Source organism: Nocardia terrae (assembly GCF_009760405.1).
Taxonomy (GTDB): domain Bacteria; phylum Actinomycetota; class Actinomycetes; order Mycobacteriales; family Mycobacteriaceae; genus Nocardia; species Nocardia terrae.
In genome coordinates this window covers 1-115,343 of record NZ_WRPP01000009.1, presented here as the reverse complement: position 1 = coordinate 115,343, position 115,343 = coordinate 1, and the positions used below count along the sequence as shown (strand labels likewise).

Below are 115,343 nucleotides of genomic sequence, written 5' to 3'. Positions count from 1 at the left end.
TCCTCACCGGCATGCGGGTGCTGCCGTGGAGCGTCAGATTCGGGTGGCTGTGACCGAGCATGTCGATGTCGCCATTATCGGGGCGGGCATCATGGGCGCGACCTTCGGCGCGATCGTCCGAATGGTGCAGCCCGACTGGTCGATCGCGGTATACGAGCGATTGAACGATGTCGCACAGGAGAGCAGCGGGTCCTGGAACAATGCCGGGACCGGGCACGCGGGCCTGTGCGAGCTGAACTATTCGCCGCAGCGAGCCGACGGATCCATTGACATCGCCAAAGCCATCGAGGTCAATGAGAAATTTCAGGTCTCGCGGCAATTCTGGGCCTACGCGGTCGAGCATTCGATGCTGCGCGAGCCCGGCCGGTTCATCAATGCCGTCGATCATTTCAGCTTTGTTGAGGGGGCTGAAAATGTGAAGTACCTACGGCGGCGATACGACACGCTGGCACCCAATCCCCTGTTCGCCGATCTGCGCTACAGCGCCGATCCGGACGTGCTCGCGGACCGGCTGCCGCTGATGGCCGCCGATCGCGGCGCGGCGGCGGAAACGGCCGTCAGTTGGAGCGGCGCCGGCACGGATGTCGATTTCGGGGAACTGACGCGGCAACTGCTCGAATTCCTCGGGCGCACAGCGCCGATCCATCTCGGCTGCGAGGTCACCTCGCTGGCCCGAGCCGATCCCGGGTGGCGACTGAGCCTCCGGGATCGACGATCGGGGAGACGATCCACGGTCCAGGCGCGGTTCGTGTTCGTCGGCGCAGGCGGGCGAACACTGTCGCTGCTGCGGAACGCCCGGGTACGGGCGGTGCGGCACGTGGGCGGCTTTCCGGTCTCCGCGCAGTTCTTGCGGTGCACCGATCCGGACGTGGTGCGTGCCCATGACGCCAAGGTGTTCGGGCTGCCCGCGCCGGGCGCGCCGCCCATGGCCGCGCGGCATCTCGACACCCGAATCGTCAACGGCAAGCGGGAGTTGCAGTTCGGGGCCTACAGCGGATGGTCTCCGCGATTCCTCCAACACGGTTCAGCCCTGGACTTTCCGCGATCGGTGGGCCCGGGGAACGCGATACCGCTGCTCCGGGTGGCGATCGAGAACCGGCCGCTGCTGCGGTTCCTGATCGAGGACGTCACCCAGTCGATGCGGGGCAGGCTCCGAGCGCTCCGTGCGTTCGCTCCCGGAACCGAGGCGGACGACTGGGAATCGATCACCGCCGGTCAACGCGTCCAATCCGTGTTGTCGGACGGCGGGCTGCGTTCCGGCGCACTCGAATTCGGCACCTCCGTCGCGACGGCCGACGACGGTTCGCTCGCCGGGTTCCTGGGCACGCTTCCGGGTGCGTCGGGCGCGGTGTCGGCCGTGCTGGATCTGCTCGGGCGCTGTTTTCCCGACAAGCAGGCGCAGTGGGAGCCGGTGATCCGCCGGATGATCCCGTCCCATGGTCGCGCGCTGAACTCCGATCCCGTTCTGTGCGGGGAGGTTTCGGCGTGGACCGGTTCGGCGCTCGGGCTCCGCCCGCCTGCCTGACCTGGTATCGGCAATCTCTTGCGTGACGCAGACCACTTGGCTACAGTCAGTGCAATGTCACACTTCACATAACACTTGAGGTCTCGGTGGGGAGTCCCGCACCGGGCCACAGAAGGAGACGGATATGTCCGAGACGATCGCGACGCGTGCGAGCCGGCCCTGGCACGGGGTTCTGGTCGCCACCACGCTGCCCTTCGCCGAGGACTACTCCGTGGATCACGACGCCTTCGGTGAGCAGGTCGCGTGGCTGGCCGCGAACGGCTGCCACGGTGTGAGCCCGAACGGTTCGCTGGGCGAGTACCAGACCCTGACCGACGACGAGCGGGGCGAGATCATCGCCACCGCGATCGCCGCCGCGCCCGCGGGATTCACCGTGATGCCCGGTGTCGCCGCCTACGGGGCGCTGCAGGCGCGCCGGCTCGCCGAACGAGCCGCGCTCGCCGGTGCGCAGGCGGTGATGCTGTTGCCGCCCAACACCTATCGCGGCGGACGCGACTCGATCCTCGACCACTACCGCACGGTGGCCCAGGTCGGGCTGCCGATCCTGGCCTACAACAACCCCGTCGACACCCGCATCGACCTCACCCCCGCGGTGCTCGCCGAACTGCACGCCGAAGGGTTGATCGTCGGCGTCAAGGAGTTCAGCGGCGACGTGCGGCGCTACTACGAGATCAAGGAGCTCGCACCGGATCTCGATGTGCTGGTCGGCTCCGACGATCTCGTGCTCGAGCTCGCCATCGCCGGAGCCGTCGGCTGGATCGCCGGATACGCCAACGTGATTCCGCGCTCGGCCGTCGAGCTCTACCACGCCGCGGTCAACCGGGACCTGGACAAGGCGCTGCCGATGTACCGCGAGCTGCACCGGCTGCTGCGCTGGGACTCCAAGACCGAATTCGTCCAGGCCGTCAAACGCTCGATGGATCTGGCCGGGCGCCGCGGCGGCATCGCCCGCCCGCCGCGCCTGCCGCCCGGTCCGGACCTGCGGGCCCGCATCGACGCCGACACCCGCGCGGTCCTCGCCCTGGGCCACCGCTAGGCCCTCGCACCCGCCCACGCATCCCGCCCCACCCGAGAGAGATATTTCGTTGAGCCCCAGCATTATTCCCCCGGCCACCGATCCGGTCGGCCGCGACGACCGGCCGCTGTCGATCACCGTGGACGGCGCCGTCGTCGCGGGGGTGCACGGACAGACCCTGGCCTCGGTACTCCTGGCGGGCGGGCGCCCGCAGTGGCGCACCGCGCCCACCGGCGGCGCGCGCGGCGTCTTCTGCGGCATCGGTGTGTGTTTCGACTGTGTGGCGACCGTGAACGGCGTGCCGGACGTGCGATTGTGCCGGCGTCCGGCCCGCGACGGCGACGCCGTCACCACACAGTCGCGCTGGCCCGGAGACGTGCGATGACCCGGCATGTGGTGGTGATCGGCGGCGGCCCCGCCGGTGCCGCGGCGGCCGAATCCGCACTGCGGCACGGGGCGCGGGTGACGCTGATCGACTCCAATGAACAACTCGGCGGCCAATACAACCGCAGAATTCCCGCCGACTACCGAGTGCGGCGACCGCTGAGCATCGGGCACGGATACGCCGACGCCGACTACCGGGCGCGGTTTCTGGCCGGTCATCCCCGGTGTGAATGGCTGGCATGGGCCTCGGTCTATCAGATCGAACAGCACGCGGACGGCAGCTGCCCCGCGGTGCGGGTGCTGCAGGGCCCGGAAGGTGAACAGCGCACCCTGCGTGTGGTCCAGGGCGACGCGCTGGTGATCGCGACCGGCGCCTACGACCGGGTGTGCCCTTTCCCCGGCTGGGACCTGCCCGGCGTCTATACCGCCGGTGCCGCACAGACTTTGGCGAAGACCCAGCGCGTTCTCGTCGGCCGGTCGGTGCTGCTGTCGGGCACCGGTCCGTTCCTGCTGCCGGTCGCGCAGTCGCTGGCCGTGGGTGGTGCGACGGTGACCGCGGTACTGGAAGCGAATCCGGGTCGGCACATCCTGCGTCATTGGGGCGCGCGACCCTGGGAGCTGCGGCACAGCCTCGGCAAGGCCGGTGAGCTGATCGAATACGCGGTGTGCGGTGTGCGGCACAGGATTCCGCTGCGCACCTCGTCGGCGGTGATCGCGGTGGCCGGTGACGGGCGGGCGGAGGAGGCCACGATCGCCCGACTGGACGAGAACTGGACACCGATTCCGGGCAGCCGGACCACGGTCGCGGTGGACGCGGTCGCGGTCTCGCACGGGTTCACCCCGCAGCACGAACTCGCCCTCGCCGCCGGTGCTCGACTCGATCCCGGCGGGTTCGTACGCGTCGACCACACCCAGCGCACGACCGCCGAGAATGTCTGGGCGGCAGGGGAAATCACTGGAATCGGAGGCGCTCAGGTCTCCGGTGTCGAGGGTGCGGTGGCCGGAATCGCCGCCGCCGGTGGCGACCCCACCGCGGATCGGGCGCTGACCGCCCGCCATCGCACCGCCCAACAGTTCGTGGCCAGACTCGCAGCGGCGCACCCCCCTCCGGCCCGGCGTGCTGGGCTGGTCGCAACCCGCGACCGTGATCTGCCGCTGCGAGGGCACCACCCGCGCCGAGCTGGCCGCCGCCTGGACCCGCACCGGCGGCGACGGCTACCGGCCCGCCAAGCTCGCCACCCGCGCCGGGCTGGGTCCCTGCCAGGGCCGCATGTGCGCGGCCAATATCGATGCGCTGCGCGGACATTCCTATCCCGACGGGACGGCCGCCGACGGCCTGGCCGCCGCCACACCCGCCTGGCGTCCGCTCGCCGCGCCGGTACGGCTGCGCGAACTCGCGGAACTCGACAGTGAAGGACAGCCCTGATGCGCAGTACCCACCTGATCTCCGCCGTCGACACCCACACCGAGGGCATGCCCACCCGCGTGGTCACCGGCGGCGTCGGCACGATTCCCGGGGCCGACATGGCCGAGCGGCAGGCGTACTTCGCCGAAAACCGTGACGGATTGCGCGGAATGCTGGTCAACGAACCACGCGGGCACTCCTCGATGGTCGCCGCGATCCTGCAGCCCGCCACCACCGCCGACGGCCACTTCGGTGTCCTGTTCATCGACACCAGCGGCATGCTGCCGATGTGCGGGCACGGCAGCATCGGCGTCGCCACCACGCTGGTCGAGACCGGCATGGTGCCGGTCACCGAGCCGGTCACCGAGATTCGGCTCGACATGCCGATCGGCCGCATCGTGGCCGAGGTCGCGGTGCGCGCCGGGCACGCCGACTCGGTCACCCTGCGCAATGTGCCCGCCTTCTGCGACAGCCTCGACAACGACATCGAGGTGCCGGGGCTGGGGACCGTCCGCTACGACATGGCCTACGGCGGCAACTTCCATCCGATCATCGATCTGGGCAAGCTCGGACTGCCCTACGACCGGGCGCACAAGGACCGGATCCTCGCCGCCGGACTGCGAATCCTGGACGCCATCAACGCATCCCGGCGGCCCGTGCATCCGGAGGACGAGCGGATCTCCGGATGCAAGCACGCCATGTTCCTCGCGCCCGACTCCGAGCCCGCGCACGTCCGCAATGTCATGGCCAACTATCCCGGGTGGTCGGACCGCTCCCCCTGCGGCACCGGCACCTCGGCCCTGCTGGCCCGCCAGCACGCCCGCGGATATCTCGCCGATGACGAAGTGCTGCGCAGTGATTCGCTCATCGGCACCACCTTCCGCGCCCGTTCGGTCGCGGCCACCACCGTCGGGGACCGGCCCGCGATCGTGCCCGCGATCACCGGGCGCGCCTGGGTCACCGGCACCGCCAACTACCTGTTGGACCCCACCGATCCCTTCCCCGAGGGCTTCGTCTTCTAGCGGTCGCGCTCGCGTCCCGCTCCGTCACAACGCACGTCAGAAATACAACGCAACACCCCCTGAGAGGCCCGTCATGAGTTCCGTCGTCACCAAACCCGCGCGACCCAGATTGTCCCCCCGCGCGATGATGCGGCGAATGCCCGTAACCGTCGGCGACACCGGTGATTTCACCAAGAGCATGGGACTGTGGCAATTAGTGGCCCTCAGCCTCGGCGGGCTGGTCGGGGCGGGCGTCTTCTCGCTGGCCGGCGTGGTCGCCCACGATGTGGCGGGCCCGGCGGTCCTCGTCTCGTTCCTCATCGCCGTGGTCGGCTCCGGCGCGGCCGCGCTCTGCTACGCCGAGTTCGCGGGCATGGTGCCGCGGGCCGGGTCGGCCTACACGTATTCCTATGTGGCGCTGGGCGAGATCATCGGCTTCATGATCGGGTGGGATCTGCTGCTCGAATACACGGCCATCGTGTCGGTCGTCGCGATCGCGGTGTCGGGGTATCTGAACTACATCACCCACTACATCGGATTCGACCTGCCCACCTGGGCGCTCGGGGCCCCGGGGTCGGGGCATGGTCACAAGGTCGACGTGTTCGCGCTGCTGCTGTGCCTGCTGCTGGCCTTCCTGCTCTCGCGGGGCACCCGCGAATCCGCCCGGGTGCAAACGGGTCTCGTCGCGTTGAAGCTGCTCATCGTCGCCATCGTGGTCGTCGCGGGCGCTCTGCACATCAAGACCGGCAACTACAGCCCGTATTTCCCGTTCGGCATCGGCAGCGCGGTCTCGGGCGCGGCACTCGCGTTCTTCGCCGTCTACGGTTACGACGCCATGAGCGCCGCGGCCGAGGAATCGAGCGAGGGCAAGAAGCTCATCCCCAAGGCCATCATGATCAGCCTCGGCATCGCGGCGGTGGTCTACCTGCTGGTGTGCCTGGTCATCGTCGGCATGGTCAATTACACCGACATCAACGTGTCCTCGCCGTTCTCGAGCGCCTTCGACTCCATCGGCATGGGAATCCTGGGCCTGATCATCGCGGTCGGCGCGGTCGTGGGCGTCACCACCTCGGCGTTCGCCAATATGCTGGCCGTCACCCGCGTCGGCTTCGCCATGAGCCGCGACGGGCTGCTGCCGTCCTACTTCAGCGAATCCCGTTCCGCCCGCAAGGTTCCCACCCGGGTCATCTGGCCCGTCGGTATCGTCTCCGCGCTGATCGCCGGCTTCCTACCCATCCGCCAGGCCGCCGAACTCACCAATGTCGGCATCCTCATGGCCTTCATCGTGGTGGCCCTCGGCGTCATGCGGCTGCGCCGCACCCGCCCCGATGCCGAACGCGCCTTCCGCACCCCGTGGGTCCCCGTCGTCCCCCTCGTCGGCGTCGGCTTCTCCATCTGGCTGATCAGCCACCTCGCCTGGGTCACCTGGCTGCGCTTCGTCGTCTGGCTCGTCCTCGGCCTGGCCCTCTACCTCACCTTCGGCTACCGCAACTCCACCCTGAACAAGTCCGAAGCCTGACCCACCCTCCGAAACGCCCACAGGCCGTTGCCTCCCCGCAACGGCCTGTGGGCTGTGATCGTTCCGTCGCACCCCGGTCAACTCGCGCCGACGGCGGCCTCGTCGACCGGGATCAGTTCGAAGACCGGGTGGCGGTCGGCCTCGGCGACGAAATCGGCTGCGGCGGAGGTGACATCGGCGCTGAAGTACGGGCGGGTGGTCCGGGCCAGCGCGACATAGCGCTGCAATACCGGCCCCGCCTCCTCCGATGCCGCTTCCCTCAGACCGAAGTCGTGCACATCGGTCCTGCGGCGCAACCGAACTCGGCCCGCGGCTCGGGCATTGCGAACCCATTGCACCGGGCCGTACGGAGCCACCAGCCATCGCTTGCCGCCGTCGGTGACGACCAGAACCGGATTGGTTCGGCGTCTTCCGCTGTTGCGGCCCACCGTGGTGAGCAGATAGCAGCGCGGAAGCAACCCCATTCCGACCAGAGCATTCATCATCACGTTCTCGACGTGCCTGCCGCGTCCGGGATGGTAGACGCGCGCGGGTCGGTCCAGCGGTCCGCTCACGTCCACCTCCGAACCAGACGCACGTCTATCTTTCTCATCGGGTTTCCTGCGCGGCTCCGGCGACGGCGGTGCGCCGGTCGCCATTGGCGGATTGCCCGGGCGCAGGGGTGGTCTCGACGCGTCCGCGGAGGTTGGTGAACTGGCGGCGCTGCATGATGAAGTGCGCGGGCTCGCCGAGCAGACGGTCGAACAAGGCCATGGGAAGGCGGGGTCCGCTGCGGCCGACCGTGCGGACCACCAGGCGAGTGCGGCCGCCCGGCAGCTCGGTCAGGTGGAATGCCCAGATGCCGTCGGCGAACCTCTGCGGCAGCGGGCCGCGCGGGTCGAACGATCGCCGATTCGAGACATCGATGTCGCTGCGCAACACCAAGGTTGCGGGCCGGTCGATGGCTGCGACGGTGAAGAACAGGCCGCCGTCGGGGCTGGCGTCGATCCGGTCGCCCTCGCGCAACAGCTGCCATTGCGGCAGGATCTGCGTTGCGCTGGGGCGACCGCGATTGTCGAAAAGATCCCAGCTGTACCACCCCGCACGCTCGCTGCCCATCTGCACCAGCCAGGGCCACACCGCTTCCGGCGGTGCGGGCAGCGTGGTCGCCATGGTGGACCGCCCCGTCGGGTCGGTGATCAATTCATCCCCCGGGTAATCCGCCGCGGCTTCCTCCGCGGTCGCGCCCCAGGTCAGCATCCGATGCCGGAACGCCAGCGCCGCCGCTGCCGCCAAGGCCGGGAAGAGAATCCGTCGCATGACACCCTCCATCGAGATCCCTTCAAGCTCAGCGCGATCCGAGACCGAACTCCAGGGCCGATGGTCCCGACCGCACACACCCACCGCACCCGCGGGGAGTGACCGTGTGCCCGGACGCGAAGGTCCAAGGGACGTAGCCTGCGCCGACCCGACGGAGTTCAACCGCGGGCGCGGCCGCTGAGGCTGCGCTGGAGCAGGATGAAGATCAGCAGGAGGGCGCCGATGACGATCTTGGTCCACCAGGAGCTCAGGGTGCCCTGGAAGCTGATGATGGTTTGGATGATGCCCAGGGTGAGGACGCCGAGCACGGTGCCCAGGATGAATCCGGTGCCGCCGGAGAGCAGGGTGCCGCCGATCACCACCGCGGCGATGGCGTCGAGTTCCATGCCGACGGCGTGCAGGCTCCAGCCGGAGAGGGTGTAGAAGGTGAACAGAATGCCGCCCAGGGCCGAGCAGGCGCCGCTGATGGCGTAGGCGGCGATCTTGGTGCGCGCCACGGGAAGTCCCATCATCAGCGCGGACTGCTCGTTGCCGCCGAGAGCGTAGACGGTGCGGCCCAGGCGGGTGTAATGCAGCACCACGAAGGCGGCGGCCACCACGGCAAGCGCCACCAGCATGCTCACCGAGACGAACACGCTCGAGCCCAGATGAATGCGCTGCTGGGCCAGGCGGGTGTAGGTGGGGTCGGTGATGGTGATGGAATCGGTGCTGATCACATAGGACAGGCCGCGGGCGAGGAACATGCCCGCCAGGGTGACGATGAACGGCTGGATCTCGAAGTAGTGGATCACCGCGCCCATCCCCGCGCCGAACACGGTGCCGCCCACCAGGATCAGGATCATCACCGCCGGGGCGGGCCAGTGGTGCACGGTGACCAACCAGGCCGAGATCACCGTGCTGACCGCAAGCACCGCGCCGACGGACAGATCGATGCCGCCGGTGAGGATCACGAAGGTCATGCCGACGGCCAGCACCAGCAGAAAGGCGTTGTCGATGAACAGGTTCACGAACACCTGGGGGTAGCCGAATGCCGGGTAGCGGGCCACGCCGATGCCGTACATGATCACGAACAGCGCCGCGGTGACCAGCACCGGCGTATAGCGCTCGCCCCGCGACACCAGGTTTTTCAGCGCCGGCAGCGGCCGGGTGGGGAGGGAGACGGCGGGTGCGTTCATCGGCGGAGGGCCTCCTGTTCACTGGGTGCGCCGGTGGCCGCACCGTCCTCGGACTCATGCTCGGCCGCCGGGGGCGGCAGGTTCGGGCGGGCGCGGAACACCTTGGCCCGGAAGACCGGTGACTGGACCAGGCACACGGCGATCACGACCAGCGCCTTGAACAGCAGCGTGGTCTCCGGTGGCACGCCGATGGTGTAGATGGTGGTGGTCAGTGTTTGAATAACCAACGCGCCCAGCACTGTTCCGCCGAGATGGAACCTCCCGCCGGTTAGGGCCGTGCCACCGAGGACGACGGCGAGGATCGCGTCGAGCTCGATCCACAGACCGGCATTGTTGCTGTCGGCCGCGGACACATTGGAGCTGATCATGAGCCCGGCCACCGCGGCGCAGCAGGCGCACACCACGTACACACCGGCGATCAGCCCGCCCGCCCGGATGCCCACCAGCCGCGACGCCTCGGCATTGCCGCCGACCGATTCCAGCAGCAGGCCCAGTGCGGTGCGACGCAACAGCAGCGCCACCAGCACCGTCACCGCCGCCGCGATGAGCACCGGCACCGGCAGGGTGAGCAGGAAGCCGCCGCCGATCACGTGGTAGGGCCCGCTGTTGACGGTGATGATCTGCCCCTGGGTGATCAGCTGAGCCAGGCCACGCCCGGCCACCATGAGAATCAGTGTCGCGACGATCGGTTGTATATGGAAGCGCGCCACCAGGATTCCGTTCCACAGCCCCAGCCCGGCCGCCACCGCGAGGGCCAGGGCGACGGCCGCGAGCACACCCCCGATCGCGCCGGGATCGGTCAGTTTCTGGATGCGCAGGCACGCCAGCGCCCCGGCGATGGCCACCACCGCACCCACCGACAGATCGATGCCCCGCGTCGCGATGACCAGGGTCATGCCCACCGAGATCAGGACGAGTGGCGCGCCGTAGCGCAGGATGTCGATCGGGCCGCCGTAGAGGTGACCGTCCTGCATGCGCACGGCCAGGAATCCCGGTGTGTGCACGACGTCGACGGCCAGCAACGCGACCAGCGCGACCACCGGCCATACCAGTCGATGGCGGATCATCGCCGAAGCCCGGGCCCTCATGAGACCGCCCCGCTGGCAATGGTTTCCATGAGCCGGTCCATGGTCAACGCCGCGTCATTGGTCAGTTCGGCGACGAGCCGGCGATCGCGCAGCACCTCGACCTTGTGTGACAGGCGCAGCACCTCCTCGAGCTCGGCGGAGATGAACACCACGGCCATTCCTTCCTCGGACAGCGACAGCACCAGGCGCTGGATCTCGGTTTTCGCGCCGATATCGATGCCGCGGGTGGGCTCGTCGAGGATCAGCAGCCGCGGCTGGGTCACCAGCCAGCGCGCCAGCAGCACCTTCTGCTGATTCCCGCCCGAGAGCGACTTGACCGGCAGGGTCGGGTCATCGGGGGTGATACGCAGGGCGGCAATGTATTTCGACACCCATTCGTCCCGCTTGCGCGCCGGTATCGGCCGGGCCCAGCCGCGGGCGGCCTGCGCGGCGAGCAGGATGTTCTCCGCCACCGACAGTTCGAGTATCAACCCCTGCGTCTTGCGATCCTCCGGGCAGAAGGCCAGGCCGTGCGCGACCGCGGCACGCGGTGACCGCAGCGGCCCGCCCGCTCCGGCCATCGTGACCTCGCCGGTGACCGCGCGATCGGCTCCGAACAGCAGCCGCACCGCCTCGGTGCGCCCGGACCCGAGCAGTCCGGCCAGCCCGACCACCTCACCGGCGTGCACCGTCAGATCGAAGGGCGCGACCGAGTTTCGCCGCCCGCTCACCCCGGTGGCGGTAAGCAGCGGCACCGGGTCGGCGGTGCGGGCTCGGGGCCCGTCGTGCTGGGTGCTCTCCTGCTCGATCTCGTCGAGCGTGCCGGCCGCGCTGCCGAGCATGCGGGCGACCAGACTCTTGTGGGTCAGCTCGGCCACCGCGTACTCCCCCACCAGGGTTCCGTTGCGCAGCACCGTCGCCCGGTCGCACAGGGCGAAGATCTGGTCCAGGAAATGGGTGACGAACAGGATCGCGACGCCGTCGCCGGCCAGGCGGCGCATGAGCGCGAACAGCTGCGCGGCCTCACCGGCGTCCAGCGACGAGGTGGGCTCGTCGAGCACCAGCACCCGCGCGTCCAGGTCCACGGCCCGCACGATGGCGATGAGTTGCTGCACCGCAAGTGAATACGAGCCGAGCGGCGCGGTCACGTCCACGTCCAGCCCCATGCGGGCCACCAGCTCGGTGGCCGCCCGGCGCATGGTGCGGAACCGCACCAGTCCCGCCCGGCGAGGTTCCCGGCCGATGTAGATGTTCTCCGCGACCGAGAGGTTCGGGCACAGGTTCACTTCCTGGTACACGGTGCTCACCCCGGCGCGCTGGGCCTGCTGCGGCCCGGTGAAGCGCACCGGTTGCCCGTCGAACCGGATGGTCCCGGTGTCGGCGGGGTGGATTCCGGTGAGCACCTTGATGAGGGTGGATTTGCCCGCGCCGTTCTCCCCGACCAGGGCGTGGATCTCCCCGGGGAACAGTCGCAGGTTCACCGCCGCCAGCGCGGTCACCGCGCCGAATTGCTTGCCGATGCCGGTCATCGACAGCAGCGGCGCGGTGGTCGGTTCCGACATCGATTGCGCCTCAATATCTTCGGGAACTGGAGGATTCGGGAAGCGGATCAGTACTTGCGGCTGGGCAATGCCGCCGCGGCCTGCTCCGGGGTGAAGGTGGTCTCGGTGGTGACGATGCGGTGATCCACCGGCTGTCCCGCCTTGATCTTCTTCACGAGGTCCATCAGTTGGGGTCCGAGCAGCGGATTGCATTCGACGACATAGTTTTCCTTGCCGTCGACCAGGGCCTGCAGCGCGTCGTGCACGCCGTCGATGGACACGATCTTGATGTCCTTGCCGGGCTTGAGACCGGCCTCCTCGATGGCCTGGATCGCACCCAGGGCCATGTCGTCATTGTGGGCGAAGAGCAGGTCGATCTTCTGATGCGAGGCCAGGAACGCCTGCATGACCTCCTTGCCCTTGGCGCGGGTGAAATCGCCGGTCTGCGAGGCGACGATCTTGAACTTGGGATCGGCCGAGATCAGGTCGGAGAAGCCCTTCTTGCGGTCGATGGCCGGGGCCGAACCCGTGGTGCCCTGCAACTCGGCGATGTTAACGGTCTCATTGGAGTTCTTGTAGGTGTCGATCACCCACTGGGCCGCCTTCTTCCCCTCCTCGACGAAGTCCGAGCCGAGGAAGGTGGCGTAGTAGGACGGATCCTTCGAGTCCACCGCACGGTCGGTGAGGATCACCGGGATCTTGGCGTCCTTGGCCTCCTTCAGCACGGTGTCCCACCCGGATTCGACCACCGGCGAGAACGCGATGACATCCACGTGCTGCTGGATGTAGGACCGGATCGCCTTGATCTGGTTCTCTTGCTTCTGTTGTGCGTCAGCGAATTTCAGGTTGATCCCGGCATCCTTGGCGGAGTCCTGGATGGATTGGGTATTGGCGGTGCGCCAGCCGCTCTCGGCACCGACCTGAGAGAAGCCGAGAGTGGTTCCACCACTTCCGGAACCGCTTCCGCAGCCGGCCGCGACGGCGGCGAGAGTGAGGGTACTGGCGACGATGACAAGCCTCTTAAACACGGGCTCTCCCTTGGAGCGAGCAGTAGAAGTGGGGGGAGGTCCTGATAGTGTTAACGCTCACATTGATGTCGTCAAGGGCCGAATCGAAGTCCGCACCTGAATCCGAACCCACACCGGGGCAAGTAGTCCACCAGTCCGCAACGCCATAGGCCGCACTCTGGCTGACCTACTCGAAGGCCAACCGCCCACCTGGATGACAAGCCTCGTCAGCTGCCTGGCCAAATGCCAGGCTTGCAACTCCGCTACCGGGCTGGCTGCACGCTAGTGGGCTACGTCCAACGCTCACTCGAGCGTAGGGGCCATTGACTGGGCCCCGCGTCCCCACGCCACAGCCGCTTTCGCAGCGATGTTGTGAGAAGCGTTCACGTCCGCATGTTCGACAAAACAACACGAACGGCAACGAAACTCGGCTTGAGTTACCCGGTTGTTTCGGTCAACGTACCCACATCTGCGGCAGGTGCGGGACGTATCGTGGGCGTTGACAAAGGCCACCGGTACCCCTGCGCGGCGGGCCTTGTAGTCGATGAACAACCCGAGCTGGGCAAATCCCCAGCTATGCAGTGTGGCACGTTGGGGCTTACGAAGCCGTACCCGTTCACGGATACCGGTCAGGGTTTCCAGACCAATCCCGCGCCCGGTGCGTTGCGCCTCGGCCACAATGCGTTTCGAAATGACATGATTCACCTGGGCGGCGTGGCGTGTCTCGCGGCGGCGCTGCCGTTTCAATACCCGCTTGGTCGCCTTCGTGCTTTTGGCCTGCAACTTGCGACGCAGCTGCCGTTTCCGTTCCCGGTAGCGGCGCAACCCACGCCCGGCCGCCCGATATCCGGTGCTGGTGGTGGCGATGTTGGCCAGTCCGAGGTCTACTCCGATCCATCCGATGGGTTGAGCAGCCTGGGGTTCGGGGACCTCGCAGGTCGCGTACAGAAACCACATCCCGTCGCGGTGGACCAAGTCGGTTTCGCTTTGCGATACAGCTGTAGAGCTTTCAGCTGATCCGCAGATCCGGTGTAGCGCAGGTTCTTCATCCGGCCCTCGACGGTCCAGATGGAGACCGATTGCATGTCGTGCCGCCAGGAGAGGCAGCGGTCGTCGAAGGGTTGGGCGGCATCACGCCGGAACCGGATCGGCGAGTTCTCGACTCGCTCGCGGCGACGGCTACCCTTCGGCCCGTAGTTCCCCGCGGCGAGATTCGCCGCCCGAGTTGTGTAGGCATCAGCGACTTTCCGAAGCACATGCAGCGCGGGCTGCGCCGACAAGCCCATCTCCTTGATGTGCGCATAGTGCTCGCGCTGCAGGTCAGCTCGGCCTCGCCTGGCGGTTGTCTGAGCTTGACCGGCAAGCCATGTCGCGGCGGTGTTCGCGGTATCCAGAGTGCCAGCCAGGGCAGCCGCTTGCTCCGGCGTAGGGAGCAACTTCACCGCCACAACCAGCTTCACCCCGCGACGATAGCATGTGTCTATGTCACCTCGATGGGTTCCAGATCCCAATGTACGCAAGGGAAGAAGCGTGATCCATGATCTCCACGCGCATTTGGTCTTTGTCACAAGGGACCGGCGGGGACCATTCACCGATGAGATCCTTACCCGTTGCGAAGAGGTGATGCGCAACGTATGTGCCGACTTCGGCGCGCAGCTGCGCGAGTTCAACGGCGGGACCGACCACGTGCATTTGCTCCTGCATTACGCGCCTCAGGTCAGGTTATCGACCCTTGCGGGGAGCCTGAAGGGGGTATCCGTCCGTCGGCTCCGGCAGGAGTACCCCGAGCACATCCGAAAGTACCTGCAAGGGGATCATTTCTGGTCACCGTCATACTTCGCCGGATCATGCGGCGGAGCACCGTTGACTGTGATCGAAGAGTACATCGAGAACCAGAAGCGATCGGTGTAGCGTTCGGTCACGCAATTCCACCCAAGCCATGAACACTGGATTCATCGCGAAGTCGCTGAACATCGAACCCTTGCCAGAAATGAGATCGAGTGGAAATTCCTGGTAATGTTAGCGATCACATCGGCCCTGTTCCGAGCTGGCCCGAACGCCGCACCTTGGTTCAGGCGGGCCGAAGCAACCGCAGAGAGGTGGACGTGAGGGACAGGGACGAAGCTGCCGACGGCGTGGCTGCGCAGCCCGCGCGGCCCGCGGTCATGATCGACGTGGCCAAGCGGGCCGGGGTCTCTCACCAGACCGTGTCCCGGGTGCTGAACGACAGCCCGCGGGTGCGGCCGGAGACCCGTGATCGGGTGTTGCGTGCGGTCGAGGAGTTGGGTTACCGGCCCAATGCCATGGCACGGGGTCTGGTGAGCCGTCGTTCGAAAGTGTTGGGAGTGGTCACCTTCGACACGGTCCTCTACGGCCCGGCGTCGATGTTGCTGGGCATCGAGCGGGCGGCGCGCGCGGCCCGTTACGGGGTCAGCATCGTCACCTTGCAGCGGGCCGACCGCGCCGAGGTGCTCGATGCCGTGGGGACGCTGGCCGATCAGGGGGTCGACGGCGTGATCATCATCGCGCCGCTGATGGTCGCGGCGGCGGCGCTGCACAGCCTGCCCGCCACGCTGCCCGCCGTGGCGGTCGAGGCCGGTCCGGATGCCGGGCTGCCCTCGGCGTCGGTGGATCAGATCGAGGGCGCGCGGCTGGCCGTACGGCACCTGCTGGAGCTGGGCCACGAAACCGTCTGGCACATCTCGGGTCCCAACGGGTGGCTCGAGTCACGCGATCGCGTGGACGGCTGGCGGCAGACCCTGCAGGCCGCGGGCGCGCTGGTGCCGCCGATCATCGCCGGGGACTGGAGCGCGCGCTCCGGGTACGCGGCCGGGCCGCTGCTGGCCGCGCAACCCGAGGTGACCGCGGTCTTCGCCGCCAATGACCAGATGGCGCTGGGGCTGCTGCGCGCCTTCGCCGAACGCGGACTGCGCGTGCCCGAGGACATCTCGGTGGTCGGCTTCGACGACATCCCCGAGGCAGCCTACCTGTCTCCCCCGTTGACCACGGTGCGCCAGGACTTCGACGAGGTCGGCCGCCAGAGTATGCGACTGCTGCTGGAGCTCATCGAATCCGATGCCCCGCCGGTCGAATCCCCGCAGGTGCTGCCCACTCTCGTGGTCCGCGACAGCACCGCGGCTCCCCGCGCCCGCTGATACCGATCACGGTGCGCCGCAGGTGTTCTCGACAACCTGCGGCGCACCGGGCGGGGTGCCGGAACCTCGGGGGCACCCGGGGACTGTTCGGACCGAGGTCCCGGCGTGCCGGAATGCGCCGATGAATTCCGGCGGACTCAGACAGCCGCGCGCTTCTTGTTGTAGACGTCGAAGGCCACCGCGGCCAGCAGCACCAGCCCCTTGATCACCAGCTGCCAGTCGCTGCCCACGCCGAGCATGGACATGCCGTTGTTCATCACGCCCATGACCAGTGCGCCGACAATGGCCCCGACCACGGTGCCGATGCCGCCGCTGGCCGACGCGCCACCGACGAAAGCAGCGGCGATGGCGTCCAATTCGAAGTTCTGCCCGGCCTTGGGGGTGGCCGCGCCGAGGCGGGCGGCGAAGATGATGCCCGCCAGGGCCGCGAGCACGCCCATGTTCACGAACACCCAGAAGGTGTTGCGCCGGGTGTCGACGCCCGACAGCGCCGCGGCCTTCTCGTTGCCGCCGACGGCGTAGATGCGGCGGCCGATGACGGTGCGGTTCATGACGAACGAGTAGACGACGATGAGCACCACCAGGATCAGCCCGATGACCGGCAGGCCGTTGTAGGAGGCCAGCACGAACCCGGACGCCCCGATGACCACGCCCAGCGCCGCCATCTTGGCCACGAACAGCGAGCGCGGGCCGGCGGGCATCCCGTAGGACCGGCGTCGCCGCCGCACCCGCAGCTGTGTCCACACCAGCGCCGTGATGGCCGCGACCGCCAGCAGCAGCGTGAGCCCGTGCAGCTCACCGGTTTTCAGCCGGACTACGACGCCATCCCGGAAGCCGTCGAACACCAGCGCGTGGATGGGCAGCCAGTTGGGCAGGTAGCCCGCCGCGATGTTCACGAACCCCTGTGGGAAGGGCCCGATCGACTGTCCCTGCAGCACCAGCTGGGCCAGGCCGCGGAACAGCAACATGCCGCCGAGGGTGACGATGAAGGCGGGGATCTTGACGTAGGCGATCCAATACCCTTGCCACACACCGATGACCGCGCCCAGCCCCAGCCCCGCCACCACCACGACCGGCCACGGCCAGTGCCAGTGCGCGATGGCGATGCCGGTGAGGGCTCCGACCAGCGCGCACACCGATCCGACGGACAGGTCGATGTGCCCGTTGATGATCACCAGCATCATGCCGACGGCCAGCACCAGGATGTAACCGTTCTGCAGGATCACATTGGTGACGTTGAGCGGCGTCAGCAGGCTCACCCCGTCGCTGAGCCGCAGCGTGGTGAGGACCTGGAACAGCAGGGTGATCGCCACCAGGGCGACGATCATGCCGTACTGGCGGACATTGCCGCGCAGGGCGTTTCGCACGATCGCCAGCACGCCGCCGCGATCCCCGCTCGCCGCCTTGGCGACGATGGCCTCGGACTTCCCGCCGTCCTTCAGTTTGTCGAGCAGGGTCATTCTCCGGTCACCTCCGCCGGGTTCGCGCCGCGGGTCATCAATCGCATGAGTGCCTCCTGGGTGGCGTCGGCGGCGGCCAGTTCACCGGTGATGCGGCCCTGGCTCATGGCGTAGATCCGGTCGCACAGGCCGAGCAGTTCCGGCAGTTCCGACGAGATCACCAGCACGCCTTTGCCTTCCGCCGCGAGTTCTTGAATGATCAGGTAGATCTCGTACTTCGCGCCCACGTCGATACCGCGCGTGGGTTCGTCGAGAATGAGCAGGTCGGGCGCGGTGAAGATCCATTTGCCGAGCACCACCTTCTGCTGGTTGCCGCCCGAGAGGTTGCCCACCTTCTGGAACACCGTGGGCGCCTTGACCGTCAGCCGAGTACGCAGCTCCTCGGCGGCGACCACCTCGGCGTGGGTGTCGATCACCGCGTGCCGCGAGACCGCCGACAGATTGGCGAGGGTGAGGTTGCGGCGGATGTCCTCGTCGAGAATGAGCCCGAGTTGTTTGCGGTCCTCGGAGACATAGGCGATCCCGGCGTCGATGGCCTGCGGCACCGTCGAAACCGGCACCGGCGCACCGTCCTTGCGAATGGTGCCGCGGATATTGCGGCCGTAGGAGTGGCCGAACACGCTCATGGCCAGCTCGGTGCGGCCCGCGCCCATGAGCCCGGCCAGCCCGACGATCTCACCGCGCCGCACCCGCAGCGACGCGCCCCGCACCACCTGCCGTCCGGAGATGGTGGGGTGGTCGACGCTCCAGTCCTCGATATCGAAGAACACCTCCCCGATGGCCGGTTCGAGCCGGGGCGGGAAGCGGTGGTCCAGGTCGCGGCCCACCATGCCCTTGATGATCCGGTCCTCGGTGACGGTGCCGTCCACCTCGAGGGTCTCGATGGTGTGCCCGTCACGCAGCACGGTGATGGTGTCGGCGACCGCCAGCACCTCGTTGAGCTTGTGCGAGATGAGGATCGAGGTGATTCCCTGCCCGCGCAGCTCCCGCAGCAGGGCCATCAGGCTGTCGCTGTCGTCCTGGTTGAGCGCGGCGGTGGGCTCGTCGAGAATCAGCAGCCGCACCTGTTTGGCCAGCGCCTTGGCGATCTCCACCAGCTGCTGTTTGCCGACACCCAGAGCCGCGACCGGGGTTTCGGGGTCCTCGATGAGCCCGACGCGTTCCATCAGCGCCATGGCCTGCTGGTTGGTCTCCTGCCAGTCGACCAGGCGGGCCCGCGTGCGCTCGTTGCCGAGGAAGATGTTCTCGGCGATGGACAGCTGCGACACCAGCGCGAGCTCCTGGTGGATGATGGCGACGCCCGCGGCCTCGCTGTGCCGGATGTCCTTGAAGGCCATCTCGGTGCCGTCCACCAGGATTCGGCCGCTGTAGGACCCGTGCGGATAGACCCCCGACAGCACCTTCATCAGGGTGGATTTACCCGCGCCGTTCTCACCGACCAGGGCGTGGATCTCGCCGCGGGCGACCGCGAAGTCGACCGCGTCGAGGGCCTTCACACCCGGGAATTCCATGGTGATCGAGCGCATTTCGAGAATGTTGGCCGTCATCGGCCGCACCTGCCTTCCGCGCTGCTACTGCAGGTCCTTGTCGGTGTAGTAGCCGGTGTCGATGAGAGCGGCCCGGTAGTTGGACTTGTCCACCGAAACCGGTTGCAGCAGATACGCGGGCACCTTCTTGGCGCCGTTGTCGTAGGAGGTGGTGTCGTTGGTCTCCGGGGTGCCGCCGGTGAGAATGGCGTGGGTCATCTGCACCGCGCGCTTGGCCAGCTCCCGGGTGTCCTTGAAGACGGTCTGGGTCTGTTCGCCCGCGATGATCGATTTGACCGACGCCTTCTCCGCGTCCTGTCCGGTGACGATGGGCATCTTCTTGGCGCCCCCGTAGCCGACGGCCTTGAGCGCGGACAGGATTCCGATGGACAGGCCGTCGTAGGGCGAGAGCACCGCGTCCACGTTCGCTCCGGCGTAGTGCGCCGAGAGCAGGTTCTCCATGCGGGACTGTGCCGTCGCGCCGTCCCAGCGCAGGGTGGTCACCTGGTCGACATTGGTCTGGTTCGACCGCACCACCAGCTTGCCCGCGTCGATGTGGGGCTTCAGCACCGACATCGCGCCGTTGAAGAAGAAGTAGGTGTTGTTGTCGTCGGGGGATCCGGCGAACAGCTCGATGTTGAACGGGCCCTTGCCGTCCTTCAGACCGAGGTGGTCGGTGATGTAACTCGCCTGCAGCACACCGACTTTGAAGTTGTCGAAGGTGGCGTAGTAGTCGACGTTGGCGGTGTCGCGGATGAGCCGGTCGTAGGCGATGACCGCGACCTTGTTCTGCTTGGCCTGCGCCAGCACCCCGGTCAGCGACTTGTTGTCGATGGCCGCGATCACGAGCGCTTTGGCGCCCTGGGTGAGCATGTTCTCGAGCTGGGAGACCTGGGTCTCGATGACATCCTCGGCGTACTGCAGGTCGGTGGTGTAGCCGAGATCCTTGAACTGGTTGACGATATTGTTGCCGTCGGCCACCCAGCGCTCGGAGGACTTGGTGGGCATGGCGATTCCGATGCGCCCGCCCGCGCCCTTGCCGCCGCCCGAACTCGAACTTCCGCTGTCCACCGAGCAGGCCGCCGCCGCCAACAGGGCGAGCGATCCGCCCGCGACGGTGAAGAAGTCGCGGCGATTGATACCGGTCATGTGCTGGCTCCTTTGTCAGACCTGGACGAATTCGATGCCGGACATGCGGCAGAACACGCGCCAATCGGCGGCGTGCCGGCCGAGATTGAGCACCTGGTGGTGCGGGCCGCCCGCGGCCAGCCAGCCGTCCATGCAGGCGCGCACCCCGGAGTCGGGACGGAACTGGCCGTAGGGCATCTCCAATTGCGGCAGCGGCGGCGCGTCGAGAACCTCGCCCTCGGCGACCACCAGGCGGAACCGCTCGTCACCGAGGGAGACCAGGCAGGCCAGGGTGGCCGGTCCGGGCCGGTAGCGGAACAGGAAGGTCGGCGGGGCGTCGAGTTTGCCGATGCCGAGTTCGCGGTGGATCAGCCGCACCGGTTCGTCCTCGCGGGCCACCCGCCAATTGCCTTCGCCCATATGGCTCATCAGGATCGAGTCGGAGGGGAAGTCCATGGCGTACATCTCGGTGAAGTGGCCGTCGCCGATGAGCTGGTGTCCCGCGTACACCATGGACGCCGCCAGCGCGTCGCCCTCCGCGCCGTAGCCGTAGCCCTTGGCCATCAGGCTCGAGGCGGCAGCCAGCGGCAGCCGCCGGAAGCGGCCGTCCTCGCCGATGGCGTCGAAATGGGTCGAGTACGCGCCATAGCCGCGGTCGGTGAGGATGCGCTCGATGGCGATCTGCATCCGGGCGTGGTCCTCGCGTTCGAGCTCGGTCAGCGCCGGGTCGACGGTGAAATGCGTGTTCTCCCAGTCGATCAGCTCCTTGACGTCGTCGTCGGGGACGTCGCGGGTGCCGCGATACAGATCGCCCGGGGCGAGGTAGCTGATCTCGGGGCCGAGCGAGCGCAGCAGCGCGTTCTCGTCGACGCGGATGTCGCCCATATCGTTCATGGCGTAGCCGAAGACGCCGACCTTCAACGACTTCCACGCCGTGACCGCGCGGGCGGCGCGGGCCCAGCGGTCCACGTGCTCACGGAACCGCTCGGAGCGCCAGTCGTCGGTGAGGACCTCGAAGGGCCGGTCGGCGCGCACCATGGCGTTGGCGGTGTCCTGTGCGCCGTGGATGCCCTGGTTGTAGGTCATGTCGGCCATGTCCCACTCGGCGGTGACGGCGGGCTCGGGCTGGATGTTGGCCAGCAGCACCGGCATTCGGTTCTCGTTGAACAGCCGCGCCACCCGCATGGCCGGGCCGTAGGTCAGCAGGACGACCATGACGCCGTCCAGATCGGCATTGGCGAATTCGCGCATCACCGATTCGGCGTCGGCGCGGTCCTTCACCGGGCGGCCGACCCGCCAGTCGGCGACATCGGCGAGCTGGTCGGCGATCGCCTCGGCGTATCCGGCCTGGCGTTCGGTGATGCCCGGGATCATCTCGTCGTAGAGCGCCTGCATGATGCCGAGCAGGCCGATGCGGGGCTTGCGGGTGGCCTGGGTGGCCGGGGCTGCGGTCACTGGGGTAACTCCTTCATCAGAACCGGTGCTGGACCGGCGAAATCAGTGCTGGCCGTATACGTTGCGATAGCGGTGGTGCAGGCTGTCGACGGCGTTCTGGGGAATCGGGATCGGCTGGCCGATCTCGCAGGCCAGATGCGCGGTACGCGCCACGTCCTCACACATGACGGCCGCCTTCACCGCCGCGCGGGCATCGGAGCCGATGGTGAACACACCGTGGTTGCGCATCAGCACGGCCGGCGAGCGTTGCCCGTTCAGGGTGTCGACCACACCGCGGCCGATCTCGTCACCACCGATGAGGGCGAACGGGCCGACCGGGATCTCCCCGCCGAACTCGTCGGCCATGGCGGTCAGCACGCACGGGATCGGCTCGCCCCGCGCGGCCCAGGCGCTGGCGTAGGTCGAATGCGTATGCGCCACACCGCCGACGTGCGGCATGTGCCGGTACACGTAGGCGTGCGCGGCAGTGTCGCTGGACGGGGACAGCTCGCCGTCGACGAGATTGCCGTCCAGGTCGCACACCACCATGGACTCGGGGGTCAGGTCGTCGTAGGAGACGCCGCTGGGCTTGATGACCAGCAGGTCCGCGCCGGGCACCCGGGCCGACACATTGCCCGCGGTCCACACCACCAGGTTCCAGCGCGTCAGCTCGCGATGCAGGTCGACCAGCTGCGTGCGCAGACCGGCCACGGCGAGATCGAGTGTCGTCATCTGGTGGCTACCTCCTTGCGTGCGGTATTGCGAATGCGCCGCAGCCGGTGCAGCACCTCGGTGCCGCCGCGGCCGAAATGGTCATGGAGCGCGCGATATTCGGCGTACAGGGCGTCGTAGGCCGCCGCGCGCTCCGGGTCCGGCGAATAGGCGGCCCGATCGACCCGGCCCATGGCCGCCGAGGCGGCCCGCACGTCCGGGTACGCGCCCGCGGCGACGGCGGCGTGGATGGCCGAGCCGAGCGCGCAGCCCTGTTCGGAGGCGAGCACCGACAGCGGCAGCCCGGTGACATCGGCGTAGATCTGCATGAGCACCGGGTTCTTCACCAGTCCCCCGGCCACGGTCAGCTCACGCACGGGAACACCGGAGGCATCGAAGGATTCGATGATGGTGCGGGTGCCGAACGCGGTCGACTCGAGCAGCGCGCGGTAGATGTCCTCCGGCCGGGTGGCCAGCGTCAGGCCGACCAGCACGCCCGACAGGTCGTGGTCCACCAGCACGGATCGGTTGCCGCCCAGCCAGTCCAGAGCGATCAGCCCGTGCTCGCCGACGCGCTGCTGTTCGGCCAGCTCGCCGAGGTAGGTGTGCACGTCGATGCCGCGGGCCGCGGCCCGGTCCCGGTAGTCGGTGGGCACCGCCGATTCCACGAACCAGGCGAAGATGTCACCGACCGCGCTCTGTCCCGCCTCGTAACCCCAACTGCCGGAGACGATTCCGCCGTCCACCACGCCACACATGCCGGGCACCTCGGCCAGTCGCCCGGCGTTCATCACATGGCAGGTGGAGGTGCCCATGACCGCGAGCATCTGGCCTTCCCCGACGGCCTGCGCCGCGGGCGCGGTCACGTGCGCGTCGACATTGCCGACGGCGACCGCGATCCCGGGGCGCAGGCCGGTCCATCGCGCGGCCTGCTCGGTCAAGCCTCCGGCACGACCACCGAGCGGCGACAGCGGATGGGAGAGCTTGCCGACGAAGTCGGCGAAGCCCGGATTCAAGTCGGTCAGATAGGCGGGTGTGGGCCAGGCGCCGTCCTGGTGCAGGCCCTTGTATCCCGCAGTGCAGACATTGCGCGTCTCGTGGCCGCACAGCTGCCACACGATCCAGTCGGCCGCTTCGATGAAACGTGCAGCGGCGGCGTAGATCTCGGGGTCCTCCTCGAGGATCTGCAGGCCCTTGGCGAATTCCCACTCGCTCGAGATCCGGCCCCCGTAGCGGCCGATCCACGTTTCGCCGCGCTCATGGGCGACCGCGGTGACGCGGTCGGCCTGCGCCTGCGCGGCGTGATGCTTCCACAGTTTCGGATAGGCGTGCGGGCGGTCCGCGAACTGCGCCAATTCGCAGAGCGGGGTACCGTCCACGGTGGTCGGCAGCACCGTGCACGCGGTGAAATCCGTTGCTATTCCGATGATCTCATCGGGGTCGATCCCCGCCGCCCGGACTGCCGCGGGTACCGCGACACGCAGCACCCCGAGATAGTCCCCGGGATCTTGCAGCGCCCAGTCCGGCGGCAAAAGCGCACCGGTGACGGGCAGCTCGCGTTCGATCACGCCGTGCCGATATTCACAGACCGCTGTTCCAAGTTCCGCACCGTCGCGCACCCGCACGACGAGGGCTCGACCGGACAGCGTGCCGAAGTCGACACCGACGACGTAGTTGTCGGCCATGTATTGCTCCCAGCTATGTTAACGCGCACATTGTTACCTACAACACCGGACCGATGTCAAGGGTTCAGGCGAGGGGCATGTACGGACTGCATGTCCAAAGATGCTGTCTGCCAGCAGAAATAGATCGAACTCTGTCCAGTCCGATAGTCAGCAAAGAGTTTGAGAGGTATGGACCGGGCCGAACACGGCATGTTAGCGTTAACCACACCCTGCCGTCAGGGCTCGGACCCGTACCCGTCCCTCCGGATCACCCTGCCGTAGTACGTTCGTCGTCGCCCGCGCTCAGCTCGGGAGCCAGCAGCAGTTCCGGTGCGAGGCAGTGGCGTCGGGTGATGAGCGCGGCGGCACCGCGCGCGACGGCGTCACGCCCGAGCGACGAGACGGCGAGGGTGACCGGACGGCGGGCGGCCGCGAGCACGCCGGTGCCGAGTTCGGCGCGCACACCCGGGGCGAGTTCGTCGAAGAAGGTCGCGTAGCTGCCACCGAGCACGACCGTCGCGACATCACAGATATTGATCAGCGAGGCGAGCGCGGTCCCCAGCGCCGAACCGGCGCAGTTGACCGCCGAGCGGCCGCGGGTGTCGCCCTCGCGCAGGGCGTCGCGTAACGCCTCGAGATGCGGCTGGCCGGCGGCGGCCAGAATCGCCTGCAAACCCGCGTATTGCTCGACACAGCCCTGGCTGCCGCAGGTGCAGGGGCGGCCCGCGCGTTCGATGATGACGTGGCCGAGTTCGCCCGCGAAGCCGCTGCCGCCGCGAAACAGCGAACCGCCCAGGACGATTCCCGCGCCGATACCGACATCGCCGGAGACGTAGATGAAGTCGTCACCGGCGAGCCGCTGCGGCCACACGTGCGCGAGGGCGGCGAGGTTGGCTTCGTTGTCCACGGCCACCTCCGATGTTCCGAGCGCGGCGGCCAAGCGGTCACCGATGCGGATATCGGTCAGGCCGGGCACATTCGGCGCGTGCACGACCATGCCGTCGTGCACGATGCCGGGTACGGCGAGCCCGAATCCGAGAGCCTCGCGGCCGGATTCGTCCAGAGTGGCACGGACGAGCCGGGTGAGCCGGTCGATCAGCTCGTCGGCATCGAGTCGGCGGTTGTCGATCTCGACGCGTCGTTCGGCCGCGGTGGACCCGTCCAGTCGCTGCACGCTGACGGCGAGATGCCGCACGTTGATCTCCGCGCCGACCGCCACCGGCGCCGCCTCCGAGAACCGCAGCGGCCGCGAGGGCCGCCCGCGCCCGGTGTTCACCTCGGGATCCTCCGCCAGAATCCGTTGCCGCAGCAGCGATTCCGCGAGGCTGGACACCGTGGCCTTGGTCAGGCCGGTGCGCTGGGCGAGCTCGGCCCGCGACGCCGGGCCGTCGAGCATGGCCAGCAGCAGCGCCTGCAGATTTCCGGTGCGCACCCGGCGCAGGTGGACCGGTCCCGGCAGTCCGGTCATCGCTCGAGGTACTTCGACTGGGCGGCCTGGTAGCGCTCCCTGACCGCGACCACGGTCTCGGCCTCGTAGCGCCGAGCCGGGGCCGATTCGGGCCACGGCGGCGGCTCGTCACCGCCGTGCAGCGCCCACGCGGCCTGCCGGGCCGCGCCGTCGGCCACATACTCGCCCGGCTCGGGGGCCAGTACCGGCACACCGAACACCGTGGGCGCGATCTCGCGCACCGCCGGAAGGGCAGCCGCGCCACCGATCAGGCGCACGGCGGTGATCGGAACGTCGTGGGCGCGCAGGGCTTCCAACCCGGCGCCGACCCCGCACAGCATGCCTTCCACGGCGGCCCGGGCGACGGTGGCCGGTGTCGCCGCGGCGGTGGTCAGACCGTGGAGCGCTCCGGTCGCGGTGGGCAGGTTGGGAGTTCGTTCGCCGTCGAAATACGGGACCAGCACGAGCCCGTCCGAGCCGGGCGCGGCCGACAGCGCGAGCTCGCTCAACCTCTGAAGTCCGATACCCAGCACAGCGGCGATGGTATCCAGTACACGCGCGGCGTTGAGGGTGCAGACCAGCGGTAGGTGACGATCCGTGGCGTCGGCGAAACCGGCGACGATTCCGGTCGGGTCGGCCGGACGTTCGACCGAGCTGGCGGACACCACGCCCGAGGTGCCCAGGGACACCACCACATCCGTGCCCGCCGCCAGTCCCAGCCGGGCGGCGGCATTGTCCCCTGCCCCGGCGGCCAGTCGCGGCCCGAACGACGAGGCCGTCGACTCGCTCGGGCCCAGCAACCGGGGCAGGAGCAGATCGCCACGGCCGCAGGCCAATTCGAGTAGGTCACGGCAGTACTCGCCGGTGCGGGAGTCGAAATAGCCGGTGCCCGAAGCATCGGAGCGGTCGGTGGTCAGCTCCTCGAGGCCCCCGCCGCGCAATCGCCAGGTGAGCCAGTCGTGGGGCAGGCAGACCGCGGCGGTGCGGGCGAGGCTGTCGGGCTCGCGCTCGGCGAGCCAGCGCAGTTTGGTGACGGTGAACGAGGCCACCGGGACCGATCCGGTGCGCTGCGCCCAGACCGGTGCGCCGAGTTCGTCGACCAGGTCCCGCGCGGCGTCGGCCGAGCGGGTGTCGTTCCACAGCAGCGCGTCTCGCACCACCCGCCCCGACTCGTCCAGGCACACCAACCCGTGCTGCTGCCCGGCGACCGCGATCACGGCGACGTCGTCGATTCCGCCCGCGGTCGTGATCGCCTCGAGCAGCGCCGACCACCAGCACTCCGGGTGCACCTCGGTACCGGAGGGATGGGCCGCCCGCCCGGACCGCACCAGGCGCCCGGTCTCGGCCTCCCGGATGACGACCTTGCACGACTGGGTGGAGGAATCGACCCCGGCTACCAACGTCATCCGATCACCGCGCACCCAGGAGGTGTTCCAGCGCCAGCTGGTTCAGCCGGACGAACCCGTACCCGCGTTCGCCGGCCCGGTCCGGATCGAAACCGTCCGCGTCGGCCAGCAAATCCGCGTATCCCTCCCCCGCGGCCAGCGTCGGGGTGCGCAGGTCGCCGACCCCGGCGGCCGACAGCGCCTGCTGCACTTCGGGATCCGCGCGGAAGGCACGGGCCCGTTCCTTCAGCAGGAGATAGGTGCGCATGTTCGCGGCGGCCGAATCCCACACGCCCGACATGTCCTCGGTGCGCGAGGGCTTGTAGTCGAAGTGGCGCGGGCCGTCGTAGGCGGGCTCCCCGTTCGGGCCGCCGTTCTCCAGCAGGTCGACCAGGCTGAAGGCGTTCATCAGGTCGCCGTGGCCGAAGACCAGATCCTGGTCGTATTTGATGCCGCGCTGGCCGTTCAGGTCGATATGGAACAGTTTGCCCTGCCACAGCGCCTGCGCGATGCCGTGCGCGAAGTTCAATCCCGCCATCTGCTCGTGTCCCACTTCGGGATTGACCCCGACCAGCTCGGGATGCTCGAGGGTGGTGATGAACGCGAGCGCGTGCCCGAGGGTCGGCAGCAGGATGTCGCCGCGCGGCTCGTTGGGTTTGGGTTCGATCGCGAAACGCAGGTCGTAGCCGCGGTCACGGACGAAATCGGTGAGCATGTTCAGGCTTTCGCGATAGCGGTCCAGGGCCGCGCGCACATCCTTGGCGCTGTCGTATTCCGCGCCCTCGCGTCCACCCCACAGCACGTAGGTCCGCGCCCCCAGCTCGGCCGCCAGTTCGACATTGCGCAGCACCTTGCGCAACGCGAAGCGCCGTACCGCCCGGTCGTTGCTGGTGAAGCCACCGTCCTTGAACACCGGATGGGTGAACAGGTTCGTGGTGACCATCGGCACCACCATCCCGGTCTCGGCCAGGGCCTTGCGCAACAACTCGATCCGTCTCCCCCGCTCGGCGGCCGGGGCGCCGAACGGAAACAGGTCGTCGTCGTGGAAGCTGAGCCCGTAGGCCCCCAGCTCGGCGAGCCGGTGGACGGCCTCCACCGCGTCCAACTCCGCCCGGGTGGCGTCCCCGAACGGATCTCTGCCCTGCCATCCCACCGTCCACAATCCGAACGAGAACTTGTCCGCGGGCGTTGGCGTCACCATCATCATCCTCCACTTTGTTCAGACATTGAACTAAGTGGCCGAAAGCCTACCCACCAATCGGAAGGAAATTCACACGATGCGCGGAATACGTTGTCCGGCAGGATGATCCACACCGAACCGCCGGTGGATCAGCTGTCGTTCGGGTGCAGCGGATTTGGTTTCCGGACGCGATCTTCGACAATGGCGGCGCGGGCCTGCTCTCCTCGCTCGAGGTCGTCGAAACCGTGGAGATCAGCCGGCGTCGGAACCCCGGTCAGCCACACCATCCCGCTCTGACCCGCGATTTCTAGAGATTCGTCCAACCGCTGCCATCGGGCCGACCGACGGTCTTGGAGATTATGCGTCTTCGAATGACATGTGATGGTGATTACATTCAGCCCGTCCATCGCATCATTCGTCATCCGAGGGGGCGTCCATGTTCGAACCCGACCTCACGCGTAAGCCCATCGCGCGGGCCGGAACATGGCTGTCTCTCGCGGTGACTCTCGCCGCTCCGCTGACCGCCCTGTTGATCCTCGTCTGCCACGCTCTGTGAGCCACCGCGACCGGCCTCGGTGCGGTTGCCTTCTCGTCAACGGCGGACCGGGCGTCGGTGGACGCGTTCCCAGGCATCGATAGCGGCGGTCCACTGCTCACCGGACAGAGTCGTCAGCGACATGGGGAATAGGCCGTCCTCTTCCTTTTCTATATGCGGCCACAGAGTGGCCAAGGACGCCAGAACCTGTTGTCGCCCTTCGGGAGTGGTCAGGTCCGCGGTGGAAAGGTCGGTGGTCATCTCGCGATGCTCGGCCTCCAGGGCATCGATGTAGTCCGTGCAGTCCGGGTCGTCGCGCATGACCGCGAACAGCCCCTGTTCCTCCCCGGCCCAGTGCTCGGTCAGCTGCCGCTGGATCTCCACCAGATCCCGTCGGGCGGTGTCGATATCACCGCTTTCGAGGGCGCGGCGGATATCGCCGGAGAGGTTGTACACCGCCTCGTGCTCGGCGATGAATTCCTTGATCAGTGGCATGTCCCGGCAACCGCAGTAATGACACATGGGTTCAGTGTCGGCCACAGGGCGGTCGACCTCGGCCACCGCCGCGCGGATTCGGTCGCCGTCAGATAACAAGATCGGCGTGCCAGCACATAGCCAGCTACCGATCGTGTTGTACTCGGCTGGCGAGTCGCCACACCCGGCGAACACCGACACCTGTGCTCATCCAGCTGCATTGCTGGCGAAAGGGGCTGCGCACAATGGGTGCGAACAACGGGGCCGCGAGCGGGCCCGGAGAAACCGGAGCCCTACTGCTCCGTTCGGCGCGCTACTTCCGTCCCGGAAAACCCTCGGCTGACCTGCACCGTGAGGAGATCGTGGGTGGCCGCTCGGGCGATGTCTTCTACCGCGACCGCTGGAGCCACGACAAGATCGTCTACTCCACCCACGGGGTGAACTGCACCGGATCGTGCCGGTGGAAGGTGTACGTCAAGGACGGGATCATCACCTGGGAAACCCAGGCCACCGACTATCCGTCGGTCGGACCCGATCGCCCCGAATACGAGCCGCGCGGATGTCCGCGCGGCGCTTCTTTCTCCTGGTACACCTACTCCCCGACCCGGGTCCGCTACCCGTACGTGCGCGGCGTGCTGCTGGAGATGTACCGCGAGGCCCGCAATCGGCTCGGCGACCCGGTGGCGGCATGGGCCGACATCCAGGCCGACCCCGAGCGGCGGAAGCGCTATCAGCGGGCGCGCGGCAAGGGCGGACTGGTGCGGTCGACGTGGGACGAGGCGATCGAGATCGCCGCCGCCGCACACGTACACGCCATCAAGAACTATGGGCCCGACCGGGTTGCGGGCTTCTCCCCCATTCCGGCCATGTCGATGGTGTCGCACGCCGCGGGCGCCCGCTTCATGGGATTGATCGGCGCGCCGATGCTGTCGTTCTACGACTGGTACGCCGACCTGCCCGTCGCCTCGCCCCAGGTGTTCGGCGACCAGACCGATGTCCCGGAGTCCGGAGACTGGTGGGACGCGGCCTATCTCATCATGTGGGGTTCGAACGTCCCGGTGACCCGCACCCCCGACGCGCACTGGATGACCGAATCGCGCTATCGCGGGCAGAAGGTCGTGGTCGTCGCCCCCGACTACGCCGACAACGCCAAGTTCGCCGACGAATGGCTGCACCCGCACCCGGGCACCGATGCCGCCCTGGCCATGGCCATGGGCCATGTGGTGCTCAAGGAATGCTTCGTGGACCGGCAGGTGCCGTTCTTCACCGACTACATCAAGAAATTCACCGACCTGCCGTTCCTGGTGACGCTGGTGGAACGCGACGGCGCATACGTGCCGGACAAGTTCGTGCGCTCGGCCGACATCGGCGATACCGGTGAAGGCGCGGCCTGGAAGACCGTACTTCTGGACGAGAAGACCGGTGCGGCCGTGGTCCCCAATGGCTCGATGGGGTTCCGGTGGACCGAATCCGGTGCGGGCCGTTGGAATCTGGATCTGGGCGAGATCTCCCCCGCGCTGTCCCTGCACGGGCAGGGCGCCGGCGTCGAGGTGGAGTTGCCGCGCTTCGACACCGAGGGCGGCGAGCACGGCCAGGGCCGCGGCGCGACGCTGCGGCGCGGTGTCCCCGCGCGGCGGTTGGGCGAGACCGGTCCGCTGGTCACCACCGTCTTCGATCTGCTGCTGGCCCAATACGGTGTCGCCCGAGAGGGTTTGCCCGGCGAGTGGCCGGATTCCTACGAGGACGCCGACGCTCCCGGCACCCCGGCGTGGTCGGAGCGGATCACCTCGGTGCCCGCCGCGCGGACGGTGAAGATCGCCCGCGAATTCGCTTCCGTCGCAGAGGAATCCCGCGGCCGCTGCATGATCCTGATGGGTGCGGGCACCAACCACTGGTTCCACTCCGAGACGATCTACCGTGCTTTCCTGTCGCTGCTGCTGCTCACCGGCTGCCAGGGCCGCAATGGCGGTGGCTGGGCGCATTACGTCGGGCAGGAGAAGTGCCGTCCGGTCACCGGCTGGGCGACGCTGGCCTCGGCCAACGACTGGTCGCGGCCGCCGCGTCAGATGATCGGCACCGCATGGTTCTTCCTCAATACCGACCAGTGGCGCTACGACCAGTTCTCGGCCGATGTCCTGGCCTCGCCGCTGGGCACGGGCCGCTTCGACGGCATGACCGGGGTCGACGTGCTCGCCCAGTCCGCGCGGTTGGGGTGGATGCCCTCCTATCCGACCTTCGATCGCAATCCCCTGGACCTGGTGGACGAGGCGAAGGCCGCGGGCAAGGAACCCGCCGCGTACGTGGTGGACGAATTGCGTAGTGGGCGATTGCGTTTCGCCAACGAGGATCCCGATGCCCCGCAGAACTGGCCGCGGGTGCTCACGCTGTGGCGGTCGAATCTGTTCGGTTCCTCGGCGAAGGGCGCGGAGTACTTCAGCAGGCATCTGCTGGGCACCCATTCCTCGCTGCGCGCCGAAGAAGCAGCGCCGCAGGTGCGTCCGCGTGACGTGGTGTGGCACGACGAGGCTCCCGAGGGCAAGCTCGATCTGCTGCTGACCCTGGATTTCCGCATGACCTCCTCCACGATGCTCTCGGATGTGGTTCTGCCCGCGGCGACCTGGTATGAGAAGCACGATCTGTCCTCCACGGATATGCACCCCTACGTGCACTCCTTCGCCCCCGCGGTGAACCCGCCCTGGCAGGCGCGCACCGACCACGAGGCCTTCTACGATCTGGCCTCGCGGTTCAGCCAGCTGGCGGCCGGGCATCTCGACACCCGCCACGATCTGGTGGCGACCGCGCTGCAGCACGACACCGCGGCCGAGACGGCGCAACCCGGCGGGATCGTGCTGGATTGGCGTGCGGGCGAATGCGAACCGATCCCGGGCGTGACCATGCCGGGGCTGGCGGTGGTGGAACGCGACTACACCGCCGTCGCCACGAAGTTCGCCTCCCTGGGCCCGCTGGTCGACAAGCTCGGGTTGCCCTGCAAGGGCATCATGCTGCGCCCCGACGAGGAGATCGACTATCTGCGCGGCATCAACGGCGTGGTGGCCGAGGGCGTCGCGGCGGGTCGTCCGGCGCTGGACACCGCCGTCAAGGCCGCCAACACCATCCTGGCGCTGTCGGGAACGACCAACGGCCGCTTGGCGGTTCAGGGTTTCGAGACCCTGACCCAGCGCACCGGGCAGCACATGGCGCATCTGGCCCTCGAGAAGGAGGGCGTGAAGATCACCTACGCCGACACCCAGTCCGCGCCGCAGCCGGTCATCACTTCCCCGGAGTGGTCGGGCAGTGAATCCGGCGGGCGACGGTACGCGCCGTTCACCCTCAATACCGAGCACCTCAAGCCCTGGCACACCCTCACCGGACGGCAGCACTTCTTCGTCGACCACGACTGGATGCACGAGCTGGGTGAGGCGCTGCCGGTGTATCGCCCGCCGCTGGATATGAAGCGGCTCTTCGGCGAACCGGCGCTCGGGCCCGACGGGCAGAAGGAGGTGACGGTCCGCTACCTGACCCCGCACAACAAGTGGTCGATCCACTCCGAGTACCAGGACAACCTGTTCATGCTCTCGCTTTCCCGTGGCGGACAGGCGATCTGGATGTCGGTGGAGGACGCCGAGGCCATCGGGGTCGCCGACAACGACTGGATCGAGGCGGTCAACCGCAACGGTGTCGTGGTGGCGCGGGCGATCGTCTCGCCGCGCATGCCGCGCGGGACGGTGTACATGAACCACGCGCAGGAGCGCACCGTCAACGTCCCGAAATCCGAGACCGACGGCCGCCGCGGCGGTATCCACAACTCGCTGACCCGGGTCCTGCTCAAGCCCACGCACCTGATCGGCGGGTATGCCCAATTGTCGTGGGCGTTCAACTATTTCGGTCCGACCGGCAACCAGCGCGACGAGGTCACCGTGATCCGCCGCCGTGCTCAGGAGGTGAAGTACTGATGCGCGTCATGGCACAGATCGCGATGGTCATGAATCTCGACAAATGCATTGGCTGCCATACGTGTTCGGTCACCTGCAAGCAGACCTGGACCAACCGGCAGGGCATGGAATACGTGTGGTTCAACAATGTCGAGACCCGGCCCGGGCTGGGCTACCCCCGCCAGTACGAGGACCAGGACAAGTGGAAGGGCGGCTGGAAGCTCACCAAGCGCGGCAAGCTGCGGCTCAACCAGGGATCGCGGATGTTCAAGCTGGCCAGCATATTCTCCAACCCGGTGCTGCCCACGTTGCGCGACTACTACGAGCCGTGGACCTACGACTACCGCAACCTCACCGACGCGCCGCTGGGTGACGACTACCCGGTCGCGCCGCCGCGCTCGCTGATCACCGACAAGCCGATGTCGGTGGAATGGTCGTCGAACTGGGACGACAACCTCGGTGGCGCGGCCGAATTCGGGCCCGACGACCCGAACGTGGTCAAGATGCGCGAGCAGGTGGGCGAGCAGATCCGCTTCAGCTACGAACAGAGCTTCATGTTCTATCTGCCGCGCATCTGCGAGCACTGCCTCAACCCGGCGTGCGTGGCCGCCTGCCCGTCCGGCGCGATCTACAAGCGCGCCGAGGACGGCATCGTGCTGGTGGACCAGGACGGGTGCCGCGGCTGGCGGCAGTGCGTGACCGGCTGCCCGTACAAGAAGATCTATTTCAACCACCAGACCGGCAAGGCCGAGAAGTGCACATTCTGCTATCCGCGCGTGGAGGTCGGGCTGCCGACCGTGTGCTCGGAGACCTGCGTCGGCCGCCTGCGCTACCTGGGCGTCATGCTCTACGACGCCGACAAGGTCACCGCGGCCGCGCAGACCAAGGACGAAAAGCGGCTCTACCAAGCGCAATTGGAGGTCTTCCTGGATCCGGAGGATCCGGAGGTGGTCCGCGCGGCCGAGCTCGCGGGCATTCCGCACGACTGGATCGAGGCCGCCAAGCGTTCACCGGTGCACGCGCTGATCAGCAAGTACCAGGTGGCGTTGCCGCTGCATCCGGAATACCGCACCATGCCGATGGTCTGGTACATCCCGCCGCTGTCCCCGGTGGTGGAGGCGGTGGCCGACAGCGGCCACGACGGCGAGAACGCGGGCAATCTCTTCGGAGCCATCGACGCCCTGCGGATTCCGGTCGAGTACCTGGCCGAACTGTTCACCGCCGGTGATCCCGAACCGGTGCGCGCGAGCCTGGAGAAACTGGCGGCCATGCGCTCCCACATGGCCGACATCAACCTCGAGCGGGTGATCGGCGAGGAGACCGCACAGGCGGTGGGCATGACCGCCAAGGAGCTCGAGGACATGTTCCATCTCCTGGCGATCGCGAAATACGAAGACCGGTACGTGATTCCGACCGCGGCCATGGCCGACGCGCAGCGGCTGGAGGAATCGGCGCTGCCCAGCGGATGCAGTCTCGACTACGAGGGCGGGCCCGGCATGGGCGCGGACGGGCCGCTCGGCGGCGGATCCGGGCGCAAGGCGCTGCCGCTGGTCACCATCGAGAGCTTCCACGCCATGCGCAAGCAGCAGACCGCCGACGAGGTCGAGGAGCCCAGCCGATGAGCGGGATCAGCGACGAGGTCGCGGTCGTCTACCGCATCGCGGCGGCCTGCCTGGCCTATCCGGGAGACGAGTTCAACGCCGCCCTGGCGGCTTTCGACACCATCACCGCGAGCATGCGCCATCCGGCGGCCGGTCCGCTGCGTGAATTCCTCACCGGCACAATGAGTCTGTCCGAGGCCGCGCACACCACCCTGTACGTCGACACCTTCGATTTCACCAACAAGCACAGCCTGTACCTGAGCTGGTGGACCGATGGCGACACCCGGAATCGGGGTGCGGCGCTGGTGGGATTCAAGGACCACTACCGGGCCCACGGTTTCGACTTCGACGATTCCGAGCTGCCCGACTTCCTGCCCGCCGTCCTGGAATTCAGCGCCCTGTCGCGCACCAACGCGCTGTTGATCGAGCATCGGCCCGCACTCGAGTTGCTCCGGATCGCGCTCGCCGAGAAGGACAACGCGTACGCCCAGGTGCTCGCGGCGGTGTGCGCCACGCTCCCGGGGGCCTCGCCCAAGGATCGCGCCGCGGCGCGGGCCATGGCGCGCAGCGGCCCGCCCCGCGAATCCGTGGGCCTCGAGCCCTACGGCCACCTCGGAATGCTTCCCCTGCTGACTGGAGACCGTCGATGAGCACTTTCCTGTGGGGCGCACTGCCTTACGTCGTCATCGGACTGCTGGCCACCGGGCTGGCCTGGCGCTACCGCTACGACAAGTTCGGCTGGACCACCCGCTCCTCCGAGGTCTACGAGTCCAAGCTGCTCAACATCGCCTCCCCGATGTTCCACTACGGCATCCTGTTCGTCTTCGCCGGCCACATCATGGGCCTGTTCATCCCGCAGGAATGGACCGACGCCATCGGCATGAACGAGCACGCCTACCACCTCATGTCACTGTTCGCGGGCACCGCCGCCGGCATCCTGGCGATCCTCGGCATCCTCATGCTGATCTACCGCCGCCGCACCAACACCGCCGTCTTCCACGCCACCACCACCAACGACAAGATCATGTACGTCTTCCTGGTCGGCGCGATCTTCATGGGCCTGTGGGCCAAGCTCGCCCACGCGAACATCCACGAGGGCTACAACTACCGCGACACCATCGCCCCCTGGGCCCGCAGCATCTTCCTCCTCCGCCCCCGCGTCTCCGACATGGAAGGCGTCCCCCTCTCCTTCCAGATCCACGCCGTCATCGGCATGGCCCTCCTGGCCCTCATCCCCTTCACCCGCCTCGTCCACATGTTCAGCGCCCCGGTCCAATACCTCTTCCGCCCCTACATCGTCTACCGCACCCGCGACCCCAAACACCTAGCCGAACGCCCCGCCCGCCGCGGCTGGGAACGCATCGACGCCGGCCGCTGACGGGAACCGAGGTCAGCGCATCGCGGCCACCGCGCGTCCTTGCATCGGCGCGTCGAAGCAGCGTGCACAGGTCCATCCCCGGCGTGCTCGGAGGTGACGGGACCACTTCGCATGTCGCACACAAGTCCCGAACGCCCAATGGCACCGCCATTCATGACCAGTGGCACTTCAGGCGGCGGTGTCGGGCAACGACTCTGAGGTGATGAACCGACGTGCCGATGTCGATCCCCTGACCGCTGCCGAGGCCGCCGCTTCGTCGGGCGCTCCCGCGTTGCGGATGTCGGGGGTCGGGAAGACTTATGGTTCCGGGCCCGGGCGGGTGGTTGCGTTGCACGATGTGGACCTCGAGGTGCGGCCGGGCGAGTTCGTGGTTCTGCTGGGTCCGTCGGGGTCGGGGAAGACCACGCTGCTGAACCTGGCGGGCGGGATCGAGGAACCTTCCGAAGGTGTCATCGAGGTCGCGGGCCTGGCCATCGGCGGGCTGAAGGGCAAGCAGCGCACCGTGTTCCGGCGCGACCGCGTCGGGTTCGTGTTCCAGTTCTTCAATCTCGTCCCGACCCTGACCGCATTGGAGAACGTCGAGATCATGGCGGAGCTGACCGGGCCGGACGCCACCGCCCGCAGCCGCCGCGCGCTCGGTCTCGTCGGAGTCGGGGATGTCGGCGATCGGTTTCCCGGACAGCTGTCGGGCGGGCAGCAGCAGCGGGTCGCCATCGCGCGCGCGATCGTGAAGGAACCGCCACTGCTGTTGTGCGACGAACCCACCGGCAGCCTCGATCTCGCCACCGGCCGGCAGGTGCTGGGCGTGTTGCGCGAGCTCGCGCGGGAAGGCCATCACACGGTGCTGCTGGTGACCCACAATTCCGAGATCGCCCGCATGGCCGACCGGGTGGTCTGGCTGCGTTCGGGCGCGATCAGTCGTTCCCAGAGCGTGGCGCATCCGGTCGAGGCATCGGAGTTGCAGTGGTGAGCCGGGCGCTGCTGCGCAAATTGCGCCGGGATCTGTGGCGTCAGCGCTGGCAGTTCCTGGCCGTCGCCGCGATCCTGGCGATCGGTGTGGCGGCCTTCGTCGCGGCCTCGGACGCCTACCACAACCTGGACCGGTCCTTCGCCCGCGCCTATGACGAGCAGAAGTTGCCCGATGCGACCATCTCCGGACCCGGTGCCGCCGAACTGAGTTCGGCGCTCGCCCGGCTGCCCGGCGAACCGGAGGTCGAGGTTCGCCACCAGAGCGAGGTCGGCATCCGCGTGCACGGGCGGGCGTTTCTGGGTCGCGCGATCGGCGTACCGGAGGCGGCACAGCCCGGCGTCGCCAAGCTCGCCGTGCGATCGGGGGCACTGCCGTCAGCGGGTCGGGTCGTGGTCGAGCAGCATCTGGCCGACCACTATGACCTGCGGCCGGGAGAGAGCATCGAATTGCTGACGGCGTCCGGCTGGCAGGCGATGCCGGTCTCCGGGTCGGCCCTGTCGGCGGAGTACTTCTGGCCGGCCCGCTCCAGCCAGGAGATCATGACCACGCCCGAGCACTTCGGGGTGGTGTTCCTTCCCGACAGCGATCTGGTCGGGAAGCTGCCCGACCCGGTCGAGCAGGTCGCGGTGTACGCGAAGGATCGCGCCGCGGCCGGGCAACTCGTCCAGGCTGCCGAGCGGCTCGCGAGAGAGCATGGTCTGCAGCTTGTTCCGCGCGATCAACAGCCGTCGTATCGGGCCCTCCAGGACGACGTGAGCGCGTTCGGGACCTTCGCCAACCTGCTGCCCTGGCTGTTCCTGGCCGCCGCGGTGCTCGGCACCTACGTGTTGCTGTCGCGGGTGGTGGCGGCCCAGCGCGCTGTGATCGGAACCCTGGTGGCCAACGGCTTCTCGCCCGCTCGCCTGCGCCGGCACTATCTCGGATACGGCCTGGCCTGTGCGCTGCTCGGGATCGTGCCCGGCCTCGCCGCGGGATATCTGCTGGGCGGCTGGATCACCACCCGGTATACCCGGGCCCTCGGACTGCCACTGCACGTGAGCGCGCTGCATCCCCTCACCCTGGTGATCGCCACGGCGGCGGCCCTCGCCGCCGCCGCGATCGCCGCATGGGCGCCTGCGCGCGCCGCCGCCCGCATGCGTCCGGCCGAGGCCATGCGCGTCACACCGCCCGCCGGGCACACGGGACGCAGCGTCGTGGAACGCCTCGTACCACCGCTGAAACACGCGCCCGCACGCTGGCGTATGACGGCGCGCGCCGTGCTGCGCAACCGCCGGCGTGCCATCTTCACGGTGACGGGCGTGGCGGTCTCGGTCAGTCTGGTAATGGTGTTCGCCGGACTGCGCGACACCGTCACCACCCTCATCGATCGGCAGTACGATCGAATCACGCTGCAGGACGCGGAGATCGCGACCGCACCCGGCGCCGCCGACGCCGTTCTGGCCCGGGTCCGGCAGGACCCCGATGTCGCCGCGGCCGAGCCCGTCGGCCGCTACGAGGTCGTGCTCTCGGCAGGAGGGCGGCACTACGACACCCTGGTGATCAGCCTGCCGCCCACCACGCAGATGCATCGGTTCACCGCGAAGTCCGGTTCGAATCAGTTGTCCGGCAATGGGTTGCTGCTCGGCTCCGGACTGCGCGACACGCTGGGGTTGGCGGTCGGCGACACCGTCGATGTCGCCGAAACCTCGACGGGGCAGCACATCTCGGCGCCGGTGGCGGGATTCGTCGACGAGCCGCTGTCGCCGGTCGTCTACATGTCGTCGGATTACCTACGGCAGTCGATCGGGCCGGTACCGGACACGGGTGTGCTGGTGCGGCTGCGGCCCGGGGTCACCGACGAGCGTGCCGTCTCCGATCGGCTCACCGCCGTTCCCGGTGCGGTCGCCTACCTTTCCACCGCCACCCTCGCCTCCTCGATGCGGCAGGCGTTCGCCATGTACGACACCCTGGTCGGCATCATGCTGGCCTTCGCGATCGTCATGGCGGCCGCGCTGCTGTTCAACGCGATGTCGGCCAATATCGGTGAGCGGCTCGGTGAACTGGGCGCGCTGCGCGCCGCCGGCATGGGATCGGGAATGCTCTCACGCCTGATAGCCGTCGAGAACCTCCTCCTCGCGGTGATCGGCATACCCGTCGGGGTGGGTTGCGGGATCCTGCTCGCCCGCTGGCTGCTGTCCACCTACGAGAACCAGGGCGCCCATCTCGAGCTCGCGATGCGCTCGCTCACCCCGATGTTCGTCGCCATCGCAGTGCTCACCGCGGCGGTCGCCGTGCAACTGCCCGCACTGCGCCGCGTGCGCGGACTGGACATCGCCCGGATCGTCCGTGAACGTTCGCTGTGACCCCGAGGACCAACGTCGGCTGGGCAAGGGGCCTGACGACCCTGCATCACGGGCCGCGGGGAGCGGAGGGTCAGGGTATGACCTTCGACAACGACGACCGTGCTCAGCACACGGTGCTCATCGTCTACGCCTCCGCGGCGGGCTCGACCGCCCAGATCGCCGAGTTCATGGCGCAACGTATGCGTGACAAGCAATTACACGTGCGTGTCGAACCCGTCGACCGCGCACCCGACCCCGGGTCGTACGAGGCCGTCGTCCTGGGCAGCGCAATCCACAATGGACAGTTCCTGCCCGGATTCGCCGACTACGTCCGGCGCTACGCCGCGAGCTTGAAGCAACGTCCGAGCTGGCTGTTCAGTATCGGTATGGGACCCGCACTACGTGGACCGGTGGGTGCGGTCTTCAAGCGCATCACCCCACCCGCTGTCACCGAATGCCGAACCATGGCCGGCAGTCGTGGATATCGCGCGTTCGCCGGCGTCGTTCCGCGTCCGCCCGACCTGCGAACCCGACTGCTGGTCCGACTGTTCGGGTGCCCCTTCGGTGACCTCCGCGATTGGGCCGCGATCACGGCCTGGACCGACGACATCACCGCTGCGGTCGAGAACACCTCGCCTGCCACCCGTTTCCCGGCGGCCGAACGACCCCACGACTAGCGCGGGCACGCGCGACGATATCGGACGAACCGCCGCGTGATCAGGCGATCGCCCTGGCGCGTGCTGCGCTAACGGTGGCGCATAGGAATCCGGCTACCGCCAGCGCTGACAGGAAGAGCAATCCGCCTGGGGAAGGGGTTTGGAGGTAGGGGTGGCCGGTGGCGCCGAAGAGGGACAGCTTGGTGATCCAGGAGGGCCAGGCGAACATTGGGACCAGGAGTGTGAGCAGGTAGGAGAGGCCGAGCACGATTGCCAGTGCCGAGACGGCGAAACGGGGAATCCAGATCACCAGCCAGGATGCGACCGCGCCGAGTCCGGCGGCCAGTAGGAGTGCGCTGGCAGCGATTCGGGCGGTTCCGGCGGCATCGAGACCGACGTCGACCACCGTCGCGCCGATCAGCAACCCGGCGAGGGCGGAGGCGATGATCACTACTGTTCCGGCGAGCACGGTGGTCAAGCGCTGCCCGATCAGCGCGGTCCAGGACAACGGAGTCGAGAGCAGCAGTGCCAGGCGGCCCTGTTCGCGATCGCCGACCCAGGATGCGGCCTGGGTGACGACGTATGCCGCGGCGATGGGGGCGGTGAGTTCCGAGACGAAGCCCAGGTATTGGCTGCCTGCGCTGAAGCCGGGGTCGACCTGGAGCATCCGCCGGGTGATGTCGAACTTGTCCCACATGTCGATCACTTCGGGCTCCAGCCAGGCCATCAGCCCGAGTGCGGCGGCTGCGGAGGCTGACCACACCGCCAGGCCGGTGCGCTCTCGCAGCAAGGTCGCCGACCACAGCCGGTTCAGTGCTGGATGCTGTACGCGCGCCAGGGGTTTCGTGTGGCGGAGACGGGGCGACCACAGTGGGCTGCCGACATCGCGGCGTCCGAACAACCTGGCCGCGACGCCGATCAGCAGCGCGGCCGCTACCGGCAGGCCGACGAACGACATCGTGTCGAAGCCCGCGCCGGGAACCAAGCCGCGGCAGCGGGTGAAGTAATAGAAGGGCGAGACGAACCGCAGGATCGACAACGGCCCGAACCGGTCCCACACATTGGTGTAGAGGTACAGCGCCACCACGATCAGTGCCGAGAGCGCGCTTGCCGAGCGTGCGGTCACGCCGAGTTGCGCGAGGACCGCGCCGAGGCCGTAGCCGACGAAAGCGCATGCCGCCGCGGCGAATGCGATCGCGAACGAACCGACCGGGTCGGAGTCGCCCCCGACCGCCATCGCCATTGCCAGCCCGGCGCCGACTCCGACACCGATCAGCGCCAGCACCGTCGCGAATCCGAGGGCACGGTCACGCACCACCTGCTCGCGGGTCCGTCCGGTCGCCAGTATCACCTCGACCGAACGACCGGCCTCGGCCCCGCGCACCGCGGTGGCACCCTGGACCGCCGCGTAGAGAGTCAGGAACAACACCAGCAGCGTGACATTGTGATAGGTCAGGTAGCCGCCGAGGGTGTCGAGCCGGTCCCCGGGCCAGCGCAGCAGCCGCATGGCCTGCACCCCGGCCTCCATGCTGTCGGCCATGCCCTTGGGACCACCGGTGAAACGTTCTGTCTCGCTGCGGAATCCGGCACCGATCGCCGTCATCGCGACCGCGCTGCCCAGGATCCAGCCGAGTATGCCGCGCCGGTGGCCGCGTACGGTGTCAGCGGCCAGCCGCAGGCTCGGGCGTGGTTTCGAACTCATGCAGGAACACCTCCTCGAGCGACAACTCGTGGCTGTCCAGCTCGACCACACCGGCCGCGGCCAAGACATCCAGCAGTGGTCCGATCGACCCCTGCACCGAACAGGTGAGCCGGCGACCGGCGACCCGCGGATCAGCGACACCGGGCACATCCAGCAGCCGCGCCGGATCCAAGGTCTCGGACACGATCGCCGCGACCCGATGAATCCGCTTGACCCGCAACTCGTTCAGCGAACCGACCTTCCAGACCCGGCCGTCGCGTATCAAACCGACACGGTCACAGATCGATTCGACTTCCGAGAGCACATGCGAGGACAGCAGTACGGACGCGCCACCCGCCACGGCCTCCTGCAGCAGTTCGTGAAAGACGCGCTGCATCAAGGGATCCAGTCCCAGCGTCGGCTCGTCCAGGATCAGCAACTCGGGCCGGTGCATGAACGCCTGGATCAGGCCGACCTTCTGCTTGTTGCCGTGCGACAACTCCTCGTAACGGCGGCCCAGGTCCAATCGCAGCCGATCGGCAAGCGCGTGAATGTAGTCCTCGTCCACGCCGCCGCGCAGGCCCGCAAGCATGCCGATCACGTAGCTCGCGCTGACCCGCGGCCACTGGACCAGTTCACCGGGCAGGTAACCGATCTTGCGTTTGATCTCCACGCTGTCGGCGTGGGCGTCGAGCCCGAAGATCGTCGCATGCCCCCGATCGGGGCGGGCGAGGTCCATGAGCAGCCGAATCGTGGTCGTCTTCCCGGCACCGTTGGGACCGATGAAACCGAACGTCTCGCCGCGGCCGACGGTCAGGTCCAGGTCGAAAACACCACGACCCGCGCCGAAATCCTTTGTCAGCCCCGTGCAGGCCAGCACCGGTTCGGCGGGCCGACGGGCATCGATATCGGAGGTCATGATTCATCGTCACAATCGGCGCCACGGACCGGCAGGGCCCTTCGTCCTCGACCGGCGAGGATCTCGCCACCAGCGGCCGAGCCGATTCGCCAGGCCACGCCGAGCGTGATCAAGCTGAACGTCACCAACTGAACCCGTTGCGGGACGCCGACCCACCCGAAGGGATAACCGGCGACACAAGCCAACCCGGCGGCGACCACCACGATCAGCCCCGTCCGGGCAGCCATCCGATCGAGGCGGGATCCCGACCGCGTGGCCAGACGCTCGAGCGCGAGCACCGCGACGATGGCGGCAAGCTGCGAAACCACGCTCGATCCCAGATGCGCGAGGTGATGCCAGGACACCTGCGCGGCGAATTCCCTTCGCTCGCAGACGGGATCGACCGTGGTGAGACAGTCCGGCACGAACACCGCGTCGGCAACGGTCGCCGCACCGAACAACGCGGTCGCTACGGCCATACCAGCCACGAGCCGATCACCCGAGCACCACCGCGCGGCCACCAGACCGGCCGCCACCAGGTAGAGGACACCCGAGACGACGTCCCCGCCACGGAAAAGCCAGTGGTAGGGCTGCGACACCACATAGTGCTCACTGACGAAACCGGAGATCAGCGAAAGCCGCGTCGGCAGAAGGAATTCCACCACCCACAGCGCATAGGCGACGCCCGCCCCGGCGATCACAGCGGCGGTGAGGACTCGCCGCCGATTCTCGGACTCGCCCCCGACACGTGGCGAATGACGGGTGAGTATCGCCATGACTCCGACTCCGGTCCTCGATTTTCACTATCGACAGTGGGGTGGTCCCCGATCAGTCCCAGCGCAGCAGCCGGACCGACAGCAGGGCCGAAACGACCAGGAACGCGACCACGGTCAGCAGTGCGGCAAGATTGACCGGGAAACCCACCCACGCGTCCTGCAACACGGTCACGACATGGGTGAGCGGCAGCACATCGCCGATCCGGCGCAGCGTGTGACCGAAAAGCGCACGGGGACCATCGGTTCCGGCGAGGAACATCATGACGAAGAACGCGATCACGCCGATGCCCTGCGCCGCGCGGGCGGTCGGCAGCACCGCGGCGAGCAACACCCCGATCGCGGCGAAGCTCAACGCGCACAACAGAAATGCCAGCAGGGCCGCGAGCGGGTCCCTGGGCGCGTGCACGTCGTAGGCGAGGACCCCGACCGTGATCAGCGCGACGCTGCCGACCGCGGCCAGCACCACGGTGACCACGACCTGCGCCGCCAGCAGTGTCCAGGCGGGCAGACCCGAGGCGCGGAAACGGCGCAGCACGCCACGTTCCCGATATCCGGCCAGATGCACCGGGATACCGATCAACCCCACCGAGGCGATGGCCAGGCCGACATAGCCGGGCACGTAGTAGTCCATCGCGCCGATGCCCCGGAAAGCGTCGGTCTTCGGATCCGGGACATTGCCGAACGCCGCGCCCAGGATCCACACCACCAGCGCCGGAAAGCCCAGGGTGAACACGAGATTCAGCGGCTCGCGCACGAAGAGCTTGAGCTCGACCCAGGTGAGTTTGACGAACAGGCGCATGACTCAGCTCTCCCCCGCCCGGGTGCCCGTGATCGCCAGGAAGGCGTCTTCGAGGTCGGCCTGGCGCACCCGCAGCCCGCGAGTGTCGCAGCCGCGCCGCACCAGCTCCGCGCAGGTGCGCACCAGCATGGGATCGACGCCCACGAGCTCGACCGCGCCGTCACTGCGATGCACCTGCTCCAATCCTGGAATGGACTCCAGCCAGCCCAGGTCTGCGTCGTGGGAACGGAACTGCACCCGCATCCGCGGCGCGTAGCGCTGCACCAGCTCGTCCGGTGTGCCGACCGCCGCGAGGCGTCCCGCCCTCAGCACCGCCACCCGGTCGCACAGGTGCTCGGCCTCATCCATGAAGTGGGTCACCAGCACCACGGTCGTACCGCGGTCGGCTACCGCGCGCACCATGTCCCAGGCGATGCGGCGCGCGGCCGGATCCAACCCAGTGGTCATCTCGTCGAGGAACACCACCTCGGGTGCGCTGCGCAGGGCCAGCGCCACGAACAGGCGCTGCCGCTGTCCGCCCGACAGTTGCGCGAAGGGGGTGTCGCGCTGCTCGGCCAGGCCCCACTGCTCGAGCAGCGGCCGCCAGTCGCCGGAACGACCGGACATGGCGGAGAACAGATCCAGGGCCTCCCACACCCGCAACCGATCGGGCAGCGCCGAGTTCTGCAACTGGCTGCCGATGCGGTCGCGCAATCGGGCGATATCGGCGATCGGATCCAGCCCGAGCACGCGGACGCTGCCCGCATCGGCGCGGCGCAGACCCTGCACGATCTCGATGGTCGTGGTCTTGCCCGCGCCGTTGGGCCCGAGCAGGCCGAAGACCTCGCCGTGGGCGACCTCGAAGCCGACCTCGTCCACCACGGCCACACCGCGATAGCGCTTCACCAACTGCCGCGCCTCGACCGCGACCGTCCGTTCCGGAGGCATGGGCGACCCCTCCCTACCACGGTTGCCCACGGCAGGTGCGCCGCGAGCATTCCGAATCACTGTGCGACACGCCCGATTCGTGGTGGCAGAGGCGATCGCCCTCGGCGGCCGGTACCAATGGCCCGCGGTAGACCCGACGCGGCTGACACTGGTCGACACGGCGGTGGCCGAAGTCCTCTACCGCCGCGAAATGCCGCGGCGAACGCTGGCTGCATGGACCCCGATACAACCGAGAGCGCGACCGCGGTACGTCCCGGGGGCGACGTGATCGACGATCTCGGATTGTCTCCGGTCGCCCTCGCGGTCCTGTCCGAACGCTATCTGCTCCGCGACGACTCCGGCAGCCTCCGCGAGACCCCGGGCCAGATGATGGACCGGGTGGCGGTCGCCGTCGCCCACGCCGAGGACGACTACCGGCCCGGCGCCTCACACGGCTACGCCGAGCGATTCGCCACGGTTCTACGAGCCCGCGAATTCCTGCCCAACTCACCGACTCTCATGAACGCCGGGACGAGTCTGGGTGTGCTGTCGGGCTGTTATGTACTGCCGATCGAGGATTCGCTCGAATCGATCTTCGACACCCTGCGCACCACGGCGCTGCTGCACCGCGCCGGGGCGGGCACCGGATTCTCGTTCTCCCGGCTGCGTCGGCGCGGATCCGCGACCTCCGGCGGCGGGGTCGCCAGCGGGCCGGTCTCGTTCATCGAACTCTATGACGCCGCCTCACAGGTGATCCGGCTCGGCGGCCGCCGCCGCGGCGCGAACATGGCGGTGCTCGACGTCCACCACCCCGATATCGAGGAGTTCCTACGCGCCAAATCCGATACCGGGGCGCTGCCGACCTTCAATCTGTCGGTCGGAGTCACCGACGATTTCCTGCACGCCGCCGCGCAGGGCCGATCCCATCGGCTGATCGATCCGGCTACCGGCCGGCTGGTGCGCGAGCTCCCGGCGCGTGAGCTGTTCGCCCAGATCGCCGAGAACGCCTGGCGCACAGGCGAACCCGGCCTGCTGTTCCTCGACACCGTGAATCGCGCGAACCCGGTCCCCGAGCTGGGCCGGTTGCAGGCGACCAATCCGTGCGGCGAGGTGCCGTTGTCGGCTTTCGAGTCCTGCACGCTCGGATCGGTGAATCTGGCGCGCTTCCTCGACGGCGACGGTCTCGACGAGGTCAGGCTGGCCGAGGTGGTGCGCCTGGGCGTCCGTTTCCTCGACGACGTGCTCGACGTGTCGGTTCACCCCGTACCCGCCCTCGCCGAGGCCGCCCGTGCCACACGCAAGATCGGTCTCGGCGTCATGGGCGTCGCGGAAATGCTTGCGGCCCTGGGGCTTCCCTATGACTCCCCCGCCGCGGTGCGCTACGTCTCCGGACTCATGGCCCGCATCTCGCGGTGGGCGCACGCGGCCTCCCGGGAGCTCGCGGCCGAACGGGGACCGTTTCCGCTGTATCCGCACAGCCGCTGGGTCACGTCCGCGCCCATGCGCAACGCCCAGGTCACCTCGATCGCGCCGACCGGCACCATCTCCCTGATCGCGGGCACCTCGGCGGGTATCGAACCGTTCTACGCAATCGCCTACACCCGGCACGTGCTGGGCCGCGATTTCGACCACTTCGAGCCGCTGCTGCGCGAGCGAGCCAGGGCGCACGGTGCCTGGTCACCGACCTTGGAGGCCGAAATATCGGCCTCCGGAACGGTTTCCGACTGCGCCGGTCTTCCCGAGTCACTGCGCCGCAGCTTCGTGACGGCCCATGAGATAGACCCTCGCTGGCATATCCGCATGCAGGCCGCCGTTCAGCGCCACACTGACGCCGCCGTCGCGAAGACCATCAACCTGCCCGCCACCGCCGACGTGGCCACGATGCGCGAGGTCTTCCGACAGGCATGGCAGGCGGGCGTCAAGGGCATCACCGTCTACCGCGACGACACCCGCCCCGAGCAGGTCCTGCGCTGCCCCGAATCCTGCGGCCTGGAGAACGGCCTCGTGAATCCGACTGCCCAGGAGTTCTCGTGACATACGGCAGGAGCCGGCGTCCCTCCGGACATATGGCATGAGGGTCCAGCCCCGGAGTGGGCGGACCCTCCTGCCGATCGGTACTGCGCCTTCAGTGAACGAGGTCGGGGACCGCGCTCGGGTCGATCGCTCCCGCGGCTGCCCCGCCCGCCGCGCCGAGGGCGGCGCCGACACCGGCTCCGGTGACGACCGGAAGGGTCTCACACGCGGCGACGCCGAGGCCCGCACCGGCCAAGCCGCCGAGGACGACTCCGGCCGGAAGGGTGAGGGGCAGGGCCAGTCCAGCAGTCGCCAGGCCCACGGCGGTACCCGCGGCCGCTCCGGCCGCCGCACCCGCCACCCCGCCGACCGCGCCGGCGGCCACACTGCACGGCAGGCCCGCGAGTGCACCACCGGCCGCACCCGTTGCCGCACCGATCCCGGCACCCTCGAGGGCGCCGCTGGCGACCGGGTTGGACGCGGGGGCGTCGACCGGCTGGGCCGCGGTGGCCGGGTCGGGAGCCTCGGCATTCGCCGTGCCCGCGCTGCCGAGGGCCACGAAAGCGGGGATCGCGACGACAACGATTCCCGCGCACGCCTTTGTGATCGCATTCCGCATCATCGGACTGTCCCTTTCCTGAACTTGCTCGGGTATTGGTGGTGCGGTACCCGGCCATCGTCGTTCAGTGAAAGGTGCTGGGATATCGACTGTTCGGCCGAAATCGCGCGGCACGGATCGGCCGAAAGTCCGACGGGGATGTGCCCGATCAGGGCTGGGTTCGATGCCCGTTCCGCCAGGCCCAGGCGGCGATTTCGACGCGATTGCGCATGCCGAGTTTGGCCTGGATATTGCCCAGGTGGGTTTTGACGGTGCCCAGCGACAGATGCAGCTTTGCGCAGATCTCCTGATTGGTGCATCCCTGGGCCACGAGTCCGACGACCTCCAGCTCCCGTTCGGTGAGAGCTGTTGCGGGACAGACGGTTTCCTGAGCGACCGGCGTGGCGAGTCGTTCCAGCAGCCGGACGGTCACCGACGGGGAGACGAGCGCATCACCGCGAGCCGCGGCCCGGACCGCCTCCACGAGCAGACCCGGGCCCGCGTCCTTGAGCAGGAACCCGCAGGCGCCGCCCTGCAGTGCGCCGTAGACGTAGTCGTCCTGGTCGAAGGTGGTCACGACCACGACCCGCAACGGGTCGACGACGCCGGGCCCAGCGAGCGCGCGGGTCACCTCGAGGCCGTCGAGCTTGGGCATGCGGATATCCACCAGGCACACGTCCGGGCGCAGCCGCCGCGCGGTCTCCACGCAGGCCAGGCCATCGCCGACCTCGGCGATGACCTCGATATCGGGTTGGACCTGCAGGATCAGCCGGAAGCCGCTGCGTACCAGTTCCTGATCGTCGGCGAGAAGCACTCGGATCGCCGACGCGGAGTCGACGCGGTCGCTCTCGGGCACCGATGCACCGGAGGTGGTCACGAGACCCGATCGTGCCACATGAGCAGCGGATCCCGGCCGCACGACCTATCCATCGACCGTGTCGAGTATCGGAAAGCGGGCCAGCACCCGCCAGCCGCCATCGACCGCCGGCCCGGCGCTGAACCTCCCCTCGACGGCCTGGACGCGTTCGGCCAGACCGACCAAACCCAGCCCGCCGAGGCCGCCGACCGGCACCGTCACCCGCTGGGCGGGCGCGCTGTTGCACACCTCCACTGCCAAAAGCGCATTCGCGACGTCGATGCCGACGGTGACCAGCGCCGCACCGGGCGCGTGCCGTCGGACATTGGTCAGCGATTCCTGCACCACGCGATGCACCGACACCTCGACCTCCGGGGCCAGCCGCGCCTTCCTGGCCGCACCCGTGACACGGACCGTGGGCTCGGGACCGCCGCCGCGCGCGAAATCGGCCACCAGATCGGCCAATTCGGCGTACAGCTCACCGGATCGCACCGTGCGCGGGTCTTGTTCCCGCAACACTCGCACCAGTCGGCGCATCGAATCGAGCGTCTCCGTTCCGGCGGTCTCGATGGCGCTCAGGATGCCGTCGACCTGGTGCGGCGCGGTCGCCAGGATGGTGCGTGCGGCCTGCGCTTGTACGACGATTCCGGTGACATGGTGGGCGACGAAATCATGGAGTTCCCTGGCGAGTTCGAGGCGCTCGGCCTGCTGCACCCGCGTCACGGTCTGCGCTCGGCGCATATCCGCCGACCGCACGTAGCCGCCCAGGATCAGCGCGATCGCCACACACCAGGCCATCACGATCGTGAAGATCGCGGCCACGACCACCTGATCGGCGACGCGCAGCGGCAGAGCGATGATCGCCAGGCCGAGCACGCTGCACAGTGCGACAGCAAGACTCATCGGCTGCACTCGACGCGCGGTGACACCCAACAGGATCAGCAGCGCACCGGTTTCCATGAACCCCCACAACCAGAGCGCGTCGTGAGCCGGAAACACGGCCAGCGCCACCGTCAGCAGCCAGGAGCCGGCCGCCGCCAGACCCGCCCGCCATGCCACCGCGAGCCGCCTGCCGGGCACGACGACCAGGGCGGCGAACAGTGGTCCGGAGATCACCAGCAGCCAGTCCCAAATGCTGTGCCGGCCCGTGATCGGTGGCCAGACGCTGATCCAGTCGACCAGCCACAACAGCACCAGCACCCACAGGACGCTGATCGCTACCCAGCGGGTCCGCCGTGTCTCGGGAACGTGATACGTCACGCCGCAGATCAAAAGATGACAGCTCGGTCGACCCGGATCTTGCCCAGACCACCCCATGCGGAGCCGGGATCGGTGATCACGGTCGACTCGATGGTCAGGCCGAACTGGGTGGTTCCGGGCCGTCCGACGGTGAGGGTGGTGGAAGTGGGTACGCCGACCGGGGATTCGACCCAGACGCCGGAGACGTCGTTGGAGTTCTGGTAGGGGTCGGCGGCGGTGTCGCTGGAGAGCGGGTCGTGCAAGCTGATGGTTCCCGACGAGATCGGTTGCGGTCCGGGGTCGGTGGGGATGACGGGGTACTTCAGGTCCACCGAGGGATATCGAATACCGTCACACGTGCCGAGGTCCCCGTACACGGAGGTACCCGCGCCCGCGCTGCCCGAGGCCGGGTAGCGGTAGATCGTGAGGGTTCCCCCGGTGCAGGCGGTAGGCCAGTCGAACGGAGTACCCGCGGCGGCGGAACCACCGCCCAGCACCGTCAACGACGCGACGGACCCTATCGACATTGCGAAAGTGACGAGCTTGGTGATCCGCATTTTCGATCCTTCCGATGAATGGAGATCGAGACGTTCACTCAGAGTTCGGTGCCTACGCAATCATCAGCTTTCGACGTAGCCGACGGTATCGGCCATCCGGTCGAGAACCACAGCATCCCATCGGCCGTTCGGCCGATTCGGTGCGGGTCGGCGAAATGGAAAATTATGCCGTGTTGGATCGCTCTCTTCGAGGAGGGTTCGCGGTGGAACAGTCGATATCGAGTCAGCTTCCAGCGGTCGTGCCGCATCGGTGGATGGCGATCGCGGCGGTCTCGGCGGCAATAGCCGTGATCATCTACGTGCTGGCCGTCTGGACAGTACCCGGCCAAATGCTCGAGAACGCCGCATTACGCGGGGCCGATAAGGCAAACGCCAGCAGTGCCGAGGCAGCCAGCCGAATCCTGAACCAGATCACGGTCTACTCACTGGCTTTCATGGTGGCAGCGGTCGCATTCATCGGATTGCTGCGCCGACGCCTGGATCTCACCGTCGCGGCGGTCGGCGTGATCGTGGGTACTCAGATCGTGGTGCAGATATTGAAGCGCTACGTGCTGCCTCGACCCGAATTGGTCGATGTGAGTGGGCCTTACACGCACAACAGCTTCCCCAGCGGGCATACCGCGATCGCCATGACGGTGTTGTTCGCCACCGTGATCGTGGTGCCCTACCGCTGGCGCGGGCCGGCCATGGTCGTGGTGGCCACCTGGGCGGTCGGGATCGCGCACAACACCTTGATCGCCAAATGGCACCGGCTCAGCGATACCCTCGGCGCCGACGCCATCGCCCTCGCCGCGGCTTGCCTCGCCTCGTGGTGGCTGGCCCGGCGCGGATCGCTCGTCCGAAACGAGGGTCGCCGCAAGCTCATCCCAACCCTGCTCACGATGTACCTGTCGATCATGGCGCTGGCTACCGTCGCCCTCGGCGTGATTGTGTGGACCGGTCCGCTGGCCCAGGAGAATCTCGCCGCCGTGGTCCGTGAGGATTCCTGGGTGGTCTATCTCGGCGCGACCTCTTTCGCGTCGGCGGGTTCGCTCGTCGCTGCGTTGATCTTCCTGGCGATGTGGCGCAGGGTCGACACGGTTCGCGCCGCGACAACAGACAGCACGCAATGCGCACCCAGGGAACGAGAAAAGGCAGGACTCCCTGGTTAAGGAAATCCTGCCTTTGTGGTGTCCGGAGGGGGACTTGAACCCCCACGCCCTAATACGGGCACTAGCACCTCAAGCTAGCGCGTCTGCCATTCCGCCACCCGGACCGGTGGTGCTCAGCAAGGTTATCGGATCGGACCGCCTGGACCAAATCGGCCGATTTCCTGCGGGTTTACCTCGCGGGAAGAGGCGGTGGGAGTGGTTGCCGCCGGGTCGGTTCGCGACCCGGCAGGCCACCCCCCGATCTCAAGCCTTCAGTGCCTCCAGCAGCGCGGCGCGCTGCCGGGAACCCAGGCCGCCGATGCGACGGTCGGCGGGGATCTCGGCCTCGTCCATCAGCTTGGCCGCCTTGACCGGGCCGATGCCCGGGAGCGCCTTGATGACTGCCGCCACCTTCGTCTTCTTGACCAAGTCCTCTTTGTCGGCGCGCTTGAGGAGTTCGCCCAGGCTCAGTGAGCCCTTCTTGACCTCAGCGATCATCTCCGAGCGCGCCTTTCGAACAGCGGCGGCCTTGGCCAGCGCCTCGGAGCGTTGTTCGGGGGTCATGGTGGGCAGAGCCATATGTCCTTACCTTTCACTCGTTCGCTGGTACGTCGCCGACGATTCAACAGGACAGCGGCCGTTGCGCAAGTACGACACACCGCGTGGACGTGGCCGACACGTCAAGTGACCGGCGAAATGCGGACCGCGAGGGCTGTTCGAGGGCACTTTGGACACCGGTCACATGACCAGGTGTTTGCTGGAAGGTGTAGCTGGCAAATTCGGGACGCAGCCGACGGCATCGGTACTACGGTATGCGCGAACATCACTGAGCACCGGCGGAAGGCGGGGCAGATGAAGGGGTCGTATTCGTACGCCGAGCCGGCCACGACCGAACCACCCCTGGCGGACCGATACGACAGCGCAGAGCCCGTGACCTGGAACGGAGCTCAGGTCTACCCCCTGCATCAGGAGGTGATCGGCGTCTCCCCCACCACGGTCGCGCTGACTCTGCGCACGGCCGCCCCGCGTCCCGGGGTACGCAGCCTCGGCATCGGGCTCGGCGTGGATCGCGGCGACGTGTTGCTGGACGGCCGCCGACTCAGGGGGGTTGACGTCTGGAGTGATGCCATGGCGGGCGGTATCGAGCTCCAGGTGTGCCCGACCGAGGCCGACGCCGCCATCACCCTGACCCCCGTGTGGGTCGACGCCAGCGAGGCCACGGTCTCCTGGACGGGCAACTACGGCATGCTCGTCACCCGCGAACCCACCATGACCGTGTTGCACTGCAGCACCGGCGTCGGCCCGCCCGATTTCGGGGAGCTGGTCGTGGAACTGACCCTCGCGGTGACCCCGCCCCCGCCCGAACCGCCGACCGAGGCCAGCCGCTACCAGAACGCCCTCTACGACCTGGGCGTCGCCATGCAGAGCCGCGGCGAGGAGGACCAGGCCTGCCAACTGTGGACGCAGGCAGCCGAATTCGGGCACCTAGCCGCGGCCTACGACCTCGGCGTGGTCCGCTACCGCCGCGGCGACTACGGCGAGGCCGAACACTGGTGGCGCACCGCCGCCTCCCATGGCGACGCTCGCGCCATGGCCGGCCTTGCCGAACTTCTCACCCGCCGCGGCAATGCCAGCGAAGCCCGCGTCTGGCGCGCCGCCAGCGCCGCCGAATCCCCCCGCTGAGTTTTCACCGCACGCCAATTCGCATCGCCTGCAATCACCTTCACCGCGAATGTGATGCAGGTCATAGTCGAATCTGCCGAATCTCCGGGCTCGACCCTGATTGCCGATCGGTCGCGCCCATCTACAGTGGCGGTCGATCGCATGGGCATCACCCCGCCCGCGCACGAGCCACGAGGAACGCACCACATGATGAAGACCGCCCGTTGGACGGCCGTCGCAGCCGCCGCGCTCGCCGTAGCCCTGCTATCCGGTTGCTCGGATGTCGCGAAGGCCCTCAACCAGGGCGGCGACACCAAGTGCAGCGACTACCTCACCCAGGACGCCGACACCCAGCGCGTCACCATCACCAAATTCATCAAGCAACAAACCAACTCCGACCACGAGCCCCCCGGCACCCAGGTCGACCTCTCCATGGCCGCCGTCCAGAGCCTGTGCCAAGTCCAGGCCAACAAGGACACCCCCATCAAGAACGCCAACCTCCTCGGCATCCTCCACTGACCCCCCAAACCTCCCCCGGCGCACCCCATTTCGCCTGGCCCAGCCCCGATTTCCCTTTCCCCCAACCTCTCCGCTAATCTTGTCCAGCATCACCGGTCCGGGTGGCGGAATGGCAGACGCGCTAGCTTGAGGTGCTAGTGCCCGTATTAGGGCGTGGGGGTTCAAGTCCCCCTCCGGACACAGACACTACGCACACGGGTGGTCGTGGAGAAGCTTCGGCCACGACCACCCGTGTTTCGTGGTTATAGGTCAGTTTCAGGCCCAGCTGCCGGTACACCTCGAGCTTGTCGTTCGGGTCGGCGCGTTTCAGGATCGTTACCAGACCTCCCAATGAATCAACGAGCTGGCGGATTTCCTCGCGGGTCATTCGGTAGTCGACGATCGATTGTGTTTCCAGCGCCGCGATTCGCGCTGCGGCTGCGTCCCGCTCGCGTTGAACCTCGAGCGACCATGTGGCGATGAGGGCCGGGTCGGCGCCGGCCTCGAGAGCGGCCCGGTGGCGGGCCAGCTTCCGATCACATTCGAGTAGGACCTCTCGAGTCGTATCCAGCGCGGGCATATTGCGTTGTGTCTGTGCGGCTTCGAGCTGAGTGAGCGAGTGCTCGATGTGGTCGGGGTGGAAGACCTCGGCCAGCCAGAGGTCCACCGGACCGACGAGTTGCTCTTCGCGCAAGTAGACCGTGAGCGGATGGTCGAGCTTGTTCGCGATCGCGTATTCGGCCGGGTACCGGCATCGGTAGTGCGCCTTACCGTGGTTCCAGTTGCCCTGCATCCTGCGCCCGCAGTTGTCGTGAACCAGCAAGCCCTTGTAGGCATATGGATGCTCGCGCCGCACAGTAGTGCGCCCCGTCGAATTCGGGCCGCGACTGGCGAGTCGGAGGGCGACCTGCTCGAAAATATCTTTGCTGATCAGCGGCTGGTGCGCGGGCTTGTCGGAGAACACCCAGTCCTGCTTGGAATTCCACGTCAGATGGGTCGCATGGCCGAGCGCGACGTCCTCGACATCGATGAGCAGCTCCTGCTTGCGCTGCTTGTTCCAGACCTCGTGTCCGGTGTAGCGAGGATTGCCCAGGATTGCGCGAACTGCGCTCTTGGACCAAGCCAGCCCTTCGCGATGCGTGTTGCGTTTCCGGTCGTAAGCGGAGGGGCACTGGATTCCAGCGTCGGTAAGGCGCTGTGCGATGGCGAATATCCCGATCCCGGAAAGGTAGTCACTGAAGATCTGTTGAACCACCGGTGCCGTAATGGGATCGGGAGTGAGCCTGTGCAGGCGTTTGCCGTCGGCGGCTTTCCCTGGATTCGGGTGTGGTCCAACGTCTTCGAGGCAATATCCGTACGGAGGGCGCCCTCCGAGGTAACGGCCTTCCACCTGAGCCTGGGCGGCCATGGCCGCCCGGACACGGATCTTGATGCGGTTGCGTTCGCCCTTGGACATGCCTCCGAAGACCGACATGATCAGGTCGTGGGCTTCAGATTCCGGGTCGATCGGGCCGCCGACTTCGGGGACCCACAGGGGCACGCGGTAGTGAACGAAGATCGGGAAGGTGAGCCCGAACTGATTGCCGTAGAAGGCGCGCTGCGGTTCGCCGATGACAACCGCATCGAACCCGCGGTTGGGCGATTTCAGGAGTTCCAGAAGCCGAGCCGCTTCGGGTCGCCGCTTCCACGGAATTGCTCGGCTCTGCCCGATATCGAAGAACTCCGCGACGATCTCGCCGTGGCGGCTGACCAGACCTTCCGCCCGCCCGAGTTGCCAGTTCTTCGAGGCGACGGGGTCCTGCTGATCCTCGGTGGAGACACGCCCAAGGAAAGCGAATCGGGTCGTGGTCACGCGGCCCTCCGATCATTCGAAGGCGCGCTGGCCTTGGCTGCCTGGCGGATCACCCGCAACAGTCGAGCAGCCGCGAGCGGAGTAAGTGTCGGTGGATGAGCTGGAACCACGACATCGACATCATCGGGCTCCGAATCCGAATGAGGTCTCTCGACTGCGGTCTGCGGTGGCTCGGGACGCTGTGGTGTTGAGCGCATGACCATCAATGCTCCTCGTTGAGAATCGGGCACGACCGGCAACGGTTTGACGCAACGGGGGTCTATCAACGCGTCGTCCGCGCGGGTCTGTCAAGTCGCTTCCAGAAGGGCAGACAGCAGTCCGTACCGCTTGCTTCCGTGTGCTCCTCGGTAGCCCTGCCGAGCGAAGCCATCTATTCGGGGTCATCCCCCTACTGCACGCAGACCCCCGATTTGCGACATCCGATCTGGAGAATTCATGAGCTGCGGTTATAGACGTCTGGCGGGAGGCCGTAGAGACGGAACTCTGACACCAGCACACGCCACGGCCTAGTGTTTGGCCCATGGCAGAAGCAAGGGTGTGGTCCGTTACGTCGACTACTCCGACCGAGGAGGACGCACAGAAGATCGCGCGTACTGCGGTGGCCGAACGGCTCGCCGCCGGTGCGGAGGTCACTGGCCCGGCGATGTCGGTCTTCTGGCACGACGACCAGCTGGGCGAAGGTCAAGAGTGGCGCGTGACGCTGAAAACGTCGGCCGCCGTGAGGGATCGACTCGTGAGCAGAATTCTGGAGTTGCATCCGTGGGCGGCCGGGCCCGAGATCATTGCCTCACCGGTTGAGTGGGCTGTCGACCACTACGCCGACTGGGTCGAGAAGTTCACAGCTGCAAAGGAATAGGGGCGCGGGCGGTCGTGGCGCGACGGGCGAGATCCCCGGCCTCGGCCGCGCCAACCGCCAGCGCCCGCTGGGCAGTTTCTCGCACGCGTGCCAGGGGGCGAACAGAAGAAACTTCGCGGGCGAGGGCGAATGCTTTCTCGGTCGCTACGATGGCTTGGTTTGGGTCGCCCGCGTCGAAATAGGCATCGGCTAACCAGGTCAGGTACAGCGCTTTGTCCCTCGCCCACGTGTCCGGGTAGGCCGCGAGTGCCCGACGGAGTGGTGGAATGGCCCGCTCCGGCTTGTGCAGTACCGACCAGACGCGCCCGGCCATGATATCGAGCTCCGCGTGATTCATCCACGCACACCAGCTCGGCGCATCGTCTTCGTCGTCCAGGCTGGCGCGCGCGATGTCGAGCGCCCGGGCGGCAGCTTCCATGTCGCCGACCGTGGCGAAGGACCACGCACGCCGTGATTGCAACAGCGCGACGGCCGTGCCCGGAGCACCCGGACCGAGCGTCACGCATGCAGCATCCGCAGCGGCGATCGACTCGGATTCTCCAGTCGCATAGGCGATATGGACGAGCGAGTTGGCCTCGAGCGCGCGACTGCCGACTTCGCGTGCGGCGCTGCGGCTGTAGTTGAACAGAGCGACCGCGACCTCGGTGAATCCTGCGTCGAATGCCGCCCAACCGGCCTGCTGGGCCTGTTGGGCGGCCAGCTCGATGAGGCTGTTGGCGGTGGCGAGTCGGCGGTTGGAGCTGCGGAGGATCTGTTCGGTGCGCGCCAGTTCGGTGAAGTACAGGTGGAAGGTGTCGCCGCCGCCGTACTCGCTGTCCATCGCTTCGAGCTTGGTAAACTTCCGGCGCATCCGATCGACGTCTACTGCTCCCACGCGCGCCGGCGGTTGGCTGCCCAGCAAGGGGGCGGCTAGGCCAGCGGCGGCGAGGAAATGTCTGCGTTTCGTGGCTTCGTCCTTGTCCGCGTCGCGTTTGGTCCGCTTCGGATACAGACCAAGGGCTGCTTCCGATTCGCTACCCAACAGTGCCACGAGGGCTTGACGAGTCGCACGTCTGGGCCAGGCAATCTCGCCGCACTCGATGCGGCTGATCGCCTGTGCGTCCACCCCAGGGCGATGGCCGGTTCTCTGCTCGACGTAGTCACACACCAGCTCGGCGAGATCAGGCTGTGTAAGCCCCCTGGCGAGCCGAAATGCCTTGAATTGGTCGTTCGTCGGCTCTCCCAATACGAGTCCGATCCGCTTATTTGCCTACAGTTTTGCGCTGTTGACCGCCTCAGACAACCGGAACGCTGAAAGAGGTACCCGGACGGGCCGAAAGCGGTACTCCCGTACCTGATCGGCCCCGCGAACCACCGAACAAGGGGCGACCATGAGGGCGACACCAGATGCGCTCGGCTATCTCCAAAAGCACGTCAGCGGAAACCAGCAGCAATGGGATGAAACTCGAATGCGAAGTCTCGCAGCGAGGCTGGGTTACAACCTTCGCAAGACCGTCGCATTCAGCGAAAACACGCACCAGCCGATCCAGCGGCTGGTCAATGTCGTTCGAAACCTGGGGATCGAAGCGGTCATCGTTCCGGGGCCGCAGCACTTCGACGGCCGAAAAGTTCCCGCGGAGCTCGTGCAAGTCGTGGACGTGATCACCGTCGATCCAGAAGCGACCTACGCACGACGTGCTACCGGAGAGCTGCCCGAGATGAACGGGGTGCAGCGATGACCACCAGTCCGATCGAAGAATTCGTCATCGGACGGCCGCTCCCGATCCTGACCGGGCGGCAGCAGGTTGAACTGCAACCGGCCCTGGCCGACGTCATCGAATACCGCAAGTCCGGCTTGAGCGTCAATTGGATCATCGGCTGCCCGCTCGATTGCTCGTACTGCGTGCGTCACTTCTTCCACAACTTCGAGATGAAGGTGCCGCGGCGACTCATCGACGAGGAAGCGGCCGTGGTGCGGTTACTGACCCACCGCTACTTCCGGCCCCACGTGACGCCGATCCAGCTGCTGAATCGGGCCACCGATCCGATGCTGCCGCGCGTCAAGCCGCACCTGTTCGAGATGCTGCGGCTGCTCGACACCGAAAAACTCACCAACCACGTGCTGGTGATCACGCGCTGGCGAATCGACCCCGAGGACTGCGCGACCCTCAACAGCTTCAACAACATTCGCCTGACCATCCTGGTCACGAATTCCGGCATCGACGACGAACGCATCGAGCCCGTGGACTCGCAGATCGCAGCGACATCGCTGCGAACCGTGTTCGAACACGCGGACCGGTATCGGGTCGTGCACTACTGGCGGCCTATCGTCCCGGGCCTCAACGACTCCGAAGAACACCTGCAGCGTGGGCTGGCTTTGACCCACCACGCCCACGCGACCGTCTTCACCGGCCTGTTCTTCAAGGGCGAAATCCGCGACTACTACCGCGAGAATGGGCTACCCGAACCGTATCTTGAGGGACCGCGACGCAAGATCTTTCCCGAGGACCTCGAGCACCGCATCCTCACTGCCGCAGGGAAATACGGCACGGGTTCTCCGTTGTTCCGCAAGACCTCGTGCGGTGTCACCTACGCTCACGGAGTCGCTGACTACAACGGCCATTACGGCATCCGCGAACTGTGCGACATCTGCCCCGTCGCACAGATTCGACGCTGCGCTGAAGCGTGGAAGCGACCGGATGAAGCGGAGGTCGACGAATTCGCTCGGCAGCTCGGTGGCAAGCTCGTCGAGATCAATGAGCGCGCGATCGTGGTCTCCGGGCTGAACGAGCCGCCGCGCTACTTGATGCAGCATGGCCTGGGTTACCAGGTGCATGACGTCGATAGGCCGCACATCCCGCATCATCACGGCCGCGCCGATATCGGCTGGCCCGCGACCAAGGAGAAGCTGTGACCACCGCGTTTACGGAGATCCCCGCCGCCCTGCGCGGCCACGACATCGCCGTCGTGGACGTCGAAGGCAACGGCCAGAATCCGCCGGAAATCATCGAGATCGCCATCATCCCGGTGGCAGGCACGGCAGTCAGCCCGGACGAGACCCGCTCCTGGCTCATCAAGCCGAAGAACCCGATTACTCCGATCGTGACGCGCAAGGTTCACGGCATCACCAACAACGACGTCGCCAACTGCCCGGAATGGGAAACCGTGTCCCCGGCCGTCGGCCGTGTCATGTTCGGGCGAACCCTGGTGGCGCACAACGCGAATGTCGAGCAGAAGGTGCTCACGGCGCACCTGCCCGACTGGAAGCCCCTCATGGTCCTCGACACCCTGCGCCTGGCCAAGGCGGTATGGCCCGGCCTGAAGAGCTACGCCCTCGACAAGCTCATCGAACATGCCCAGTTGGACATGCGCGGACTCGACGACGACCAGGAATACCACCGAGCCGGATACGACGCCTGGGCCGCATGGCAGCTCCTGTGCCGCCTCGTCCGCGAAGGCGAGCTCGATTGGGACGCAGTCGTCCAGGCCGCCGGCCTGCCGGAGTTCCTGACACCGCCGGAGCCGGAGGGATTGTTTTGAGCACACCGAACGAGGTGGACCGCCCGGTCACCGTTGCGGTGATGGGCACTCACTCCACCGGCAAGACCACGTTCCTGACCCGACTACAAGAAGAACTGCGGCGCAACCGAATCGAGGTCGCCACCGTCGCCGACCTCGGTTACGACGCCATGAAGGCAGGGCTGCCGATCCTCGATCAACACACCTGGGCTTCCACGCTGTGGATCATGACCCGCGGCATCTCCAACGAGCTGGAGGCATGGCTGCATGCCGACGTAGTCCTTATCGACAGAGGCGTCCCGGACGCCCTGGGTTACTACGAAGCTGCGCTGGAATACAGCGGCCGCCAGCCTGATCCTCAGCGAATCAGGCAACTTGAGGAGCTCGTGGTCGGCCATAGCAAGAACTACGACTTCGTCCTCCGCACGGTGCTCGACCCGGAAATGCCGCTAGGCGACAGCAAGCCTCGCGACACCGACCTCCAGTTTCGGGCACTCGCTGGCCAACGGATCGAGGCGGTAATGACTCGTCTGGGCATCGGTCACGATGTCTTGACGTCCGCGAACCATGACCGCGTACTGGTCGACGCAAAGGCCTACATCGGCCTACGGCTGTCGGAGCCGGAACTGGAGATCTCTTGGGACGACGACCCCCCGCCAGCCGCCGCCCCTGCGTCCTGAGTCAGAGGGCCCGTCAAGAAGTCATCCGGATGAATCCGGCGAGTTCTGGCGGGCCGGGCTTGTTTCGCCTCCAGCAGTCCCGGCCGCGTCTGCCTATCACCGCGCAACCACGGTGAACATTTGGAACGGTATGTGCAGCAACGTCATTCCTCGTCTCTCGGCGCAGCGGCAGCGACCTACGCCGAGCACCGACCGAATTGCGCACCGGCCGCGGCTCGCTGGGCGCTGGAATCGGCGCCTGGCCCGCGAGTGCTGGACCTCGCGCAGGGACGAGCAAGCTCGCTGGCACGCTACTCGCGTTGGGCGTCGATGTTGTCGCCATAGGGCCCGACCCTGCCATGCTGAACTGCGCCGCACGGTACCAGCGGTTCGCAGCCTTCCGGGCAGCGCCGAGTCGATCCCGCTGCCCGGCGGGACGCACTATCTATGCCGATTGTCGGCCGATCGCGCACCCAAGGCCGATCGGCATTGAGCGCTTCAGCCGCCCACGTCATGGCCCGATGTGAATGTACGCCGCCCAGTGACGCGGATTGGTGGGATGCTGCATGTATAGAGTCCGCAGTGCTTTGTGGACCGCATAGGCGGCCCGCGCCGGGCTGCCACCAAGGTTGTTGTAGATCGCTGTGGTGATGGTGTTGGCGACGGCGTCACTGATCGGCCACAGAGTTCCGACGACATGTGTGAAGCCTGCAAGGTGAAATGCCCCTGCGATATGGATTGTCTCGTCCAACAGGCTTTCGCCCGCATCAGCAGTCCTGCACGCGGACAGAAAGGCCAGATGTGCCTGCTCAAGATGAAGCTTCACGATATCGGCCACCGAGAGGTCCTCGTCGTAAAGCACTAGGCGACTGGAGGACGGGGCACGGTCACAGATGGCGTGACACGCGAAATGAGCGATGCTCGCCCGCTGAAGCGCGTCTAATACATTGGAACGAGTTGCGTTGGCGTTGGTCAGAATCGAGTCTGCGGCGGCAAGAAGTTCGTGCACCTTTTCAGCCTCGGCAACCGCTGAGTCCAAGATCGGGACTCCTGCCCAATCGCGCTCCAATGCTTTGTCGATCCCAACCACGAGCGATCGCTCTCCTCCGGCATTGGGATTACGCCGAGCCCTGGCATGTTGCAGCGCCCGCAAAGTAGGGGTGTATGAGGAGATTACGAAATCCATCGCACCATGAGGTCGAGTTCCAAGTGCAGCTTCTCGGCTGCTCGGGAACTGGCATGCTGCATGCAACGGCAACAGTACCAGCGGCCCCGTTGGCATCCACCACAGGCGCGGAAGAGTCTCTGTGAGTTCGTTTTTCGGCCCTTGCGTGTATCCCAGGTGGTGCAGGACGGGGCCAGTGATGTTCTCCCAAAGCCATCCGAGCACAGCACGTAGTGCATGATCACGTCCCCAGGCACGAGGAAGGGTCGCAGCCCTGAACATTGTTACCTGTTCCAGAACAGCGATCTGGTTCGCGGCGGGCAGATCGACTAGTTCTACCTCGCCTTTCAGGTTGCCGCATGAATCACTCCCCGATGTGCATATCAGCGCTTTTCCGCTTTCGGCGCCCACGATAATTGCCACGACCGGCCCCTCTGCGGCGAGTAGACCAAGTTCCTCCACGTCGGGCGGAAGCTGAAAGGTCGAGAATCCGGGTAACCGTCGAATTTCGGCCAGAAGTGTGTTGCGCTCGGAATCAAGCCGCCGCCGTTCACGGCTCATGTCTTGCGTTCGGCTCGCGAACTCCGCTGGTGGGTCGATGAAGGAAGCGTTGTCCCGAAGTAGCGCATCGCGAACCTGTGTATAGCGGTTAGCGAGATCGGGGTGTCGTTCCTGCAGTTCTGATATGTCGGTGCGCGCTTCCAGTGCTTGTGTGAGCAATACGCCCCGCCCCTGTTCCAACAAGCTCAGCGCCGCCACTGGGTCACCTGCTTCCGCTGCGGCTTCCGCTGCTCGCGACGCCAAGTCCTTGGATTGGTTCAACAGGTGTTCACGATCCGGGCGCGCCAGCGCCGGACCAGCGATCTGAGGCAGCAGCTCCACGGCCTGACGGTAGGCGTTGGTTGAGGCTCTGTAGTCTCCGCAGAGTTTCTCCGTTGCGCCCCACCCTGCCGCGTTGTAGAGCACGACTTGCAGTGGTGCTGAACGAATTCCAGCTCCTTCGCGATACATCAGCCTGGCGTTGTACAGATCGCGCGAATTGCCTAACAGCTCGAAACGGCGGCGCAAATTCATGCCGAGGTTGTTCAGAATCACTCCGCGATCGGGGTGTTGGGGCGGCAGTATCTCGAGAGCATGCTGTCCGGCGAGCACGGCCGCATCGAGATCGTCGAGTTCGCCGAGATACTCGAATCGTATCCGCAACGCGTATCCCATGAAGTCCAGATACAAGGCTCGCGCCGGATTCCCATCGTTGGAGGATTCGACCGCTTCCCGTGCGACATCCAACATTTCTTCTAGGTATGACCGATCCTCTGTTACGCGAAATTGCGTACGCAGCGCGGCGGCGAAGTTGTGGAGGTATCGTGCCCGATCAGGGTGATCCATTGGAGCTGCGGACACCGCCTGGCGGCCGATCCGCACGGCCTCCGCTAGGTCTAATGCATTATCGAGCCGGTCGAAGCGGCTAAGGAGTGCGATAGCCAGACTATTCAGATACAACGCCTGGTCGTAGTCATGGATCGGGGCACTCTCTACTGCTTGCCTCGAAAGCAGAATTGCTTCTTCCAAGTCTCCGATGTCACCTACGACACGGTAGCGTTCCCGGTACGCGGTTCCCAGATTGTGCAGATGCATCGGCCAGTCGAGGTGGTGTGGTGTGGTGGCCTCTAAGACCCGGTTCGCGACCTGTATCGATTCGTCCAGATCCCGCAGGTCTCCGACGGCCAGAAACCGGTAGTGCAGCGCAGCGCCAAGCCCAGACATAACTATGATCCAGGCAGGGTCATCGTTCGGTGTGATGTCCACGGCGTGGGTCGAGAGCATTACTGCCTCGTCGAGATCTTGCCTGCTGCCGACTCGACTCGCTCGATTCCAAAGTGCGGTTCCGAGTTCGCTGACGAATCCCGCCGAGTCGGCCGAAGCGGGCGGCGCGATCTCTACCGATTTGCGCAGGACGTCCACGGCTTCGTCGATATCAGCTTGATCGCCTACTCGCGTGAAACGAAGGCGCAATGTCGTACCGAGGTTGCACAGGTGTCGTGCCAGATCCGGGTGACCCGCAGGCGTAGCAACGAGGGCCTCGCGCCCGAGACGAACAGCCTCGTCGAGGTCCGCAAGCTCGCCGCTGCGTCCGAAGCGGTGCAGCAACGCAAGCCGAAGGTTGCTCAGGATCCTCGCGGGGACCGGATCATCGACAGCAGCGGTGCCCTTTTGAGACCCGATCCGAATCGCCTCGTTGAGATCATCGATGTTGCCGCGTAGTTCGAACCGATTCGTCAGTGCGTCTGCCAGGTGAAGAACAAAAATGAGGCGGTGGCGGGCACCTTCAGGTACCGCGTCGATCAAGAGCCGCCCGGATACGATCGCCGTATCAAGGTCATCCAGGTTGCCCGAAAGGTTGAATCGGCTCCGCGCCACGGTCGCCAACAGATTCAGACTGGGCGTCCATTCAGGGTGGTCATGTGCAGTGGAATCGACTGCTTGCTGCGCGGTTTCTACGGCTTCGTCGAGATCCACAACGTCCCCGAGCAGGTCGTGCCGAACGCGCAGCATCTCACCCAGGTCATTGAGGTGCTTTGGCCGATTGACGTCGCCCGGACCAGTGGTATCGACCAGTCGGCGGCCGATCCTGATTGCCTCGTCGAGGTCCGCAGAATCTCCAACCACACCGAACCTTCGCCACAGCGCAGTTCGCAGGTAGTTCAGGCGCGTCGCCAGACTCGGGTCCCCCGAGTCCGTTCTGTCGACAGCTTGCCGGTACACAAGTCGCGCTTCGTCCAGGTCAGCCGCATCGCCGGCATGAATCAACCTGATCCACAACGTGTCTCCCAGACTGTCCAAGCACTCGACCTGCATGGGGTGTCCGTCGGGCACAGCCTGTACGGCCAGACGGGCGATCTGAACCGCATCATCGAGCGCAGCCGAATCCTCCTCCAAGGTGAACCGCGCCAAGAACGCAGTAGTGAGGTCGAGCAGCTCCTTCGCGCCACGGGGTTCATCGACTGTGCTGGTTCGTATCGCCTCGACGAGTAACGCGATGGCCTCATCCGCGTACCGGACATCGTGAGCGTCAAGGGCCTTCTGAAGCAGTTCTGCCACATGAGGATTCGAGGCTTCACCGAACCCGTTCAACATCGACCTCTTCCCTGCCGACTCACGGCGCATGATCGGATACTTATTGCACCCTTGTTCAGATGATCACAAGATGGAGCTGGTGGTACCGAGATGACGCCGACGGGTTTGGCCCAACTGTGTGAACTTCTACCCGAATTGCGGCAGGCCGCAGCGAAGCAGGCACGAGCCAATGAGGTGGAAGATCTGGTCGCCGACGCCTCGGCTGGAGTCGATATCACGCATCGGCTGTCGTCATTGCTGCGAGACCTCGACGGTCCTGATCTGGACGAACGGACCAGCTTGCCTGGTCTGGGTTCCTCACGGCCGCTTCGGGAGAGCTTCGAGTGCCCCTACGATCCGGTGTGCGGCAGGCGATCTCAGCGTGAACCCAGTGGACCGATTCCCGAATGTCATCGGTCCCGTTCCAGTCCACGCAACATGCGGCTGATCTAGGGAGTGGCGCCATGTCGACGTTCATAGGTGAGCTGGCGAAGAAGCTGGCCGAGAAGTGGATGACGTTGCTGGTCTTGCCGGGGCTTCTGCTGCTTGCCACTGCGGCATGCGGATACCTGCTCCGCAATCGGAGGTGGAACGACCTCACGGCCCTGACATCGTTACTGAGCGACCGAACGCAGACTGTCGCCGGACGAGGCAATGTCACGGTCGCTCTAGCGGTGGCTGCGGTCCTCCTGGCCGCCGCTGCGGCTGGATTCGCTGCGAACGGTACCGGCTGGGCGATTTCTCACATATGGCTTTCGCACCGTCTTACATGGTTGGGCAAGCCACTCACGTGGTGGCGCAGGCAACGCTGGATCGCCGCCGAACAAGCCGCGTTGGGCACGACTGCGTCACCGACAGCACCCGCCTCAGTGATGCGGTTGCTGTATCGGTGGAACCAGGTCCTTCCAAACGATCCGGCGGTGCGACGCAACCGCATCTGCCTCGCACCGCCACAGCGACCCACCTGGATCGGCGATCGGGTTGCTGCAACCGGGACCCGTGTCGAGAACCAATACGGACTCGATTTGGCGAGTACTTGGCCCCGACTCTGGCCGCTTCTTCCTGACGCGATCCGTACCGACATCACCACTGCCCGTGCCGCATTCGATCAAACGACCACCCTCGGTGGATGGGCGGTCCTTTATACAGTTGTGGGTGCGTGGACGGGTTGGTGGCCCGCTGTCGCTGTAGGAATCGGTACCTTTGTCGCCGCTTGGTACCGGGCACGCTCTGCTATCGCCGACCTCACCGACCTCGTGGAGTCCGCTATCGATCTATACGCCACCACTCTGGCTGATGCGTTGGGCATACCCACGATCGACGGGCACGTTCATCGCCACACCGGCCGCCAGATTACGGCACGCATCCGCAAAGGGACCTGAGCTATCTCATGCAGCACTCGCAGAATTTGGCGCGCTGATCGTAGATCGCCAAGACGACATTGACAGACACCTCAACCTCAATCGCCTCGGTGCCATCCAGGAACGTCCGACCGGTAAAAGCGAATACCAGATGGCGGCGAACGGTTGAGTAGCACGTCGTAGTCACCCGGGGATCGCTGTGCTGAGGGGGATCTCCGCATTGGCAGATACGACGCTGTTCGCGCAGGAACCTTCCTACAGGGTTTCTGCACTGTAGGGCAGTCCCGTACCGACCGCCCAGTTCTCGGCGATTCGGCCGTTGTCGATACGGAAGATCTCGATCAGCATCGGACGCGGTGCGCTGTCCGGGACCGGGATGCCTTCAACCGTCGAGCGAACTGCAACCCGGTCATGGTCGACCAGAACATCTTCGGCGACGACCTGGATGTGGGGGAACTGGCTGACAAGACTGCGCCAGGCGTTCTTGCCGGCCTCGAATCCTGTGGTGCCGAGCGTGTGACTGAAAAAGTCGGGGGTGTGCAGGTCGTCGGCCTGGTCGAACTGCCGCGTGTTGAAGCACTCCTGCAACCGCCGCACAACGGCTCCGGGATCGAGCATGGTCATGAGAGGTCCTCTGCGAGGGAATCCTGGTACCGACTCGCCGTAAACGGTGCGGCGCCCCGGTTATAGAAGTCAGCATACGGGGCGTCGCCCCGGTTAAGCTAGACGTGCGATGAACAAGCAACAGCCCCAGCACATTCCGATCGATTCTACGAATCCGCACAGCATCCCCCGCGGGTTGCGCGCTGACGCACGCCGCAACCGCCAGGCCGTCCTGCATGCCGCACAGCAGCTGTTCGCCAGGGAAGGGCTCAGTGTTCCGCTCGACGAGATCGCACGACAGGCCGGTGTCGGCCCGGGGACTGTTCATCGGCACTTTCCCACCAAAGAGGCGCTTTACCTTGCGGTCTCGATCGATCAGCTCGAAACGCTGGTGGCAGAGGCCGCGGCACTGGCCGATGGCGACGACCCCGCCGCGGTATTCACGCTGCTGGCACGAATGATGGCCAACGGTGCCGAGAACAGCGCTGTCAAAAGCGCGCTCGCCGCTGCGGAGTTCGACCTACGTATCGTGGCACCCGAGGTCGCCACGGCGCTAACCGGTCATGTCTCCGACCTGCTCAACCGAGCGCGTACCGCTGGCCTTGTCCGTGATGACATCACCGTCGAGGAGGTCATGGCACTCGTCGCGGGCGCGTTCACCGCGATCCACCACGCCAACACGCAAACCGACCCAGGCCGCGCGACACACATCGCGGGTATCATCCTCGACGGACTACGACCCCGCTACTAGCCGAACAGAACACCTCTGGTCGAATCCGGGTATCGCTACGCGACACCGTCTGACTATCGTCCACGCCAATGAGCTCTAATCAGCCGGTTCCCGCGCAGTCGGCAGCAGCCATAGTGATCTAGCCGAAGGTCAACAGCCCTGGGCCATCCCGGTCTCATCGTGACGTCGCCTGAAGGCTCTTCGACAGTGGCCCAGGGCATTTCAGCATTCGGCGACCCGACGCCTTGAACCTATTCCGATCTGTCGAACTGCCGGTCGACAACACCCTTCAGGAAGGCATCCCATTCATCTGCGGTGTACTCCAAGGTCTGACCGGGGCTCGTGATCGATGCGCCGCCGTCCTTATGCACCTGCACAGCCAGATCGCCAAGCTCGCCGGAATTGCCTCCAATGGCGAGGTCCAGGAACTGGGTCCAGCGCGCGGACGGGATCATCACTATAGGCCGAATCTCGGATGGCCCAACGTACTTACTGTCCCGGATCAGGACGACATCCGCGCGATGAGAGACCTCGACGCAGCTTTGGTTCGCTCCGCTGTGGGTGGATTTGAAGAATTCGGTGCTCACGTTTGCCCTATCTGACTTGCGATGCGATCGATGAACTGCAGGGAGTCGTCTCCGCTCAGGGCTATTGCCCTGGCTTGCTCGTAGAGGTACTCCAGTGCGTCCACTTTGCGTGGATCTTCGGTGAGTTCCCCATAGATTGCCGTCTCCAACCAGCCTACGGTTGGTAGCCGCGCGCTCTGGAAGTCCAGGAGATGGAACGTTGCCGCGTTCAGTCCGGCGAGCGAGTCGCCGGCCTCGAACGGGATCACCCGCAGGTCAATGGTGTTGGAATGATCCGCGGCGAAGTTCCGCAGGTGCAGCAGCTGTTGCTGGTGCACCTGCGGGCCGCCGACCTGGCACATCAATACGGCCTGACCGATGACCACGGACAACTGCATCGCGTCCGGCGGATCGAGGCGACGCTGACGATCCATTCGGGCGCGCACTCGCTGCTCGGCTTCGGTGGGCCTGGTTGCTGCCGTCGACCGCATGAGGGCCCGTGCGTAGTCCTCGGTCTGCAGAAGACCAGGCACCACATTGGTTTCGAACGTTCTGACAGCGTGAGCTCCCGCCTCAAGCCCATACAGCCGCATCAGCGGTTCGCCGAACAGCGCGCTGTACGCGGCGAAGGGCGCGCGCTCCTTCGCCAGCTCTCGCAAGGCCAGTAGTTCGCGCCGGTCGTCTTCGTCGAACTCCAGCAGGTCGAGGGTCTTCTCGAGCAGTTCGCGAGGGAACAGGAACTTGCCGACGGTCACGCTCGACCAGTACTGCGGCGTGATTCCGAGGGCCTTGGCGATTGCCCCGCCCTTCAAGCCATGTCGTTCAACCTGCTCGCGAATGCGAAGGCGCAACTCCCAATCCGCTACGACCGACGATGTCGCGGCCACGAGCACTCCCTTCCTCAAGGGTGAACTTCTCGCCACACCCTACTACAAACGTGCGCACGATCACGAATCAATATTGGACTGTTTATTTTACTAAAATGACATCGTATGATCTGTGTCACTATTTGCATTCCGATCTGCGAAAACATTGCCGAAGGGGAGCTGTGGTGATGGCCGTACATGTAGCCGGGGCGCTGATAACCAGCGACCAAACGAACCATTCAGCACGATCGGTCGGCCAAGGCGGGTGGGTGGTGTCGTGGATGCCTGGTCGCACCATCACCACAGAACAGGCGGTGGCGGCAATACAGCTGGCCGAAGCCGTCGGCGTATTGGAGGGCCTGGCCAGAACCTTGGGGCTCACGCCGTGCGAGGTCGTCGGCAACGTGATGTTCGAATTCCGCCCCATCGATACCCGCAGCGCGCCGATGCTGACCTCCCACGCGCAGGTCGGGGGTGCGTGATGACCGGTGCCGCAAGCGAGCGCCGACCGTGTGCCTACGCGGTGCTTCGCACGGACAAGTCCGATCAGCTCGTGTCCGTTGAGACCGAGCGCATTTGCGAGCTCGCCGCGCGTCTTGGTTTCGAATTGCGTGGCACCCTCACCACCAACTCCGATGCCGGCTTCGCCCCTCTGTTCGCGAGCTTCGAGCTGTCGGGGATCACCGCGCTGGTGGTGCCCTCGGTCCTGCATGTGGCTGGCTGGATGGACGTTGTCCGAGGCTACGTCGACGTATGGACTCTTGACCCGCTAGGGCGATGGCCGCGCCACTCCGCACCCGGTGTCTCCACAGCGTTTCTGCCCGGTTTGGGCGGTGGCAACCGATGACTCCCAACCTGATGCTGCATCTACACCTGGAGTTCGGGCCGCTGATCGCGGATTTCCAAGGGGGTCAGGAGCAAATCGCGGAAGTCGCGATCGCACTGTCCACTACCGGCCTGGCGGTGACCGTAACCGTTGACGACCGAGTCGAGCCGAGGATGCCGAAACTTCCTTGCTCGTGGCTCTGGGACGACCCGGCAGCGCAGTCCGCCCGGACCGGCCCCAAACAGGGTCGGTCTTCCCTGCTTTCAGAGGTAGATCCACGCGCAAGAGGAGGCTTGTGATGGTTACGCTCGTGATATTCCTGACGGGGGTCGGTGTCGGCGGGTGCATGGCGTGGGCGCTGATGTGCTACACGGCGCTCAGCCCGGAATCCTCGAAGTTGCCGGAAGATTCGGTGCCGGTGCACCGAATCTTGGCCCGGCTTGAACGCGAGGGCTTCAGCACCGTCTCCTCCCGGGCCGTGGTGGCTGCCGGGCGACGGCATAACGGAGGTAGGCCGCGGGCCGCGCTGCCTTCGCAGAATGTCGAGCACGCTCGGTGAAAGGTCAATCCGCACATGTCTGATCGGTCTTGTCGGCGGCGTCCATACGCGGTGCCTCGGTGCGCCGAAGGCTCCAAGGCGTAGACCGTCTTGCGCAGCATCGCTTCCCCTTAGGTGGCCGGAGCGCCCTTGCGGCCCGAGCTTGCCATTAGCCCTGGGCTTGGTCTTCCTGCGCGAATCCCTTTCGAAGACTATGACGTCGGCGCTCCAGGCTGCGGGCCACCAACGCCTGGCACCGTGGAGTTACGTCCCTGGTTCGGACGGCGGACGTGGAACGGTTGAATGTCGTGTGCGGCATTGTTGCTCGACGAGGTCGGCGAACGCGCGGGCCAGCGGGGTGAGGCTGTCCCAGCGCCGGACTGCCCACCCGACAGTCAGGGGTGGGACGAACGGTAGCGGCAGGTAGCGGATTCTGGGCTCGGTGGTGGTGGCCGAGTTGTAGGACAGCGCTGGGACGATGGCGTGTCCGGCGCCGAGCTCGGCGAGAAGCACCGCGGTATTCCAGTCTGTGACACCGGTTTCCGAGGTCAGATGGATTCCCAGCCGGGTCAGTGCGGTTTCGAGGTGACGGCGCGAGGCGGAATGTTGAGGGAGGCGGATGTGCCGGATATCGGTGAGGTCGGTGGGGCTGATGGCGGGGCGGTGAGCCAGTGGATCATCGTCATGGGTTGCCAGCACCCATGGTAGTTCCACGACCGGGCGGAACTCGATGCCCGACACGGTGCCGCCGATGGTCACCCAGGCGAGATCGACCATTCCATCGATGAGGGCGTCGAAACTCTGGCGGCTGGAGGTGGTCGTGCGGAATTCGAGTGCGGCGCGGGGAAACCGCTGGCGGAATTCGGTGATCGCCTCGGACATGAAGTGGCGGATGGTCGTCGCGCCGGTGTGCAGGCGCACGGAACCGGCTTCGCCGCGGGCGAATTCGCCGAGTCGACGCAACGCCAAGTCCAGGCCGGCGATCCCGTCGCTGGCCGCCGCGTACAGCACCAAGCCTTCCGGCGTGGGCACCACACCGTCGCGACGTCGTTCGAGCAGACGGACACCGGTGGCTTGCTCCAACCGTTTCACGTGCTGGCTGACAGCGGGCTGGGTGCACGACAATTCGCGGGCGACGGCACTGAGATTCCCCGCCTGGCAAACCGCCATGAACACTCGCAAGTCATCGAAGGTCATGCGCACCATGACCACCGTAGTTGCGGTCAGGTCCAAGCCGAAGCTTGGGGATTTCCAAGATATTCCGAGAATTGACCACCCTGTGGAGCAGCACGGATGATCATCACGGGCCCAACGGCGGCAACCCGTCCCCGCGTTCCCGGTCCGGACCACACGCGGAGCCCGGGGCGGGTGCCGACCTGCATTCCGAAAAGGAACTCATCCATGCATCAACCGAAACCGACCTCACCCGACTCACGGATCCGACGCTTCCTGCGCGAGCATGGAGCCGACGGGATCGGACCTCCCGGCGGCACCCTATTGGCTCATCTTGAGCGGGTGGCCGACCTGCTCGCCGTGTGGGGTGCCGATGAGGAACTCCGGCTCGCAGGTCTCTGCCACGCCATGTACGGCACCGACGGCTTCAACCAGCCCTTGGTCGACCTGTCTCAGCGGCCAACCGTGGCCGCGCTCATCGGTGACCGCGCCGAAGCCCTCGTCTACTTCTATTGCAGCTGCGACCGGCAGGCGGTATACCGCAACTCGCAACCGCACCAATTGTTTTCACCGACCGATTCAGCGGGCACGGGTTCGAGCCCGCCGACAGCACGCTGCGGGCGTTCATGGAGATCACCGCTGCCAATGAACTCGACGTCGTGATCCTCAATGCGGAACTCGCCGCCGCACATGGCTTCGCGCTGTATCGACTGTTCGACCGAAGCAGGCACTACCTCTCGGAGGCGGCATGGCAGGCATGGCAAGCCCAGTTCGCGGCCAACGACTCCTGGACCGCGTCATACCGCGGCTGACAGACACACGTGGACCGAGCGTCGCCGACGGTGCGCCGGTCCCTGGATTCATACTCACCCGAGGGGGCATACATGGACGCATTGCAACGGTGGCGATCTGGCGGCCAGGTCATCGATGTGACGATCAGTGGCACAGTTCGACGAATCTTCGTGCGGACGGTCGGGACCGGGACGCCGCTGCTGTTGTTACACGGATATCCATCCTCTTCGTTCGAATGGGCCGATATCGAGCCGTATCTCGCGCCGCATCACATGGTGGTGAGTTTCGATTTCCTCGGCTTCGGCGCCAGCGAGAAACCAGCCCGCTATCGCTATAGCATCATCGAACAGGCAGATTTGGTTGAAACCCTCTGCACCGCATTGGGATTGACGGAGGTCACCCTGGTCGCCTACGACTACGGTGCGATCGTCGCAACTGAACTGCTCGCCCGACGCACGCGATGCGCTGTGAGTATCAGCCGCTGCATCCTCCTCAATGCCGGCCTCTACGCCGATAAGTACCGACCACGCCTCGCGCAACGCGCCCTCCTCATTCCCGTACTAGGTGCGCTGCTGGCGCGCGCATTCTCCGAACGTGTGTTCATCAGAGCCTGGAACGAGGTCTTCTCGCCCGAACATCGGCTCGATCCAGACGTGGCGCGATTGCACTATCGCGCGCTGCGGGAGAACGATCCCGACGGAGATATCCATCGAAAACTGTTGCGCTACATACCCGAACGGATAGCACACGCCACGCGGTGGGAGGATGCGCTCACCCGCACCGACGTGCCGATGTCCTACCTGTGGGGCATGGCTGACCCGGTCTCCGGTCGAGCCATTGCTGACGAACTACGACACCGACACCCCGAAGCCGACCTCGTCGAGCATGCCGACGCTGGGCACTGCCCGCATATGGAAATCCCCGAACACATCGCCGCCGACCTGTTGCGTCGCACGATCGGGACACCGCGATGACCACCAATCACAAGCCCGCCGCCCTGTCCGCACACCACCGAGCACTCATCACCTGGCTGGCGGTCTACCCGACCATCACGATCACCCTTGCCTTGATCGGACCCGCAATGTCGCATTTGCCACTGCTGCTGCGCACCCTCGCGCTCACGCTCGTCGTTGTTCCAGTCACCGTGTACGTTCTCGTGCCCGCCTTGACCCAGGCCAGCCATGCCCTGACCACCCGGTTGGTCTCGCAATCGACATCGGGAGAGAATCCACGGTCCCAGGCGGCCACGTATCCCGCATGGGGTGCTGATGACTGACAGGCTCCAGTCACGACCGGCAGATGCCGTGAGCGGTGCCGTGCGAACCTTCGAATGTGACGTCGATGCAACGTGGATCGATATCAACGACCACATGAATGCCCAGTACTACGGGATCGTGGTCTACCGTGCGCATGCCGCCTTCGCCGACGCACTGGGTCTCGGCGACGGATACGTCCGCGCGACCGGGTTCGGGAAGGTCGTCGTGCAGACCGCGATGACCTACGAACGAGAAGTTCGGAACGGGGCACGACTGGCCGTGGATTCCTGGCTCCTGGACGTGGATACCAAGCGCCTGCACTTCTTCCACGAAGTACGCAACCTCGACGACGGAACGCGAGCGGCTGCGTCCGAGCAGCTGGACCTGCACGTCGACCTCAAGACGAGACGAACCACTCCGATGCCCACCGAGATCCTCACCCGGCTAACGCGCTTCGCGGCCGAACAAGCCAAAGCCGGCCGACCCGACGGTGTGGGGCGCACGATTCGTTTTCCCCGGAGTTGACCGGGAAATCTATGCAGCTGGTACCCGCTATGGCCACAACCTCGAAGCGTCAGCCGGGAACAGAACGCTCTCGCCCTGGGCGATGGTCCCGCGAAGCGTCCAGTTCCGTTGTGGGTTGATAAGGCGGCGCGTCGTTGCCCGACGCGGAGGACGCGCCGAGCAACGGCCTACTGCCTCAGGCAGCCCACTCGTACGGAAAGGACCCGGTATTGCGCTGTCCTGCAACCTTTTTCAGAACGAGCACATCCTCGTGGGCGATCAGCTGGACGGGAAGACCAGCGGCGCGCTTCTTTGTGATGAGGTCGCGTTGGAAGAAGCTGCTGTGGGCGATGAGATCGCCCTCGCCAATTCTTCCGAGCAGTGCCACACAGCGTTCGACGGGTTCGAGTCCGGCCAGCGCCGCGCACGTGAGTAGATGCGAGGGCAAGTCGACCAGCTCGGTGTGTTCGCGCCAAGGGCGCGCGGTTATGACGATGTGCCCGCCTGGGCGCAGGTAGGTGGCGCAGGCGGTGAGGATGCGGGTGAAGCCGGACAGCAGTCGTCCGAGTCCGACGTTGGCGAGGTTGCCGCGGTCGAGTGCGGAGCCGTAGCGGTAGTCGGTCTTGTGGACGCCTTGTCCGGGTATGACTTTCACTTGGCCGTGGGTGGCGGCGCCGTAGGGCGGTGAGGTGATGATCAGATCGATGGTGCCGAGGTACTCGGTGGGCAGAGTTGTGGCGAGTTTGCGGGCGTCGCCGGTGTAGACGGTGGCGGCCTGGTCGCATCCGGCGCTGCGAGCGAGTTCGATGTTGGCGCGGGCGATCTCGGCCCATCGCTTTTCGTATTCGTTGCCGAGGGCGCGGCGGCCGAGGTGGAGGGCTTCGACGAGGGTGGTGCCGATGCCGCACATGGGGTCGAAGACGAGATCGCCCGGGTGGGTGTAGTGGGTGATGGCGTGGGCGGCGATGGCGGGGAGCATTTTGGCCGGGTGGGCGGTGCTGTCGGGGTGGTAGCGGCCTTTGCGTTGGGCGGCGGGGGCCTGCTGCGCCGTGGCCCATACCGTGGACGGTGCGGGAACCGGCGGGGATGCGGGGTTCGGTGTGGCGCTATTAGTCATGGGATTTCCTCGCTGGTGTCGATGAATTGGGTGTGGTCATGCGACCTGGTCAAGGGTGGTAGCGGGGTGTCTGGCTTCGGGGTTGAGGAAGACCGAAATATCGAGGTGTCCGTTGAGGTGTCGGCCGGAGTGCGCGCCGGATACTTCGGTGGCGGTGACCGTGTCTCCTTCGAGCGGAACAGAAACGATGTGGGACAGGTAGAGCAGGTCGGCGGCTTGGGCTGCGGCCACGACGGGACCTGTGGGGTCGATCAGGCGACCGTGGGAGTCGTTGCTGTGGCGGGAAATCACCGCCAGGATTCCGCGTGCGCAGAGTTTCTCGTCCGCCCCGAAAGCCAAGCGGGCGAGAGTATCGGTGTCGACGGGGCTGGGCATCGGCGGCAGCAGGCTCGCCACGATGAGATCTGCGGGGTCCTCGGCCCGGGGAGTCGCTAGTGGGCACGCCGCGGTGCCGGTTGAGGTCGGGGGAAGGTGATGGCGCAGCTCGGTGGCCAGGCGTGTGACCACTCGGGGAGCGAGGGCTTCCTGCTGGGGAGTCAGGGCCGCGAGTAGGAAGAATCCCTTGGGATTCATGAACTCGTGGATTGCGCGCGCGAGCACCCGCAGCGGCCCGTAGCCGGTGACGGCCAGAGGTGCGGGTCCGGCGTTCCAGATGCTCGTGGGGATGGGTGCCGAGGATGTAGCTGGGCGACGTCGGCGGGGCTGGGATTCGGTCATGAGGGACGCTCCTTCGAGGCGTGCAGAAATTGCGTTTTCGTGACCTCAGTTGCCAGGGACCCCTCGATTTGCGACAAACGATTTCGAGCAAACCCTCTCCGTTTTTGCGTCCGCGTGGGCTTCGGAATCATGCGATCCGCGATAACACTCAGCCCACCTCAAGATTGGCTCGAAAAGTGTTTGCGAATTTTTCCGACGCTCCCGATTCGGCATTTTGAACTTCAGTCGGTTAGTTTTCGGTTAGTGCCCACCAGGCACACACAACACCAGGTAAACCGCACTCTCTGTCTCCTAGATCCGCCAGTTGATCCCTTCTGGCAACAGGTGATATGTGCGCCTACCGGGGGTTATTTGGTGGCGTCCCGGGGGTTGTTTGGCGGCATTTTGGTGGCGGCCGATCTGTGTCCTCGATGAGTCAATTTGGTTCGTTCTCAACGAGGAGATGAATGGTCATGAATTCACGAGATGGAATGAGTGATGCGCAGGGTTACGTGAAAGTCGTCTCGCCGTTGATGGTGGTGCGCTCGACTTTCGATGCGGTTGCCGCCGATCCGGTCGGATTGCCGCCGGAATGTGTGATCGCGCTGGGCGGTCCGGTGGCGAGTTGGGGCCGGTTGCGGGAGGCGTTGTGCGATCCCGGGTTGCCGTTGACGACGGTCGACACGGTCTGGGTTTGGCTGGTGCGCTATGCCCGCCAGGACGCGGACGCGCTGCGCTGCGCTGGTGTCGCGTTGCCGATGCTCTCAGCAATGGCGCGGCGCGTCAGTGGCCGCGCGGTCCGGGTGCCACATGATGCTGAGTCGCAAGTACTGGCCGCGTTTTTGTCGGCGCTCGGCCGGGTGGATCTGGGTCGGCCGGGAGTGTGGCCTCGGCTGCGGTGGGCTGCGTTCGTTGGCGGTCGTGCGTGGTTGCGACACGAGGTGGCCACCGCTATACCCGCACTGGGGCTCACGACTGCGGGCGAAATACGCCAGTCCGCGCGGCAGGTGGCCACTGCCCCACCCGGACATCCGGAACTGCTGCTGTTGCAGGCGGTCGCGGAGGGTGTGCTCGATTCGGATTCTGCGGGGTTGATCGCGGCCACCCGGTTGCAAGCGCAAACCCTGGCCGCGGTGGCCGCCGAGATCGGTCTGCCCTACAAGCGGCTCGAGAAGCGTCGCTCACGTGCCGAGGCCCAGCTAGCAGTGTGGCTGCGCGAGCGGCTGGCCGATCAGCGCAGCGACCACTCCAGCGTGGTCGAACAGCACGCGATGGACGCGGTAGCGCGCTTGAGATCTCGCACTGCGCAAATTCGCCCCGCCTCGATGTCGCAAATGGGGGTGTCGCTGGCAACTACACGGCGCGCGAGGACCACTCGGATCCCCGCATTTCCAACTCCTGCGGAGGTGAATCGCCGATGCGCGTAACCCCTTTTCTTCCCCTCTCCTCACCCGGCGTCCGGGCCTGTCCGAACCGGCCCTGCATGGGTGCGGCCCGCATCTTGGTGTGCATCTTCGCGTTGGGCTGTGCGTTGATGTACGCGTCCGGATCGGCTGCTGCACAGCCGGTCTCGGTGCTCGCGGTCGCCGGATCATTCGAAGAGGTTCTGAATAATCTGCGTAACTGGCTGATCGGGATCCTCGCGGCGATCGCTACGGTTTGTCTGACCATCGGCGGCACCCGCTACCTGATCTGCTCCGGTGACCCGGGCGAGGTCGAACGCGCCAAGGTCGCGCTCAAGGCCGCGTGCATCGGCTACGCGCTGGCGATGCTGGCTCCGCTGGTAGTGGCGGTCCTCAAGCAGATCGTGGGCGGCTGAAATGCCCGCCGCAATCCGCTCCGGTCCACGCTGGACCCGACGCGCGCTGCTGCTCGCGTTGGTTGTGTTGGCTGCGATCATGTTGTGGGGCAATGGGATCGGCGCGGCCGAACCCACGACGCCCGCACCGCCCCTACCCGTCCCTACGGCACCGCCTACATCGGCACCGACGACGTCGGGGGTGCCCGCGCCCACACGCCAGCCCGCCCCGCAGCCCGCAAACCCCGGGGAATCGGCGGGGTCAGGTAGCACCAAGCGGGACTGCGGAATCACCGAAATCGACGCGTGCGTCTCAAACGCGATCGACGGATTCTTTCGCGGCCTGGTCGATTCCGCGCTGAACCCCCTGATGGATCTGCTCTCGAAAACCCTACTGACGACACCCGATCCAAGCTCTCTGCCTCAGGTCAAGGTGCTGTGGTCCTCGTCGTGGCAGCTGGTCCTCGCCATGTACGGGCTCGTAGTGATCGCCGCCGGCATGCTGCTCATGCTCCACGAGACCGCACAAACCCGATGGGGCTGGCGCGAGATCGTGCCACGGTTGGTTGCAGGGTTCATCGCGGGCGCGATGAGCATGGTGATCGCCACCGAGGCGGTCCGCTTCGCCAACGGCCTCGCGACCGCGATCGCCGGAGACGACATGTCCACCGACACCGCCACCGCCGCGTTCAAGTCGATGTTGCAAGTCGGTGGGCCGACATTCTCAGTTCCCCTGTTCACCACGTTCTTGCTCCAGGCGTTGGCAATCGTGCTGGTGATCTTGTTGATCACCTACGTCATCCGGGTCGCGGTCACGGTCGTGCTCATCGTCGCGGCACCCTTGGCGATGATGTGTTACGCACTGCCCGCAACCGAGCCGATCGCCCGCTGGTGGTGGCGTGCGTTCTCCGCGTGCCTGGCGATCCAGGTCGTGCAATCCATGGTGTTGATCACCGGGCTGAAAGTCTTTCTCTCCCCAGGAGGTTGGTGGTTCTTCGGCCCCACCAAGACCGGCCTGACGAACGTAATAGTCGCGCTCGCCATGGGCTGGGTGCTGATGAAGACCCCGTTCTGGCTGATGTCCGCGCTCAAGATCAGCCCCGGCCACGGGATGGTGTCTTCGATCGTGCGCGGGTTCATCACCTACAAGACCATGGGCCTGCTCAAAGGTGCTGGAAAGACTGCCGTCACGGCCTCTCGAACGAAGAAGGCCAAACCGGGACCGCCCAGCCCAGCGACCCCGCCACCCAACCCATACGCGAAGGTCCGCGCGACCCGAAGCGGGCAGTTGATGCTCCCGCTGCCCGGAGTGCAGCGGGTGCCGCCCAAGCCCGCGCCGCCCACACCGATCCCACACGCTGCATCGATCCCGGTCGCCGCGCCGCAAGGGACCCAGCTGATGCTGCCGCTGCCGCAATTCCACGGCGGGGTCCACCTCGGCCCCACTCCCCAGCTGGGCCGAAACGGCCAATACCAGCTGCCCATCCCCGTCCAGCGCGTCCCCAAACCGGCTTCCCCACCAACGCCACCGCCGGTTCCGAGACCGCTGCCCGGCACACGGAGTCCGCAACCCAAACAGCTGGCCTTCGACTACACCGTGCCCGCCACCCCGGACCCGTACGCCGGTAACCGTCCCACCCGCAGCGGCCAGTACCCGCTGCCGATCGAGGTGCGCCGCGTCCCGGCACCACGCACCAGCGCCGCGCCGCCGCCCGCGCGCACGACTCCGCCGCCGATGCCTCCCGTCTCGCGTTCGGCGGGGCGGCAGCTGCATCTGCCGCTTCCTGATCTGCCCGTCCGTCGCCGTAACCGCCGCACACCCTGGAGCTCGAAATGACCGTCACCGCACGCATTCCCGCTGATGTCGATCGCCGCGACAAGCTGATCGGCCCATTCACCGCCCGCCAACTCGCGATCCTCGCCGCCACCGCCTTGACGCTATACGGGACCTGGCTGCTCACCCGTACTGTCATCGACCCGCCGGTCTTCGTCGCCGCCGCGGTCCCGATCGGTGCGCTGGTCACCGGCCTGGTCCTCACCACCCGCGACGGTCTGTCCGGGGATCAGCTGCTGGTCGCCGCGATCCGTCACCGGTTGCGCCCGCACCGCCTCGTCGCCGCCCCACACGGGCTGGCCAAAGCCCCACACTGGCTCACAGCCCGTGCCACCAGCAAGCCGAAATCGGCTGCACAGCAACCAATCACATCCGCCACAGCACAGCTGCCGCAGACGGTGAACGCCAGCGGCGAGGTCGGGATTGTCGACCTCGGTGCCGACGGAGTAGCGGCGGTCGCGCTGGCCGGGACGGTGAATCTGGCGCTGCGTACCCAGTCCGAGCAGGCCGCGCTGGTGGCTCAGCTCGGAGGGTGGCTGCACACCCTGCGCCAGCCGGTGCAGATTCTTATCCGCGCCACCCGCCTGGACCTGACCGGTCGCATCGCAGCGTTGCGCGACTCCGCACTGGAGATGTCGCCAGAGCTGGCCGAGGTCACCCGCGATCACGCGGCGTTCCTGAGCGAGCTGGCGACCGGTGAAGATCTGCTGCATCGGCAGGTACTGCTGGTCTGGCGCGAACAGCTGTCGGGAGCCGGGGCCGCCGCACCGGGGCTGGCCGGACCGTCGGCGCGCACAATCGCCGGTTCGCTGCTGCCGAGCCGACGCCGTGCCGCGCGGGAAGTCTCGGCCGCCGCCCGTCGTGCCGCTGAGACCCGGCTGCTGCGCCGCCTCGGGGAGGCCACCGACATGCTGGCCCCGCTCGGCATCAGCGTCACCGCTCTTGATGACGCGCAGGCCACCGCGATCCTCGTCTCGGCCACCAACCCGGGCAGCCTGGTCCCGCATTCAGCCGACATCGCCGCTCCCGATGCCGTCATCACGAGTGAATCCAGCACGACAGATGAACTCGTAGCCGACCTCGGTGCCGACGAGAACGCGCTCAGCGAGGGTGAACCGCAGCGCCGGAAGCTGGTGCGTCGCATCCGCTTCGGTTCCCGCTCACCGTTCACGCCGCAGTCGCTGACCAGAGGGTCCCGTCATGTCGAGGTCGGCTCGGATTGGGTGAGCACGCTTGCGGTGACCGGTTATCCACGCGAGGTGGCCGGCGGATGGCTTGCTCCGTTGCTCGCGCATCCCGGCCGCGTGGACCTCGCGTTGCATATCGAGCCGATCGATCCGGTGACTGCCGCGAACAGGTTGCGTCGCCAGCAGGCCCGGCTGGAGTCCTCACGTCGCCATAACGCGTCCTATGGGTTGTTGGCCGATGAGGTGCTAGATGTCGCTGCCGAAGACGCCGCTGATCTGTCGGCGCGCGTCGCCCGCGGCGAGGGCCGACTGTTCCGGGTCAGCCTCTATCTGAGCGTGCACGCGAGCTCCGAAACCGAACTGGCAGAAGAAGTTGCCGCGGTGCGGGCGTTGGCGGCAAGTCTGCTCATCGACACCAGCCACCTGACCTATCGGGCGATACCGGCGTGGACCGCGACCCTGCCAGTGGGCTTGGACCCGGTGAAGGTGGGCCGCACCTTCGACACCGATGCGCTCGCGGCAGCGTTCCCGTTCACTTCCCCGCAGCTTCCGGTCGCGGATCCGGTCACCGCGCACCGCCCACAGGGTGTGCTCTACGGCCGCGATGCCGCCAGCGGTTTGGTGTTCTGGGATCGGTTCGCCGAAGACATCCACAACCACAACGCGGTGATCCTCGGCCGCTCCGGTGCGGGCAAGAGCTACCTGGTGAAGTCGGAGTTGCTGCGCTCGTTGCAGCGCGGCATCGAGGTCATCGTCATCGACCCCGAGGACGAATATCGGCGCCTGGCCGAAGCCGTCTCAGGCACCATCCTGGCCCTGGGTGCGCCAGGAGTGCGCCTCAACCCGTTCGACCTCGAACTGCATGTACGTGCCGACGGCCGCCGCGCCGCCCCCGCCGATGCGCTGACACGGCGGAAGCTATTCCTGCACACCGTGATCCGAGTCCTGATCGGCGAGCAGACACCTGCGCAGCGGGCGGTGCTCGACACCGCACTGACCGCCACCTACGCGGCTGTAGGGATCACCGAGGATCCGAGTACCTGGACCCGCCCGGCTCCAACGCTGAGTGTGCTGGCCGAACAGCTGCGCGTGTGCGGAAGCAGCATCGGTGTCGAACTGGCACAAGCACTCTCGCCGTTCGTGGCCGGAGGTGCGTTCGCCGGGTTGATCGACGGTGACACCACCACCGCACCTGAAGGCGGACTGGTCGTGTTCTCCCTGCGAGAGCTACCTGACGAGCTGAAAACCCTTGGCACGCTGCTGGCCTTGGATGTGACCTGGCGGCAGGTGTCGAACCCGAGTACTCGGCGACCGCGTCTGGTCGTGGTGGACGAGGCATGGTGGATGATCCGCCAGGACGCGGGCGGAGAGTTCCTGTTCCGCGCGGCCAAGGCATTCCGCAAGTACTGGACCGGCCTGACCGTAGCGACCCAGGACTGCGCCGACGTCCTGGCCACCGAGCTGGGACGCGCGATCATCGCCAACGCCGCCACCCAGATCCTGCTGCGGCAAGCCCCGCAAGCCATCGACGAAGTCGCTGCCGCGTTCGCGCTGTCGGAGGGCGAAAAGCAGTTCCTGCTCGCCGCCGATCGAGGGCAGGGCTTGTTGGCAGCGGGTATCGATCGCACCGTGTTTGCTTCGCTGGCTTCGGATTTCGAGGATTCGCTGATCACTACGACTCCGCAGTTGACCGCATTGAGCGAGGACTCCGATACCGATGTCGTGCTCGCGGATGACGAAAACGAGGTCGCTATGCCGGCGAATCTCGACGGCTTCGAAGCTTCCGACCGTGACGAGGCATTGCTCGCGGATGAGGACAGCGTGATCGTTCTCGATGAGCCGGAAGCCGCTGCCTGATGTCCGCGCCGTCGACTCCGCCGATCCCCGACTTCGGCAGGTTGGGGCGGTGGCTCACCGATCCGGGCCAGTTCGGGGCGCGGGTGAGCGAGCTGGCCCGCTGGCCGCTCACCGGAGCACATCCGATCATGGTGGGCCTTCTTGCTATCGGCGTCCTTGCCGCGGGCATGGGTGTGCGGCGGATTCGGCGGTCTCGGCTCGCCGCTGGGGCGCGGCAGGTGCGGATCCTGTGTCCGCCGTCGGTGTCTCCGGAGGCGGCCGGGGTGTTGTGGTCGCATTTGATCGGCCTGCTGCGCCCGCGCTGGAAGCGACTGTTGTATGGGCAGCCGCATCTGAGCTTCGAGTACCAGGTAACCGGCGGTGAGGGGGTCACGCTCAGCCTGTGGGTGCCCGCCACGATCCCGCCGGGCCTGATCGAGCGCGCCATCGCCTCGGCGTGGCCGGGTGCACGCACCGATACCCGCGAAGTCGCCGACCTGCCGCTGTCGATCCCCGCCGCCGGGTTCGTACAGCTTCTGGCTGGGGGCAAGCTGCGGCTGGGGCGGCCCGAGGGGCTGCCCATCCGCAGCAACTACGACGGCGGGGATATCGCGCGGGAATTGCTCACCGCCGCAGCCGATCTCGACCCCGGCCAATCGGTGTGTGTGCAGATCCTGGCGCGGCCGGTCACAGGCGGGCGGGTGCGGCGCGCGCTGACCGCCGGCCGGGCCGGGGCTGGAGCCTTCGCGGTGCAGGTGGGGCGTGGCGTGCTGCGCGAGGTGCTCGACTTCCTCACACCCGGTGTGGGGACGCGCCGATCCCGCTATCAGGGCGGCGTGCCCGCCGATCGGCAGGCCCGCATGGAAGACACCACCCAAGCGCGGGCGACGATCACCAAAGTTCGTGGCGGACACTACGAAACGCTTATCCGCTACGCCGCCGCGGTGACTGTCCCCGCGCACGCGAACCGCGAAACCTTCTCGGCGGCAGCAGCGGTCGCGCGGGGTCGCGCGCACGCGGTGGCGGCGGTGTTCGGGGCGTGCGCTGATCACAATTTCTATCGCCGTCGCTACCAGCTGCGCCTGGCCGCCGCGCTGTACGGGCGGTGGCTCGGGCGCGGGGACCTGTTGTCGGTGGCCGAGTTGGCGGGGGTCGCGCACCTGCCGTTCGACCCGTCGGTGCCGGGCCTGGCGCGCGCAGGTGCCGCTGCCGTGGCCCCGTCGGTCGCGATCCCGGTCGGCGGTCCGCACGCCAAACCGCTCGGTGTCGCCGACTCCGGCACCGGGCGGCCGGTCGCGCTGTCGGTCGCCGACGCCCGCCACCATCTGCAGGTCATCGGCGCGACCGGTGTCGGCAAATCCACCCTGCTCGCGCATCTGATCCTCGACGATGCCGAGGCCGGGCGCGGGCAGGTGGTGATCGACCCCAAAGGCGACCTCATCACCGACGTCCTGACACGACTACCGCGGCGACTCGCGGACAAGGTGGTGCTCTTCGACGCCGACTCCAAACGCCGCCCGCCGTGCATCAATCCGCTCGACACCACCGCCGAGGGCCTGGATTTGGCGGTGGAGAACCTGGTCGCGATCTTCTCCCGCATCTACGCCCGCTGGTGGGGTCCGCGCACCGACGACGTGCTGCGCGCGTCCCTGCGCACTCTATGTGCGCGGCCCGGCACGCCCACGCTGGTGGATCTGGTGAAGCTGCTGACCGGGGAATCCAACCTCGATCGGATCGCCCGCGAAGTCTCCGACCCGGTGCTGCGTGGCTTCTGGGCTTCCTACGCCGGCCTGTCCGAAGGCGGGCGCGCGCAGATCGTCGCGCCGCTGCTCAACAAACTCCGGGCCTTCCTGCTGCGGCCGTTCGTGCGCGACGCGATCGCGGCCGACAAATCTACCCTCGACCTCGCCGAGGTCCTCGACCATGGCGGCATCTGCCTGGCCCGCCTGCCCAAAGGCGTTCTCGGCGAAGAAACTACGCGCCTGGTCGGATCGCTGCTCGTGGCCCGCACCTGGCAGACCACCACCGCCCGCGCCAGCATCACACCCTCATCTCGCCCGGACGCCTCGCTGGTTCTGGACGAGGCGCACAACTTCCTGCACATGGCCACCTCCATCGAGGACATGCTCGCCGAAGCCCGCGGCTTACACCTGTCACTCGTACTGGCACACCAGAACCAAAGCCAGCTCCCGCGCGAGTTGCGCGAAGGCATTTCCGCCAACGCGAGAAACAAAATCATCTTCTCCGCCTCCCCCGAAGATGCCCGCGACCTGGCCCGACACACCAGCCCCGCCCTCGGCGAACACGACCTGACCCACCTCGACGTCCACCACGCCGTCGCCCGGCTGCTCGTGGGCGGGCAACAAAGTCCGCCGTTCACCTTCACCACCCGCGCCCTGCCCGACCCCGTTCCGGGGCGTGCCCGCGAGATCCGCACAGCCGCGAATGTGGCCCGCGAGAAGCCTGCCCCATCAGCGGATCCGGTGCCTGAGTCGGCCGACTCCGCACCGCCGGAGGCCGACCCACGCCTGTCCTGACCGAGCTGCCGCATAAGTGCGCTCGAACCGACTGCGCCGCATCATCTTTCGTTCACACCCCAGGAGTTTCGTGATGATTCCCGACCCGATTCGTCAACCGGCACTGCGGTATCCGTCGCGGGCATTGGCCCACGCCCAGCTCGCCGAGCGTCTGACCGAACGCGACCGCTGGATGCTGCGCATGTGCCACGAACATCGTGTGCTGACCACCGGCCAGTTCACCGCGCTGGCGTTCTCCTCGGTCAACTTCGCCCGCCGCCGCCTGGCCCAGCTGCACGGCTACGGCGCACTCGAGAAGTTCCGGCCCCTGCGCACCACCGGTAGCGCCCCCGCCCACTGGGTCCTCGGCCCCGCCGGAGCCGCTGTGCTCGCCGCCGAGGCCGGGGTGGAGGTCCACGATCTCGGGTACCGGCCCGACCGCGCGCTCGCGATCGCCCACAGCCTGCGCCTGGCCCACACCCTCGGCATCGTCGATTGGTTCACCACCCTCGCCACCGCACCCGGCGCCGACGACGCGGCGCTGCTGGCGTGGTGGTCCGAGCACCGATGCCGCGCCCTCTGGGGAGACCTGACCCGACCCGACGGATACGGCCGCTACACCCGCGGTGAGACCGCCGTGGACTTCTTCCTCGAATTCGACCTCGGCACCATGGCATTGAGCACGGTGGCGGCGAAACTGCATGGCTACGCCGAACTCGCCCGCACCAGCGCGGTCATCACCCCCGTCTTGTTCTGGCTGCCCACCAGGGCACGGGAGATCGGTGCGCGAAAAGCGTTGCACGACATCTGGACCGGGCTCGCCGACCCCGACACGGTGCCGGTCGCCACCGCCGCTGCCGATCTCCTCGACCCCGCCAACGCCAGCCCCGCGCAACGGGTCTGGCTGCCGCTGGACTTCATCGGCAGCGAACGCGTGAGCCTGGACGGGCTCACTGCGCGCTGGCCACGCGTGACCCCTGCGCCCGCGACGGTGCCGATCCCACCGCCGGGCCGTCACGCGGTGCTGGCTCCACCACCACCACTACCTCCGGCGCAGCCGGGTGATCGGTGATGTTGGCGCGGGTGCTGGCCGCGGGCGGGGTGAGCGTTGTGTTCACCTCGGTCGTGATCGCGGCCGTGGTCACCACCGTCACCGTGGCCAACCAAACCAACAGCACCGCGCCGAATGCGGGTGTCGGGAGCGCACCGAGCCAGGAAGCGGTCTCGGATATCCCGCCATACATGCTGGTGCTCTACCAGCGCGCAGCCACGGCGTGTCCGGGTCTGGACTGGAGTGTGCTGGCCGGGATCGGCAAGGTCGAGACCGACCACGGCCGCTCCACCCTGCCCGGAGTCAGTTCCGGGGAGAACTTCGCCGGAGCCGCCGGGCCCATGCAGTTCCTGGCTCCCACTTTCGATTCCGTGACCTCGCGCCACCCGATGCCGGCCGATGGCGCGAGTCCGCCCTCGCGCTACAACCCGGTCGACGCGGTCTACGCCGCCGCCTACTACCTCTGCGACTCCGGAGCCCCCGAGGATGTGTACTCGGCGATCTTCACCTACAACCACGCCGACTGGTACGTGCACGAAGTTCTCGACCAGGCCGCCGCCTACCGCAGCCAAACCCCCACCGGCCCAGGCGATTGCGGCAGGGTCCACGGCGGCGACCGTGCCTCGGTCGTGCTGGCGTTCGCGTGCGCCCAACTCGGACAACCGTATGTGTGGGGCGGTGACGGCCCGCAGGTCAACGGCGGCTGGGACTGTTCCGGGCTGACCAAGGCCGCCTACGCCTCCATCGGACTCACCTTGCCCCGCACCGCCGCAGAGCAGTATCGCTCCGGGCCAATCATCTCTGAAAGTGCTTTGCGTCCAGGAGATCTCGTTTTCTACGGCACTACCGACAACATCCACCATGTCGGGCTGTATCTGGGCAACTCGAAGATCGTCAACGCTCCGACTTTCGGTATCCCGGTGCGGGTCCAGGATCTGCACTACCCGGGCGACGACTACTTCGGCGCGACCTCCCCGCTCACCGCATCCAGCGCGGTCTCGGGCGACTCCGCGCAGTGAATCCCTGCCCAGGCCAATCCTCTTCGAAAGGTCGCGACCGATGGTGAAACGCAATCGCAAGACCCTCAGCGCGCTCGCGGACTTCAGCTTCCTTGCCCCGGGCAGCCGAATGTTCACTCCCTGTATCGAACAGGTCGAGATTCCTCTCGCCGCGACCAGCTCCTGCACTCACGAAGACACCCTCTGCGCGGAGTGCGTCGATCAATGGCGAGCCGATCACCTTTTCTGCGAACGACTTCCCTGGGAACGCCGCCGCCGTTCCGACTGACACCCCGCCCGCCACTACCCGACCGATTCACGCCATCACCGCCCAGGCCGCAATTCGATACGCGCGAATTCGAATCCGGAACCGATGACGAAATTGCTGCGCTGCCGATAGTCGCCGGAATCGAAATACGCCGAATACGCTGCGCTGCAATCCCGTACACGCGTCTTGTTTCGAATTCCGCTTGACATCACCGCACACACGGAGCGTCCATGGTCGTGTCACCCCGCGCACCCCGGCAGCGCACCGGGCGGGGTGATGTGTCCCGGCCGGGACATGACATCCGATTCCGAAGCGATTTTCGAGAAGGGGAACGTCATGTCCACCAACGCCACGACCTCCGTGGATGGCACTGCTCGCACTGCGTCTGAAGACGCCCTGTGGGCCGCGCTGACCGCGAACCCTGGCTCTACCACCAACGAGCTCGCCCAAGCCAGCTCGGTCGCCAAGACCAGCGCCCGCAAGATCCTCGCCGGATGGCTCGACGCTGGATTCGTCACCCGCGACGACACCGGCACCGACTCCGCGCACCGGTGGAGCATTGCCGAGACCGAGGCTGCCGAAGTACAGGCCGAAACCGACTCTGTCACAGCGGAGTCCGCTGCGATCGAGGAGTCCGCGTCGCCCGTTATCGATACCGAGACCGACCCGGACACCGAAACCGCCGTGCCCGAATCCGACCCGGCACCGGCCGCGGACCCGGACATCGAAACTGTCTCGGCGGACGTCGCTCTCACGCAGACCAGTGTGCAACCGGTCGGCGGGGTGGCCCCGGTCGCGTCCATCGAGGCCGCCGTGCCGACGCCCGGGGTGTGCCCGACCTGCGGACAGAAGGTGAAGAAGTCCCAGGGCACACAGCCCGGCGCGCTGCGCGGGCTGGTCGAGGACTGGCTGCGCGATCACCCCGGTCAGGAGGCGACCCCCGGCCAGATCTCCAAGGAGATCAACCGCTCCTCCGGCGCGATCGTCAACGCCTTGTTCTCCCTGGTCGGCAAGGGCGTCGCGATCGAGACCTGCGAACGCCCTCACAAGTTCCAGCTCCACCCCGACCAGAAGGCCGCGCAGGAAGCCGAGCAGAAAGCCTCCCAGACGAACTAGCCGCAGTGGAGTCGTTGGTGCCCCGGTGGTCTGCACCCCTACTACCGGGGCACCTGCCCGTCCACCCCGGCGGACGTGCGGAAGACGCCCCGAAATCCTTGCTTATCGATATCGAAAACACCCGCAGAAGCAGTTGCCGTGCGCGAGGTCACCCAGTCCTGCATACGGATCAACTTCTCCGGAGGCGAAACCCATGCATACCCATCGCACCGCCGTGCCGTCCCGCCACGACGGTCAGCGACATACTAGGGGCCACCGTGACCGCTAGGGGCCACCGTGACCGCTAGGGGCCACCGTGACCGCCACCGCCATCCCCGACGCTAGGCCGTTGGCAATAGCTGAATCATGTTGCCCGAGTGTATGAATCGGCCCCATACTGGGGGTGTCGACCCCCCAGCATGTCCCCCCGCCCGCCCCTGCCCGGCTTGGGCCCGGTGCCGATGCTGGAGGCGAAATCGTCTGCAACGCCGGATTTCGGAGGTAGCCAGCCAGCAGAACGCCTGCCGAGAAACACAATCCACTCATGTGATCCCAGAGCGCATCCATACCGTGCGCAATGGGCTGGTACCCATTGTCCGCGTCCGCAATACGGAGAACAACTATGCGGAAATGGATAGTAGGCTGCAAGCCGGGGAATCAGATTCCGAACGCAGTTCGGTACGCCAGGAACCTACCTTGGCTTGGAATCACCTGAGATTCAGGCGAAATGGCCGATCCAGGTGGAACCTCCGGGGAAGATGGTGCAATGTCGCAGTATGACCCGCAAGTCCATCTTGTCAACAAGTTTCTGACAGGTATGCCCGTCCGCGAAGTGCACATGCGAGACGTCAAGGCGAGTTATGACCGGTGGATACAGAATGAGTGGAACGGAGATGAAAGGGCTGCACTAGCCAACTGCATGAGAACGCTCAGTGAGGCGAGTGGCAGCGAATGGGAAGCCCTTACTACTCGACAGCGTCAGGTCTTAGTCTGGCTCTTCACCCTCCTTCACCCGCCGAAGCAAGACATGAAGTCCCAGGCAGACGACCTTTGGGCCAAGATTGGGCCGGGCCGGATGCGCAGCCTTGCCACTCAACTTCTCTCATTCCAAGATGCACGGAAGTCGAACGAACCCGCACCGTCGACGTCTCCGACTGCAGACCTGCCTGAAAGCTCAGACGTCCGCGTAGCGAGCGGTGACGGCGGCAGGACGGCGCGGCCTCACCGCGGTCCGTACGATCCGGACACCCGGCTGGAGAAGGCGGGACTGCTATTCCTAACGCGGAGCTCGACGCTGGTCGTAGCCGTAGGCCTGTTCGCGTACCTTGTAGATCGCGTCCCCAACGCCTCGCCACCTTGGTACGGCATTGGCAATGGGCTGTCTCGACTCGCTTACGAGCAGCACTCCCTGCCTCTTTTCCGATATTCTGTTGCCGCCCTTCGCCGTTCACTGGTCGAAGACCCAGAAAATCGACTAGCTCGAGAGCTCCTCGACACAATGCGAGGTTGGGATGCGTTGTCGGACTCAGAGTTTGCGGAAGTGCATGCGTTCGAAGGTAGTCCCCTGACGCTGCTCCCCAGACTCGGTTTCACAGCGGCTGCGCTGGTCGACGCTACGATGGCTCTGCCACGCGACGACCGGATGCGCATCATTCTTTGGCTACGACCCCAAGGGATCGAGGACTTCGTCCCGGTTCTCATTGCGGCGGTACAGGATCCGGATGAGCATATCCGGATGACGGCGATAGAGTACCTCGGGTATTGGGGTGACAGGTCGGACGTACGCGAATGCTTCGAACGCCTGGTCAACAGCGGAGAACACCGGGAGCTTCAGCCATACGCCGGTATGGCACTGTACTCGATTGAGGAGGACTGGGCCCGGCGTCTACATCAGCGGATGATGCATGGATGAACCGATTCCCCATAGCTCCAACCTATTTCAGATTGGATCGCCAGGTGGGAGCTGGCCTTACGCCCTGCCTATGGAGATCCAAAACTACCGGCCTAACATGATCCCACATTCGAGCTATAATTTGGCCATACAACCTTCCCCCGATTATCGCTGCGCGCACCATCTCGGCGAAGGCCGGATTCTCTTCCGCTTTTCGATCTACATACTTATTAATCCAATCTAGACGCAATACGGGATCCGGATGAGTCCCCAGCTTTCTAAATTCTTCAGAACCCGTTTCTAAGACAGATATTGCAAGATCCATCGTTTGAATTCCCATTAGAAATGTTGCAACACCGGTAAGTCTTCGATGGAATGGTACTTCACGTTCAAATGTGCCTGTGACACCTTCCCTTACGGGCGAGGCATGGGTGCCTCCGAGGCTGAGCGCTATATCCGCCCCAAAGAAGTCGGCTTGGATCTCCTGCTTCCATCCACACTCGTACACCTCATCCTCCCCACAAGGCAGCACCCCCTTGCGTCGATTGGCCTCGTCGAAATGGCGACAGCAGAGGTGACCATACTCGTGTCCGACAAGAAAGTACTCCATCGATCTGAACAGTATGACGGGATCTTGCGAGTCTCTCCAATCTAATGGACGCCCAGAGACGCGTCTCGTGTCCCCGGTGACTGCATACGTGACGATCAAATCGCAAAAGTGGCGCGAAAACTGCGGATCTTCGATAATTCTATCGAGTCGTCTATTATAGTTATCTCCCGAAATCAATGCACTAAATCCCCCGAGTATGCCACCCCCCGCTTCATCCTTGGCATTTATTGGAAATGATGGGAAGACATCCTGACCTTCAAAGTATGTTGCGTACGCAACTGCTTTGGCGAGTTTCCAACAGAAGAGATCAAGATCTCGTTCTACTAGAATCAAGTGCCCACCCGAAGGGGTGCGCATAGATACCATGTTGAGCTGGCCAGTTTGCAGACATCCTACTAGAGGCTTCTCTATTCCATTCAGCATCCCCCCAGCCAATCGAAGCTCGTCCTCAATGTGAGCCTGCGTCAGGCGCCAAGCCCTTTCTTCATCTCTCAAGCTGGCAGATTTACGATCAAGGAACTCCAAGAGCTCAGCATTCGAATTTGTCATTCCCCTGAGGATCGAGTCTATTTCTTGCACTATTTCAGGAGTTGACTTAATAGGTGTCCCGAATCTCATTTCCGATTGCCGCCGCAAACTGTCGAGGATCTGCAGCGCGGTAATGTCCACGGTCACTATCCCGCCTCGGTCTGTCGGCAGTCGCCGGGTTCCAACTCGACTTCTTGCTCAAATGCCCCGCACACGGCGGTGGCCGCGTCTCTGACACTGCCACCCCCTGGCAGGATTTCAGGCAAAGTAGAGAGCAGCTTTCCGAGCGTTCGATCGGGTTCCTTTACGCGCACGGTTACAGAACCATCGGCAGCAATAATCACAAAGGTTCCGAATGCGACATCTGGCGTCCGGAAAAATTTCTTGCGAGCACCGGCCCGAAGGTCAATGACCTGACCGCCCCTCCGTTGATCAAGTGCACGGAGAACACAAGCTATCGCCGTCGAACCCCCTACTAGAATAACGGTTACCAACGTTACCGGCTCTGCGCCTAGCCGCGGTAGCTCTTCAATCGTGACACCGTATTTGCTCGCCAAGACGTAGATTGTCTCAACTTCAGATTGATCAAGGCTCACTACCTCGCTGGCCGCTGATTCGGTCATTTGAACCCCTCCTGCACCATCTCGGAGCACCTGTCGGTGCTACTCCAGAATGCCATGGGCGAGAGAGTGTCGTTCGTAACTCCTTGAAAGGGAGCAACTTTGACTCCGCTCCTCTGATGGCCAAGTTGCGCCTCGCGCCTGTCACCGGACGTCGCGGCACCCGGGTTTCGTCGCCGCGACCATTACGTTCCCCCGTTCGACTCGCTGGGCGGCGACCACCGCCGGTGGGCATACCTACAGTTTCGACTGCTCCGGTTTGGGCCGTTCTCGCCAAATGCCAAGGCGGCATTTCGTAGCCGGTCCGAGCTCTAGGATGCGCTGAACGTCCAGGCATTGATTCGGCTCCGCTGCGGGCTCAAGGTCTTTCGATTCAGAGTTGCCGACCCTGTGCTGTGCGGTTGTCGAATTGGTGTTACATGCCACCCGCAAGTTCGCGGTCGACGGCCAGGCATCGCGCCAAGGGTGTAACGGGGCAGCTCCTGTTTGACAAGTCCGGCCCCACCCGAACAGCAGGCCAATCAGGCGGACTAGCCAGGCACCCTGCCTGCCCGCCTCATGCGGGAGCGCGGAGGTCGCTGCGAAAAATCTTTGCGTCTCGATGTCGAAAAACACCCCCACAGAAGCAGTTCCCGTGCGCGAGGCCACCCGGCCCCGCGCACGGTTCGACTTCTCCGGAGGCAACCCCATGCGAACCCACCGCTCCCGCTCCACACGCCCCATTGCGCAGTTCCGCCGTCGCGGGCGCGCACCGGCCCGAATGACCGCCGCCGCCACCGTGACGGCCCTGCTAGCGGCCACCGTGACCGCCACCGCCATCGCGACCGGCACCGCCACGGCTGCCCCGGGCTGTGCGCCGGTCACCGCGATCATGGTCCCCGGCACGGGCGAAACCAACGCCGCCGCCAACCCCGCCCAACCGGTGGGCCTGCTGGCCACACTGGGCAACGGGTTGGCCACCCGCTACGGCGGCGACATCGACGTCCGCTATCTGTCCTATCCCGCCGCCGCAGCCCCATACGCCAGCTCACAAACCGAAGGCAAGCAAGTACTCTCGGGACTGCTCGGCGGATTGTGCTCCGAAACGCGAGTCGTGCTCGCCGGCTACTCCCAGGGCGCCGACGTGGCAGGTGATGTCGCCTCGGCCATCGGCACCGGCTCCTCCACGATCGCGGCTTCTCGGGTGGCGGCGGTCGCACTGATAGCCGACCCCCGCCGCGACTCGGCGACCCCGCAATTGGGCACCAACACCGACGGGCAAGGCGTATCCGGCCCCCGCACACAAGGATTCGGCTCGCTGGCCGACCGAGTCCGCACCGTGTGCGCCGCCGGTGACCTGTACTGCGCGACCTCCGACCAGTCCTCACCGGCATGGAGCGCACTCGGACGTGCCTTCACCGGTGAAGACAGCACGCCCGCGGTGAGCACCTCCTCCGACGGTGAGCTCGACGCCGCGACCGTCGCCCAGCAGGTCGTCGTGGTGGCCAGCGGTCTCGCCTCGTTCGCCTCGGGCATCCCCACCCTGCTCGGCGACCTCGGTGCACTCCCCGGGGCAGTCCTGGCCGGCAATATCCCTGAAGCACACCGGCTCTCCAGCGAGATCAACACCGCGTTCAGCCCGCTCGTCCAGCTCGCCGACAAGGCCGACCTCGGACTCGTCGCCCGCGCCCTGGAACTGGCCGCCCCGATGGACACCTCCGGCACCACCGCCATCGCCGCACAGATCGTCGCCATCCTGGCACGCACCGACCTCTCCCGCGTCGCGACCGACATCGGCTCCGCCCAAGAGATCGCCTGGCGCGCCACCGAAAAACTCGCCGCAGGTGACGTCCTCGGCGCGGGCATCGAGCTGGTCGGCATGGTACCCATCGCCGCCGACCTCGCCGCCACCGCCGCACAAGCACTGACCACAACTAGCGGCGGCTCCGGTTCGTCGCTGGCCTCCGCACTGACCAACAACCCGAACACTAGCAGCGCGCTTTCGGACCTAGCGCGCGAAGGCAGCGACGCGGCGCGCTTTTACACCTCCGGTGTCCACCAGACCGGCTACGACAGCACCTTGCCCACCGTGCTCGACTGGATCACCAACCAAATCGAGCACACCAAATGATCTGAGCGCCACTCCGATTGACAGCCCCTGCCGAACATCCTCGCAAGGTCCACATAGCGCGAATGCTCGAAACAGGCTGAATATCAGGCGGTTTCAACAAGACGCCCGTCTTGTTGGCTGATCGGCTTGACATCGGCGGGGCACGGAGGGTCCATGGACGTGGTTCCCGCGTTCGCGGCCCGCGCATCCGGCGGGAACCTGCCCGGCCGGGATCTATCTACCCCCGTACAACACCGGCGTCGCCGTCACCGGCGACGCCGCACCGGTGAACCCCAACCCCGCCCCGCGACCGCCTACCCGGGTACCTGCCCGTGTCGGTGATCGCGGCGGCGAAGGGGAAACCGCGACCCACGGAACGAAAGGAATAATCAAATGAACGAGACCGTGATCGGCTGGTTGGATTTGACCTGCACCGACGCCGCGACCGGAGCGCAGATCAGCACGGGCAAGCGCGAATGCCGTATTCCGGTTGCGCCCGAGGCCGAATGCAAGCACGACCTCACGATCTGTGAGCAGTGCTCGCCCTCTTGGCAATGCGACTACGCCTTTGCCGACCCATTCCCGTTCGAACGGACCGAAGGTCGCAGCCTCGCCGATCTCGTTGCGGCCGGGGCGATCCCGGCGGATTCGACCCAGAACGGCACCGGCACGAGCACGGACTAGGGCCGAACCGGCAAGCGGCGGTGCCGCCCCAGTAGGGGCGGCACCGCCGCCCTTTTTGTGCCCGGCGCAGTGAACAGGGCCGGGTGTCCCCGGTGCGGTTGGGTGAGGGCCACGAAACATGAACGCCCTCCGGTCGGTTCGCGGCCCCGCCCCCACCCCGTGCCCGGGTGCCGGTGGGTCGCGATAGGGCCCACAGCGGCGGGCGGGTACGCGGTGGCGACGCGGGTCGAACCGCCGCGACGCGTCCCGGGTCGCGTTGCTGGACCGGTTGCCGGGGCCGTCCCGCAGGGGTGGTTAGACGCGAAAACGGTGGTGCGGGCATGGCATTCGTTGCCATGCCCGCACCACCGGATGTGCTGGGGGCGGCGCGATCCACGGCGGGGCCGCGCCTGTTGTGTCGGTGCTACATGCCGATCTCGGGTTCGTGACCGGCGGGCAGGGCATCGAGAAGCGCGCCGGTGACGCCGCCATTGAGGATTTCCAGGCCCTCGGGGGACATGCCGACGACGGTGCGTACCGCGCCGAAGCTGTAGGGGGGCAGCTCGTCCTCGGTCAGGAACGCCAGGGTGGGGGTCCGCATGGTGCCGAACACGTGCACCACCGGGTAGAGGCCCTGGGCGTTGCGTTGATAGATCGCGTAGTGGTTGCGGGTGACGATGTTGCGGGCCTCGTAGATGGCGTGCGGGTTCATGATCAGTCTCCTGGGATTAGGTGGGTTCGGGACAGGTGCGGGGGCCGCATGGGGTCCGGGTGCGGGTGTCCGTATCGCGGGTCACGGGTGTGCGGCGTGGATATCGGCGGCGGCGCGGGCGCGGAGGTCGCGTGCGTGGCGGTAGGCGGTGACCAGGGCGGCGGTGGTGTGCGCGTCGGCGCGCATGTGCGGGAACGGGGCCACGCGCCCACCGGGGGTCCGTACAAGCCGGTTCTCGATGTACGCGGGCAGGGGTTGTTCGGTCTCGTCGCGCCTGGCGGGCACGATCACCACGTAGTGGTAGTCGGCCGTGCGGATGACAATCCGTGCCCCGCCGTCGCAGTCGTGCCAATCGCGCGGCGGGGCTGCCGCTGCCAGCGTGAAACCCTTGCCGCGATTGCATTCTCGTGGGCGGTGGGAGCCGCATCGCGGGCGGTGTGGTTGCAGGGGTTCGTGTGGTCGGTCATGGCGATCGCCTCGATTCCTTTGTGCCGGTAGTGGTTTCGTGTGCGCGCGTTGGGCGCACCGGTCGGCACGCCCAACGCGCGGGGGGGTTAAGCGGCAGCGGTGTTCGTGGTGCGCGGTCGGCGCGCCCGCGCGGGGGTCACGGTGCCGGGTGCGTCAGCCGTCTTCGGGGTTTTGACCGTGGTCTTGGTCTTGCCGGTCGCCGTGGCCTTCGGCTTACCGGTCTTGGTGGCGACCGGGGCCGGGGCCGTGTCGGTGGACTTGTCGACGGTGGCCTTTGTGGTGGCGGCGCGCTTGATGGCGGGTTTCGCCGTCGCGTGCGCGGTGTCTGATGCCGTGGTTTTGCGGGTGGCGGCGGTCTTCGGCTTGCCGGTGGTGGTCGGGGCGGTGACCGGCGCGGGGTTCTCGGCCGGGGCCACGTCCTGTGCCGGTGCGGCGGGTTGTGCCGTGCTCGCCGGGGCCGGGTTCACCGGTTCGGGTGCGGCGTCGGCGGACGGGGTGGGGATGGGTGCAATTGGGCGCGTTGCGGGTGCGATCGCGCGGGGTGCGGGATCGACCGTGCGCGGTGCCGGTTCGATTGCGGCGGGTGCAGCGGTCGGCACGAGCCGTACGGGGATGGCGGCCGGGGCCGGGGTGTGCGTCAGGGCGGCCTTGACGGTCGCGGCGACGCGGGCGGCGGCACGTATGGCGGCGGACACGATCAGCACCAGGGCGGCGGCGGTGAGCACCAACGCGAAGGCGGTGTGTGCCAAGGCGAATTTCGCGGTCGTGCGGGCGCGGGCGGCGGCCCGACCCGTGGCGGCGGTGCGGCGGCGCTGGGGCGCGATGCGGCGGTGCGTGACGGCGGCGGTACCCGCTCCTCGGGTCGCGGCGGCGGCCGGTGCGGGCGCGGCGGTCTTCGTACGGCGGCGAGGCGCGGCGGCCGAAGCCGGGGCCGGGGTGGCCGCCGTGGCGGCGCGGGCGGTCTCGGCGTTGGCGCGGTAGCGGCGGGGCGCGGCCTGGGTCTGTTCGGCGTTCCCGGCGCGCACCAAAACCTCAAGGGCATTGCCGATCGCGCCCGATGAACGCCCGGTGATTTTCGCGATGTCGCGCGGGCTGTATTCGAGGCCGGGGTTGTCGGCCAGCACGTGCGCGACCATGCGCCGGAGTTCGCCGTTGCCCAATCGCGGGGCGGTGTTGATGGTCATATCGGGACTCCTTTTCGGGATTATCGAATTGCGGTTGCACCCCGCCGTTTGATTCGGGTAGTCACACATATGAGCGGGGGCCGGAATTCGATTGCGGTGGGGGTCGAATTTCCCCGGGTACCGTTCGAAGCTAGCTCTGCACGACCGCGAAACACAACCGAAATCGACAACTTTTTTGGACCGATCTTCGCAGGTCAGGGCCTCGAACCGGGCAAGCAAGGAATGGAATGCAACGCGCGGCCGGCCGAGAGGCAAGGGTGCAACGAGGTGAGAGTCGAGGAAGAATAAAAAGGGCGGCCTGTTAGGTCGATAGAAATCGACCTAACCACGAATATGAATAGCCCGATATCAACCCAAATGAGGGAGCGAGCGCGCCACCCCGGCCGCCCCGATGTCATCCTTCTCCTACCGGGGATAGGGACCCTGGGAGAGGCGGTGACGAGAAGTAGGCCACTGACCAGGGGGTCTGTGAGGGTGTGGGGGTGGCGACTTGATGGCCACCCCGACTGTGACGCCGAAAAACACCCCGAACACCACCCCGAACAGATCTCCGTGGATCTCGCAGCCCGCCAGAGCTTGGTCCATCGACACATTCGAAGCCTTGACGAGTGTGGAACAGAATATCCCGAGAGGAACTGATCGAGACTCATGGAATAGCACTTTTACATCGGACCTGATATCCATATTCAGAGAATCCATCTAACCACCTCAGGGTTTGTGGCGTCAACCAAATTGTACGGCGCTGGCGGGAGCTGGATGAATCGCTGCGCGCGTCTCTTATGGAAACATCTTTAGCATCTTGATAATGTGGTCTTTTGTTCTTTCTGGGATACCAGGTGCCAGTTGCGGCCGGAGGGTATGTCGATCGCTTGCAAATCCCTGACTGCTGCGCCCTTTCCGTCCGCATGGAATGCGCGCATCGCGTCTGACGATTACATTGCGACTCATTTCCTTTGAGTGCGACGAATCGGCGTGCGTTTCGGGTGTAGTTGGCGCGCGATGTCGAGGGTTTCTCGGCTGGGTTTTTCGCCGAGGTCGGCCAGGCGGTGGGTAAGCAGGGCCAAGGTGTGGGCGATGGCGTGGTGTTCGCCCAGGCGGGCGTGCAGACGCATCATGTCGTGGTAGAGGTGTTCGTTGTAGGGGTCGATGCCGACAGCTGTGCCGAGCAGGTGCAACGTGGCGTGGGGATCGTCGACGACGAGGATCTGTGCGAGCGCGCCAACGGCGGCCAGCGCCTCCCGGCGTACGTGCTCGCGGATCGGCTCGAGCCAGTCGGTCTCGAGGTCTGCTGCCAGTGTCCCGGCCGCGGCGAGACCGACGATGCGTTCGCAGGCGGAGCGGCGGTCGGCCTCGTTGACCGCGCTGCGGTGGCTGGCGAGGGCGTCGGTGAAGGCGGTGTAGTCCACTGTGACTCGGGAGGGGTCGAGGCGGTAACGACCGGAGTCGCTGAGCACAATCTGACCGGCGGTGCCTCCGCTGGCGTGAGCGAGGGCGGCGCGGATGCGGCCGAGGGCGGTGTGCAGTGCATTGGTCGGCCGGTGTGGACACCGCTGGCTCCACAGGGTGTCTATCAGTTGGGTGCGGGTCAATCCGGCGGGATGCAGGGCCAGCAGCGCGAGTAGTTCGCGGCTGCGCCGCTGCAACGGGACAGTGACTTCTGCTCCTCCGTGTGGTTCCCCTGCAGGGGCGCAGGATGCCCGCCATGTCACATGCAGCGGCCCGAACAGCGCCACTGTGAACATCGGGGCCGGTTCGGCGGATTCTCGCGTCAGCGTGGCGCAGGGCGCGAGAACGGCATCTGACTGCGCGACAAGAGGTTCGGAGCACCTGAGCGGCGCGGTGACCGAGGCTGACGGCAGCGGCGCGAGGGTCGGCGCTGGCACCGGTAGGTGCGATCGGTGAGCGGGCGGTCGTGATTCGGCACGGCCACAGGAGGCGTGGTTGATCGCGTATACGCGGGGCACCTGGTTACGGGTGAAGAGCGAGCGGGCTCCGCGCCGCCACGGACTCCACACTCGGGCGACCGGTGCCACGGCTACTCGACCACGGACGATGGTGGCGAGGGTTCGGGCGGCGGCGACATTGTTGCGCCGCAGCGGGATTCGTCCGTCGAGCAGGGCGGTAGCAACCAATTCGTCGAGCGGTAGCCAGCCGAGCACGTCGGCATCGAGGTCAGCAGGAACCGGGCGCGGGTCGCCTACCAATACGAGCGCCGCGCGGGGGTAGCGGGCCGTGAGGCCACCGGCTCCGCGTAGCGCGGCGAGTTGGTCTGCGCGAGCCACCAGCAGTAGAAGGTTCGCGTGTGTGAGCAGTGGTGCTGCCGCCGAGTCGGGGCGGGCCAGACCGCAGTCGGCGATCACGACCGACTCCCGTGTCAGAGTGCGATCGCAGGAGACCGGTGTGGTCAGCGCCTCGGCTACAGCGTCGGGCGCGGTGGGGGCGGCCAGATACGAGACCCCGCTGGGGTGGCGCTGCAAATGCGCTTCCAGGTTCGTGGCGGTGAGGATGCCGGTCTCGCCGGCCGCCGCGGTGAGGCTGGCCAGTCCCCGCCCGGGGTCTCCGCCGCAACGCTGGGCGAGGCTGCCACCGCGCGGATCGGCTTCGAGCATGATCACCCGTTCGGGGCCGGGCCACAGCGCGGCTACCGCGAGCGCGGTCGTGCTCGCTCCCGATCGTGGCGCGAGTCCTGCTACTGCGATCAACATCCCCACCACCACCTTCTTACCTACGCGGCAGTTTCGCAATATGTTGCTGGATAAAGGTTTTTGTCGATCACGGCTATCACAGGTGCGTGATTGCAGTGATCAGCGTGGCGTGGTCGGCGTCGTCAGTCGAGATGCGTTGCCGCCACAGGTTCTTCGTGCCGTCCGCGCGCGTTTCGGCCACCTCGACCGCGTAGAGACCGTGATCGAGTGCGGTGATGTGCGTGCAGTAGGTGGTCGCCGCTGGGATCGAGTCGATCCCAGCCTGGATCTGCGCGGCCTGCGGAATGGCCGCGGCGGGTGCCACTAAGGCGCGAGCCCTGCCCGCATCGCGGGCGAGGTAGTAGGCGGCCTCGAACACTTCGATCGCCGCAGCCCCGCCTTCGGCCCGAACTCGTGGCGGCCCGGCGACCACCGCGGCGAGATCACGCTCGCGGGCGGCCGAGTCGCATCCGGCAGCGTTACCGCTGCTCACCGGGCCGGGCCCTGACGGCGACTGCCACACCGCCTCCGACGGCGAAGTCGTACTGCCAGAACCAGATTCATGGGCGGGACCGTGGCCAGCCCAGGCGGCGACGCCCACGATCGCGGCGGAGACCACCCATGCACCGGCCACGACCCGGATACGGGGATTGCGAACACCGAAGAGGAAGGGCCGCCTGCACTGTGGATGCTCTCGAACCGCGCGAGCGGTGTCGGGACTTCCGGCAGTTGCGGCGAGCCAGTGAGCCAAACCCGGTGCAGGCGAGGAGGGTTCGGGGTCGAGAACGATCTCCGGCGTGTCGGGATCCTCTATGTCGAGGCTCATGACAGGCCCTCCTCACCCCACACCGGCAATTGCGCCAGCATCTGCCACGGATCGGGTTCCACTTGTCCGGCGACGGTATTGGTCAGCGAGTCGGTCGGGTCGGCGGCCACCGGCATGAGCATCTGCGGTTCGAGCGCGACCTCCTGCAGCCAGGCCAGCTCGGTCGGCTGCGGCACTTCCTGGCCGCCGTCAGTACCCAGCAGCTGGTCAGCGACCGGGATCTGCAGGCCGCTCTGGTCGAGAGCGGTAGCGGCCTGGTCAGTGAGAAAGTCGTTCCACTGCTGTTCTCGGGCCGCGATGGATTCGGGCAGCCGCTCAGGGCGCTCAACGCTCACCGCACCGATCTGCACCACATCAGCGGGCGGTGCCGCGATTTTGGTGTAGCGCGGGCCCTCGCCTGCTTGCACGGTTCCCGCAGGTGCCGAGGGCCAATGACCCGGCAATGACGGCGAAGTGTCCGACTGCGGCTCAGATGGACGGAAGGTCGATGGGGACGGCTGAGCCATAACCTCGACGTCGGCGGAATTGGGGGTGCTCGCCGAGGGCGCTTTGTCATCCGAGGCGGCCGGCGCGGCCGGGCGCGGAGCAGTGGACAGCCCAGGCTGCCCTGCTGAAGGCGGATCGGAGATCAGTCCAGGCTGCCCGACCGGAGGCGCTCCCGCCGCGTACGGGCCACACAACAACATGGCCGCCCCCGCGCAGACCGCGATCAACAGACGCGGCCGGGCTCCGACCGCCTGTGCGCGGCGATGCGGCACGCGCACACGATGGGACCGTGTCGGCGCAGGCCGCGTGACCGCAGGCACCACACCGGCCAGCGCCCGCCCCCGCAACGAGGTCCACAACTCGCCTTCCCGCAACGCTCGAACATGCACCGCGTGGACGCGAATTCCCTTGGCGTCCAGGTACTCACACAGCACTTCGACTCGTCCGTCGACTGGTGCCTCCATGCGAGATGGGGCGACCGCGATCACGACCGCCGTATCAGCTCCCGATCGCACGAGCCCGGCGATCTCGGCATCCAGATGGGTGGTCAACTCACACTCGAGGACGTGGCCTTCGTACAGCCACACCACCCAGATGCCTACCGCAGCAACGGAATCAGCAGCCTCGCGGGTCGCGGCCACCAATGCATGCGCCTGCACCGACATCGAACGCTTACGCATCGACCAGCTCATTGCACACCTCCAGATTGACCCCGCGCGACATCACCAGCGCATGAGTCGACCCACAGCACACGCGTCATCGACGCGCACCGAGGAACTGGCCAGCGCACAGCACGGGAATTGATGAATTCATGAATTGAACGAATCGCGCTCGGTGTGTCCCCGTCCATTAGGACGGGACGCAGGACCGATGCGCTCATCCAGCAGCTGCCACCGCAGACTCTGGGAATCGTCGCCTAACCCCGGACGAAACGTTCGAGAAAAGACGATCAGGTTATTACCTTCGACCGCCGGGTTCTCGAATCCACCCTTGGTGTGTAACTCGAATATCGCCCGTTGTCCGAAGTCCTCTCACGATATCCCCAGATTGTGACCTGCACAACACACCCGAGAGATATCGGCCTCTGACCGGGGAAGGGATCCGTTCCGCGGATGCCTTGCAGCTCTGGCATCCGCCTCTGTTGCCGCAAGGTCAACGCGTGCCGTAGGCGAGGGTTTGGCCGGTCGCGTAATGGGTTCACGACGCACAATTTGTGTTGCCGGATTTGCCCGATGCTGATTATTAGCGGACTAGACTCGGGAATTACAGTCCGATGGCCATGGGCTCCAAACGGTTCGACGCGAACCGCGCCGCAGTACCGAAACACCGGGAAGCTGTTTCTCCGGTGGCAGGGGAGGTCGGTGCGGAGAAGGGGTCGAGTGATCATGGCCAGTCCACAGCGTTCTCCTGGCGATTCCGGCGACAACAAGCCCAAGCCGGGCAAGAAGCGCCATCTCTCTGCGGCACGACCGTCTTCGAAGCCGGCCGCGGGACCCGAGAAACAAGGGCGTACCGACCTGCCTCGCTCAGGGGTAGCGCGCTCGCCGAAACAAGGTGCCGCGATGCGGGGCTGGGTGGTAATCGAGACCCTGACCGGCAACCGTGACGACGCGTCACTGATTCTCAATGACGAAGGGCCCCGAGCATTCTCGAAGCTGGCGCGTGCCAGTCTTCCCCGCAACCTTGTCGAGGATCTCGTGAGGGAATGCCTCGACAACGGGGGCAACAACTACAAAGCCTCCACCGACAGCCAGGACCGTGTGTTCAGAGTTTCCGCCATCCCGGTGCGTGGACCGGCCTCTGACGACATATTCGCCATCTCCTTGTTTTCGGCGGGCCTGCTCGAACCGCTGCCCAAACCTCCAGTGGTCGGCACGGTCGAGTGGACGCCCTCCGGCCTGCTCACCACAAACCCGGCCGCCGAGTACCTGCTGCGCCCGCCCAACGAACTGCCCGGCGGCCGCACCATTCCGGAACTACTGGCCAGCTTCGACCGGTGGGAGCCCCGCGCGGAGTTCCTGGATATGTTCACCTTCGTCGGCACCCCTGCTGACCAGTGGGTCGGCACCGCCGCCAAACGCTACGAGGACGGCACACAACACCAGTTCCACATCACCGCCCGCGCGGTCGGGACGGGAGACAAGCGGCGCGTACGCGCAGTGATCTGCGACACCAGCGCCACAAGCACCAGCCACGACACCGACATAGCCGTGGCCGCTCTGCGCGCCGTCCCGATCTTCCCAGGCCACGCCTTAGCGTTGGTAGACCTCAAGAGTGCTTTCGTGCATGAATGGCTCGCCGAGGAACACAGCCCACTGGCCGGATGGCGACACCACCACCCCCTCTACGACCTGGACGGCCGCAACCAAGTCGCGCTCACCTGCCAAGAACTCGCCACGGGTGCGCGCGACCGCGCCCTCGTCACCGTGCGCGTCCGATTCACCCCGACCGACAACTGGATCGAGGTCACTGGAGCCTGGACCCGCATCCCATCCTCGGACGGCCGCCCCCAAGCCATCCTCGACATCACCCCCAACCCCAACCCGCCCCCACCGATCAAGGGCTGCGACGTCTGCTACGACATCACCCACCCGTCGGTGCGTGCCCGAACGGCTTCCCGGAACGCTATGTGAATGCGGCTCCGGGTAGCGGGTGCTATGTCGAATGCAGTCACGTGAAGCTCTAGGCCGCTCCGCTCGGCAGTGCGGCACTAGGTCCTGTCTCCCAATGATTTGAGCCATTCGACGATGAGGGCCAGGACGAATCCGGCACGGTAGGTGGTCGCGAGCTTGTCGTATCGGGTAGCGACCGCCCGCCAGTGCTTGGCCCTGTTGAAGGCCCGTTCGATGACGTTGCGGCGCTTGTAGACCTCGGCGTCGAACTGCGGCGCCCGGCCACCTGAGCGGCCTTTGCGTTTGCGGTTGGCGACCTGGTCGGAGCGTTCGGGGATCACGGTGCGGATCCGTTTGCGGCGCAACAAGCTCCGGTTCGAGGCGGCCGAATAGGCGCGATCGGCGATCACGACCTCGGGGTTGCGCCGCGGTGGTCCGCCTTCCAAACGAGGCACGACCACCGCGTCCAATAATGGTGGCAGCAGCGGTGAATCATTGGTTTGTCCGGGTGTGAGCAGCACGGCCAAACCTCGACCGGCACCATCGGTGACGAGATGGATCTTGGTGGTCAGCCCGCCTCGGGAACGTCCGATGGCGTGGTCGGCGGGTTCATAGCCCGCTCACCGAGTCGGCGGCCGCGCCGGCGGCATGCTGATGCGCTCGCACGATCGTGGAGTCGACCGAGACGACCCAGTCCAGGTTGCCGGTGGTATCGGCCAAGGCCAGCAGCGCGGTCAGCACCCGGTCCCAGGTGCCGTCGGCGGCATAGCGACGGTGGCGTTTCCATACCGTCTGCCACGGTCCGAAGTGGTCGGGCAGGTCCCGCCACGGCAGGCTGGTCCGCAGCCGATACAGCATGCCTTCCACGATCAGGCGGTTGTTGGCGAAGTTACGGCCCACGTGGCCTTCCGATTTCGGCAGCAGCAACTCCAGCAGTTCCCACTGTCTGTCGGTCAGAACCTGGTATCGATCACCGGTCACGGTCGCCACGGCGGCCATGATGCACGATCGGCCCCAAGATCGGGACCGATCGATTCACCGCATTAGGAGACAGAACCTAGGCGCAAAACGAGCGCAGAATCGTGTGGGCATGATCAACGAACAGCAGATGGCCCGCGCCCGGCACCTCCTCGTACTTGCTGTCGGGGATGGTGTTGGCCAGCCTGCGACCGTCTTGCACTGGCACGTTACCGTCAGCGTCGCCGTGCCAAATCTCCACGGGCACAGCGATATCGGCTGGATCAAATCCCCATGGCCGGGCGAACAGGAGTTGGAAGTCGAGGGCCACGCCCCGACTGCCCGTATCGAAGGCAGTTCTGATGTTCTCGCCGAGCTGATTCCGCAGCCGACCATCCTTCTCGATCCGGGCACGATCAGCCGGCGACATCTTCTTGATCATCGCCTCCAATCCCCGATCTGTACGTACCACCTTCGAAAGTCGAGCCGACACGGGGCGCGCCAGCCATGGAAACCTCCGCAAGATCAGAAGTCCGGCAGCGGGTTTCACCCCACCGGCGCCCTTGGTTGCGGGCTTGGAATCGAACGGAGCCACCGAGCTGACCGCGATTGCTTTGCTGACACGGTCGGGCAGCTGACACGCAGTGGCCAGGGCGTAAGGGCCACCCGCCGAGGCGCCCAGCACTCCGAACTTGTCGATATGGAACCGGTCGGCGATCGCCGCTGCCGTTTCGGCGAAGTCGACAACCTGCTCGCGCGGGGCCAGTTCCGACATGCCCATTCCAGGCCGGTCGATCGCGATCAGGTGTATTCCGACCTCGGCTGCTGGGACGTCAGCGAAGGCAACCCCCTCGACATGACACCCTGGCGCCCCGTGAAATGCCAGCACCGGAAAGCCGTCTCGGTCGCCGCACTCCATGCCGCCCACCGTCGCGCCCCGCCACGTCATTGTCCATGCTGTAGGAGACATCACCCCAGCAGGATAGGGATCAGCGAATCCTCAGCACTTCGGAACCGCCAAGCCTGTCCGGTTTGCCGTACGAAGACTTGTGAAGTGCAGCAATAGATCACATGTCCACTTCGAGGGAGCGCCTTCCGAACTACATCGTGGCGGAAATATTCCCCGCGTCGAGCCCAGTGCTACTGAACAGCGACTCCAAATGTCCTGACCCCCCGCTATCGGCCGACACCGTATCCGCCTGCGTTCCACACGATCTGTTGAAACTGATACGGCGAGAGTGGCTGCCGCGCAGCAGGAACTCCCGACACCGGCCGCGGCCAGTAACACACACCGCAACGGTGGCAATAGAAGGCCGTCTCCCACAATGCGGACGCTGCGGTCAGTCCACGTGTGATGCGAGCGTTCTCGCTAGTTCGGCGCGCCAGGACCAAGAACGCGATCAGCGACGGGATCAGGAACGGCAGCACGATGATGCCACCCAGGACCAGCCATCCGCCGATTCTCGGCCCTGCCTCCCCAGCCGTTGGCGTATTGAAGGCGACAGCTACCCCGAGGCACGCAAGCATGATCAGCGCGACAACCAGCAGGAGTACTCCGCATGTTGCTGGGCCTGTCACGGAGCTTGGCGGTGGAGCTGGCCTCGTCGCTGCCGCTAGCGCGTTGGTCTGGCTAGTTGTGGTGTTCGCCGACGCAATGATCGGAACCACGGTGCCGGAGGAACCGATCCCCACTCCGGTGTAGGTATTCGATCCGTGCGCGATGGACGTACCCGTCGCAGCGATCGCGGGCATGCTCTGCACCGAGTCGATTTGTCCGCAGTTCGGGCAGGAAGTGTTGTTGCTCATGTGCTTTCCCCACTATCCGGCTGTGTATCTTCTTGACACTGAACCGATTTCCGTTCGGCGGTGCCGCTGAACGGGTTGGTGAAGCTCACAGACTTCGGTCCGCGCGGGAACATCCCGATCCGACCGTTGAACACATCATTGACCGCCGCGCCCGGGTTGGTGTCAAGTTCCACACTTCGCTGGCCAACTCGGGGACCTAGAGGCGGGTCGCCGCTGCGAGCCTGCTTCTCCGACCGCGGAACCCCTTTGCCCGAAGGGCTTTCGACAAGCTATGCTGAGCGCTGCTTGTGGAGGCAATGTTGGCGTCGTCCACCCGGTTGCAGGACGACAGGGCCACTGAATGAGCAACGGCTCACCACGCTTGTAAACCATGATCGACACCAGCTGCGGAACCCTGACTAGGTTCTTCTCGCCGGACCGGGCGGCCGAGGAGGAAGGCTGAGTCGTGGGTGACCCTCTCAAGCAGATCATCGAGCTTCGTTGCTTCCTGACTGGCGAGAGCTATCAACTAGCAAGCGCTCTTGTGCACGGTGGCCTTCGATCGTTGCCGATTGGTTCGACGTCTGCAGAGCTCTTTCGTCAAATCGCATCAGGGCAGTGCGCGACCGAGACCTCCGGCGCACTCCGGTCGGCTCTGTTGCCGGACGCTCCATCTCGGTTTCAGCAGCGTTTGGAAACTTCACTGCTCCTTCGGATTCGGGAATGTGCGCCGATGGTTTCCCATGAGCCATACAACGGGCACAAGGTATTTCGAATGGTCAGTCCTCGTCGTGGCGGTTTGGTTATCCATGTAGCAGAGGAGACGGTCGACCGCTTCTTACGGGCACTACTGCCGGTTCCCGAGACCAATGGCGACTACCTCGGAATACCGGGAGTGCGGTTCACGCCACGCAAGGACGACCTCCAAATGCACCTGCTCGATAGTTCAGGTCGTCTGACCGATGCTTGTGTCATTCTCCAAGGAATAGGCAAGCGTAGGTGGCGGAGAATATGGTCCAAGATTCGCGGAGAAGACTACGAGGAAACTGTCAGTATCGGACGATGTCTTGACCCGATTCTGACGCGCTCACCAGCACTGGACCAGATCGAGGTATTGTATTGGGATTATCCGCCCGAGCCGAATGTGGCTCTAGGCAGCGCGGTACTCCGCCGCTACGGCCTTTTCAAGGATGCCTTCGCGATCGACGTCTGGCAGTCGCGCCGAGCCATAATCGCATTGGAGATCGATCTAGGACGGCCAGCAGAGGAAGTGCTCCAATACCTCGCCACCCCGTACCTAGGACTTGATCTGGATCGGTTCTCGATCAACACCAAGAACCGCGTAATTGTCGATCGTGCAGCGAATCTCGCTGACTTTAGGGGCGGCAGCTCACGCACGATCCAGCAACCCGCTGTCCAGATCCGCACGCTCCGGAACCGCGACGACGAAGATCGCGATTTACTAACGGACACAGCGACGATGGACGATCACGGCCCCAAGACCGGTGAAAGCCTCCGAGGAGGTTCGCCCGATGCGTAGAGCCGCAACGCCCACGCTGATCTATGCGGCCCTCATCGATCGGACTCTCGATAGTGGTGAACGGTCTCGGCGAGTGGCGCTTCTAATGATTACCGGCGTTGGCTGCCTGCTTCTGGCGCTGACCGGTCTGGCCGGAGTACTACTGGTTCTCTTCCTGACCGTCGGCGCGCCGGGCACGCTAGCGATCACCGGAGCCACGGCGGTGTCCGCACAGCGGCTGGTGAAAACCATCCGTAACTGCGGGCACCGCCCCTGATCGAGGTGGGGGCCTGCCGGACCTCTGAGTCCTGGCAGGCCTGGCTACTGTCGGGCGAAGTACCTTCTGCGGAGCTCTTTCAGTGCAGGAGTTTCGATTCCATCCGCCCCTGCTTCAAGAGGCAAGACCCTGTCAAGCCATTTCGCTTCGGTACCCACTGCCTCTAACTCCTGGCGGTAATCGATTGTGTCGGAGTGACGTTCGTGATGGAACCGCATCTGTAGACCGCCAGGTTCACCTCCCTTGTGAGCGAGGTTGAACCGGCAGCATGTATCGAACAAGCTATCCGCGCGACATTCACAATGCTCGCTCTGCAACCTCAGCTCTGCCCCCCAGCGTGGATCGGTAAACCAAGCCATTAGCTCCGAATGGTTAAGCGGCACATCGCGGCGGGTGCTGGTCTCGATGACCCAATCCTCAAAGTTTGTCCAGAGCCGAAACGAGTAGGCATTACCGAACGTCCGAAGAACTGCGATTCGCCGCAACAGAGCCGATCCAAGCCAGGCCATGTCGGTCTCGGCCGGGTGCCGGCCGTGCCGGTCCAGATGCCGACGCTCATGAGCGGTCAGTGATGGCTCTTCCCATAAGGGAATGCATCCGTGTTCATGAAAGAGCTTCTCTCGACGAATTCGCAGGTACTCGGTCCATGCAGTGCGTTCTTTGGTTCTGAGAATGACCTTCGCGTTGGTGCCGAGGAGCTGGACGATCATGTCTCGCTCATCGGCCGCGGTGACACGCAACCCGATCGCGCCGTATACCTCCTCCACATCGAGCTGCGCGTGCGGCAGCACAGTTTCGGACACGGTCAGCCGAGACGAGTACTTTTTCTCGAACGCCCATCCATGACTGTCGAGATGGATGATGGGCGTGTTGTCGGCAAGGAGTCGCACTCGGGCGATACCGAAGGGGTGGGGAGACCTGAGCCGACGGTCAGCCAGCTGCCGCAGCACCATCGCCTCGAGCTGCGCTTGATGGTCCGACGCCGCCGGGATGGGTTTCCTAGGATCGATCATGAGTTCGGTCTTCACGTACTGCAGCGATTCACCAGTGCACTTGCAGTACGTTCGAGCTCGAGCTCCGAAACTGCCACCAGCTGCCATCTCCATCCGTCCCCGAGCACCACCGCCCGAAATGCTCGAACACGAGTAAGCACGCCCATGCCTTGGGCGGTCAGCAGTGATCGAACGCGCGTCCCGGAACCAGCCGCAGCTTCTTCATCTCTGATGGCGACTACCTAGGGGCGGTGTAGCGCCGAGAAAGGCCCTCCTGGACGGCCCACCCGACCATGGTGCCTGCTTGTGCGTCCCGCGACAAGGGGTACTACACGCCAGTGACGGTGACATCCAGGACGCTTCGTCAATGTCACGTTGACGATTACCCACCAAATATCGATCTTTGCCGGTGGAATGCGTGTGCGTAGTGGTCATGTCCCCTCCGGGCACAGTGAAGCGCGAATCCATTTGGGCTGCAAACGGATTCGCACGATCTTATTTTGGGCCCGCTTTGTACCCCACGGGCTTCGCGAGCTGGCTCGTCCGGTCGACGTTCGTTGGCGGTCAGTGCTCGCTGAAGAAGATCTCTTTCATCCCATGCAGCGCGTAGAGCACGAGTACAGCCCCCGCCAGGTGATTGGCCGACCACCGGCCGATCCAGCTATCTGGCGAATACCCGCCCACGCAGCACTGCCACCGCGAGCAGACCATCGATCACGGTGACCTGGTCTTCGGTGGCCAGGACTGGATTGCCCAGCCCGAGGTGTCGGTGGTGGTCCGTACACTGCGCCGGTGACCAACGTGGAACAGATCCTCTTGCTGACCCGCAAGGCATTGGATGAGTTCGAAGACCCGAACCGCGGCACCGCCGCTGTCGTGCGGCAGGCTCACCGGATCGCAGTACTGCGGCATGACTTTCGTGTGCAGGCTTGGCTACTACTGCAACTAAGTGATGTTGGGTCTGGCAATTCACGCGACGAGCTGCTTGAGGTGAAGTCGAAACTGCACGCACTGATCGGCCCAGAGGAAGGCCAGCAGGAGTACATTCGCCAGTGCGAGAACTACTTCGCGACCCGCAAGATGGCCAGCGGCGACACCAACGGCTCCTCCATCGACCAGCTGGAGGCGTCGTTGGCGCAGATCGAGCGGGTCTACGCAGGCTACGAGGTTCTTCCCACCAACCTCAACGGTGCGGACACATATTTCTTCAGCAGGGAAAGTGATGCTGCACGGGCCAAGCTGATTCCGCAGCTCGACGAGTTGCGTCGCATCATCTCCCGGGTCCGACAGGGAGTGCACGTCTACCTTGTGAAGACCGAGTCCGAACTCCAGTCGGGGGCTGCCGAATCCAGTTACTTCGATCAGATTCAGATCCATATCAACGGCCTGCTGGCGAAATACGCACCGGATGCCGCAACCAAGTTCGTTGCGGCACAAGACCGTATCGCAGACGGTAGCCCCGAGGGCATCTCGCACGCACTGACCTCGTGTCGACGAATGATCAAGTCGTTGGCCGACGCACTGTATCCGCCGACAGGTACAAAGGTGACCGGCTTGGATGGCGTCGACCGTGAAATGTCGGACGATGCGTACCGAAATCGCCTGGTCCAGTATGTGTCCGAGCAAGTTGGCAAGCACAAGAACGGTCCGGTTCTACGATCGGCGCTCGCGGAGTTCGGTTCCCGGCTCAATGCCCTGGACGCCTTGGCGAGCAAAGGCGTACACGCGGAGACGACACTCGAAGAAGCACGCACTTGCGTCGCGCAGACCTACCTGCTGGCCGGCGACTTACTGAGCATCGCCGAGGGCACGTCGTATCTGACACGAGACGAACCCGCATCCTCCTGACGTTGCTCCTCGGATCGTTCCGAGCTGCTGCTTGACCGATGACCCGAGCCGATCTCGGGCTGTTGGTGCCAAGCGCTATTGGTGATGGAGACATCAAGTTCAGTGAGCAGGTGGCGGACCTTGTCCTCGATCTGGTCGCGGATCAGGCGTACCCGCGTCGACGTGGTCTCCGACCGGATCGAGGAGGATCCATTCCGCGTAGCGGTGACCGGGGTAATCCGGCGTGCGGCCAGTTCGTTCCTATGGATCGACACGTACCACCCAATGTCGGTGGCATGCTCAGTTCTTCGAAAGAAGTTGTGCCTGATGTAGTGATGCTGCAAGGCTTGAGATCTGCGATGGAGGGGGGAAGCTTGGTGGACGCAGAACACGCGGATTCCAACAGTCGGTTCGGATTGTTGCTCCGACTCTTGGGACTGGCCGTGCGGCGGTCTTGCGACAATGAGCCGAGTGTCCTGGTCGAGGTCAATCCGGGCGATGGGCCAGTGCCAGCTTTCAGCGGGGTGACAGTCAGTGTCGCTACACCAGACGTTGCCCTCGCGAGGTTGTCTGCTCTGATCGAGGCGAGCACCCCTGTTGTGTGGGCACCCATTTGGGGTCGCGGGGGTACGTCATCGAGTGCTCTTGACCGACCAGCCGAGTCCCGCCGGCCGGGATTCGAGCACGCACTTCAAGAACTTGCGCCGTACTCGGCTGAGTCGGTCGTGGCGGTAGTCCTTCCTCTTTGGGGGTTTGGTTCCCCAAACTTGGAGACCATGCGCGAGACAGTCCTCGCGCGATGGGACGTAGTTGCGGTAGTCGAGGCAGCAGAGATCGATCTTCCTCGACCCGGTACAAGTGGGTCTGTCAGTGCCGTGGTTCTACGATGCAAGGCCGAAATATCGGCTCCGATAAGGATGTTCCGGATCCAGGCCGGACTCACCGCTGAATCCATAACGGCAGACTTTGTACGACTGCTGCGGCAGGGTGGGGGCACTACCGAGTACGGGTATGTGCTTCACGGGCTGCCCGAATCTAATATTGGCCTCAGATTCGATATCACGAACCCGGCCATTTCAGCTCTACGGCAAAGCCTCTCAGAGTTCGGCGACGCCGTACCTCTGGGGCAGCTATATGAATTCCCAAAGACAATTCAGCGTATGAAGCTGAAAGCAGAGTGGCAGTGTGGCGCGGATGACCCTGGTGCACTGCGGGTCTTGGTCGGCAGAGACGTCGACAGGGAAGGCGCGATAGCCTCACCGGACGACGACACCGTGTGGGCGCGACCGCCGGAGCAGTTCCAACTAAGGTTGGGCGATGTTCTTGTACGGCGAATTTACCGACCCAGCGCATCTGGCGGAATGATTCTGGCTGCCGTCCGCCAGTGCGACCTGCCTGCGGTTGCTGCCGATTCACTCCTGGTCTTGCGGCCGCGCGATAACCGCTCGGCGCGGGAACTAGGATTTGCCTTGAGATTTCTTCGTACCCCTGTCGCCCAGATTCTGTTAGACGGCACGGTAAGCCGAATGCGTGACTCGGTATTGGTCGACAGGAAAGCGCTGGATCAGTTAGTGGTTCCACAGCCAGATCAAGCCCTCGCAGATGCATTAGAGGAATTGGAGGCCGCGAAAATCCGCCTTCGCCAATGGCAGACGCAAGCTGATGAGATCCTCGACTCGGTATTCCTGGACCAAACACCGGCGGTTGCGCGAGCTCGCGTCATCGATTCTGGACGAACGCTTCGCCTAAGGGTAGAGGCGGCCGCCCTTCTGGATGATCTTGGACATACCGTTCGGACGCGCTTTCCATATCCGATCGCCGCGCGATGGAGGACGGCACACGCACTCCAAAGCGCAGGACCATCCCGCGAAGCCTACGGAGCGATTCTCGACGTAACCGAGATTCTGCTGTGCTACGCGGCACTGGTCACCCTCGCTCTCGCAAGAGAGGCAGGGATACACCTTGGAGCGGCCAAAGAGCTCCAGACAAAGCTGCAAAGAGGTCGCAGTGGGCCTGGCCTGGGTGAATGGATAGCAATTTTGACCGAAACTGCTACGAGCAAACAGTTTCGGTCCTTGCCAACAACCCACCCGCTAAGTGACCTGCGCGGTCTACTCGCGAATAGTGTGGTTGAGAAGGCGCGTCAACGCCTTACCGCTCGAAGAAATGACCAAGCCCATATGCGTCACGTTGACCTGATCGCCCTGCCAGACGCCATTCGGGACGCCACGCGGGACCTGAATGTAGTAATTGAGGCGGCCAGGTTCCTGACTGACTGGCCGCTTGTGCAGGTCACTACCGTACGACGCGACACATTAACTAAGATATCCCGTGTGGAGTACCGCGAGTTGATGGGCGACCATCCCGCTGTACCAATCACCACTGCCGAACACAATGAAGGCGACTTGGAAATCGATAGCTTATATCTGCGTGGACCCGATCAGCGGCTGCACCTTCTTCGACCGTACTTGATCGGCCGCGACTGTCCGATATGCCGAACTTGGTCTAGCTTCCATGTCGATAGAGTTCCCACCTCAACGGTGGTGATCAAGAGCCTTGAGCACGGTCACACGGTTGAGGATCCAGCACTGCTCAACACCCTCAAGATCGTTGGGCTCACTTAACATGAAGGAAGGCTGACGGCTCAGGTCACGGGCCAGTTAGGTCGTGCCGTTGACGAGCTGGAGCTTCCGGGCGGTTGGGTTCCACCAGAATCGCGGTATGACATGGAAGTTCAAGGGCTGGTAGTAGCCCGCTGGCTGGCCGTCATCGGTGCCGTAGGGGAACAGTCTGGTGCAGTTCCAGTCGAGGTCGGCGACAAGTAGTCCGGCGAGTCCAAGATTGGCGAGAGGAACCGTGGGTGGCTGGTTATCGGGTCGGGGCGGTCTGGGAATCCGCCATTCGCGTTCTTCGAGCCAGTCTGAGCCGGGGTCAAGTCGCACGGCCCAAGAACGCTGGGTGGGATCGAGTCGGGCGTATTCGCCAGGGCGGGTGTACCAGACCGGGCCACCCCCGGCGTCATAGACGGCCTGGCGGCCGAATATCAATCCCCAAGGTTGGTAGCCGCGATCGCGGATGAGGAACTCAAGGCCGTCAAATTTGGTTTCGGTCATGCAGACGGCAGGGCTGCCGCCCGAGAAGGTTACGAACGCGGAGATGCTGCCTTGCCATAGGATTGATTCGAGGCGGGCCTTGGGAGTCATGGCAAGGATGTTGGCAGGGACGTGTTTGCTGGAGGGGCGGCCTCGGGTGACGAAGTGGGTGAGGATCGGCGAGAGGTCGGGATGCTCGACGGGCCTGAGCCTCGCGGTCGGCGAGGTGGGCGATGCTGGAACCGCTGGTACAGACATGGTCGTCACCCGTCGTCGGAGGCGGGGCGTGGAACTATCACATATCGATCTTGACGCGTGCAGGTCGGTGGCGACAGGCCCATTTCCTAGATGCCAATACATGCGAATGTATGTTCGATTATCGACCGACAAATATGCATTTCCGCCGGTGGAACGCGTGTGCGTAGTGGTCGTGTCCCCCTCCGGACACCACAAAGCGTGAATCCCTTTGCAGAGCAAAGGAATTCACGCATCCTGCTGATCGCTCCAGGCCCGATCACCGGTACCGACTCGGCGCGAGCGTCACCGGTGACTGGATGCCAACCTCAGGCCGAACCCGAGCAATACGACTCCTGTTACCGAGTCCATCACGCGCCGCACGCTCGGTTGGTTCAGCCAGCTCTTCGCCACACCCGCAACACTGATGATGACGGTGAACCACACCATGCCCTCCACGTTGTGCACCACCGCGAGAACGCTGCCCATCAGCAGGTGCGGGACGCCGTCGGGCAGAAATTGCGGCAGCATGGCAGCGTAGAACACACCGACCTTCGGATTGAGCAGATTCGTGCCCATCCCGCGCGCCCACGCACCGAACACGCTTCGCGGTGAATCATCCACCGCGGCTTCCAGATTCGCCACGGGGCGTCGGAGTCCATCTCGAATCATGGTGATACCCATCCACACCAGATAGATCGCCCCTACAGTCTTCAGCACCGTGTAGGCGAGCGCCGATGCTGTCAACAGCACCGAGACCCCCGCGGCGGCGGCCACACCCCAAATCAGCGTGCCGCACCCGATCCCGATCGCAGAGGCGAACGCGTGGCGGCGGCCACGACTCACCGCCGCGCGCAGCACCAGCGCGGTATCCAGACCCGGAACCAGGGTGAGCAGACCGGCGACCGCGGCGAAGGACAACGACGAGTGCAACACCGGCCCAGCGTATTCGACCACCACCTGAGGGCCGACGTGGAATCAGTCGCTCATCGGCGAGAGAGCGCACTCGTGCTCACCGAAACCA

100 protein-coding genes, 2 tRNA genes and 2 pseudogenes (1 of these 104 running past the window's edge) are annotated in these 115,343 nt (G+C 65.8%); 52 read left to right on the top strand and 52 right to left on the bottom strand.

Annotated elements, in window-relative coordinates:
* The 8 genes and pseudogenes from GPX89_RS34935 to GPX89_RS34905 all read left to right on the top strand — a co-directional run.
* Positions 1 to 53 carry the final stretch of a YciI family protein gene (locus tag GPX89_RS34935; protein WP_157392016.1) on the top strand. It extends 235 nt beyond the left edge of the window, so only the last 53 of its 288 coding nucleotides appear in the window; the start codon falls outside the window, past its left edge; its stop codon occupies positions 51 to 53.
* Entirely contained in the window at positions 44 to 1,525 is a 1,482-nt protein-coding gene (mqo, locus tag GPX89_RS34930) for a malate dehydrogenase (quinone) (RefSeq protein ID WP_407939527.1), read from the top strand. Before GPX89_RS34935 ends, mqo begins: the two co-directional genes overlap by 10 nt.
* A 124-nt stretch (positions 1,526 to 1,649) precedes the next feature.
* Positions 1,650 to 2,561 (top strand): dihydrodipicolinate synthase family protein, encoded by a 912-nt coding sequence (locus tag GPX89_RS34925; protein WP_157392015.1) that lies wholly within the window; start codon positions 1,650 to 1,652, stop codon positions 2,559 to 2,561.
* A 49-nt stretch (positions 2,562 to 2,610) separates the two neighbouring features.
* Positions 2,611 to 2,925: a (2Fe-2S)-binding protein gene (locus tag GPX89_RS34920; RefSeq protein WP_157392014.1), complete on the top strand. Its 315-nt coding sequence runs from the start codon at positions 2,611 to 2,613 to the stop codon at positions 2,923 to 2,925.
* Positions 2,922 to 3,842 (top strand): annotated as a pseudogene (locus GPX89_RS34915) (NAD(P)/FAD-dependent oxidoreductase); the annotation flags it as partial. The gene GPX89_RS34920 and the pseudogene GPX89_RS34915, both read left to right, overlap by 4 nt.
* Before the next feature lie 199 nt (positions 3,843 to 4,041).
* The gene (locus GPX89_RS46355; protein ID WP_407939526.1) at positions 4,042 to 4,350 is read left to right on the top strand and encodes a (2Fe-2S)-binding protein; all 309 of its coding nucleotides are present in this window, start codon (positions 4,042 to 4,044) and stop codon (positions 4,348 to 4,350) included.
* Positions 4,350 to 5,351 carry a proline racemase family protein gene (locus GPX89_RS34910; protein ID WP_157392012.1) on the top strand — a complete coding sequence of 334 codons (1,002 nt, stop codon included), beginning with the start codon at positions 4,350 to 4,352 and terminating at the stop codon, positions 5,349 to 5,351. Before GPX89_RS46355 ends, GPX89_RS34910 begins: the two co-directional genes overlap by 1 nt.
* 127 nt (positions 5,352 to 5,478) lie before the next feature.
* Entirely contained in the window at positions 5,479 to 6,849 is a 1,371-nt protein-coding gene (locus GPX89_RS34905) for an amino acid permease (RefSeq protein WP_407939524.1), read from the top strand.
* 77 nt (positions 6,850 to 6,926) lie between these two features.
* Here the strand turns inward: GPX89_RS34905 and GPX89_RS34900 are convergent, their stop codons facing one another.
* The 8 genes from GPX89_RS34900 to GPX89_RS45065 all read right to left on the bottom strand — a co-directional run bounded on the left by GPX89_RS34900 (position 6,927) and on the right by GPX89_RS45065 (position 14,398).
* Positions 6,927 to 7,403, bottom strand: coding sequence for a nitroreductase family deazaflavin-dependent oxidoreductase (locus tag GPX89_RS34900; protein WP_328602646.1), 477 nt, complete (start codon positions 7,401 to 7,403; stop codon positions 6,927 to 6,929).
* A gap of 34 nt (positions 7,404 to 7,437) precedes the next feature.
* Positions 7,438 to 8,148, bottom strand: coding sequence for an SRPBCC family protein (locus GPX89_RS34895; protein WP_157392010.1), 711 nt, complete (start codon positions 8,146 to 8,148; stop codon positions 7,438 to 7,440).
* A 158-nt stretch (positions 8,149 to 8,306) separates the two neighbouring features.
* Positions 8,307 to 9,323 (bottom strand): galactofuranose ABC transporter, permease protein YjfF, encoded by a 1,017-nt coding sequence (gene yjfF, locus GPX89_RS34890; protein ID WP_157392009.1) that lies wholly within the window; start codon positions 9,321 to 9,323, stop codon positions 8,307 to 8,309.
* Positions 9,320 to 10,390 carry an ABC transporter permease gene (locus tag GPX89_RS34885; protein ID WP_235948815.1) on the bottom strand — a complete coding sequence of 357 codons (1,071 nt, stop codon included), beginning with the start codon at positions 10,388 to 10,390 and terminating at the stop codon, positions 9,320 to 9,322. The genes yjfF and GPX89_RS34885 overlap by 4 nt, the downstream gene beginning before the upstream one ends.
* A 17-nt stretch (positions 10,391 to 10,407) precedes the next feature.
* Positions 10,408 to 11,952, bottom strand: a complete 1,545-nt coding sequence (locus tag GPX89_RS34880) for a sugar ABC transporter ATP-binding protein (RefSeq protein WP_157392007.1) — start codon at positions 11,950 to 11,952, stop codon at positions 10,408 to 10,410.
* A 47-nt stretch (positions 11,953 to 11,999) separates the two neighbouring features.
* On the bottom strand, positions 12,000 to 12,959 hold the full coding sequence (locus GPX89_RS34875; RefSeq protein ID WP_328602645.1) for an ABC transporter substrate-binding protein: 960 nt from the start codon (positions 12,957 to 12,959) through the stop codon (positions 12,000 to 12,002).
* 282 nt (positions 12,960 to 13,241) lie between these two features.
* Positions 13,242 to 13,895 (bottom strand): RNA-guided endonuclease InsQ/TnpB family protein, encoded by a 654-nt coding sequence (locus tag GPX89_RS45070; protein ID WP_235948812.1) that lies wholly within the window; start codon positions 13,893 to 13,895, stop codon positions 13,242 to 13,244.
* Entirely contained in the window at positions 13,823 to 14,398 is a 576-nt protein-coding gene (locus tag GPX89_RS45065; RefSeq protein WP_235948810.1) for a hypothetical protein, read from the bottom strand. The genes GPX89_RS45070 and GPX89_RS45065 overlap by 73 nt, the downstream gene beginning before the upstream one ends.
* Positions 14,399 to 14,420: 22 nt before the next feature.
* Here GPX89_RS45065 and tnpA point away from each other — a divergent pair, with 22 nt between their 5' ends.
* Together tnpA and GPX89_RS34860 are read left to right on the top strand one after the other, a co-directional pair.
* The gene (tnpA, locus tag GPX89_RS34865) at positions 14,421 to 14,849 is read left to right on the top strand and encodes an IS200/IS605 family transposase (RefSeq protein WP_157392006.1); all 429 of its coding nucleotides are present in this window, start codon (positions 14,421 to 14,423) and stop codon (positions 14,847 to 14,849) included.
* 194 nt (positions 14,850 to 15,043) lie between these two features.
* Positions 15,044 to 16,093: a LacI family DNA-binding transcriptional regulator gene (locus GPX89_RS34860; RefSeq protein WP_328602644.1), complete on the top strand. Its 1,050-nt coding sequence runs from the start codon at positions 15,044 to 15,046 to the stop codon at positions 16,091 to 16,093.
* A 137-nt stretch (positions 16,094 to 16,230) separates the two neighbouring features.
* Here the strand turns inward: GPX89_RS34860 and mmsB are convergent, their stop codons facing one another.
* From mmsB to GPX89_RS34805, 11 genes are all read right to left on the bottom strand, one after another.
* A complete protein-coding gene (gene mmsB / locus GPX89_RS34855; protein ID WP_157392005.1) occupies positions 16,231 to 17,553 on the bottom strand; it encodes a multiple monosaccharide ABC transporter permease in 1,323 nt (440 codons plus the stop codon).
* Positions 17,550 to 19,100: a multiple monosaccharide ABC transporter ATP-binding protein gene (mmsA, locus tag GPX89_RS34850; protein WP_157392004.1), complete on the bottom strand. Its 1,551-nt coding sequence runs from the start codon at positions 19,098 to 19,100 to the stop codon at positions 17,550 to 17,552. The genes mmsB and mmsA overlap by 4 nt, the downstream gene beginning before the upstream one ends.
* 24 nt (positions 19,101 to 19,124) lie before the next feature.
* Entirely contained in the window at positions 19,125 to 20,228 is a 1,104-nt protein-coding gene (gene chvE / locus GPX89_RS34845) for a multiple monosaccharide ABC transporter substrate-binding protein (RefSeq protein WP_157392003.1), read from the bottom strand.
* A gap of 15 nt (positions 20,229 to 20,243) precedes the next feature.
* Positions 20,244 to 21,662 (bottom strand): L-fucose/L-arabinose isomerase family protein, encoded by a 1,419-nt coding sequence (locus GPX89_RS34840; protein ID WP_328602643.1) that lies wholly within the window; start codon positions 21,660 to 21,662, stop codon positions 20,244 to 20,246.
* A 42-nt stretch (positions 21,663 to 21,704) separates the two neighbouring features.
* Positions 21,705 to 22,373 carry an L-ribulose-5-phosphate 4-epimerase gene (locus tag GPX89_RS34835; protein WP_157392002.1) on the bottom strand — a complete coding sequence of 223 codons (669 nt, stop codon included), beginning with the start codon at positions 22,371 to 22,373 and terminating at the stop codon, positions 21,705 to 21,707.
* On the bottom strand, positions 22,370 to 24,037 hold the full coding sequence (araB, locus tag GPX89_RS34830) for a ribulokinase (protein WP_157392001.1): 1,668 nt from the start codon (positions 24,035 to 24,037) through the stop codon (positions 22,370 to 22,372). The genes GPX89_RS34835 and araB overlap by 4 nt, the downstream gene beginning before the upstream one ends.
* 247 nt (positions 24,038 to 24,284) lie before the next feature.
* Entirely contained in the window at positions 24,285 to 25,484 is a 1,200-nt protein-coding gene (locus GPX89_RS34825) for an ROK family transcriptional regulator (RefSeq protein ID WP_157392000.1), read from the bottom strand.
* Positions 25,481 to 26,869: a xylulokinase gene (locus tag GPX89_RS34820; RefSeq protein WP_157391999.1), complete on the bottom strand. Its 1,389-nt coding sequence runs from the start codon at positions 26,867 to 26,869 to the stop codon at positions 25,481 to 25,483. Before GPX89_RS34820 ends, GPX89_RS34825 begins: the two co-directional genes overlap by 4 nt.
* 4 nt (positions 26,870 to 26,873) lie before the next feature.
* The gene (gene xylA / locus GPX89_RS34815; RefSeq protein ID WP_198347737.1) at positions 26,874 to 28,049 is read right to left on the bottom strand and encodes a xylose isomerase; all 1,176 of its coding nucleotides are present in this window, start codon (positions 28,047 to 28,049) and stop codon (positions 26,874 to 26,876) included.
* Positions 28,050 to 28,177: 128 nt separating this feature from the next.
* Positions 28,178 to 28,450 carry a hypothetical protein gene (locus tag GPX89_RS34810; RefSeq protein WP_157391998.1) on the bottom strand — a complete coding sequence of 91 codons (273 nt, stop codon included), beginning with the start codon at positions 28,448 to 28,450 and terminating at the stop codon, positions 28,178 to 28,180.
* A gap of 170 nt (positions 28,451 to 28,620) precedes the next feature.
* Positions 28,621 to 29,238, bottom strand: a complete 618-nt coding sequence (locus tag GPX89_RS34805) for a hemerythrin domain-containing protein (protein WP_328602642.1) — start codon at positions 29,236 to 29,238, stop codon at positions 28,621 to 28,623.
* A gap of 44 nt (positions 29,239 to 29,282) precedes the next feature.
* On the opposite strand from GPX89_RS34805, the gene GPX89_RS34800 reads away from it, so the two are divergent.
* From GPX89_RS34800 to GPX89_RS34770, 7 genes are all read left to right on the top strand, one after another.
* Positions 29,283 to 32,990: a nitrate reductase subunit alpha gene (locus GPX89_RS34800; RefSeq protein WP_157391997.1), complete on the top strand. Its 3,708-nt coding sequence runs from the start codon at positions 29,283 to 29,285 to the stop codon at positions 32,988 to 32,990.
* Positions 32,990 to 34,591 carry a nitrate reductase subunit beta gene (gene narH / locus GPX89_RS34795; protein ID WP_157391996.1) on the top strand — a complete coding sequence of 534 codons (1,602 nt, stop codon included), beginning with the start codon at positions 32,990 to 32,992 and terminating at the stop codon, positions 34,589 to 34,591. Before GPX89_RS34800 ends, narH begins: the two co-directional genes overlap by 1 nt.
* Positions 34,588 to 35,220, top strand: a complete 633-nt coding sequence (narJ, locus tag GPX89_RS34790) for a nitrate reductase molybdenum cofactor assembly chaperone (RefSeq protein WP_157391995.1) — start codon at positions 34,588 to 34,590, stop codon at positions 35,218 to 35,220. Before narH ends, narJ begins: the two co-directional genes overlap by 4 nt.
* Positions 35,217 to 35,948, top strand: a complete 732-nt coding sequence (gene narI, locus GPX89_RS34785; RefSeq protein WP_157391994.1) for a respiratory nitrate reductase subunit gamma — start codon at positions 35,217 to 35,219, stop codon at positions 35,946 to 35,948. Before narJ ends, narI begins: the two co-directional genes overlap by 4 nt.
* Positions 35,949 to 36,150: 202 nt before the next feature.
* On the top strand, positions 36,151 to 36,918 hold the full coding sequence (locus tag GPX89_RS34780) for an ABC transporter ATP-binding protein (RefSeq protein WP_157391993.1): 768 nt from the start codon (positions 36,151 to 36,153) through the stop codon (positions 36,916 to 36,918).
* Positions 36,915 to 39,260: an ABC transporter permease gene (locus tag GPX89_RS34775; RefSeq protein ID WP_157391992.1), complete on the top strand. Its 2,346-nt coding sequence runs from the start codon at positions 36,915 to 36,917 to the stop codon at positions 39,258 to 39,260. The genes GPX89_RS34780 and GPX89_RS34775 overlap by 4 nt, the downstream gene beginning before the upstream one ends.
* Positions 39,261 to 39,337: 77 nt before the next feature.
* The gene (locus tag GPX89_RS34770; RefSeq protein ID WP_157391991.1) at positions 39,338 to 39,916 is read left to right on the top strand and encodes a flavodoxin domain-containing protein; all 579 of its coding nucleotides are present in this window, start codon (positions 39,338 to 39,340) and stop codon (positions 39,914 to 39,916) included.
* 40 nt (positions 39,917 to 39,956) lie between these two features.
* Here the strand turns inward: GPX89_RS34770 and GPX89_RS34765 are convergent, their stop codons facing one another.
* From GPX89_RS34765 to GPX89_RS34745, 5 genes are read right to left on the bottom strand one after another with little or no spacing between them, the layout of a single operon-like run.
* Positions 39,957 to 41,597 (bottom strand): ABC transporter permease subunit, encoded by a 1,641-nt coding sequence (locus tag GPX89_RS34765; protein ID WP_157391990.1) that lies wholly within the window; start codon positions 41,595 to 41,597, stop codon positions 39,957 to 39,959.
* Entirely contained in the window at positions 41,557 to 42,495 is a 939-nt protein-coding gene (locus GPX89_RS34760; protein ID WP_157391989.1) for an ABC transporter ATP-binding protein, read from the bottom strand. Before GPX89_RS34760 ends, GPX89_RS34765 begins: the two co-directional genes overlap by 41 nt.
* Positions 42,492 to 43,250: a DUF998 domain-containing protein gene (locus GPX89_RS34755; RefSeq protein WP_157391988.1), complete on the bottom strand. Its 759-nt coding sequence runs from the start codon at positions 43,248 to 43,250 to the stop codon at positions 42,492 to 42,494. Before GPX89_RS34755 ends, GPX89_RS34760 begins: the two co-directional genes overlap by 4 nt.
* Positions 43,251 to 43,302: 52 nt before the next feature.
* Positions 43,303 to 44,049 carry an ABC transporter permease gene (locus tag GPX89_RS34750; protein WP_157391987.1) on the bottom strand — a complete coding sequence of 249 codons (747 nt, stop codon included), beginning with the start codon at positions 44,047 to 44,049 and terminating at the stop codon, positions 43,303 to 43,305.
* Positions 44,050 to 44,052: 3 nt separating this feature from the next.
* A complete protein-coding gene (locus GPX89_RS34745) occupies positions 44,053 to 44,976 on the bottom strand; it encodes an ABC transporter ATP-binding protein (RefSeq protein WP_157391986.1) in 924 nt (307 codons plus the stop codon).
* A 213-nt stretch (positions 44,977 to 45,189) separates the two neighbouring features.
* Here GPX89_RS34745 and GPX89_RS34740 point away from each other — a divergent pair, with 213 nt between their 5' ends.
* Entirely contained in the window at positions 45,190 to 46,989 is a 1,800-nt protein-coding gene (locus tag GPX89_RS34740; protein WP_235948807.1) for an adenosylcobalamin-dependent ribonucleoside-diphosphate reductase, read from the top strand.
* A 91-nt stretch (positions 46,990 to 47,080) separates the two neighbouring features.
* Here the strand turns inward: GPX89_RS34740 and GPX89_RS34735 are convergent, their stop codons facing one another.
* From GPX89_RS34735 to GPX89_RS34720, 4 genes are all read right to left on the bottom strand, one after another.
* Positions 47,081 to 47,587, bottom strand: coding sequence for a hypothetical protein (locus tag GPX89_RS34735; protein WP_157391984.1), 507 nt, complete (start codon positions 47,585 to 47,587; stop codon positions 47,081 to 47,083).
* 148 nt (positions 47,588 to 47,735) lie between these two features.
* Positions 47,736 to 48,443, bottom strand: coding sequence for a response regulator transcription factor (locus tag GPX89_RS34730; protein WP_328602641.1), 708 nt, complete (start codon positions 48,441 to 48,443; stop codon positions 47,736 to 47,738).
* A 45-nt stretch (positions 48,444 to 48,488) separates the two neighbouring features.
* Complete coding sequence (locus GPX89_RS46070) at positions 48,489 to 49,682, bottom strand: sensor histidine kinase (RefSeq protein ID WP_157391983.1); 1,194 nt, start codon at positions 49,680 to 49,682, stop codon at positions 48,489 to 48,491.
* An 8-nt stretch (positions 49,683 to 49,690) separates the two neighbouring features.
* Positions 49,691 to 50,218 carry a hypothetical protein gene (locus GPX89_RS34720; RefSeq protein WP_157391982.1) on the bottom strand — a complete coding sequence of 176 codons (528 nt, stop codon included), beginning with the start codon at positions 50,216 to 50,218 and terminating at the stop codon, positions 49,691 to 49,693.
* Positions 50,219 to 50,421: 203 nt separating this feature from the next.
* Between GPX89_RS34720 and GPX89_RS34715 the strand changes: the two genes are divergently transcribed.
* Positions 50,422 to 51,369: a phosphatase PAP2 family protein gene (locus GPX89_RS34715; RefSeq protein WP_328602640.1), complete on the top strand. Its 948-nt coding sequence runs from the start codon at positions 50,422 to 50,424 to the stop codon at positions 51,367 to 51,369.
* A gap of 16 nt (positions 51,370 to 51,385) precedes the next feature.
* On the opposite strand, the gene GPX89_RS34710 is transcribed toward GPX89_RS34715, so the two are convergent.
* Positions 51,386 to 51,473 (bottom strand) — tRNA-Leu (locus tag GPX89_RS34710).
* A gap of 139 nt (positions 51,474 to 51,612) precedes the next feature.
* Positions 51,613 to 51,927 (bottom strand): integration host factor, actinobacterial type, encoded by a 315-nt coding sequence (gene mihF, locus GPX89_RS34705; RefSeq protein WP_157391980.1) that lies wholly within the window; start codon positions 51,925 to 51,927, stop codon positions 51,613 to 51,615.
* 273 nt (positions 51,928 to 52,200) lie between these two features.
* Here mihF and GPX89_RS34700 point away from each other — a divergent pair, with 273 nt between their 5' ends.
* From GPX89_RS34700 to GPX89_RS34690, 3 genes are all read left to right on the top strand, one after another.
* On the top strand, positions 52,201 to 53,031 hold the full coding sequence (locus GPX89_RS34700; protein WP_157391979.1) for an SEL1-like repeat protein: 831 nt from the start codon (positions 52,201 to 52,203) through the stop codon (positions 53,029 to 53,031).
* Positions 53,032 to 53,217: 186 nt separating this feature from the next.
* Entirely contained in the window at positions 53,218 to 53,529 is a 312-nt protein-coding gene (locus GPX89_RS34695; RefSeq protein ID WP_157391978.1) for a hypothetical protein, read from the top strand.
* A gap of 95 nt (positions 53,530 to 53,624) precedes the next feature.
* Positions 53,625 to 53,709 (top strand) — tRNA-Leu (locus GPX89_RS34690).
* 745 nt (positions 53,710 to 54,454) lie between these two features.
* On the opposite strand, the pseudogene GPX89_RS45055 reads toward GPX89_RS34690, so the two are convergent.
* A pseudogene (locus GPX89_RS45055) lies at positions 54,455 to 55,360 on the bottom strand (recombinase family protein); the annotation flags it as partial.
* Between the two features lie 520 nt (positions 55,361 to 55,880).
* Here GPX89_RS45055 and cutA point away from each other — a divergent pair.
* Positions 55,881 to 56,216 carry a divalent-cation tolerance protein CutA gene (cutA, locus tag GPX89_RS34680; protein ID WP_157391977.1) on the top strand — a complete coding sequence of 112 codons (336 nt, stop codon included), beginning with the start codon at positions 55,881 to 55,883 and terminating at the stop codon, positions 56,214 to 56,216.
* Here the strand turns inward: cutA and GPX89_RS34675 are convergent.
* Positions 56,197 to 57,441 (bottom strand): helix-turn-helix domain-containing protein, encoded by a 1,245-nt coding sequence (locus GPX89_RS34675; protein WP_157391976.1) that lies wholly within the window; start codon positions 57,439 to 57,441, stop codon positions 56,197 to 56,199. The genes cutA and GPX89_RS34675 overlap by 20 nt on opposite strands.
* A 145-nt stretch (positions 57,442 to 57,586) precedes the next feature.
* Here GPX89_RS34675 and GPX89_RS34670 point away from each other — a divergent pair, with 145 nt between their 5' ends.
* Genes GPX89_RS34670 through GPX89_RS34655 form a run of 4 tightly spaced genes read left to right on the top strand, consistent with a single transcriptional unit; the run spans position 57,587 to position 60,394 of the window.
* Positions 57,587 to 57,934 (top strand): hypothetical protein, encoded by a 348-nt coding sequence (locus GPX89_RS34670; RefSeq protein ID WP_157391975.1) that lies wholly within the window; start codon positions 57,587 to 57,589, stop codon positions 57,932 to 57,934.
* Positions 57,931 to 59,109, top strand: a complete 1,179-nt coding sequence (locus GPX89_RS34665; RefSeq protein ID WP_235948804.1) for a radical SAM protein — start codon at positions 57,931 to 57,933, stop codon at positions 59,107 to 59,109. The genes GPX89_RS34670 and GPX89_RS34665 overlap by 4 nt, the downstream gene beginning before the upstream one ends.
* Positions 59,106 to 59,735 (top strand): 3'-5' exonuclease, encoded by a 630-nt coding sequence (locus GPX89_RS34660; protein WP_157391974.1) that lies wholly within the window; start codon positions 59,106 to 59,108, stop codon positions 59,733 to 59,735. Before GPX89_RS34665 ends, GPX89_RS34660 begins: the two co-directional genes overlap by 4 nt.
* Positions 59,732 to 60,394, top strand: a complete 663-nt coding sequence (locus GPX89_RS34655) for an AAA family ATPase (protein WP_157391973.1) — start codon at positions 59,732 to 59,734, stop codon at positions 60,392 to 60,394. Before GPX89_RS34660 ends, GPX89_RS34655 begins: the two co-directional genes overlap by 4 nt.
* Before the next feature lie 490 nt (positions 60,395 to 60,884).
* On the opposite strand, the gene GPX89_RS34650 is transcribed toward GPX89_RS34655, so the two are convergent.
* Positions 60,885 to 64,637, bottom strand: a complete 3,753-nt coding sequence (locus tag GPX89_RS34650; RefSeq protein ID WP_198347736.1) for a CHAT domain-containing tetratricopeptide repeat protein — start codon at positions 64,635 to 64,637, stop codon at positions 60,885 to 60,887.
* Positions 64,638 to 65,116: 479 nt separating this feature from the next.
* Here GPX89_RS34650 and GPX89_RS34645 point away from each other — a divergent pair, with 479 nt between their 5' ends.
* Positions 65,117 to 66,034 (top strand): hypothetical protein, encoded by a 918-nt coding sequence (locus tag GPX89_RS34645; RefSeq protein ID WP_157391971.1) that lies wholly within the window; start codon positions 65,117 to 65,119, stop codon positions 66,032 to 66,034.
* A gap of 234 nt (positions 66,035 to 66,268) precedes the next feature.
* Here the strand turns inward: GPX89_RS34645 and GPX89_RS34640 are convergent, their stop codons facing one another.
* Positions 66,269 to 66,637, bottom strand: coding sequence for an ester cyclase (locus GPX89_RS34640; RefSeq protein WP_157391970.1), 369 nt, complete (start codon positions 66,635 to 66,637; stop codon positions 66,269 to 66,271).
* A 109-nt stretch (positions 66,638 to 66,746) separates the two neighbouring features.
* On the opposite strand from GPX89_RS34640, the gene GPX89_RS34635 reads away from it, so the two are divergent.
* Entirely contained in the window at positions 66,747 to 67,367 is a 621-nt protein-coding gene (locus tag GPX89_RS34635; RefSeq protein WP_157391969.1) for a TetR/AcrR family transcriptional regulator, read from the top strand.
* Between the two features lie 230 nt (positions 67,368 to 67,597).
* Here GPX89_RS34635 and GPX89_RS34630 read toward each other — a convergent pair whose 3' ends face one another.
* On the bottom strand, positions 67,598 to 67,933 hold the full coding sequence (locus GPX89_RS34630) for a DUF397 domain-containing protein (protein WP_157391968.1): 336 nt from the start codon (positions 67,931 to 67,933) through the stop codon (positions 67,598 to 67,600).
* Positions 67,930 to 68,799, bottom strand: coding sequence for a helix-turn-helix domain-containing protein (locus GPX89_RS46065; RefSeq protein WP_157391967.1), 870 nt, complete (start codon positions 68,797 to 68,799; stop codon positions 67,930 to 67,932). The genes GPX89_RS34630 and GPX89_RS46065 overlap by 4 nt, the downstream gene beginning before the upstream one ends.
* A gap of 260 nt (positions 68,800 to 69,059) precedes the next feature.
* Between GPX89_RS46065 and GPX89_RS34620 the strand changes: the two genes are divergently transcribed.
* Positions 69,060 to 69,260, top strand: a complete 201-nt coding sequence (locus tag GPX89_RS34620) for a hypothetical protein (RefSeq protein ID WP_157391966.1) — start codon at positions 69,060 to 69,062, stop codon at positions 69,258 to 69,260.
* A 71-nt stretch (positions 69,261 to 69,331) separates the two neighbouring features.
* Positions 69,332 to 69,625, top strand: coding sequence for a hypothetical protein (locus GPX89_RS34615; RefSeq protein ID WP_157391965.1), 294 nt, complete (start codon positions 69,332 to 69,334; stop codon positions 69,623 to 69,625).
* A 781-nt stretch (positions 69,626 to 70,406) separates the two neighbouring features.
* Here GPX89_RS34615 and GPX89_RS34610 read toward each other — a convergent pair.
* The gene (locus tag GPX89_RS34610) at positions 70,407 to 71,339 is read right to left on the bottom strand and encodes a LysR family transcriptional regulator (protein WP_157391964.1); all 933 of its coding nucleotides are present in this window, start codon (positions 71,337 to 71,339) and stop codon (positions 70,407 to 70,409) included.
* 204 nt (positions 71,340 to 71,543) lie between these two features.
* Between GPX89_RS34610 and GPX89_RS34605 the strand changes: the two genes are divergently transcribed.
* From GPX89_RS34605 to GPX89_RS34590, 5 genes are all read left to right on the top strand, one after another.
* Positions 71,544 to 71,978 carry a DUF6817 domain-containing protein gene (locus GPX89_RS34605; protein ID WP_198347735.1) on the top strand — a complete coding sequence of 145 codons (435 nt, stop codon included), beginning with the start codon at positions 71,544 to 71,546 and terminating at the stop codon, positions 71,976 to 71,978.
* Positions 71,942 to 72,127, top strand: a complete 186-nt coding sequence (locus tag GPX89_RS44040; RefSeq protein WP_198347734.1) for a hypothetical protein — start codon at positions 71,942 to 71,944, stop codon at positions 72,125 to 72,127. Before GPX89_RS34605 ends, GPX89_RS44040 begins: the two co-directional genes overlap by 37 nt.
* A gap of 72 nt (positions 72,128 to 72,199) precedes the next feature.
* Entirely contained in the window at positions 72,200 to 73,081 is an 882-nt protein-coding gene (locus GPX89_RS34600; protein WP_157391963.1) for an alpha/beta fold hydrolase, read from the top strand.
* Positions 73,078 to 73,383, top strand: coding sequence for a hypothetical protein (locus GPX89_RS34595; RefSeq protein WP_198347733.1), 306 nt, complete (start codon positions 73,078 to 73,080; stop codon positions 73,381 to 73,383). The genes GPX89_RS34600 and GPX89_RS34595 overlap by 4 nt, the downstream gene beginning before the upstream one ends.
* Positions 73,376 to 73,888 (top strand): thioesterase family protein, encoded by a 513-nt coding sequence (locus GPX89_RS34590; RefSeq protein ID WP_235948834.1) that lies wholly within the window; start codon positions 73,376 to 73,378, stop codon positions 73,886 to 73,888. The genes GPX89_RS34595 and GPX89_RS34590 overlap by 8 nt, the downstream gene beginning before the upstream one ends.
* A 175-nt stretch (positions 73,889 to 74,063) precedes the next feature.
* Here GPX89_RS34590 and GPX89_RS34585 read toward each other — a convergent pair whose 3' ends face one another.
* On the bottom strand, positions 74,064 to 74,984 hold the full coding sequence (locus GPX89_RS34585) for a TRM11 family SAM-dependent methyltransferase (protein ID WP_157391961.1): 921 nt from the start codon (positions 74,982 to 74,984) through the stop codon (positions 74,064 to 74,066).
* 36 nt (positions 74,985 to 75,020) lie between these two features.
* A complete protein-coding gene (locus GPX89_RS34580) occupies positions 75,021 to 75,701 on the bottom strand; it encodes a hypothetical protein (protein WP_157391960.1) in 681 nt (226 codons plus the stop codon).
* Positions 75,702 to 76,171: 470 nt separating this feature from the next.
* Between GPX89_RS34580 and GPX89_RS34575 the strand changes: the two genes are divergently transcribed.
* The 9 genes from GPX89_RS34575 (at position 76,172) to GPX89_RS34535 (ending at position 90,175) form a co-directional block, all read left to right on the top strand.
* A complete protein-coding gene (locus GPX89_RS34575) occupies positions 76,172 to 77,107 on the top strand; it encodes a hypothetical protein (protein ID WP_157391959.1) in 936 nt (311 codons plus the stop codon).
* Between the two features lie 56 nt (positions 77,108 to 77,163).
* Positions 77,164 to 77,499: a pilin gene (locus GPX89_RS34570; RefSeq protein ID WP_235948802.1), complete on the top strand. Its 336-nt coding sequence runs from the start codon at positions 77,164 to 77,166 to the stop codon at positions 77,497 to 77,499.
* Positions 77,500 to 77,848: 349 nt separating this feature from the next.
* Positions 77,849 to 79,315, top strand: a complete 1,467-nt coding sequence (locus GPX89_RS34565; protein WP_157391958.1) for a conjugal transfer protein TrbL family protein — start codon at positions 77,849 to 77,851, stop codon at positions 79,313 to 79,315.
* Positions 79,312 to 82,356: a PrgI family protein gene (locus tag GPX89_RS34560; protein ID WP_157391957.1), complete on the top strand. Its 3,045-nt coding sequence runs from the start codon at positions 79,312 to 79,314 to the stop codon at positions 82,354 to 82,356. Before GPX89_RS34565 ends, GPX89_RS34560 begins: the two co-directional genes overlap by 4 nt.
* Positions 82,356 to 84,872 (top strand): type IV secretory system conjugative DNA transfer family protein, encoded by a 2,517-nt coding sequence (locus GPX89_RS34555; protein WP_235948799.1) that lies wholly within the window; start codon positions 82,356 to 82,358, stop codon positions 84,870 to 84,872. The genes GPX89_RS34560 and GPX89_RS34555 overlap by 1 nt, the downstream gene beginning before the upstream one ends.
* A gap of 73 nt (positions 84,873 to 84,945) precedes the next feature.
* A complete protein-coding gene (locus GPX89_RS34550; protein WP_157391956.1) occupies positions 84,946 to 85,923 on the top strand; it encodes a replication-relaxation family protein in 978 nt (325 codons plus the stop codon).
* On the top strand, positions 85,923 to 86,921 hold the full coding sequence (locus GPX89_RS34545) for a C40 family peptidase (RefSeq protein WP_157391955.1): 999 nt from the start codon (positions 85,923 to 85,925) through the stop codon (positions 86,919 to 86,921). Before GPX89_RS34550 ends, GPX89_RS34545 begins: the two co-directional genes overlap by 1 nt.
* A gap of 583 nt (positions 86,922 to 87,504) precedes the next feature.
* The gene (locus GPX89_RS34540) at positions 87,505 to 88,284 is read left to right on the top strand and encodes a MarR family transcriptional regulator (RefSeq protein ID WP_157391954.1); all 780 of its coding nucleotides are present in this window, start codon (positions 87,505 to 87,507) and stop codon (positions 88,282 to 88,284) included.
* A 1,519-nt stretch (positions 88,285 to 89,803) separates the two neighbouring features.
* Positions 89,804 to 90,175: a HEAT repeat domain-containing protein gene (locus GPX89_RS34535; protein ID WP_157391953.1), complete on the top strand. Its 372-nt coding sequence runs from the start codon at positions 89,804 to 89,806 to the stop codon at positions 90,173 to 90,175.
* 22 nt (positions 90,176 to 90,197) lie between these two features.
* Here GPX89_RS34535 and GPX89_RS34530 read toward each other — a convergent pair whose 3' ends face one another.
* Together GPX89_RS34530 and GPX89_RS34525 are read right to left on the bottom strand one after the other, a co-directional pair.
* Positions 90,198 to 91,439, bottom strand: a complete 1,242-nt coding sequence (locus GPX89_RS34530) for a hypothetical protein (RefSeq protein ID WP_157391952.1) — start codon at positions 91,437 to 91,439, stop codon at positions 90,198 to 90,200.
* Positions 91,439 to 91,915, bottom strand: coding sequence for a hypothetical protein (locus tag GPX89_RS34525; RefSeq protein ID WP_157391951.1), 477 nt, complete (start codon positions 91,913 to 91,915; stop codon positions 91,439 to 91,441). The genes GPX89_RS34530 and GPX89_RS34525 overlap by 1 nt, the downstream gene beginning before the upstream one ends.
* Before the next feature lie 631 nt (positions 91,916 to 92,546).
* On the opposite strand from GPX89_RS34525, the gene GPX89_RS34520 reads away from it, so the two are divergent.
* Both GPX89_RS34520 and GPX89_RS34515 read left to right on the top strand, forming a co-directional pair.
* Positions 92,547 to 94,022, top strand: a complete 1,476-nt coding sequence (locus GPX89_RS34520) for a cutinase family protein (protein ID WP_157391950.1) — start codon at positions 92,547 to 92,549, stop codon at positions 94,020 to 94,022.
* A 372-nt stretch (positions 94,023 to 94,394) separates the two neighbouring features.
* A complete protein-coding gene (locus GPX89_RS34515; protein ID WP_157391949.1) occupies positions 94,395 to 94,685 on the top strand; it encodes a hypothetical protein in 291 nt (96 codons plus the stop codon).
* Between the two features lie 403 nt (positions 94,686 to 95,088).
* Here the strand turns inward: GPX89_RS34515 and GPX89_RS34510 are convergent, their stop codons facing one another.
* The 6 genes from GPX89_RS34510 to GPX89_RS34485 form a co-directional block, all read right to left on the bottom strand.
* Positions 95,089 to 95,376 carry a hypothetical protein gene (locus tag GPX89_RS34510; RefSeq protein WP_157391948.1) on the bottom strand — a complete coding sequence of 96 codons (288 nt, stop codon included), beginning with the start codon at positions 95,374 to 95,376 and terminating at the stop codon, positions 95,089 to 95,091.
* 81 nt (positions 95,377 to 95,457) lie between these two features.
* The gene (locus GPX89_RS34505) at positions 95,458 to 95,661 is read right to left on the bottom strand and encodes a hypothetical protein (protein WP_157391947.1); all 204 of its coding nucleotides are present in this window, start codon (positions 95,659 to 95,661) and stop codon (positions 95,458 to 95,460) included.
* A 269-nt stretch (positions 95,662 to 95,930) separates the two neighbouring features.
* A complete protein-coding gene (locus GPX89_RS34500; RefSeq protein ID WP_157391946.1) occupies positions 95,931 to 97,028 on the bottom strand; it encodes a hypothetical protein in 1,098 nt (365 codons plus the stop codon).
* Positions 97,029 to 97,972: 944 nt separating this feature from the next.
* A complete protein-coding gene (locus tag GPX89_RS34495; protein ID WP_157391945.1) occupies positions 97,973 to 99,733 on the bottom strand; it encodes a BTAD domain-containing putative transcriptional regulator in 1,761 nt (586 codons plus the stop codon).
* 76 nt (positions 99,734 to 99,809) lie between these two features.
* On the bottom strand, positions 99,810 to 100,346 hold the full coding sequence (locus GPX89_RS34490; RefSeq protein ID WP_157391944.1) for a hypothetical protein: 537 nt from the start codon (positions 100,344 to 100,346) through the stop codon (positions 99,810 to 99,812).
* A gap of 188 nt (positions 100,347 to 100,534) precedes the next feature.
* Positions 100,535 to 101,704 carry a hypothetical protein gene (locus GPX89_RS34485; RefSeq protein WP_157391943.1) on the bottom strand — a complete coding sequence of 390 codons (1,170 nt, stop codon included), beginning with the start codon at positions 101,702 to 101,704 and terminating at the stop codon, positions 100,535 to 100,537.
* A 705-nt stretch (positions 101,705 to 102,409) separates the two neighbouring features.
* On the opposite strand from GPX89_RS34485, the gene GPX89_RS34480 reads away from it, so the two are divergent.
* On the top strand, positions 102,410 to 103,657 hold the full coding sequence (locus GPX89_RS34480) for a GAF domain-containing protein (protein WP_157391942.1): 1,248 nt from the start codon (positions 102,410 to 102,412) through the stop codon (positions 103,655 to 103,657).
* A 77-nt stretch (positions 103,658 to 103,734) separates the two neighbouring features.
* Here the strand turns inward: GPX89_RS34480 and GPX89_RS34475 are convergent.
* A protein-coding gene (locus GPX89_RS34475) for an IS5 family transposase (RefSeq protein WP_407939523.1) occupies positions 103,735 to 104,635 on the bottom strand; the annotation gives its coding sequence in 2 pieces (ribosomal slippage) (positions 103,735 to 104,254 and positions 104,253 to 104,635; 903 coding nt in all).
* Positions 104,636 to 104,693: 58 nt separating this feature from the next.
* Entirely contained in the window at positions 104,694 to 105,542 is an 849-nt protein-coding gene (locus tag GPX89_RS34470) for an alpha/beta fold hydrolase (protein WP_157391941.1), read from the bottom strand.
* Between the two features lie 1,569 nt (positions 105,543 to 107,111).
* Between GPX89_RS34470 and GPX89_RS34465 the strand changes: the two genes are divergently transcribed.
* On the top strand, positions 107,112 to 107,918 hold the full coding sequence (locus GPX89_RS34465) for a hypothetical protein (RefSeq protein WP_157391940.1): 807 nt from the start codon (positions 107,112 to 107,114) through the stop codon (positions 107,916 to 107,918).
* Positions 107,919 to 108,003: 85 nt separating this feature from the next.
* Positions 108,004 to 108,174, top strand: a complete 171-nt coding sequence (locus tag GPX89_RS34460; protein ID WP_157391939.1) for a hypothetical protein — start codon at positions 108,004 to 108,006, stop codon at positions 108,172 to 108,174.
* Between the two features lie 44 nt (positions 108,175 to 108,218).
* Here GPX89_RS34460 and GPX89_RS34455 read toward each other — a convergent pair whose 3' ends face one another.
* The gene (locus GPX89_RS34455; RefSeq protein WP_157391938.1) at positions 108,219 to 109,202 is read right to left on the bottom strand and encodes a hypothetical protein; all 984 of its coding nucleotides are present in this window, start codon (positions 109,200 to 109,202) and stop codon (positions 108,219 to 108,221) included.
* Between the two features lie 756 nt (positions 109,203 to 109,958).
* Between GPX89_RS34455 and GPX89_RS34450 the strand changes: the two genes are divergently transcribed.
* Positions 109,959 to 111,014 (top strand): hypothetical protein, encoded by a 1,056-nt coding sequence (locus tag GPX89_RS34450; RefSeq protein ID WP_157391937.1) that lies wholly within the window; start codon positions 109,959 to 109,961, stop codon positions 111,012 to 111,014.
* Between the two features lie 1,139 nt (positions 111,015 to 112,153).
* The gene (locus tag GPX89_RS34445; RefSeq protein WP_157391936.1) at positions 112,154 to 113,617 is read left to right on the top strand and encodes a restriction endonuclease; all 1,464 of its coding nucleotides are present in this window, start codon (positions 112,154 to 112,156) and stop codon (positions 113,615 to 113,617) included.
* A gap of 36 nt (positions 113,618 to 113,653) precedes the next feature.
* Here the strand turns inward: GPX89_RS34445 and GPX89_RS34440 are convergent, their stop codons facing one another.
* Positions 113,654 to 114,196, bottom strand: coding sequence for a hypothetical protein (locus GPX89_RS34440; RefSeq protein WP_157391935.1), 543 nt, complete (start codon positions 114,194 to 114,196; stop codon positions 113,654 to 113,656).
* Between the two features lie 429 nt (positions 114,197 to 114,625).
* On the bottom strand, positions 114,626 to 115,255 hold the full coding sequence (locus GPX89_RS34435) for a LysE family translocator (protein WP_328602639.1): 630 nt from the start codon (positions 115,253 to 115,255) through the stop codon (positions 114,626 to 114,628).
* Positions 115,256 to 115,343: the final 88 nt, after the last annotated feature.

Bases quoted from the DNA above. Each gene is read 5' to 3' on its own strand.
- GPX89_RS34925 (WP_157392015.1), top strand. From the start codon at position 1,650: ATGTCCGAGACGATCGCGACGCGTGCGAGCCGGCCCTGGCACGGGGTT.
- GPX89_RS34910 (WP_157392012.1), top strand. From the start codon at position 4,350: ATGCGCAGTACCCACCTGATCTCCGCCGTCGACACCCACACCGAGGGC.
- GPX89_RS34905 (WP_407939524.1), top strand. From the start codon at position 5,479: ATGCGGCGAATGCCCGTAACCGTCGGCGACACCGGTGATTTCACCAAG.
- GPX89_RS34895 (WP_157392010.1), bottom strand. From the start codon at position 8,148: ATGCGACGGATTCTCTTCCCGGCCTTGGCGGCAGCGGCGGCGCTGGCG.
- yjfF (WP_157392009.1), bottom strand. From the start codon at position 9,323: ATGAACGCACCCGCCGTCTCCCTCCCCACCCGGCCGCTGCCGGCGCTG.
- GPX89_RS34885 (WP_235948815.1), bottom strand. From the start codon at position 10,390: ATGATCCGCCATCGACTGGTATGGCCGGTGGTCGCGCTGGTCGCGTTG.
- GPX89_RS34880 (WP_157392007.1), bottom strand. From the start codon at position 11,952: ATGTCGGAACCGACCACCGCGCCGCTGCTGTCGATGACCGGCATCGGC.
- GPX89_RS45070 (WP_235948812.1), bottom strand. From the start codon at position 13,895: ATGTGGTTTCTGTACGCGACCTGCGAGGTCCCCGAACCCCAGGCTGCT.
- tnpA (WP_157392006.1), top strand. From the start codon at position 14,421: ATGTCACCTCGATGGGTTCCAGATCCCAATGTACGCAAGGGAAGAAGC.
- mmsB (WP_157392005.1), bottom strand. From the start codon at position 17,553: ATGACCCTGCTCGACAAACTGAAGGACGGCGGGAAGTCCGAGGCCATC.
- mmsA (WP_157392004.1), bottom strand. From the start codon at position 19,100: ATGACGGCCAACATTCTCGAAATGCGCTCGATCACCATGGAATTCCCG.
- chvE (WP_157392003.1), bottom strand. From the start codon at position 20,228: ATGACCGGTATCAATCGCCGCGACTTCTTCACCGTCGCGGGCGGATCG.
- GPX89_RS34835 (WP_157392002.1), bottom strand. From the start codon at position 22,373: ATGACGACACTCGATCTCGCCGTGGCCGGTCTGCGCACGCAGCTGGTC.
- araB (WP_157392001.1), bottom strand. From the start codon at position 24,037: ATGGCCGACAACTACGTCGTCGGTGTCGACTTCGGCACGCTGTCCGGT.
- GPX89_RS34825 (WP_157392000.1), bottom strand. From the start codon at position 25,484: ATGACCGGACTGCCGGGACCGGTCCACCTGCGCCGGGTGCGCACCGGA.
- GPX89_RS34820 (WP_157391999.1), bottom strand. From the start codon at position 26,869: ATGACGTTGGTAGCCGGGGTCGATTCCTCCACCCAGTCGTGCAAGGTC.
- xylA (WP_198347737.1), bottom strand. From the start codon at position 28,049: ATGGTGACGCCAACGCCCGCGGACAAGTTCTCGTTCGGATTGTGGACG.
- GPX89_RS34810 (WP_157391998.1), bottom strand. From the start codon at position 28,450: ATGACGAATGATGCGATGGACGGGCTGAATGTAATCACCATCACATGT.
- GPX89_RS34800 (WP_157391997.1), top strand. From the start codon at position 29,283: ATGGGTGCGAACAACGGGGCCGCGAGCGGGCCCGGAGAAACCGGAGCC.
- narH (WP_157391996.1), top strand. From the start codon at position 32,990: ATGCGCGTCATGGCACAGATCGCGATGGTCATGAATCTCGACAAATGC.
- narJ (WP_157391995.1), top strand. From the start codon at position 34,588: ATGAGCGGGATCAGCGACGAGGTCGCGGTCGTCTACCGCATCGCGGCG.
- narI (WP_157391994.1), top strand. From the start codon at position 35,217: ATGAGCACTTTCCTGTGGGGCGCACTGCCTTACGTCGTCATCGGACTG.
- GPX89_RS34780 (WP_157391993.1), top strand. From the start codon at position 36,151: ATGAACCGACGTGCCGATGTCGATCCCCTGACCGCTGCCGAGGCCGCC.
- GPX89_RS34770 (WP_157391991.1), top strand. From the start codon at position 39,338: ATGACCTTCGACAACGACGACCGTGCTCAGCACACGGTGCTCATCGTC.
- GPX89_RS34765 (WP_157391990.1), bottom strand. From the start codon at position 41,597: ATGAGTTCGAAACCACGCCCGAGCCTGCGGCTGGCCGCTGACACCGTA.
- GPX89_RS34760 (WP_157391989.1), bottom strand. From the start codon at position 42,495: ATGACCTCCGATATCGATGCCCGTCGGCCCGCCGAACCGGTGCTGGCC.
- GPX89_RS34755 (WP_157391988.1), bottom strand. From the start codon at position 43,250: ATGGCGATACTCACCCGTCATTCGCCACGTGTCGGGGGCGAGTCCGAG.
- GPX89_RS34750 (WP_157391987.1), bottom strand. From the start codon at position 44,049: ATGCGCCTGTTCGTCAAACTCACCTGGGTCGAGCTCAAGCTCTTCGTG.
- GPX89_RS34745 (WP_157391986.1), bottom strand. From the start codon at position 44,976: ATGCCTCCGGAACGGACGGTCGCGGTCGAGGCGCGGCAGTTGGTGAAG.
- GPX89_RS34740 (WP_235948807.1), top strand. From the start codon at position 45,190: ATGGACCCCGATACAACCGAGAGCGCGACCGCGGTACGTCCCGGGGGC.
- GPX89_RS34735 (WP_157391984.1), bottom strand. From the start codon at position 47,587: ATGCGGAATGCGATCACAAAGGCGTGCGCGGGAATCGTTGTCGTCGCG.
- GPX89_RS34720 (WP_157391982.1), bottom strand. From the start codon at position 50,218: ATGCGGATCACCAAGCTCGTCACTTTCGCAATGTCGATAGGGTCCGTC.
- mihF (WP_157391980.1), bottom strand. From the start codon at position 51,927: ATGGCTCTGCCCACCATGACCCCCGAACAACGCTCCGAGGCGCTGGCC.
- GPX89_RS34700 (WP_157391979.1), top strand. From the start codon at position 52,201: ATGAAGGGGTCGTATTCGTACGCCGAGCCGGCCACGACCGAACCACCC.
- GPX89_RS34695 (WP_157391978.1), top strand. From the start codon at position 53,218: ATGATGAAGACCGCCCGTTGGACGGCCGTCGCAGCCGCCGCGCTCGCC.
- cutA (WP_157391977.1), top strand. From the start codon at position 55,881: ATGGCAGAAGCAAGGGTGTGGTCCGTTACGTCGACTACTCCGACCGAG.
- GPX89_RS34670 (WP_157391975.1), top strand. From the start codon at position 57,587: ATGAGGGCGACACCAGATGCGCTCGGCTATCTCCAAAAGCACGTCAGC.
- GPX89_RS34665 (WP_235948804.1), top strand. From the start codon at position 57,931: ATGACCACCAGTCCGATCGAAGAATTCGTCATCGGACGGCCGCTCCCG.
- GPX89_RS34645 (WP_157391971.1), top strand. From the start codon at position 65,117: ATGTCGACGTTCATAGGTGAGCTGGCGAAGAAGCTGGCCGAGAAGTGG.
- GPX89_RS34640 (WP_157391970.1), bottom strand. From the start codon at position 66,637: ATGACCATGCTCGATCCCGGAGCCGTTGTGCGGCGGTTGCAGGAGTGC.
- GPX89_RS34635 (WP_157391969.1), top strand. From the start codon at position 66,747: ATGAACAAGCAACAGCCCCAGCACATTCCGATCGATTCTACGAATCCG.
- GPX89_RS34620 (WP_157391966.1), top strand. From the start codon at position 69,060: ATGCCTGGTCGCACCATCACCACAGAACAGGCGGTGGCGGCAATACAG.
- GPX89_RS34610 (WP_157391964.1), bottom strand. From the start codon at position 71,339: ATGACCTTCGATGACTTGCGAGTGTTCATGGCGGTTTGCCAGGCGGGG.
- GPX89_RS34605 (WP_198347735.1), top strand. From the start codon at position 71,544: ATGCATCAACCGAAACCGACCTCACCCGACTCACGGATCCGACGCTTC.
- GPX89_RS44040 (WP_198347734.1), top strand. From the start codon at position 71,942: ATGGAGATCACCGCTGCCAATGAACTCGACGTCGTGATCCTCAATGCG.
- GPX89_RS34600 (WP_157391963.1), top strand. From the start codon at position 72,200: ATGGACGCATTGCAACGGTGGCGATCTGGCGGCCAGGTCATCGATGTG.
- GPX89_RS34595 (WP_198347733.1), top strand. From the start codon at position 73,078: ATGACCACCAATCACAAGCCCGCCGCCCTGTCCGCACACCACCGAGCA.
- GPX89_RS34590 (WP_235948834.1), top strand. From the start codon at position 73,376: ATGACTGACAGGCTCCAGTCACGACCGGCAGATGCCGTGAGCGGTGCC.
- GPX89_RS34585 (WP_157391961.1), bottom strand. From the start codon at position 74,984: ATGACTAATAGCGCCACACCGAACCCCGCATCCCCGCCGGTTCCCGCA.
- GPX89_RS34580 (WP_157391960.1), bottom strand. From the start codon at position 75,701: ATGACCGAATCCCAGCCCCGCCGACGTCGCCCAGCTACATCCTCGGCA.
- GPX89_RS34575 (WP_157391959.1), top strand. From the start codon at position 76,172: ATGAGTGATGCGCAGGGTTACGTGAAAGTCGTCTCGCCGTTGATGGTG.
- GPX89_RS34570 (WP_235948802.1), top strand. From the start codon at position 77,164: ATGGGTGCGGCCCGCATCTTGGTGTGCATCTTCGCGTTGGGCTGTGCG.
- GPX89_RS34565 (WP_157391958.1), top strand. From the start codon at position 77,849: ATGGATCTGCTCTCGAAAACCCTACTGACGACACCCGATCCAAGCTCT.
- GPX89_RS34560 (WP_157391957.1), top strand. From the start codon at position 79,312: ATGACCGTCACCGCACGCATTCCCGCTGATGTCGATCGCCGCGACAAG.
- GPX89_RS34555 (WP_235948799.1), top strand. From the start codon at position 82,356: ATGTCCGCGCCGTCGACTCCGCCGATCCCCGACTTCGGCAGGTTGGGG.
- GPX89_RS34550 (WP_157391956.1), top strand. From the start codon at position 84,946: ATGATTCCCGACCCGATTCGTCAACCGGCACTGCGGTATCCGTCGCGG.
- GPX89_RS34545 (WP_157391955.1), top strand. From the start codon at position 85,923: ATGTTGGCGCGGGTGCTGGCCGCGGGCGGGGTGAGCGTTGTGTTCACC.
- GPX89_RS34540 (WP_157391954.1), top strand. From the start codon at position 87,505: ATGTCCACCAACGCCACGACCTCCGTGGATGGCACTGCTCGCACTGCG.
- GPX89_RS34525 (WP_157391951.1), bottom strand. From the start codon at position 91,915: ATGACCGAATCAGCGGCCAGCGAGGTAGTGAGCCTTGATCAATCTGAA.
- GPX89_RS34515 (WP_157391949.1), top strand. From the start codon at position 94,395: ATGAACGAGACCGTGATCGGCTGGTTGGATTTGACCTGCACCGACGCC.
- GPX89_RS34510 (WP_157391948.1), bottom strand. From the start codon at position 95,376: ATGAACCCGCACGCCATCTACGAGGCCCGCAACATCGTCACCCGCAAC.
- GPX89_RS34500 (WP_157391946.1), bottom strand. From the start codon at position 97,028: ATGACCATCAACACCGCCCCGCGATTGGGCAACGGCGAACTCCGGCGC.
- GPX89_RS34495 (WP_157391945.1), bottom strand. From the start codon at position 99,733: ATGTTGATCGCAGTAGCAGGACTCGCGCCACGATCGGGAGCGAGCACG.
- GPX89_RS34485 (WP_157391943.1), bottom strand. From the start codon at position 101,704: ATGCGTAAGCGTTCGATGTCGGTGCAGGCGCATGCATTGGTGGCCGCG.
- GPX89_RS34480 (WP_157391942.1), top strand. From the start codon at position 102,410: ATGGCCAGTCCACAGCGTTCTCCTGGCGATTCCGGCGACAACAAGCCC.
- GPX89_RS34470 (WP_157391941.1), bottom strand. From the start codon at position 105,542: ATGACGTGGCGGGGCGCGACGGTGGGCGGCATGGAGTGCGGCGACCGA.
- GPX89_RS34465 (WP_157391940.1), top strand. From the start codon at position 107,112: ATGGTTTCCCATGAGCCATACAACGGGCACAAGGTATTTCGAATGGTC.
- GPX89_RS34460 (WP_157391939.1), top strand. From the start codon at position 108,004: ATGATTACCGGCGTTGGCTGCCTGCTTCTGGCGCTGACCGGTCTGGCC.
- GPX89_RS34445 (WP_157391936.1), top strand. From the start codon at position 112,154: ATGAAGCTGAAAGCAGAGTGGCAGTGTGGCGCGGATGACCCTGGTGCA.
- GPX89_RS34440 (WP_157391935.1), bottom strand. From the start codon at position 114,196: ATGACTCCCAAGGCCCGCCTCGAATCAATCCTATGGCAAGGCAGCATC.